Raw genomic sequence first — 93,148 nt, 5'->3', positions numbered from 1 at the left:
GGTGCCCGCCCGCAGTGTCGGGCGTCCGACTGGCGGCACAGCTTGGTCCCACAGTTCCGCCCGACCGAGGACGGACACCCCCCGGTGCGGCCCCGACCCCCCACGCACCGCGGAGGCGCACCGCCCACCCCCCGTCTCGTACCCTTGAGCCCGTGCAGGAACGACACCAAGCCCCCCTCGCCCCGCTCACCACCTTCCGCCTGGGCGGCCCCGCCGCGCGGTTGGTCACGGCCACCACCGACGCCGAGGTGATCGAGGTCGTCCGCGAGGCCGACGACAGCGGCACCCCCCTCCTGCTCATCGGCGGCGGCTCGAACCTCGTCATCGGCGACAAGGGATTCGACGGCACCGCCCTGGTCATCGCCACCAAGGGCGTCGACCTCGACGGCACCCGTCTGGAGCTCGCCGCCGGCGAGGTCTGGACCGACGCGGTCGCCCGCACCGTGGAGGCCGGACTCGCCGGCGTCGAATGCCTCGCCGGCATCCCCGGTTCCGCGGGCGCGACCCCCATCCAGAACGTCGGCGCCTACGGCCAGGAGGTCTCCTCCACGATCACCGAGGTGATCGCCTACGACCGCCGCACCCACGACACGGTCACCCTCTCCAACGCCGACTGCGCCTTCTCGTACCGCCACAGCCGCTTCAAGGCGGACCCCGACCGCTACGTCGTCCTCCGCGTCCGCTTCGAGCTGGAGGACGCCGACGGCCTCTCCGCCCCGATCAAGTACGCCGAGACCGCCCGCGCCCTCGGCGTAGAACCCGGCGATCGCGTCCCCCTCGCCGCCGCCCGCGAGACCGTACTGAAGCTGCGTTCCGGCAAGGGCATGGTCCTGGACCCCGAGGACCACGACACCTGGTCGGCGGGCTCGTTCTTCACCAACCCGATCCTGACCGACGAGGAGTTCACCGCGTTCCACGCGCGCGTGAAGGCCCACCTCGGCGAGGACGCCGTGCCCCCCGCCTACCCGGCCGGCGACGGCCACACGAAGACCTCCGCCGCCTGGCTCATCGACAAGGCGGGCTTCACCAAGGGCTACGGCACCGGCCCCGCCCGTATCTCCACCAAGCACACCCTGGCCCTGACCAACCGGGGTGAGGCGACCACGGAGGACCTCCTCGCCCTCGCCCGAGAGGTCGTGGCGGGCGTCCACAAGACCTTCGGCATCACCCTCGTCAACGAACCGGTGACCGTCGGCGTGACCCTGTAGGCGAGCGGAGGACCCCGGCGTGCGGCTGAGGCTCACGGAGTACACCCCCCGCATCGGACCGCACCAGCACCGTGTCGTCCGCCCCCGCACCCCCCTCCGCCACGCCTCACTGAGCGCGCCGGAGCCGATCGGCCTGCTCCTCGGTGATCACGACGGGCTGAACCGGCTCGCGGGCCTGTTCTCCTTCGCCGCCTACTCGCGGCACACGATCGTCCACGTCCCGCTGCGCGACGGCGTCCCGCCCGACGAGGGATGGGGAGAGTGTGTCGACCTCGTCCTGGCCCAGCACAGCGCGGGTCTGCGCGCGAGCCGGTGGCCCGAGCTGCGCCGCAGACTCACCCGCGGCACCCCGCTGACCGTCCACACGGACGAGGCCCGCACCGCGCGGGACGCCGAGTCCTGGCGCGCACGCCGGTCCCACGCGGACACCGGGGAGGAGCTGCGGCACGCCACGCACGCTCGGACGTTCTTCCTGTTCGGCACCAGGGACGTCTTCGCAGAGATGGCCACCGCATTCGCCTACGCGGCCGGCTGGGGGCCGCGGCAGAAGCGCGTCGCCCAAGGAAGCATGGCGTTCATGACGGCCTTCACCCTGGCCGAGCCGCCCGGGACCGGCGGACACCCCTTGGAGGTGGACGTCTGCTACAAGGCGTACCCGCCCTACGCGCACTTCAAGAAGCCGGGCGAGTGAGCCATTCGTCCACACCGGCAAGCAGCCGTGCCTTGACGTCCTCCGGCGCCGCGGAGGCCCGTAGCGACTGCCGGGCCAGCTCCGCCAGCTCCTGGTCCGTGAAGGCGTGATGCCAGCGGGCGATCTCGTACTGCGCGGCCAGCCGGGAACCGAACAGCAGCGGGTCGTCGGCGCCCAGGGCCAGCGGCACTCCCGCCTCGAACAGCGTCCGCAGCGGTACGTCCTCGGGCTTCTCGTACACCCCCAGCGCCACGTTCGACGCCGGGCACACCTCGCACGTCACGCCCCGGTCCGCGAGCCGCTTCAGCAGCCGCGGGTCCTCGGCCGCGCGCACCCCGTGCCCGATCCGGTGCGCCTCCAGGTCGTCGAGGCAGTCCCGCACCGAGGCCGGCCCGGCCAGCTCCCCGCCGTGCGGCGTCGACAGCAGCCCGCCCTCGCGCGCGATGGCGAACGCCCGGTCGAAGTCCCGCGCCATGCCGCGCCGCTCGTCGTTGGAGAGCCCGAACCCGACGACGCCCCGGTCCGCGTACCGCACGGCCAGCCGCGCCAGCGTCCGCGCGTCCAGGGGGTGCTTCATCCGGTTCGCGGCCACCAGCACCCGCATCCCGAGCCCGGTCTCGCGCGAGGTGGTCTCCACGGCGTCGAGGATGACCTCCAGCGCCGGGATCAGCCCGCCCAGCCGCGGGGCGTACGACGTCGGGTCGACCTGGATCTCCAGCCACCCCGAGCCGTCGCGCACGTCCTCCTCCGCGGCCTCCCGCACCAGCCGCTGGATGTCCTCGGGCTGCCGAAGACAGGATCGCGCGGCGTCGTACAGCCGCTGGAAGCGGAACCAGCCCCGCTCGTCGGTGGCCCGCAGACTCGGCGGTTCCCCACTGGTCAGCGCCTCGGTCAACGCGTCGGGCAGCCGTACGCCGTACTTGTCGGCCAGCTCCAGGACGGTGCCGGGCCGCATGGACCCGGTGAAGTGCAGGTGCAGATGGGCTTTCGGCAGCTCAGAGACATCACGTACACGCTCCATTCCAGGATCCTGCCGTACGTCCCCGCAGTCCCGGTAGCGCTTTCCCCGAACGTGGTCTTGCTCGCACAAACGAAGGGGCCGCCCACCGACTCCGGCGGGCGGCCCCCAAGGCGGCGGACGTCAGTCCGTGGCCTCCGCCAGCAGCTTCTGGATCCGGGAGACACCCTCGACGAGATCCTCGTCACCCAGGGCGTACGACAGCCGCAGATAGCCCGGCGTGCCGAACGCCTCACCCGGGACGACCGCGACCTCGGCCTCCTCCAGGATCAGCGCGGCGAGCTCCACGGTGTCCTGCGGCCGCTTGCCGCGGATCTCCTTGCCGAGCAGGCCCTTGACCGACGGGTACGCGTAGAACGCGCCCTCGGGCTCGGGGCAGAGCACGCCGTCGATCTCGTTGAGCATCCGCACGATCGTCTTGCGGCGGCGGTCGAAGGCCTCCTTCATCTTCTCCACGGCCGACAGGTCGCCGGAGACGGCGGCCAGCGCGGCCACCTGGGCGACGTTGGAGACGTTGGACGTGGCGTGCGACTGGAGGTTCGTCGCGGCCTTGACCACGTCCTTCGGGCCGATGACCCAGCCCACCCGCCAGCCGGTCATGGCGTACGTCTTGGCGACGCCGTTGACCACGATGGTCTTGTCGGCGAGCTCGGGGACGACCACCGGCAGCGAGTGGAACTCCGCGTCGCCGTACACCAGGTGCTCGTAGATCTCGTCGGTCAGGACCCACAGGCCCTTGGCGGCGGCCCAGCGGCCGATCTCCTCGACCTGCGCGCGGGTGTAGACGGCGCCGGTCGGGTTGGAGGGGGAGACGAACAGGAGGACCTTGGTGTTCGGCGTGAGGGCCGCCTCCAGCTGGTCCACGGAGACGCGGTAGCCGGTCGTCTCGTCCGCGACGACCTCGACCGGGACACCGCCGGCGAGGCGGATCGACTCCGGGTAGGTGGTCCAGTACGGAGCCGGGACGATGACCTCGTCACCCGGGTCGAGGATCGCGGCGAAGGCCTCGTAGATGGCCTGCTTGCCGCCGTTGGTCACCAGGACCTGGGAGGCGTCGACCTGGTAGCCGGAGTCGCGCAGCGTCTTCGCGGCGATCGCGGCCTTCAGCTCGGGCAGACCGCCGGCGGGCGTGTAGCGGTGGTACTTCGGGTTCGAGCAGGCCTCGATGGCGGCCTGGACGATGTAGTCCGGGGTCGGGAAGTCGGGCTCACCGGCGCCGAAGCCGATCACCGGCCGCCCGGCGGCCTTGAGGGCCTTGGCCTTGGCGTCCACGGCGAGGGTGGCGGACTCGGAGATCGCGCCGACTCGGGCGGAGACCCGGCGCTCGGTGGGAGGGGTTGCAGCGCTCATGGGGCCATCGTTTCAGACCGGAAACGCCCCCGGCACACGGGTTTCACGGACTGAACACGGGCGGAACACGCGTCCGGATTCGCGCGGTGGCCTGGGTGATCTTCGGCCGACCCGCAGTGGATCTTCCGTCCGTACGGCCCGTACGGGCGCTTTCTGTTCGACGGGGGGCCCCGAAGCACGTACACTCTCACCTCGTTGGCCTCACCACGGCCGCACTCATCCGGTGCACACCGAGCACTCGGGCGGATGCGGTACGTTTGGGGAGAACCACAAAGGGTCGTAGCTCAATTGGTAGAGCACTGGTCTCCAAAACCAGCGGTTGGGGGTTCAAGTCCCTCCGGCCCTGCTACACACACCGCCAGGATGTGTGCGCATGTACGTACAGGTAATGCACCGCCGTGCGGCTCAGACCGGGCGCGGCACGGCCACGACCCGGGAACAGGTGAGGACGAATGGCGGACGCCGTGGGCTCCATCGATACGCCTGATGCCCAGGATGAGGCGCCGTCGAAGGCCCGCAAGGGCGGCAAGCGTGCCAAGAAGGGCCCGCTGAAGCGCCTTGCGCTCTTCTACCGGCAGATCGTCGCGGAGCTCCGCAAGGTCGTCTGGCCGACGCGCAGCCAGCTGACGACCTACACGACCGTGGTGATCGTCTTCGTGATCGTCATGATCGGCCTGGTCACCGTGATTGACTATGGGCTCGACCACGCCGCCAAGTACGTCTTCGGCTGAGCAAAATTGCGAAGGGCGCCGCGGTTACCGGCGCCCCTTTCGCATGTTCCACCCCTATGTATCCAGGAAGAAGCAGCCACCGTGTCTGACCAGAACCTGAACGACGCCATCGAGCCGGACGAGCCCGTGGAAGACGAGCTCGACATCGTCGAGGGCGCGGACGAGGACCTGGACGAGGTCGAGGCTGCCGATGAAGAGGCCGGCGAGCCCGCCGAGGAAGCCGCGCTCCACGTCGAGGACGCCGAGGACGAGGGCGCCGAGGACGAGTCCGGCGGCGACATCGAGTCCGGCGGCGACATCGAGTCCGTCGAGGACGAGGTGGCGGACGTCGAGGAGGAGCCGGCCGAGCCGGTCGACCCCGTCGCCGCGCTGCGCGAGGAACTGCGCACCCTCCCCGGCGAGTGGTACGTCATCCACACCTACGCCGGTTACGAGAACCGCGTGAAGACCAACCTCGAGCAGCGTGCCGTCTCGCTGAACGTCGAGGACTACATCTTCCAGGCCGAGGTGCCGCAGGAAGAGGTCGTCCAGATCAAGAACGGCGACCGCAAGACGATCCGTCAGAACAAGCTCCCCGGCTATGTGCTGGTGCGCATGGACCTGACGAACGAGTCCTGGGGCGTCGTCCGCAACACCCCCGGCGTCACCGGCTTCGTGGGCAACGCCTACGACCCGTACCCGCTGACCCTGGACGAGATCGTCAAGATGCTCGCCCCGGAGGCCGAGGAGAAGGCCGCCCGCGAGGCCGCCGAGGCCGAGGGCAAGCCGGCTCCGGCCCGCAAGGTCGAGGTCCAGGTGCTGGACTTCGAGGTCGGCGACTCGGTCACCGTCACCGACGGCCCGTTCGCCACGCTCCAGGCGACCATCAACGAGATCAACGCCGACTCGAAGAAGGTCAAGGGTCTGGTGGAGATCTTCGGTCGCGAGACCCCGGTCGAGCTGAGCTTCGACCAGATCCAGAAGAACTGAGGTTCTTCGGACCGCACGCTTCCGACCAGGTCAGACGGGCTGTCAAAGCTTGTCTGACCTGCTCGGTTTTTAGCCGCACACCTATACCCGCTATCGTTGTGCGGTATGCCTGCATCCGGGACGCGACCCGGTCGTGGGCACACCTCGATTGAAAGGACCCGGAGAGTAATGCCTCCCAAGAAGAAGAAGGTCACGGGGCTCATCAAGCTCCAGATCCAGGCCGGTGCCGCCAACCCGGCTCCGCCGGTCGGCCCCGCGCTGGGTCAGCACGGCGTCAACATCATGGAGTTCTGCAAGGCGTACAACGCCGCGACCGAGTCGCAGCGTGGCTGGGTGATCCCGGTGGAGATCACGGTCTACGAGGACCGTTCCTTCACCTTCATCACCAAGACGCCGCCGGCCGCGAAGATGATCCTCAAGGCCGCGGGCATCGAGAAGGGCTCCGGCGAGCCGCACAAGACCAAGGTCGCCAAGATCACCGAGGCGCAGGTCCGCGAGATCGCCACGACCAAGCTCCCCGACCTCAACGCCAACGACCTGGACGCCGCCGCGAAGATCATCGCCGGTACCGCGCGTTCCATGGGCGTTGTCGTCGAGGGCTGAGCCCCACCCCCGTACATCAGCAGAAGTGGTAGGGCCTGCTCGGCCCGGACCACGACTCCTATGACTCAACAGGAGAAGCAGTGAGCAAGCGCAGCAAGGCTCTCAAGGCTGCGGACGCCAAGATCGACCGGGAGAAGCTGTACGCCCCGCTCGAGGCCGTCCGTCTCGCCAAGGAGACCTCCACGACCAAGTTCGACGGCACCGTCGAGGTCGCCTTCCGTCTGGGTGTCGACCCGCGCAAGGCCGACCAGATGGTCCGTGGCACCGTGAACCTTCCGCACGGCACCGGTAAGACCGCCCGGGTCCTGGTCTTCGCGACCGGTGACCGTGCCGAGGCCGCGACTGCCGCGGGCGCCGACATCGTCGGCTCCGACGAGCTCATCGACGAGGTGGCGAAGGGCCGTCTGGACTTCGACGCCGTCGTCGCCACCCCGGACCTCATGGGCAAGGTCGGCCGCCTCGGCCGCGTGCTCGGTCCGCGTGGTCTGATGCCGAACCCGAAGACCGGCACCGTCACCCCCGACGTCGCCAAGGCCGTCACCGACATCAAGGGCGGCAAGATCGAGTTCCGCGTCGACAAGCACTCGAACCTGCACTTCATCATCGGCAAGACGTCCTTCGAGGACGACAAGCTGGTGGAGAACTACGGCGCCGCGCTGGAGGAGATCCTCCGTCTGAAGCCGTCCGCCGCCAAGGGTCGCTACATCAAGAAGGCCGCGGTCAGCACCACCATGGGCCCCGGCATCCCGGTCGACCCGAACCGCACCCGCAACCTCCTCGTCGAGGAGGACCCGGCCGCGGTCTGAGCCTGAACGCTCACCGACGTCAGGTCACGGGCCCCGCACCTTCCGAGGTGCGGGGCCCGTTCCCATGTGCGGCCGCCGTGCCCTGGGCTAGCGTGCGAGCAGGGCGATCGCACAGGGGGACACATGAAGAGCACCACGGGACGCCGAACGGCCTGTTCGGTCGCCGCGATGGCCGCGCTGACGGGTCTGGTCGCCTGTACGTCGTCCGGTTCCGCCGAGGAGCCCCGGCAGAGCCCGAAGGCGACCGGCCCGGCCTCCCTCGCCGCCCTGCGCGCCGCCGAGCGGTCCACCGAGGAGGCCGCGTCGGCGAGGGTGCGCTCGGTCACGGTCATGGGCACCCAGCTGTCCGTCACGGGGGACGGTGTCATCGGCTGGGGCGCCGGTCTCAAGGGGACCATGACGATCACGTACACCGGTGGGACGGTGGCGGACACCATGCGGGAGCTGGGTGTCATCTCGATGGAGGCCCGCTATCTCGCCGACGCCTACTACGCGCGCATGGGCGACACGTTCGCCGCGCGGCTCGGCGGCAAGCACTGGGTCCGGTACGCCTACGAGGACCTCAAGGCCGTCGGTGGCGGGGCGAACTTCGCCGACCAGATGCGCAGCACCACACCCGACCAGTCCGTGAAGCTGCTGCTGGACTCCGACGACGTGCGCGAGGTCGGCGTGGAACAGGTGGGCGGACAGGCCGCCACCCACTACTCGGGCACCGTGCGGGTGGGGGACGTCTCCGACGCGGAACTGAGAACACAGCTCGAACGGGCCGGCGTCACCACCGAGACCGTCGACATCTGGGTCGACGACAGGGACCTGCTGGTCAAGAAGGTCGAGAAGAGCCGCACCGCGACCGAGCAGGTGACCCAGACCGCCCACTACAGCGACTACGGCGTGCGGGTCTCCGTCACCAGGCCCCCGGCCTCGGACACCGAGGACTTCAAGACCCTCCTGAAGTCACAGGACGGCACCACCTCCTGAGCCCGGCGAATTCACGGGACCGCTTACCTACCGATCAGTTAGGCTCGCGGCTCGGATGTGAATCGTCCATGTGTTCCTTGGGGGGAAACAATGGGATCTTCTGTACGACATTCCGCGCGCCGTCGCACGCTCGGTGCCGGTCTGGCCGCCGTGGCGCTCGCCGCCGGTGCCGTGAGCTGTTCCAAGGGGGACTCCGAGAAGTCGCCGGAGATGACGCCGGCCGCGGCCGTGGCCAAGGCCGCGAAGAACGCGGACGACATCACCTCGCTGCACTATCGGATGTCGGGTGAGTATCCGCAGCAGGGGCGCGTCAAGGCAGAGGCCTCGATGCGGATCAAGCCCACCGTCGCCATGAGCATGAAGATGACGGCGCTCGACCAGGGCAAGGACGGCTCGGCGGAGATCCGGCTCGTCGACAAGGCCATGTACATCGGGGGCAACCCCGAGATGGCCAAGGAGATGGACGGCAAGACGTGGATGAAGTTCGACATGTCCGCGCTGAGCGACGAGGAGCTCGGCGGGGGTGCGGCCGGAGCGGGCCAGGCCGAGCAGAACCCGGCGGCCGAGTCCACGTTCCTCACCGGCGCCAAGGACGTGAAGAAGGTCGGCACCGAGAAGGTCGACGGTGTCGAGACCACCCACTACACGGGCACCGTCACCCTCGACAGCCTCCGAGCCTCCTTCAAGGACCAGGACAAGGCCACCCGCGAGAAGCGCGAGAAGAGCGTTCAGCAGTACGAGAAGATGGGCGTCGACAAGCTCACGATGGACATGTGGGTCGACGGTGACGACAGGACCAAGCAGTTCCGCATGAAGGGCGACGCCGACAAGGGCCCGCTCGACATGACCGTCACCTTCCTCGACTACAACAAGCCCGTGACGGTCACCGCGCCGCCCGCGAAGGACACCATGGACCTCGCGGAGATGATGAAGGGGCTCGACGAGAGCTGAGCCTCGTAGGACCGGATTTGCCTGACGGCGATCCGGTCACGTACTCTCCTACAGAAGCCAAAGACCGCTGGTCGTTGCCGTGTGCTCGCAAGAGGGCGCGGTGGCCGAAGGATCCGCTGAACATCGCGGACGACCCGCGCAGGTGAATGTGGATGTGCTCCCGGACTTCGCTGCCTCGCAGCGTGCGAATGCCGGTCGAGCTACGCCCCGTGCGCCTGCGCCGGGGCGTTTCGTTTTTTCTCCGGCCCCTTGCGAGCGGTCCTCATCACCCGGAAGGAGGCCACGCTTATGGCAAGGCCCGACAAGGCTGCCGCGGTAGCCGAGCTCGCGGAGCAGTTCCGTAGCTCGAACGCCGCCGTGCTGACCGAGTACCGGGGTCTCACCGTGGCGCAGCTCAAGACGCTGCGTCGTTCGCTCGGTGAAGACGCCCAGTACGCCGTGGTGAAGAACACGCTGACCAAGATCGCGGCCAACGAGGCCGGGATCTCCACGCTCGACGACCTGTTCAACGGTCCGACGGCGGTCGCCTTCATCACCGGTGACCCGGTGACGTCGGCGAAGGGTCTTCGTGACTTCGCCAAGGACAACCCGAACCTCGTCATCAAGGGCGGTGTCCTTGACGGCAAGGCGCTGTCCGCCGACGAGATCAAGAAGCTCGCGGACCTCGAGTCCCGCGAGGTTCTGCTCGCCAAGCTGGCGGGTGCCTTCAAGGGCAAGCAGACTCAGGCTGCTCAGGTCTTCCAGGCGCTCCCGTCGAAGCTCGTCCGTACCGTGGACGCGCTTCGTGCCAAGCAGGACGAGCAGGGCGGTGCCGAGTAACTCGGCTCGCGCATTGATCCGCGCCGCTTGAGGCGTGGGTCGTAGCGGGCCGTAAGTACGCCCGCCGTATCGATACATCCGGCACCTGCCGAAATTAGTGGAAGGATCGCCCATCATGGCGAAGCTGTCTCAGGACGACCTGCTCGCGCAGTTCGAGGAGATGACCCTCATCGAGCTCTCCGAGTTCGTGAAGGCGTTCGAGGAGAAGTTCGACGTCACCGCCGCCGCGGCCGTCGCCGTCGCGGGCCCGGCCCAGGGTGGCCCCGCCGCCCCGGTCGAGGAGGAGAAGGACGAGTTCGACGTCATCCTCACCGGCGCCGGCGAGAAGAAGATCCAGGTCATCAAGGTCGTGCGTGAGCTGACCTCCCTGGGTCTGAAGGAGGCCAAGGACCTCGTGGACGGCGCCCCGAAGCCCGTTCTCGAGAAGGTCGCCAAGGACGCCGCCGAGAAGGCCGCCGAGTCCCTCAAGGGCGCCGGCGCCTCCGTCGAGGTCAAGTAACACCTCGCGGGTCCGCACGGACTCGCTGCGCGCCGCAGGCCTCGTAAGAGGGCTGTAACGCTGACGCACCGAAGAGCGATCATCCATCCGGGTGGTCGCTCTTCGGCGTTCCCGAGGGCGTCGTGGCGGCTGCCTTGCGACCGTGGTGGCGGGGAGTATGGTGATCTTCGTCGTGCCCCTTGAGCGCCCCTGGTGGCAGGCCGGAGGCACACCGCAAGTGACGAGCGCGGCACCCGGTTTTGGGCAAGACAGGCCTTGACGAACCGCACGCAGCGCGCAATTCTCAGGACGCGTCGCCAGAACGGTCCGAATCCGAGGCATGGATCGGCGACGAAGAGGGCAGTATCAACGTGCGTTGAGGGCAGGCGTGCCGAAAGCGTTGAGGGTGACGAGGATCAAAGAAAATCGGGGCTGGACATCAGTGCGCCAAGTGGCTACACTGACCCTTTGCGCTGCCTGTTAGCTGCCCCCTGCCCGTCACCAGGGGTCTGCCCTCGCCTCAGCCATGACGATCAGCACTTCTCTGACCTGGCCATAAAAAGCCGGACCAGAGGGAGCCTGTCTTTGTGCGCGGGAGAGGGACCGGTACGCGCGTAGTGAGTCCGAGCCCTCGGAAGGACCCCCTCTTGGCCGCCTCGCGCAACGCCTCGACCGCGAATACGAACAACGCTGCCAGCACTGCCCCGCTGCGCATCTCTTTTGCAAAGATCAAGGAGCCTCTCGAGGTTCCGAACCTGCTCGCGCTGCAGACCGAGAGCTTTGACTGGCTGCTCGGCAACACCGCTTGGCAGAGTCGGGTCGAGGAGGCTCTGGAATCCGGTCAGGACGTCCCCACCAAGTCCGGTCTGGAGGAGATCTTCGAGGAGATCTCCCCGATCGAGGACTTCTCCGGGTCGATGTCGCTGACGTTCCGGGACCACCGTTTCGAGCCGCCGAAGAACAGCATCGACGAGTGCAAGGACCGTGACTTCACGTACGCGGCCCCGCTCTTCGTGACGGCCGAGTTCACGAACAACGAGACCGGCGAGATCAAGTCCCAGACGGTCTTCATGGGTGATTTCCCGCTCATGACCCACAAGGGCACCTTCGTCATCAACGGCACCGAGCGTGTCGTGGTGTCGCAGCTGGTCCGTTCGCCGGGTGTCTACTTCGACTCCTCCATCGACAAGACGTCCGACAAGGACATCTTCTCGGCCAAGATCATCCCGTCCCGGGGCGCCTGGCTGGAGATGGAGATCGACAAGCGCGACATGGTCGGTGTCCGCATCGACCGCAAGCGCAAGCAGTCCGTGACCGTCCTCCTCAAGGCCCTCGGTTGGACCACCGAGCAGATCCTCGAGGAGTTCGGCGAGTACGAGTCCATGCGCGCCACCCTGGAGAAGGACCACACCCAGGGCCAGGACGACGCGCTGCTCGACATCTACCGCAAGCTGCGTCCGGGCGAGCCCCCCACGCGTGAGGCCGCGCAGACGCTGCTCGAGAACCTCTACTTCAACCCCAAGCGCTACGACCTCGCCAAGGTCGGCCGCTACAAGGTCAACAAGAAGCTGGGCGCGGACGCCCCGCTCGACGCCGGCATCCTGACCGTCGAGGACATCATCTCGACGATCAAGTACCTGGTGAAGCTGCACGCGGGCGAGACCGAGACGGTCGGCGACCGGGGTACGAGCATCGTCGTCGAGACCGACGACATCGACCACTTCGGCAACCGTCGTCTGCGCAGCGTCGGCGAGCTCATCCAGAACCAGGTCCGCACGGGTCTGGCTCGTATGGAGCGCGTCGTCCGTGAGCGCATGACGACCCAGGACGTCGAGGCGATCACGCCGCAGACCCTGATCAACATCCGGCCGGTCGTCGCCTCCATCAAGGAGTTCTTCGGCACCAGCCAGCTGTCGCAGTTCATGGACCAGAACAACCCGCTGTCGGGTCTGACGCACAAGCGTCGTCTCTCGGCGCTGGGTCCCGGTGGTCTGTCCCGTGAGCGGGCCGGCTTCGAGGTCCGTGACGTGCACCCCTCGCACTACGGCCGCATGTGCCCGATCGAGACGCCCGAAGGCCCGAACATCGGTCTGATCGGTTCGCTCGCCTCCTACGGCCGCGTCAACGCGTTCGGTTTCGTGGAGACGCCGTACCGCCGGGTCACCGACGGCGTGGTCACCGACGAGGTCGACTACCTGACGGCCGACGAGGAGGACCGCTTCGTCATCGCGCAGGCCAACGCCCTGCTCGACGACGACCTGCGCTTCACCGAGAACCGCGTCCTGGTCCGCCGTCGTGGCGGCGAGGTCGACTACGTCCCCGGTGACGACGTGGACTACATGGACGTCTCGCCGCGCCAGATGGTGTCGGTCGCGACCGCCATGATCCCGTTCCTCGAGCACGACGACGCCAACCGTGCCCTCATGGGCGCGAACATGATGCGCCAGGCCGTTCCGCTCATCAAGAGCGAGGCCCCGCTCGTCGGCACCGGCATGGAGTACCGCTCCGCGGTCGACGCCGGCGACGTGGTCAAGGCCGAGAAGGACGGTGTGGTCCAGGAGGTCTCCGCGGACTACATCACCACCGCCAACGACGACGGCACGTACATCACGTACCGCCTGGCCAAGTTCGCCCGCTCCAACCAGGGCACCTCGGTCAACCAGAAGGTCATCGTCAACGAGGGCGACCGCATCATCACGGGCCAGGTGCTCGCCGACGGTCCGGCCACCGAGAACGGCGAGATGGCCCTGGGCAAGAACCTGCTCGTGGCGTTCATGCCGTGGGAGGGTCACAACTACGAGGACGCGATCATCCTGTCGCAGCGCCTCGTGCAGGACGACGTCCTCTCCTCGATCCACATCGAGGAGCACGAGGTCGACGCCCGTGACACCAAGCTCGGCCCCGAGGAGATCACCCGGGACATCCCGAACGTCTCCGAGGAGGTCCTCGCCGACCTCGACGAGCGCGGCATCATCCGGATCGGTGCCGAGGTCGTCGCCGGTGACATCCTCGTCGGCAAGGTCACGCCCAAGGGTGAGACCGAGCTGACGCCGGAGGAGCGCCTGCTGCGCGCGATCTTCGGTGAGAAGGCCCGTGAGGTCCGTGACACCTCGCTGAAGGTCCCGCACGGTGAGATCGGCAAGGTCATCGGCGTCCGCGTCTTCGACCGCGAGGAGGGCGACGAGCTTCCCCCCGGTGTGAACCAGCTGGTGCGCGTGTACGTGGCGCAGAAGCGCAAGATCACCGACGGTGACAAGCTCGCCGGCCGTCACGGCAACAAGGGCGTCATCTCGAAGATCCTTCCGATCGAGGACATGCCGTTCCTCGAGGACGGAACTCCGGTCGACATCATCCTCAACCCGCTGGGTGTGCCGTCCCGAATGAACCCGGGACAGGTCCTGGAGATCCACCTCGGCTGGCTCGCCAGCCGCGGCTGGGACGTCTCCGGTCTCGCCGAGGACTGGGCGCAGCGCCTCCAGGCGATCGGCGCCGACTCCGTCGCCCCCGGCACCAACGTCGCGACCCCGGTCTTCGACGGTGCCCGTGAGGACGAGCTCGCGGGTCTGCTGAACCACACCATCCCGAACCGCGACGGCGAGCGCATGGTGCAGCCGACCGGTAAGGCGAGGCTGTTCGACGGCCGCTCCGGTGAGCCGTTCCCGGACCCGATCTCCATCGGGTACATGTACATCCTCAAGCTGCACCACCTGGTCGACGACAAGCTGCACGCGCGCTCGACCGGTCCGTACTCGATGATCACCCAGCAGCCGCTGGGTGGTAAGGCCCAGTTCGGTGGCCAGCGCTTCGGTGAGATGGAGGTGTGGGCGCTGGAGGCATACGGCGCCGCGTACGCCCTCCAGGAGCTGCTGACCATCAAGTCCGACGACGTCACCGGCCGCGTGAAGGTCTACGAGGCCATCGTCAAGGGCGAGAACATCCCCGAGCCCGGCATCCCCGAGTCCTTCAAGGTGCTCATCAAGGAGATGCAGTCCCTGTGCCTCAACGTGGAGGTGCTGTCCTCGGACGGCATGTCCATCGAGATGCGCGACACCGACGAGGACGTCTTCCGCGCTGCGGAGGAGCTTGGCATCGACCTGTCCCGGCGCGAGCCGAGCAGCGTCGAAGAGGTCTGACGGGAGTCCGGCGGCCTTCGCTCAGAAGGCCGCCGGCCCCAGGACCCCCGTATCAGACCCCATGACTTACAACCCTGAGAGGGATTGACGCATAGTGCTCGACGTCAACTTCTTCGACGAGCTCCGGATCGGTCTGGCCACCGCTGACGACATCCGTCAGTGGAGCCACGGCGAGGTCAAGAAGCCCGAGACGATCAACTACCGCACGCTCAAGCCCGAAAAGGACGGACTCTTCTGCGAGAAGATCTTCGGTCCGACCCGGGACTGGGAGTGCTACTGCGGCAAGTACAAGCGCGTCCGCTTCAAGGGCATCATCTGTGAGCGCTGTGGCGTCGAGGTCACGCGCGCCAAGGTGCGCCGTGAGCGGATGGGCCACATCGAGCTCGCCGCGCCCGTCACGCACATCTGGTACTTCAAGGGCGTTCCGTCGCGGCTGGGCTACCTGCTCGACCTCGCCCCGAAGGACCTCGAGAAGGTCATCTACTTCGCCGCGTACATGATCACGTACGTCGACGACGAGCGCCGTACTCGTGACCTGCCCTCGCTGGAGGCGCACGTCTCCGTCGAGCGTCAGCAGATCGAGAACCGCCGCGACTCCGACCTGGAGGCCCGCGCCAAGAAGCTCGAGACCGACCTGGCCGAGCTGGAGGCCGAGGGCGCCAAGGCCGACGTGCGCCGCAAGGTGCGCGAAGGTGCCGAGCGGGAGATGAAGCAGCTGCGTGACCGTGCGCAGCGCGAGATCGACCGTCTCGACGAGGTGTGGACCCGCTTCAAGAACCTCAAGGTCCAGGACCTGGAGGGCGACGAGCTGCTCTACCGCGAGCTGCGGGACCGCTTCGGCACGTACTTCGACGGTTCGATGGGTGCCGCGGCGCTGCAGAAGCGCCTGGAGTCCTTCGACCTCGACGAGGAGGCCGAGCGCCTCCGCGAGATCATCCGCACCGGCAAGGGCCAGAAGAAGACCCGTGCGCTGAAGCGGCTGAAGGTCGTGTCTGCCTTCCTGCAGACCTCCAACAGCCCCAAGGGCATGGTCCTCGACTGCGTCCCGGTCATCCCGCCGGACCTTCGCCCGATGGTGCAACTGGACGGTGGCCGCTTCGCGACCTCCGACCTGAACGACCTGTACCGCCGTGTGATCAACCGGAACAACCGCCTGAAGCGCCTTCTCGACCTCGGTGCGCCCGAGATCATCGTGAACAACGAGAAGCGCATGCTCCAGGAGGCCGTGGACGCCCTCTTCGACAACGGTCGTCGTGGTCGCCCGGTCACCGGTCCCGGCAACCGCCCGCTGAAGTCCCTCAGCGACATGCTGAAGGGCAAGCAGGGTCGTTTCCGTCAGAACCTGCTCGGCAAGCGTGTGGACTACTCCGCGCGTTCCGTGATCGTCGTCGGTCCGCAGCTGAAGCTGCACCAGTGCGGTCTGCCGAAGGCGATGGCGCTGGAGCTGTTCAAGCCGTTCGTGATGAAGCGCCTGGTGGACCTGAACCACGCGCAGAACATCAAGAGCGCCAAGCGCATGGTGGAGCGCGGCCGCACGGTCGTGTACGACGTCCTCGAAGAGGTCATCGCCGAGCACCCGGTGCTGCTGAACCGTGCTCCCACCCTGCACCGCCTCGGCATCCAGGCCTTCGAGCCGCAGCTGGTCGAGGGCAAGGCCATCCAGATCCACCCGCTCGTCTGCACCGCGTTCAACGCGGACTTCGACGGTGACCAGATGGCCGTGCACCTGCCGCTGTCCGCGGAGGCGCAGGCCGAGGCCCGCATCCTGATGCTGTCCTCGAACAACATCCTCAAGCCCGCCGACGGCCGTCCGGTGACGATGCCGACCCAGGACATGGTCCTCGGTCTGTTCTTCCTCACCACCGACGGCGAGCTGCGTGACACCAAGGGCGAGGGCCGCGCGTTCGGCTCCACGGCCGAGGCGATCATGGCGTTCGACGCGGGCGAGCTGGCGCTCCAGTCGCCGATCGACATCCGCTTCCCGGTGGGCACCATCCCGCCGCGTGGCTGGACGCCGCCGGTGCGCGAGGAGGGCGAGCCGGAGTGGCAGAACGGTGACTCGTTCCGTCTGCGGACCACCCTGGGCCGCGCGCTCTTCAACGAGCTGCTGCCCGAGGACTACCCGTTCGTCGACTACTCGGTGGGCAAGAAGCAGCTCTCCGAGATCGTCAACGACCTCGCCGAGCGCTACCCCAAGGTCATCGTGGCGGCGACGCTCGACAACCTGAAGGCGGCCGGCTTCTACTGGGCGACCCGTTCCGGTGTCACCGTCGCCATCTCCGACGTCGTCGTTCCCGAGGCGAAGAAGGAGATCGTCCGCGGCTACGAGGCGCAGGACGAGAAGGTCCAGAAGCAGTACGAGCGCGGTCTGATCACCAAGGAAGAGCGCACTCAGGAGCTCATCGCGATCTGGACCAAGGCGACCAACGAGGTCGCCGAGGCGATGAACGAGAACTTCCCCAAGACGAACCCCATCTTCATGATGGTTGACTCGGGTGCCCGAGGAAACATGATGCAGATGCGGCAGATCGCCGGTATGCGTGGTCTGGTGTCGAACGCCAAGAACGAGACCATCCCGCGTCCCATCAAGGCGTCCTTCCGTGAGGGCCTGTCCGTGCTGGAGTACTTCATCTCCACGCACGGTGCCCGTAAGGGTCTGGCGGACACCGCCCTGCGTACCGCCGACTCGGGTTACCTGACCCGTCGTCTGGTGGACGTCTCGCAGGACGTCATCATCCGCGAGGAGGACTGTGGCACCGAGCGCGGTCTGAAGCTGCGGATCGCCTCGAAGAACGCCGCCGGTGTCCTGGTCAAGGCGGACGACGTCGAGACCAGCGTCTACGCCCGCATGCTCGCCGAGGACGTCGTCATCGACGGCAAGGTGATCGCGCCGGCCAACGTGGACCTCGGTGACGTGCTCATCGACCAGCTCGTGCACCACGGTGTCGAGGAGGTCAAGACCCGCTCGATCCTGACCTGTGAGTCCCAGGTCGGCACCTGCGCCATGTGCTACGGCCGCTCGCTGGCCACCGGCAAGCTGGTCGACATCGGTGAGGCGGTCGGCATCATCGCCGCCCAGTCCATCGGTGAGCCCGGTACCCAGCTGACGATGCGTACCTTCCACACCGGTGGTGTGGCCGGTGACGACATCACCCAGGGTCTGCCGCGTGTCGTCGAGCTCTTCGAGGCCCGTACCCCGAAGGGTGTCGCCCCGATCTCCGAGGCCTCCGGCCGCGTCCGGATCGAGGAGACCGAGAAGACCAAGAAGATCGTCGTCACCCCGGACGACGGCAGCGACGAGACGGCGTACCCGATCTCGAAGCGTGCCCGACTCCTGGTCAGCGAGGGCGAGCACGTCGAGGTGGGCCAGAAGCTCACCGTGGGTGCCACCAACCCGCACGACGTGCTGCGCATCCTGGGTCAGCGTGCCGTCCAGGTCCACCTGGTCGGCGAGGTCCAGAAGGTCTACAACTCGCAGGGTGTGTCGATCCACGACAAGCACATCGAGATCATCATCCGGCAGATGCTGCGCCGCGTGACGATCATCGAGTCGGGCGACGCCGAGCTGCTGCCCGGCGAGCTGGTCGAGCGCTCGAAGTTCGAGGTCGAGAACCGTCGTGTGGTCCAGGAAGGCGGTCACCCCGCCTCCGGTCGTCCGCAGCTGATGGGTATCACCAAGGCCTCGCTGGCGACGGAGTCCTGGCTGTCGGCCGCCTCCTTCCAGGAGACGACCCGAGTGCTGACGGACGCGGCGATCAACGCCAAGTCCGACAGCCTCATCGGCCTCAAGGAGAACGTCATCATCGGTAAGCTCATCCCGGCCGGTACGGGTCTGTCCCGCTACCGCAACATCCGGGTCGAGCCGACCGAGGAGGCCAAGGCCGCGATGTACTCGGCCGTCGGCTACGACGACATCGACTACTCGCCGTTCGGCACGGGCTCCGGCCAGGCCGTTCCGCTGGAGGACTACGACTACGGTCCGTACAACCAGTAAGAGTCGGCCGGTTGGTCGTTTCTGAAGGGCGGTCGCCTCGTTTCCACGAGGTGGCCGCCCTTCGGCGTTCCCGGTGGTGACGCGGTCTGTGCCGGAAATGCCGGTTCGGCGCATCATGGAGGGAGCTCGGGGGGTAGGGGAGGTACGCCGTGTCGAATCCTTCGTGGCAGCCCTGGCAGGGGGCGCCGCAGCCCTGGCAGCCGCACGCCGTGCCGTCGTCGGGCATGCTCGCCTCCCACGCCGACCGGGAACGCGCCGTGGACGTGCTCAGAGCGGGGTACGGGGAGGGGCGCCTGGAGAAGGCGGAGTTCGACCGGCGGGTGGCCCGTGCCTACGCCGCCCGGACCGTCGGGGAGCTGGCGCTGCTGGTCGGGGATCTGCCGCAGGGGCCGCTGGCGCAACCGCTCATGGCACAGCCGGTCATCGCGCAGCCGTTCATGGCGGTGCCGCGGCCGCGGACCAACGGCAAGGCCGTGGGGGCCGCCCTGTGCGGGGTGCTGTGCCTGCCGAGCTTCGGGCTCACCGGGGTCCCGGCGGTCGTGCTCGGGCAGGCGGCGCGCTCGGAAATCCAGCGCACCGGGGAGGCCGGCGACGCGCTGGCGCTGCTCGGGCTGGTCCTGGGGTGGATGTCGGTCGCGGCCTGGACGGTGTTCCTGACCCTGCTGCTCGCGGTGGCCATCGGGGGCGGCTGAACGGGCCTCCTGGCGCGGCAGGACCGTGCGTGGCGGGAAGTCCAGGGAGCGGCCGAGGGCCAGCCACATCCCCCGAATCCCCTTGCGGGCCCCGCTGTGAAGACGGGTCGACGTACGGAAAGCCCAAGATCGCGGGGGCCGGAAGAGCGCGATTCGGACGGCGGCGGGCTCGGGACCCCTTGACAGGGGAACGTCCGGCGTGTCGGAGGCCACTCCATTTGTTTTGACCGAAGTCCGTGAGGTAGGTACGCTCAGACCTTGTGCCTGGGGTGTGCCCTGGCTCTCGTGCGTGTCCATCAACCGCACGGCGAGCCTGATTCGGCCACCGAAATCTGCGCCCTTCTCGCCTTCGGGTGGAAGTCCTGCGGGTTCGACACACCCGACCGCGTGGGTCGGAGATGTTCCAGGTTAGCTTCACCATTCGGCACACAGAAACCGGAGAAGTAGTGCCTACGATCCAGCAGCTGGTCCGGAAGGGCCGGCAGGACAAGGTCGAGAAGAACAAGACGCCCGCACTCGAGGGTTCGCCCCAGCGTCGCGGCGTCTGCACGCGTGTGTTCACGACCACCCCGAAGAAGCCGAACTCGGCCCTGCGTAAGGTCGCGCGTGTGCGTCTGACCAGCGGGATCGAGGTCACCGCTTACATTCCGGGTGAGGGACACAACCTGCAGGAGCACTCCATCGTGCTCGTGCGTGGTGGCCGTGTGAAGGACCTGCCGGGTGTTCGCTACAAGATCATCCGCGGTTCCCTCGACACCCAGGGTGTCAAGAACCGCAAGCAGGCCCGCAGCCGCTACGGCGCCAAGAAGGAGAAGTAAGAATGCCTCGTAAGGGCCCCGCCCCGAAGCGCCCGGTCATCATCGACCCGGTCTACGGTTCTCCTCTGGTGACCTCCCTCATCAACAAGGTGCTGCTGAACGGCAAGCGCTCCACCGCCGAGCGCATCGTCTACGGCGCCATGGAGGGCCTGCGCGAGAAGACCGGCAACGACCCGGTCATCACGCTGAAGCGCGCTCTCGAGAACATCAAGCCGACCCTCGAGGTCAAGTCCCGCCGTGTCGGTGGTGCCACCTACCAGGTGCCGGTCGAGGTCAAGCCCGGCCGCGCCAACACCCTGGCGCTGCGCTGGCTCGTCGGTTACTCCCGCGCCCGTCGCGAGAAGACCATGACCGAGCGTCTGCTCAACGAGCTTCTCGACGCCTCGAACGGCCTCGGTGCGGCCGTGAAGAAGCGCGAGGACACGCACAAGATGGCCGAGTCCAACAAGGCCTTCGCGCACTACCGCTGGTAGTCGCAGACCCCATCGAGACCGAGAGAAGACTGAAGCCTTATGGCTACCACTTCGCTTGACCTGGCCAGGGTCCGCAACATCGGGATCATGGCCCACATCGACGCGGGCAAGACGACCACCACCGAGCGGATCCTGTTCTACACCGGCGTTTCGTACAAGATCGGTGAGGTCCACGACGGCGCCGCCACCATGGACTGGATGGAGCAGGAGCAGGAGCGTGGCATCACGATCACCTCTGCTGCCACCACCTGTCACTGGCCGCTTGAGGGCGTCGACCACACCATCAACATCATCGACACGCCGGGTCACGTCGACTTCACCGTCGAGGTGGAGCGTTCGCTCCGCGTGCTCGACGGTGCCGTGACGGTGTTCGACGGCGTCGCCGGTGTGGAGCCGCAGTCCGAGACGGTGTGGCGTCAGGCCGACCGTTACGGCGTGCCGCGCATCTGCTTCGTCAACAAGCTGGACCGTACCGGCGCCGAGTTCCACCGCTGCGTGGACATGATCTCGGACCGCCTGGGCGCCCAGCCGCTCGTCATGCAGCTGCCGATCGGCGCCGAGGCCGACTTCAAGGGTGTCGTCGACCTCGTCACCATGAAGGCGCTCGTCTGGTCCGCCGAGGCCGCCAAGGGCGAGATGTACGACGTCGTCGACATCCCGGCCACGCACACCGAGGCTGCCGAGGAGTACCGCGGCAAGCTCATCGAGGCCGTCGCCGAGAACGACGAAGAGATCATGGAGCTGTACCTGGAGGGCGAGGAGCCTTCCGTGGAGCAGCTGTACGCCGCGATCCGTCGCATCACCATCGCGTCCGGCAAGTCCAAGGACACCACGGTCACCCCGGTGTTCTGTGGCACCGCGTTCAAGAACAAGGGCGTCCAGCCCCTGCTCGACGCGGTCGTGCGCTACCTCCCGACCCCGCTTGACGTCGAGGCCATCGAGGGCCACGACGTGAAGGACCCCGAGGTCGTGATCAAGCGCAAGCCGTCCGACGAGGAGCCGCTGTCGGCGCTCGCGTTCAAGATCATGAGCGACCCGCACCTCGGCAAGCTCACCTTCGTCCGGATCTACTCCGGTCGCCTGGAGTCCGGCACCGCCGTGCTGAACTCCGTCAAGGGCAAGAAGGAGCGCATCGGCAAGATCTACCGCATGCACGCGAACAAGCGTGAGGAGATCGAGTCGGTGGGCGCCGGCGACATCGTCGCCGTCATGGGCCTCAAGCAGACCACCACCGGTGAGACGCTGAGCGACGACAAGCAGCCGGTGATCCTGGAGTCCATGGACTTCCCGGCGCCGGTCATCCAGGTCGCCATCGAGCCCAAGTCGAAGGGCGACCAGGAGAAGCTGGGCGTCGCGATCCAGCGCCTGGCCGAGGAGGACCCGTCGTTCCAGGTCCACTCGGACGAGGAGACGGGCCAGACCATCATCGGTGGTATGGGCGAGCTGCACCTCGAGGTGCTGGTCGACCGTATGCGCCGTGAGTTCAAGGTCGAGGCCAACGTCGGTAAGCCGCAGGTCGCGTACCGTGAGACGATCCGCAAGGCCGTCGAGCGCGTGGACTACACCCACAAGAAGCAGACCGGTGGTACCGGTCAGTTCGCCAAGGTGCAGATCGCGATCGAGCCGATCGAGGGCGGCGACGCCTCGTACGAGTTCGTGAACAAGGTGACCGGTGGCCGTATCCCGAAGGAGTACATCCCTTCGGTGGACGCCGGTGCGCAGGAGGCCATGCAGTTCGGCATCCTCGCCGGGTACGAGATGACGGGCGTCCGCGTCACGCTTCTCGACGGTGCCTACCACGAGGTCGACTCCTCCGAGCTCGCGTTCAAGATCGCCGGATCGCAGGCCTTCAAGGAGGCCGCGCGCAAGGCGTCCCCCGTGCTGCTCGAGCCGATGATGGCCGTCGAGGTCACCACGCCCGAGGACTACATGGGTGAGGTCATCGGCGACATCAACTCCCGCCGTGGTCAGATCCAGGCCATGGAGGAGCGGGCCGGTGCCCGCGTCGTGAAGGGCCTCGTGCCCCTCTCGGAGATGTTCGGCTACGTCGGAGACCTCCGCAGCAAGACGTCGGGTCGCGCAAGCTACTCGATGCAGTTCGACTCCTACGCCGAGGTTCCGCGGAACGTCGCCGAGGAGATCATCGCGAAGGCCAAGGGCGAGTAGCGCACCTGCGTTCCACGCACCGCGTTCACACGCCTTAGGCTTGACCCCGGAGCCTCACGGGTCGTTCCTCCACCATCGTGGCGAAACGGCCCGGGGCCCGGGATTTGACAGCAAAGATCACCTGGCGCCGATGAAGCAGGCGTACCAGAACCACTCCCAGGAGGACCCCCGTGGCGAAGGCGAAGTTCGAGCGGACTAAGCCGCACGTCAACATCGGCACCATCGGTCACATCGACCACGGTAAGACGACCCTCACGGCCGCCATTACCAAGGTGCTGCACGACGCGTTCCCGGACCTGAACGAGGCCTCGGCGTTCGACCAGATCGACAAGGCGCCCGAGGAGCGCCAGCGCGGTATCACCATCTCGATCGCGCACGTCGAGTACCAGACGGAGACCCGTCACTACGCCCACGTCGACTGCCCCGGTCACGCGGACTACATCAAGAACATGATCACGGGTGCGGCGCAGATGGACGGCGCCATCCTCGTGGTCGCCGCCACCGACGGCCCGATGCCGCAGACCAAGGAGCACGTGCTCCTGGCCCGCCAGGTCGGCGTTCCGTACATCGTCGTCGCCCTGAACAAGGCCGACATGGTGGACGACGAGGAGATCCTGGAGCTCGTCGAGCTCGAGGTCCGCGAGCTGCTCTCCGAGTACGAGTTCCCGGGCGACGACCTGCCGGTCGTCAAGGTTTCCGCTCTGAAGGCCCTTGAGGGCGACAAGGAGTGGGGCCAGACCGTCCTCGACCTGATGAAGGCCGTCGACGAGTCGATCCCGGAGCCCGAGCGCGACGTCGACAAGCCGTTCCTGATGCCGATCGAGGACGTCTTCACGATCACCGGTCGTGGCACCGTCGTCACCGGTCGTATCGAGCGTGGTGTCCTCAAGGTCAACGAGACCGTCGACATCATCGGCATCAAGACCGAGAAGACCACCACCACGGTCACCGGCATCGAGATGTTCCGCAAGCTGCTCGACGAGGGTCAGGCCGGTGAGAACGTCGGTCTGCTCCTCCGTGGCATCAAGCGCGAGGACGTCGAGCGCGGCCAGGTCATCATCAAGCCCGGTTCGGTCACGCCGCACACCGAGTTCGAGGCCCAGGCCTACATCCTGTCCAAGGACGAGGGCGGCCGCCACACGCCGTTCTTCAACAACTACCGTCCGCAGTTCTACTTCCGTACGACGGACGTGACCGGCGTCGTGACCCTCCCCGAGGGCACCGAGATGGTCATGCCGGGTGACAACACCGAGATGAAGGTGGAGCTCATCCAGCCCGTCGCCATGGAAGAGGGCCTGAAGTTCGCCATCCGTGAGGGTGGCCGGACCGTGGGCGCCGGCCAGGTCACCAAGATCACGAAGTGATCTTGGCCCGACAGGGCTGACCGGTAGGTCTCTTCGAAGGGGCCCGTACGACTTCGGTCGTGCGGGCCCTTTCGCCTGCGTGCGGCGGGCCAGGGGGCCGCGGGATCGAGTCGGGCACTAGGCGCGGTGCGTACCGTACATGTCGCTCATGGCCGGGACGCGTTCGCGCACGGGGAGGACTCGCCTGATGATGCTGACGATCGATGTGGCGGTGCTGCTGGCCGTCGTCATCGGCCTGCGACTGCGTCGCACGGTGCACGCCCGGAGCCGGTCCGACCAGGGCGTGACGGTCGCGCTCGCACTGGTCTTCGGGCTGCTGATCGCCCCGACATCACTCGGTCGGGGGATCCTTGACGTGGTCGGTCAACTCGCGCAGGGCGTCTCCGAGACCGGGAGCCCCTGAGTCGGCGGCCGGGTCACTGGACGTTCCGCAGGTGCGGGTGGTCGTACGACACCGTGCAGACGTAGAGCTGGAGGGCGTGGTCCCGGCCGATGGCGAGGTGGGTGGGGGTGGCCGGCCCGGTGTCCTCGTACGGCCGCCAGCTGCGGCTGCCGCCGTCGTACTCGTAGCCGTCGATGGTGAGCAGCGGGCGTACGGCCGCGCCGCACTCGGGGCAGGCCATGGGGAAGGGGTCGGTGGAGCTCCAGGGGGCGTGGCCGCCGACCTTGCAGCCGGGGGCGACGGCGAGGTCGTACTGGTAGACCGCGCCCTCGCTCTCCGCCCAGTCCTCGACCCGGTCGGCGAGGTCCTCGGGGAGTTCGTGCGGGGCCGGGAACTCGGTCACGGGCTCCGGGTGCAGGACGCAGGGCTCGGGCAGGAAGCGGTCCCTGCCGACGACGGACGGCTCGGGGGCCGCCGCCGGGGCGGTGACCTCCGCGGAGGCCCGCCAGCGCAGCTCGGTGCGGGGCACGTGGTCCTCGTGGGCGAAGGGGCACCACAGCAGCTGGAGGAGGTCGGTGCCGTCCGGCCGGGGCAGCTCGGGGATGTCGCGGGCGTAGAGCTGGGCGACCGGGATCAGCGGGACGGGGCCGTCCTGGGGGACCTGCCGCTCCTCCGAGGCCTGGTCGTACAGCTCCCGCTCCCGGGGGCTCAGGAAGTCGGCGCCTGCGGCCCGGGGGCGGCTCCAGGCCTCGGCGAGGATACGGCGGCGCAGGCGCACGTCGTCGGGGGAGTACCCGAGGTGCGTGGGGGCGTCGTGCTGCGCACAGGTGGGCCAGGGCTCGTCCGCCGGCCACCACAGGGGCCCGCCGATGGAACTGTCGGCCGGGGTGGGATCGCCGGGCGTGGGGTGCAGCCGTACGGCTGTGCGGGCCAGCGGCGCCAGCTCGGGGAAGCGGGTGGCGACGTCCAGCGGGCGGGGTGGGGTGGTGCGGGGCATGGGGGTGAGGGTACGGGGTGAACGACCGCTCGGAGTCCGGGAGTTGCGGCCGCTGACGGACTGCGGGCGCGAGGGTGACGGGAGGCCCGCGGTGCGCCGGAGAGTCGGGTGGTCGCGAGCTTGCGTCACCCGGTCTCCCGGCCCTGGTGAGGGTGCCGTCGGACGGGGCCGGGGGTGTCCTGGGGCGGGCCGGGCGCGGTGATCCGCCCTCCCGGGGTGCGTGCGCCGCGCGGCCGATGGTTTGACGTTCGTCACCCTCGGGGTATTCTCTCCGGCTCGATTGGCGGAGGTGCTGCCCCATATGGCAGACTGTCCGAGTTGCTCGGTCGAGTGTTGATGCTGCGCGCCTCCCGCCGGGAGGACCGGAAGCGAGTCCCACAGTACTCGTCGCCCTAACTGCCACACGGCAGCGCTGGGGCGGACGTACGGGAATCTTTCGGGAAGCAAGGTGCGGCACAGACCAGGCACCCGGTGGGCCTTCCGCCCCCGGTCCCGCGGTTCGCAAGGGCCGTGTTCCCCGGCAAGGGATGTTCGAACAAGGGGCATCTGTGTCAGCGGGAGCGCGACACGCCCGACCTCGGGGGTCGGAGGACGGGAACCAGGAACACCGGGTTCCAGAGCGTTAAACGAGACAAAGGACTACTGAGTAGCCATGGCGGGACAGAAGATCCGCATCCGGCTCAAGGCCTACGACCACGAGGTCATCGACAGCTCGGCGAAGAAGATCGTCGAGACGGTGACGCGTACTGGTGCGTCGGTCGCGGGCCCGGTGCCGCTGCCCACTGAGAAGAACGTGTACTGCGTCATCAAGTCGCCGCACAAGTACAAGGACTCGCGCGAGCACTTCGAGATGCGCACGCACAAGCGCCTGATCGACATCCTCGACCCGACGCCCAAGACCGTTGACTCTCTGATGCGACTCGACCTCCCGGCCGGTGTCGACATCGAGATCAAGCTCTAAGGGTCGGTGATCTGAGAATGGCTAAGCAGATCAAGGGCATCCTGGGCGAGAAGCTCGGCATGACGCAGGTGTGGGACGAGAACAACCGTGTTGTTCCGGTCACCGTCGTCAAGGCCGGCCCGAACGTCGTCACCCAGGTCCGCACGAACGATGTCGACGGCTACGAGTCGGTCCAGATCGCCTTCGGCGAGATCGACCCGCGCAAGGTGAACAAGCCCCTCAAGGGTCACTTCGCCAAGGCCGACGTCACCCCCCGCCGTCACCTCGTCGAGATCCGCACCGCGGATGCCTCCGAGTACACCCTCGGCCAGGAGATCTCCGCCGAGGTCTTCGAGGCGGGCGTGAAGGTCGACGTCACCGGCATGAGCAAGGGCAAGGGCTTCGCCGGTGTCATGAAGCGTCACAACTTCAAGGGCCTCGGCGCCGGTCACGGCACCCAGCGCAAGCACCGCTCTCCCGGCTCCATCGGTGGCTGCGCCACCCCGGGCCGTGTGTTCAAGGGCCTCCGCATGGCGGGTCGCATGGGCAACGAGCGCGTCACCACCCAGAACCTGACCGTCCACGCCGTTGACGCGGAGAAGGGTCTGCTGCTCATCAAGGGCGCGGTTCCCGGTCCGAACGGCGGCCTCGTCCTGGTCCGCACCGCGGCCAAGGGGGCCTGAGGTACCGATGAGCACTGTTGACATCCTTTCGCCTGCCGGCGAGAAGACCGGAAGCGTCGAACTCCCCGCGGAGATCTTCGGCGTGGAGAAGGTCAGCATCCCGCTGATCCACCAGGTCGTCGTCGCGCAGAACGCGGCTGCCCGTCAGGGCACCCACAAGACCAAGACCCGCGGCGAGGTTCGTGGTGGCGGTAAGAAGCCTTACCGTCAGAAGGGCACCGGCCGTGCGCGCCAGGGCTCTACCCGTGCCCCGCAGTTCGCCGGTGGTGGCGTCGTGCACGGTCCCGTGCCGCGTGACTACTCGCAGCGGACCCCGAAGAAGATGAAGGCTGCCGCGCTGCGTCACGCCCTCACCGACCGGGCCCGCAACAACCGCATCCACGTCGTCACCGGCGTGATCGAGGGCGAGGCTCCTTCCACGAAGGCCGCTCGCACGCTGCTCGGCAAGATCTCGGAGCGCAAGAACCTGCTCCTGGTCGTCGAGCGCGCCGACGAGGCCGCGTGGCTGTCCGCCCGCAACCTGCCCCAGGTCCACATCCTGGAGCCGGGCCAGCTGAACACGTACGACGTGATCGTCTCGGACGACGTGGTCTTCACCCAGGCCGCTCTCGAGTCCTTCGTCGCCGGCCCGAAGGCCAACGACACCGAAGGGACTGAGGTCTGATGGCCATCCGTCACCCCTCTATCGCCTCCAAGGCGGCCAAGGCCGCCAAGGCCGCGCGCGTCGCCAAGGCGCGTCGTCACGCCGCCGAGGGCAAGAACACCGTCGAGACGCCGCTCAGCAAGTCGTACACGGACCCCCGTGACGTGCTGCTGAAGCCGGTCGTGTCGGAGAAGAGCTACGCGCTCCTCGACGAGAACAAGTACACGTTCATCGTCGACCCCAACGCCAACAAGACCCAGATCAAGCAGGCCGTCCAGGCGGTCTTCTCGGTCAAGGTCACCGGGGTCAACACGATCAACCGCCAGGGCAAGCGCAAGCGGACCCGCACCGGTTTCGGCCAGCGTGCCGGCACCAAGCGCGCGATCGTGACCCTTGCTGAGGGCGACCGTATCGACATCTTCGGCGGTCCGACCGCCTAAGGGCGGTCTGGATCGTCCGATATCGGACGAGGACTGAGAAATGGGAATCCGCAAGTACAAGCCGACTACGCCGGGCCGTCGTGGCTCCAGCGTCGCCGACTTCGTCGAGGTCACGCGGTCCACGCCGGAGAAGTCGCTGGTTCGCCCCCTGCACAGCAAGGGCGGCCGTAACAATTCCGGTCGTGTGACCGTTCGCCACCAGGGTGGCGGACACAAGCGCGCCTACCGAGTGATCGACTTCCGTCGTCACGACAAGGACGGCGTGCCGGCGAAGGTCGCGCACATCGAGTACGACCCCAACCGCACCGCGCGCATCGCGCTGCTGCACTACGCGGACGGCGAGAAGCGCTACATCCTCGCCCCGCGCAACCTGCAGCAGGGTGACCGCGTCGAGAACGGTCCCGGGGCCGACATCAAGCCGGGCAACAACCTGGCGCTCCGCAACATCCCGGTCGGTACCACGATCCACGCGATCGAGCTCCGTCCCGGTGGCGGCGCCAAGTTCGCCCGCTCCGCCGGTGCCTCCGTGCAGCTGCTCGCGAAGGAGGGCCAGATGGCCCACCTCCGTATGCCTTCCGGTGAGATCCGCCTGGTCGACGTGCGCTGCCGCGCCACCGTCGGCGAGGTCGGCAACGCCGAGCAGAGCAACATCAACTGGGGCAAGGCCGGCCGTAAGCGCTGGCTGGGCGTTCGCCCGACCGTCCGTGGTGTCGCGATGAACCCGGTCGACCACCCGCACGGTGGTGGTGAGGGCAAGACCTCCGGTGGTCGCCACCCGGTCTCCCCGTGGGGTCAGAAGGAGGGTCGTACTCGTTCGCCGAAGAAGGCTTCGAACAAGTACATCGTCCGCCGCCGCAAGACGAACAAGAAGCGCTAGGAGCGGGTTTAGATGCCGCGTAGTCTCAAGAAGGGGCCCTTCGTCGACGACCACCTGATCAAGAAGGTGGACGCCCAGAACGAAGCAGGCACCAAGAACGTCATCAAGACCTGGTCCCGTCGCTCGATGATCGTGCCGGCCATGCTCGGCCACACGCTCGCGGTGCACAACGGCAAGACCCACATCCCGGTGTTCGTCACCGAGTCGATGGTCGGCCACAAGCTCGGCGAGTTCTCGCCGACGCGCACCTTCCGGGGTCACGTCAAGGACGACCGGAAGTCGAAGCGCCGCTAACCGCGGATCGCATTCAGACACGTAAGTAACTGAGAGGGACAACCATGGAAGCCAGGGCCCAGGCGCGGTACATCCGCGTTACGCCCATGAAGGCCCGCCGCGTGGTGGACCTTATCCGTGGCATGGATGCCACGGAGGCTCAGGCTGTTCTGCGATTCGCTCCGCAGGCAGCCTCAGTGCCCGTCGGCAAGGTGCTGGACAGCGCCATCGCCAACGCCGCGCACAACTACGACCACACCGACGCCGACAGCCTCTTCATCTCCGAGGCGTACGTCGACGAGGGCCCGACCCTGAAGCGGTTCCGGCCGCGCGCCCAGGGCCGTGCCTACCGGATCCGCAAGCGGACCAGCCACATCACCGTGGTCGTCAGCAGCAAGGAAGGAACCCGGTAATGGGCCAGAAGGTTAACCCGCATGGGTTCCGGCTCGGTGTCACCACGGACTTCAAGTCCCGGTGGTACGCCGACAAGCTGTACAAGGACTACGTCAAGGAAGACGTCGCCATCCGTCGGATGATGACGTCCGGCATGGAGCGCGCCGGTATCTCGAAGGTGGAGATCGAGCGCACCCGTGACCGTGTGCGTGTGGACATCCACACCGCGCGTCCCGGCATCGTCATCGGCCGCCGTGGCGCCGAGGCCGACCGCATCCGCGGTGACCTCGAGAAGCTCACGGGCAAGCAGGTCCAGCTGAACATCCTCGAGGTCAAGAACCCCGAGACGGACGCTCAGCTGGTTGCTCAGGCCGTTGCCGAGCAGCTCTCCTCCCGTGTCTCCTTCCGTCGCGCCATGCGTAAGAGCATGCAGTCGGCGATGAAGGCGGGCGCCAAGGGCATCAAGATCCAGTGCGGTGGCCGCCTCGGTGGCGCCGAGATGTCCCGCTCGGAGTTCTACCGCGAGGGCCGCGTGCCCCTGCACACGCTCCGCGCGAACGTGGACTACGGCTTCTTCGAGGCCAAGACGACCTTCGGCCGTATCGGTGTGAAGGTCTGGATCTACAAGGGCGACGTCAAGAACATCGCCGAGGTCCGCGCCGAGAACGCTGCCGCCCGTGCGGGCAACCGCCCGGCTCGCGGTGGCGGCAACGACCGCCCGGCCCGTGGTGGCCGCGGTGGCGAGCGGCGCGGTCGTAAGCCGCAGCAGGCTGCCGGCGCCGAGGCCCCCAAGGCCGAGGCTCCCGCTGCCGCCGCTCCGGCTGAGAGCACCGGAACGGAGGCCTGACCGACATGCTGATCCCCCGTAGGGTCAAGCACCGCAAGCAGCACCACCCGAAGCGCCGTGGTCAGGCCAAGGGCGGTACGACGGTCGCGTTCGGCGAGTACGGCATCCAGGCCCTCACGCCGGCGTACGTGACCAACCGCCAGATCGAGGCGGCCCGTATCGCGATGACCCGCCACATCAAGCGTGGCGGCAAGGTCTGGATCAACATCTACCCGGACCGCCCGCTCACGAAGAAGCCTGCCGAGACCCGCATGGGTTCCGGTAAGGGTTCGCCGGAGTGGTGGATCGCGAACGTGCACCCGGGCCGGGTCATGTTCGAGCTGTCCTACCCCAACGAGAAGATCGCCCGTGAGGCGCTTACTCGCGCAGCCCACAAGCTGCCGATGAAGTGCCGGATCGTCAAGCGCGAGGCAGGTGAAGCGTGATGTCGGCCGGTACCAAGGCGTCCGAGCTGCGCGAACTGGGTGACGAGGAGCTGCTGAACAAGCTCCGCGAAGCCAAGGAAGAGCTGTTCAACCTCCGCTTCCAGGCGGCGACGGGTCAGCTCGAGAACCACGGTCGGCTCAAGGCCGTCCGTAAGGACATCGCGCGGATCTACACCCTGATGCGTGAGCGCGAGCTGGGCATCGAGACGGTGGAGAGCGCCTGATGAGTGAGAGCAACGTGACTGAGCAGACTGCAGAGGCCCGCGGCTTCCGCAAGACCCGTGAGGGTCTCGTCGTCAGCGACAAGATGGACAAGACCGTCGTCGTCGCCGTCGAGGACCGCGTCAAGCACGCGCTGTACGGCAAGGTCATCCGCCGTACCAACAAGCTCAAGGCGCACGACGAGCAGAACGCTGCCGGCGTCGGCGACCGGGTCCTCCTCGCGGAGACCCGCCCGCTGTCGGCGACCAAGCGCTGGCGCGTCGTCGAGATCCTCGAGAAGGCCAAGTAATTCCTGCGGGCAAACTCGCAGGTCAGTTCCGCCAGGCTCGGCAGGGGCGCTCGTACTGAGGCCCCTGCCGGGAACCGGCAGACAAACAGGAGATAGACGTGATCCAGCAGGAGTCGCGACTGCGTGTCGCCGACAACACTGGTGCGAAGGAAATCCTTTGCATCCGTGTGCTCGGTGGCTCCGGTCGCCGCTACGCGGGCATCGGTGACGTCATCGTCGCCACCGTCAAGGACGCGATCCCCGGTGGCAACGTGAAGAAGGGTGACGTCGTCAAGGCGGTCATCGTTCGCACCGTCAAGGAGCGCCGCCGTCCGGACGGCTCGTACATCCGCTTCGACGAGAACGCCGCCGTCATTCTGAAGAACGACGGCGACCCTCGCGGCACCCGTATCTTCGGCCCCGTCGGCCGTGAGCTGCGCGAGAAGAAGTTCATGAAGATCATCTCGCTCGCGCCGGAGGTGCTGTAAGCATGAAGATCAAGAAGGGCGACCTGGTCCAGGTCATCACCGGTAAGGACAAGGGCAAGCGGGGCAAGGTCATCGCGGCCTTCCCCCGCGAGGACCGCGTCCTGGTCGAGGGTGTCAACCGGGTCAAGAAGCACACCAAGGCCGGCCCGACCGCTCGCGGTTCGCAGGCCGGTGGCATCGTCACGACCGAGGCGCCGATCCACGTCTCCAACGTCCAGCTGGTCGTTGAGAAGGACGGCAACAAGGTCGTCACGCGTGTCGGTTACCGCTTCGACGACGAGGGCAACAAGATCCGCGTTGCCAAGCGGACGGGTGAGGACATCTGATGGCTACCACCACCACTCCGCGTCTCAAGACGAAGTACCGCGAGGAGATCGCGGGCAAGCTGCGTGAGGAGTTCTCCTACGAGAACGTCATGCAGATCCCCGGCCTCGTCAAGATCGTGGTCAACATGGGTGTGGGCGACGCCGCCCGCGACTCCAAGCTGATCGACGGCGCGATTCGCGACCTCACCACGATCACCGGTCAGAAGCCGGCCGTCACCAAGGCCCGTAAGTCCATCGCGCAGTTCAAGCTGCGTGAGGGCCAGCCGATCGGTGCCCACGTCACGCTTCGTGGCGACCGCATGTGGGAGTTCCTGGACCGCACCCTGTCGCTCGCGCTGCCGCGCATCCGCGACTTCCGTGGTCTGTCCCCCAAGCAGTTCGACGGCCGTGGCAACTACACCTTCGGTCTCACCGAGCAGGTCATGTTCCACGAGATCGACCAGGACAAGATCGACCGTACCCGGGGCATGGACATCACCGTGGTGACCACGGCGACCAACGACGCTGAGGGCCGCGCGCTCCTTCGTCACCTCGGCTTCCCCTTCAAGGAGGCGTGAGCGAGATGGCGAAGAAGGCTCTGATTGCCAAGGCTGCTCGCAAGCCCAAGTTCGGTGTACGCGGCTACACGCGCTGCCAGCGCTGCGGCCGTCCGCACTCCGTGTACCGCAAGTTCGGCCTGTGCCGCGTGTGCCTTCGTGAGATGGCTCACCGTGGCGAGCTGCCGGGCGTGACCAAGAGCTCCTGGTAATCCCGCCTTTTAGGGATTCCCGAAGCTCTCGGTAAGCAATGGGCGTGTCAGGCGCCCTCCCTTCCATGGCTTAGGCTTGGAGGGTTGGGCGCCTGACGGTCGCCCGTACGACTTACTACGCCGTAGGTCCACCGCACCGCACCCGCCTCGTCTCGGATCGAGGAGAGGGATGGGCACCTGGAAACCCCGGCGAGAGAGGCCGAAGGCCAATTCATGACCATGACTGATCCGATCGCAGACATGCTTACGCGTCTGCGGAACGCGAACTCGGCGTACCACGACTCTGTGACGATGCCGGCGTCCAAGATCAAGTCTCACATCGCGGAGATCCTCCAGCAGGAGGGCTTCATCACGGGCTGGAAGGTCGAGGACGCCGAGGTCGGCAAGAACCTCGTTCTCGAGCTGAAGTTCGGCCCGAACCGTGAGCGCTCCATCGCGGGCATCAAGCGGATCTCCAAGCCCGGTCTCCGGGTTTACGCGAAGTCCACCAACCTGCCCAAGGTCCTCGGCGGCCTCGGCGTGGCGATCATCTCCACGTCGCACGGTCTCCTGACCGACAAGCAGGCCGGCAAGAAGGGCGTGGGTGGGGAAGTCCTCGCCTACGTCTGGTAGCGGAAGGGAACGGAGGAAACAGCTATGTCGCGTATTGGCAAGCTCCCCATCACGGTTCCCGCCGGCGTGGACGTCACCATCGACGGCCGTACGGTCTCGGTCAAGGGCCCCAAGGGCTCGCTGACCCACACCGTCGTGGCGCCGATCGACATCGCCAAGGGTGAGGACGGCGTTCTCAACGTCACCCGCCCCAACGACGAGCGTCAGAACAAGGCCCTGCACGGCCTGTCCCGCACGCTGGTGGCGAACATGATCACCGGCGTGACCGAGGGTTACGTGAAGAAGCTCGAGATCAGCGGTGTCGGTTACCGCGTGACGGCCAAGGGTTCGAACCTCGAGTTCGCTCTCGGCTACAGCCACCCGATCACCGTCGAGGCGCCCGAGGGCATCACCTTCAAGGTGGAGACCCCGACCCGCTTCCAGGTCGAGGGCATCGACAAGCAGAAGGTCGGCGAGGTTGCGGCCAACATCCGCAAGCTGCGCAAGCCCGACCCGTACAAGGCCAAGGGCGTCAAGTACGAGGGCGAAGTCATCCGCCGCAAGGTCGGAAAGGCGGGTAAGTAAGCCATGGCATACGGACAGAAGATCCTGAAGGGCGACGCCTACAAGCGCGCCGCGATCAAGCGCCGTCACATCCGGATCCGCAAGCGGATCTCCGGTACGGCGGAGCGTCCCCGTCTGGTCGTTACCCGCTCCAACCGCCACATCGTGGCCCAGGTGATCGACGACATCAAGGGTCACACCCTGGCGTCGGCGTCCACCCTGGACACGTCGGTCCGCGGTGGCGAGGGCGACAAGTCCGCGCAGGCCAAGCAGGTCGGCGCCCTGGTCGCCGAGCGCGCCAAGGCTGCCGGTGTCGAGGCCGTCGTATTCGACCGTGGTGGCAACCAGTACGCCGGGCGCATCGCTGCCCTGGCGGACGCCGCCCGCGAAGCCGGGCTCAAGTTCTGAGCCGCTCGTAGCTAGCGGAAAGAGAGAGGTAATCCAATGGCTGGACCCCAGCGCCGCGGTGGCGGTGCCGGTGGCGGCGAGCGGCGGGACCGTAAGGGTCGTGACGGTGGCGCAGCCGCCGCCGAGAAGACTGCTTACGTTGAGCGTGTCGTCGCGATCAACCGTGTCGCCAAGGTTGTGAAGGGTGGTCGTCGCTTCAGCTTCACTGCGCTCGTCGTAGTGGGCGATGGCGATGGCACCGTCGGTGTCGGTTACGGCAAGGCCAAGGAGGTGCCGGCCGCCATCGCCAAGGGTGTTGAGGAGGCCAAGAAGCACTTCTTCAAGGTCCCCCGTATCCAGGGCACCATCCCGCACCCGATCACGGGTGAGAAGGCGGCGGGCGTCGTCCTGCTCAAGCCGGCGTCCCCCGGTACCGGCGTTATCGCCGGTGGCCCGGTGCGTGCCGTGCTCGAGTGCGCCGGCGTTCACGACATCCTGTCGAAGTCGCTCGGCTCGTCGAACGCGATCAACATCGTGCACGCGACCGTGGAGGCCCTCAAGGGCCTGCAGCGTCCCGAGGAGATCGCGGCCCGCCGCGGTCTGCCCCTCGAGGACGTCGCTCCCGCGGCTCTGCTGCGTGCGCGTGCCGGGGCTGGTGCTGCGTAATGGCTCAGCTCAAGATCACGCAGACGAAGTCGTACATCGGCAGCAAGCAGAACCACCGCGACACCCTGCGTTCCCTTGGTCTCAAGGGCATCAACACGCAGGTCGTCAAGGAGGATCGTCCCGAGTTCCGCGGCATGGTGCACACCGTCCGCCACCTCGTGACGGTCGAGGAGGTCGACTGATCATGGCGGAGAACAACCCGCTCAAGATCCACAACCTCCGTCCCGCCCCGGGCGCCAAGACCGCCAAGACCCGTGTGGGTCGTGGTGAGGCGTCGAAGGGTAAGACGGCCGGTCGTGGTACCAAGGGTACGAAGGCCCGTTACCAGGTTCCGGAGCGCTTCGAGGGTGGCCAGATGCCCCTCCACATGCGTCTTCCGAAGCTGAAGGGCTTCAAGAACCCGTTCAAGACCGAGTACCAGGTCGTGAACCTCGACAAGCTGGCCTCGCTCTACCCCGAGGGTGGCGAGGTCACCGTCGAGGGTCTGGTGGCCAAGGGCGCGGTTCGCAAGAACAGCCTCGTCAAGGTCCTCGGCCAGGGTGAGATCTCCGTGGCGCTGCAGGTGACGGTCGACGCCGTCTCCGGTTCCGCCAAGGAGAAGATCACCGCCGCCGGCGGTACCGTCACCGAGCTCGTCTGAACACCTCAGGCGTCTCGATGACTTGAGCGATCCCGACCGGGGATACCCCACAAATGGGGTATCCCCGGTTGGTCGTTCCTAGGGTGGCAGTCTCGCCGGTAAGGTGGCCTGCACTGCCAACTTTCACAGGGTGCTGCACCTGGGGCACCTTGAGCGGCAGTTGGCCGTTACGTATTCGTCTGTATCCGTCGAACCTCAAGACCGTCACCCTTGACGCAGTAGCGCGGGGGTCGCAGGAGGCACCGTGCTCACCGCGTTCGCCCGGGCGTTCAAGACGCCCGACCTGCGCAAGAAGCTGCTCTTCACGCTGGGCATCATCGTCGTGTACCGGGTCGGTACGCACGTCCCCATCCCCGGCGTCGACTACAAGTCCGTCCAGCAGTGCGTCGACGAGGCGTCCGCGAACCAGGGCCTGTTCGGCCTGGTCAACATGTTCAGTGGTGGCGCGCTGCTGCAGATCACGATCTTCGCGCTGGGGATCATGCCGTACATCACGGCGAGCATCATCCTGCAGCTGCTGACCGTCGTGATCCCGCGCCTGGAAGCCCTCAAGAAGGAGGGCCAGGCCGGTACGGCGAAGATCACGCAGTACACCCGTTACCTGACCGTGGCGCTCGCCATCCTTCAGGGCACCGGCCTCGTCGCCACCGCCCGCAGCGGCGCCCTCTTCTCCGGCTGCAGCACCGCGTCGACCATCGTCCCGGACCGGTCGATCTTCACCACGATCGTCATGGTCATCACGATGACCGCCGGTACGGCCGTCGTGATGTGGCTCGGTGAGCTCATCACCGACCGCGGCATCGGCAACGGCATGTCGATCCTGATGTTCATCTCGATCGCCGCCACCTTCCCGTCGGCGCTGTGGGCCATCAAGAAGCAGGGCACCCTGGCCGACGGCTGGATCGAGTTCGGCACGGTCGTCGCGGTCGGGCTGGTCATGGTCGGTCTGGTGGTCTTCGTCGAGCAGGCTCAGCGCCGTATCCCGGTCCAGTACGCGAAGCGGATGATCGGGCGCCGCGCCTACGGCGGGACGTCCACGTACATCCCGCTGAAGGTGAACCAGGCGGGTGTGATCCCCGTCATCTTCGCGTCGTCGCTGCTGTACATCCCGGCTCTCATCGCGCAGTTCTCGAGCAGCAACTCCGGCTGGAAGACCTGGGTCGAGCAGAATCTGACCAAGGGCGACCACCCGATCTACATCACCATGTACTTCTTGCTGATCGTTTTCTTCGCCTTCTTCTACGTCGCGATCTCCTTCAACCCCGAGGAAGTCGCCGACAACATGAAGAAGTATGGTGGCTTCATCCCGGGCATCCGGGCTGGCCGACCGACCGCTGAGTACCTGTCGTACGTACTCAACCGGATCACCTGGCCGGGTTCGCTGTACTTGGGTCTGATCGCTCTTGTTCCAACGATGGCGTTGGTCGGTTTCGGGGCAAACCAGAACTTCCCGTTCGGCGGGACCAGCATCCTGATCATCGTGGGTGTGGGTCTTGAGACGGTGAAGCAGATCGAGAGCCAGCTCCAGCAGCGCAATTACGAAGGGTTCCTCCGCTGATGCGAATCGTCCTCGTCGGGCCGCCTGGCGCCGGAAAGGGAACGCAGGCCACGCGCCTCGCCGAGAAGCTGCGTGTCCCGCACATCTCCACGGGCGACCTGTTCCGCGCGAACATCAGCCAGCAGACGGAGCTCGGCAAGCTCGCGAAGTCCTACATGGACGCCGGCAACCTCGTCCCCGACGAGGTCACCATCGCGATGGCCAAGGACCGTATGGAACAGCCGGACGCCGTCAACGGCTTCCTGCTGGACGGCTTCCCGCGGAACGTCTCACAGGCCGAGGCGCTGGACGAACTGCTCACCACCGAGAGCATCAAGCTGGACGCGGTGCTGGACCTGGAGGCCCCCGAGGAGGAGGTCGTCAAGCGGATCGCCGGTCGGCGCATCTGCCGCAACGACTCCGCTCACGTCTTCCACGTGTCGTACAAGAAGCCGGCCAAGGAGGGCGTCTGCGACGTCTGCGGCGGCGAGCTGTACCAGCGGGACGACGACTCCGAGGCGACGGTCCGCACCCGGCTCGAGGTCTACCACACGCAGACCGAGCCGATCATCGACTACTACAAGGCGCAGGGTCTCGTCGTCACGATCGAGGCCATGGGTCCGGTGGACGAGGTCACCACGCGTGCGCTGGCCGCGCTGAAGCGTGAGGGCGACGACCTGTAAGGCGTCGTCCCTGTACGGCCGTGGAGTCCTGAGGGACTGCACGGCCGTACTGTTGTGTAGGTAACCGAACCAGCGAGTGACGGAGAGCGCAGGCCCCCCATGGTCCAGATCAAGACCCCTGAGCAGATCGCCAAGATGCGTGAGGCGGGGCTGGTCGTCGCCGCCATCCACGCGGCCACGCGTGAGGCCGCCGTGCCGGGGGCGTCCACGAAGGACCTGGACGAGGTCGCGCGCAAGGTGCTGGCCGAGCACGGGGCGAAGTCGAACTTCCTCGGCTACGGCGGCTTCCCGGCGACGATCTGCACCTCGGTGAACGAGGTCGTCGTCCACGGCATCCCCTCCGAGGACGTGGTCCTCAAGGACGGTGACGTCATCTCCATCGACTGCGGCGCCATCGTCGACGGCTGGCACGGCGACGCCGCCTACACGGCCTTCGTGGGCTCCGGGCACGCTCCGGAGCTCCTGGAGCTCTCCCGGGTGACGGAGGAGTCCATGTGGGCCGGCATCGCCGCGATGAAGCAGGGCGCGCGGCTCGTCGACATCTCGCGGGCCATCGAGACGTACATCCGCCGGCAGCCGAAGCCGGGTGGCGGCAAGTACGGGATCATCGAGGACTACGGCGGCCACGGCATCGGTACCGAGATGCACATGGACCCGCACCTGCTGAACTACGTGGACCGGCGGCGGGGCAAGGGCCCGAAGCTGGTCCCCGGGTTCTGCCTCGCCATCGAGCCGATGGTGTCGCTGGGGACGCCCCGGACCGAGGTGCTGTCGGACGACTGGACCGTCATCACGACCGACGGCACGTGGTCCTCGCACTGGGAGCACTCCGTCGCGCTGACCGTGGACGGGCCTCTGGTGCTCACGGCTCCCGACGGGGGCAAGGCGAAGCTGGCGGAGCACGGCGTCGTCGCCGCTCCGGATCCGCTGGCCTGAGTGCCGCGCGGTTCTCCGCGCGCTCTTGCCGGGGTGCGGTCGTCCCCGTGCTCCTGTCGGCTTGCGGTCGTCCGCGCGTGCTTAACGATCTCCTCTCCCGGGCATTCTTTCTCGATTCGTCTTTCCGGGGGTGCTGTCGTAGACTGACTCGTCGGCTCTCGTGCACCCGCATGCCTGCATGCGCTCGCGCAGAGTCGATCAAGGTAGTCGATTCGAAGGGCGAAGCGTGGCCAAGAAGCAAGGTGCCATCGAGATCGAGGGCACTGTCGTCGAGTCTCTTCCGAACGCCATGTTCAAGGTCGAGCTCCAGAACGGCCACCAGGTCCTGGCACACATCAGCGGCAAGATGCGTATGCACTACATCCGTATCCTCCCTGACGACCGGGTCGTGGTGGAGCTGTCTCCGTACGACCTGACGCGTGGCCGGATCGTCTACCGCTACAAGTAGATCTTGCCCCCGCCCCGTGCCCCGGTCCCCGGGACGCGGATGGTGGCACTGACCCGGAGAACCTCACCCCATGAAGGTCAAGCCGAGCGTCAAGAAGATCTGCGACAAGTGCAGGGTGATCCGCCGTCACGGTCGGGTCATGGTCATCTGCGAGAACCCGCGCCACAAGCAGCGCCAGGGCTGACGCAGGACCTATCCCTCTGCATCGACATCGCAGAGATTCGCGCGACGCGAGCTGAACATGTTCATACGCAGAGCCCAGGCGCCTTGGTGCCTGACACCCTCGGTTCGGAGGCCGAGGACCCAGTTCGTACCTGGTACGGCGGCTGGGAACCGGTTCTGTGGAAGACCTCCGAAGATCACCAGGAGCCATTGAATGGCACGCGTTTCCGGTGTTGACATCCCGCGCGACAAGCGCGTGGAGGTCGCCCTGACCTACGTGTTCGGTATCGGCCGGACGCTCTCCCAGCTGACGCTGGCCGAGACCGGCATCGACCCGAACACCCGCGTTCGCGACCTCTCCGAGGAGCAGCTCGTCGCGATTCGTGAGTACGTCGACAACAACATCAAGACCGAGGGTGACCTCCGTCGCGAGGTCCAGGCCGACATCCGCCGCAAGGTGGAGATCGGCTGCTACCAGGGTCTCCGTCACCGTCGTGGTCTGCCCGTTCGCGGTCAGCGCACCAGCACGAACGCTCGTACCCGCAAGGGCCCGCGTCGCGCCATCGCCGGCAAGAAGAAGCCGGGCAAGAAGTAGTCCTCAGCGGACAACGCTTCATCAGCGGTCTTCGCTGTAGGACCGACCACCTCCCCGTAGGAGTAACTAGATGCCCCCCAAGGGTCGTCAGGGCGCTGCCAAGAAGGTGCGCCGCAAGGAAAAGAAGAACGTCGCTCACGGCCACGCGCACATCAAGAGCACGTTCAACAACACGATCGTCTCGATCACGGACCCCTCGGGCAACGTGATCTCCTGGGCCTCCGCCGGCCACGTCGGCTTCAAGGGCTCGCGCAAGTCCACCCCCTTCGCCGCGCAGATGGCCGCCGAGTCGGCCGCCCGCCGCGCGCAGGAGCACGGCATGCGCAAGGTCGACGTCTTCGTGAAGGGCCCGGGTTCGGGTCGTGAGACGGCCATCCGTTCGCTTCAGGCGACCGGTCTCGAGGTCGGCTCCATCCAGGACGTCACCCCCACCCCGCACAACGGCTGCCGTCCGCCGAAGCGCCGCCGCGTCTGACGCGTCGCCTTCACAGGCTGTGGTTCCCGGGCGGTACGGCTCTGTAAGGGTCGTATCGCCCGTACCCTTGTACGTAGCACCATCAGGCTCTGCCTGGTAGCTCAGGGCATCAAATAGTGGGTGCCCCTGACTGAAGGAACGCAACATGCTGATCGCTCAGCGTCCCTCGTTGACCGAAGAGGTCGTCGACGAGTTCCGGTCCCGGTTCGTGATCGAGCCGCTGGAGCCGGGCTTCGGCTACACCCTCGGCAACTCCCTCCGCCGTACCCTCCTGTCGTCGATCCCCGGCGCTGCTGTCACCAGCATCCGCATCGACGGTGTCCTGCACGAGTTCACCACCGTGCCGGGCGTCAAGGAGGACGTCACCGACCTGATCCTGAACATCAAGCAGCTGGTCGTCTCCTCGGAGCACGACGAGCCGGTCGTGATGTACCTGCGCAAGCAGGGCCCGGGTCTGGTCACCGCCGCCGACATCGCGCCCCCGGCCGGTGTCGAGGTGCACAACCCCGACCTCGTCCTCGCCACGCTCAACGGCAAGGGCAAGCTGGAGATGGAGCTGACGGTCGAGCGTGGCCGCGGTTACGTCTCCGCCGTGCAGAACAAGCAGGTGGGCCAGGAGATCGGCCGCATCCCGGTCGACTCCATCTACTCGCCGGTGCTCAAGGTCACCTACAAGGTCGAGGCCACGCGTGTCGAGCAGCGGACCGACTTCGACAAGCTGATCGTCGACGTCGAGACCAAGCAGGCCATGCGTCCCCGTGACGCCATGGCGTCGGCCGGCAAGACGCTGGTCGAGCTGTTCGGTCTCGCCCGCGAGCTGAACATCGACGCCGAGGGCATCGACATGGGCCCGTCCCCCACGGACGCCGCCCTTGCCGCCGACCTGGCGCTGCCGATCGAGGAGCTGGAGCTCACGGTCCGCTCCTACAACTGCCTCAAGCGTGAGGGCATCCACTCCGTGGGTGAGCTCGTCGCCCGCTCCGAGGCCGACCTCCTGGACATCCGCAACTTCGGTGCGAAGTCCATCGACGAGGTCAAGGCGAAGCTGGCCGGCATGGGCCTGGCCCTGAAGGACAGCCCGCCCGGATTCGACCCCACGGCCGCCGCCGACGCCTTCGGCGCCGACGACGACGCGGACGCGGGTTTCGTGGAGACCGAGCAGTACTGAGCAGTACCTGATCGGTTGTTGCCGGTGAGCATCCGCTCATCGGGTTCCTGACCCCGGTACCTGATACGGCCGGGGCAGACACACAGGAGACAGAAATGCCGAAGCCCACCAAGGGTGCCCGTCTGGGCGGCAGCGCCGCGCACGAGAAGCTCCTCCTCGCGAACCTCGCGAAGAGCCTCTTCGAGCACGGCCGGATCACCACCACCGAGGCGAAGGCGCGCAAGCTGCGTCCCTACGCCGAGCGTCTGGTCACCAAGGCGAAGAAGGGCGACCTTCACAACCGCCGCCAGGTGCTCCAGGTCATCACGGACAAGAGCATCGTGCACACGCTCTTCACCGAGATCGGCCCGCGGTACGAGAACCGTCCGGGTGGCTACACCCGTATCACCAAGATCGGTAACCGCCGTGGCGACAACGCGCCCATGGCTGTCATCGAGCTGGTCGAGGCGCTGACGGTCGCGCAGCAGGCGACGGGTGAGGCCGAGGCCGCCACCAAGCGTGCCGCGAAGGACGCCGAGGCTGCTCCGGCTGCCGAGGAGACCAAGGTCGACACCGCCAAGGCCGACGAGGCCGAGGAGTCGAAGGACGCGTAAGCGTCTGCGGGGTGCTGTCCGGTCGGCGGCCGCGGGTTCGTCGTGGCTGATCGCGCAGTTCCCCGCGCCCCTGAGGGGGCGCGTCTGAGTGGGCCCGTTCCTTTTCACAGGAGCGGGCCCACTTTGCTGTTCTTGAGAGGATCTCGGTGTGAGTGAAGAAGTGGCGGCCGGGTGTGTCCGTGTCCGGCTCGATCTGTCGTACGACGGGAGCGGGTTCTCCGGGTGGGCCAAGCAGGCCGGGGGGCGGCGGACCGTGCAGGGGGAGATCGAGGACGCGCTGCGGACCGTGACCCGGTCGGGGGGCACGACGTACGAGCTGACGGTCGCGGGGCGGACCGATGCCGGGGTGCACGCGCGGGGGCAGGTGGCGCATGTCGATCTGCCGGAGCAGGTCTGGCGCGAGCACCACGAGAAGCTGCTGAAGCGGCTCGCCGGGCGGCTCCCGAAGGACGTGCGGGTGTGGGCGTTGCGGGAGGCGCCGAGCGGCTTCAACGCGCGGTTCTCGGCGGTGTGGCGGCGGTACGCGTACCGGGTCACGGACAATCCGGGCGGGGTCGACCCGCTGCTGCGCAACCATGTGCTGTGGCACGACTGGCCGCTCGACGTCGACGCCATGAACGAGGCGGCCGAGCGGCTGCTGGGGGAGCACGACTTCGCCGCCTACTGCAAGAAGCGGGAGGGGGCCACCACCATCCGCACGCTTCAGGAGCTGCGGCTGGAGCGGGGCGCCGACGGGATCGTCACGGCGACCGTCCGGGCGGACGCCTTCTGCCACAACATGGTGCGCTCGCTGATCGGGGCGCTGCTGTTCGTGGGGGACGGGCACCGGCCGACGGACTGGCCGGGGAAGGTCCTCGCGGCGGGGGTGCGGGACTCGGCGGTGCATGTGGTGCGGCCGCATGGGCTGACCCTGGAGGAAGTGGGGTATCCGGCCGACGAGTTGCTGGCCGCGCGGAGCAGGGAAGCCCGGAATCGCCGGACTCTGACCGGCTCGTCCGGATGTGAAAACTGTTAGTCACCCGGGTTGTGACTCTGCCCGCATGTCCGGAGACGTGAGGGCGGGCGTCCTGGCGACGGCGCGGAACGGCCCACGCCGGTGGCGCGGGGCGGGGCGCCCGCCGAAGCCGTCCTCAACGGCTTCCGGGAGCCCCGCTGAGCGTCACTGCTCGGCTGCCGCCGACGCCTGCGCCTCGCCGCGTCGGCGGATCTGGCGGAAGGTGAACTCGGCCAGGTCGTCGCCGGTGGCGAAGACCGCGGTGCTCTTCTTCGTCACGTCCTTGCCGTCGGTGAAACCGGCGACGGTGAAGTAGGCGTACCGGCCGTAGGAATTGGTCGTCGTACGGCAGATCGCGGAGGTGCAGAAGGACTTCACGCCCTTGCCGGGCAGGGAGGCGATGACGCTCTTGACGTCGGCCTGGGTCTTGGCCCGCGTCGCCTGCGCCTCGGTGTCGAAGACGGCCACCCCGACCGTCACCGCGACGCCGTCACGGACGTAGGACACCCGCAGCACGCGGGTGCAGTCGTTCGCGGTGAGGACCTTGCCGAGGGTGCCGCCGGGGTTGACGGCCGTGGCGCACTGCTGGGTGTCGCTCGCCGCGCCCTTCTTGTACACGGTCTCGCCCATGGTCAGCTGGGTGCCGGGGAAGAGGGTCTCCACGCTGAGCGGGGCCGTGTCCTTGGCCTTGTCGGCGACGAAGTCCTTCGGGTCCAGCGGCGGCGGGGCGCTGGTCGGGGCGAACGAGGGGTCCGTCGGGGACTGGCTCGGGATGTCGGCGGACGCGGGCAGCGAGGACGTGGGGGAGGCCTCGTTGTCGCTCCCGTTCGCCGAGACCACGGCGACGGCCACGGCGGTGCCGATCGCCACGGTGGCCAGGGCGCCGCCGCCGACGAACAGCAGCCTGCGCCGCTTGTTGCGGGTCTCCGACGCCTCGGCGAGTGCGGCCCAGTCCGGGGTCTGGCCGTCGCCGGCGCTGGTCCACGGCTGCTGGGAATTCGGTTTCCAGGGATCCCACTGGGACGGGGGTCCCCCCTGCTGCCCGTAGCTCATGGGGCGCATCTTAGACGGGGTGCGCGCCGGGCCGGTCCGCCTCAACAGGCTCCACCGCCGCAGGGGTTGGGGAATGAGTGGGGGCAAAGGCGGCATCTCGGGGTGGTTGGTGCGGCGTTCTTCCTGGACGGGGCCGCCGGGGGGCCGGGGTGCGAGGGGAGGATGTGGCGCGGGCCACGCCCGGGGACGGGGCGGCGGGCTCGTTTTGACCCGTACGGGGCAGCCCGAGTACTCTTGCGGTTTGTTATGCGTATCGGCTTGGTCGTTCTCCGACGAGAGGCCCTTACGTAGGTTCCCTGGAGCAGTTACCAGTGGGCGGCATACGGGCAGTGTTCCCGGCACTGTCGTCCCCAGCTGCACGATCGCTTCAGTGATGCCGTGTGTCACCATCCATCCACTGAAGAAGAAAAGGCTGCGAAGTGCGCACATTCAGCCCCAAGCCCGGCGATGTGACTCGCCAGTGGCACGTCATTGACGCCCAGGACATCGTCCTGGGCCGTCTGGCCACCACTGCCGCGTCCCTCCTGCGTGGCAAGCACAAGCCGATCTACGCGCCCCACGTCGACACCGGTGACTTCGTCATCATCATCAACGCCGACAAGGTGCACCTGTCCGGCAACAAGCGGACCCAGAAGATGGCGTACCGCCACTCCGGCTACCCGGGTGGTCTGCGCTCGGTCCGCTACGACGAGCTGCTGGACAAGAACCCCGAGAAGGCCATCGAGAAGGCCGTCAAGGGCATGCTCCCCAAGAACACGCTGGGCCGTCAGATGCTCTCGAAGCTGAAGGTCTACAAGGGTGACCAGCACCCGCACGGCGCGCAGCAGCCGCAGCCGTTCGAGATCACCCAGGTCGCGCAGTAAGTCCGGCCACCCCCTAAGACTGAAGAGAATCTGAGGAGCATCGTGGCCGAGACCACTGCCGAGCAGCCGCTCGAAGAGCTTGACATCGACAGCTACACCACGGAGTCGGACGTCCCCGTCGAGGGCGAGTACACCTCCGAGTCCATGGCCTCCCGCTTCGGCGACCCGCAGCCGGCCGCCGGCCTGGGCCGTCGCAAGAACGCCATCGCCCGCGTCCGGATCGTCCCGGGCACCGGCAAGTGGAAGATCAACGGTCGCACCCTCGAGGACTACTTCCCGAACAAGGTGCACCAGCAGGAAGTCAACGAGCCCTTCAAGGTGCTCGAGCTCGAGGGACGCTACGACGTCATCGCCCGCATCGCCGGTGGCGGTGTCTCCGGCCAGGCCGGTGCGCTCCGTCTCGGTGTCGCCCGCGCGCTGAACGAGGCCGACGTCGACAACAACCGTGGCGCCCTCAAGAAGGCCGGCTTCCTCCGCCGCGACGACCGCGCGGTCGAGCGCAAGAAGGCCGGTCTCAAGAAGGCCCGCAAGGCCCCGCAGTACAGCAAGCGCTAAGCTTCGCTGCCTGCACTTCGTACTCGCACTTCAGCGGTACGTCCGAACGCCCCGGCGGCACGCCACAGTGCCGCCGGGGCGTTCGTTTATCACAGGCCGAGGCGTATAACGGCACAAGATGCTCTCAGGCTTGTGCGATCGGATGATCTCCGAGTAATGACGCTCTATCTGGAGGACAAGTGGGACGACTCTTCGGCACGGACGGCGTGCGCGGCGTCGCCAACGCGGACCTGACGGCCGAGATGGCGCTGGGTCTGTCGGTCGCGGCTGCCCACGTACTGGCCGAGGCGGGTACGTTCGCGGGCCACCGGCCGACAGCGGTGGTCGGACGGGACCCGCGCGCGTCCGGGGAGTTCCTGGAGGCCGCGGTGGTCGCCGGTCTCGCGAGCGCCGGTGTCGACGTGCTGCGCGTCGGCGTCCTGCCGACGCCGGCCGTCGCCTATCTCACCGGTGTCCTCGGCGCCGACCTCGGCGTCATGCTGTCCGCCAGCCACAACGCCATGCCCGACAACGGCATCAAGTTCCTCGCCCGCGGCGGGCACAAGCTCGACGACGAGCTGGAGGAGCGCATCGAGTCGGTCTACCAGTCCCACCGCCACGGCGAGCCCTGGGACCGGCCGACGGGCGCGGGCGTCGGGCGGGTGCGTGAGTACCTGGAGGGCTTCGACCAGTACGTCGCCCACCTCATCGCCGTCCTGCCGAACCGGCTCGACGGGCTGAAGATCGTCCTCGACGAGGCGCACGGTGCCGCGGCGCGGGTGTCGCCGGAGGCGTTCACCCGGGCCGGCGCCGAGGTGATCACCATCGGTGCCTCGCCCGACGGGCTCAACATCAACGACGGCTGCGGCTCCACCCACCTCGGTCTGCTCAAGGCCGCGGTCGTCGAGCACGGGGCCGACTTCGGCATCGCGCACGACGGGGACGCCGACCGGTGCCTCGCCGTGGACCACACCGGCGACGAGGTGGACGGCGACCAGATCATGGCCGTCCTCGCGCTGGCGATGCGGGAGCGTTCCGCGCTGCGGTCGGACACCGTGGTCGCCACGGTCATGTCGAACCTGGGCTTCAAGCTGGCGATGGAGCGGGAGGGGCTCCAGCTCGTCCAGACCGCGGTCGGCGACCGGTATGTGCTGGAGTCGATGAAGGAGCACGGGTACGCGCTGGGCGGCGAGCAGTCCGGGCACGTGATCATCCTCGACCACGCGACCACGGGTGACGGGACGCTGACGGGGCTCATGCTCGCGGCGCGGGTCGCACAGACCGGGCGGTCCCTGCGGGAGCTGGCGTCGGTGATGGAGCGGCTGCCGCAGGTGCTCATCAACGTGCCCGACGTGGATCGTTCCCGGGTGGGGACCTCCGCGGAACTCGCCGCCGCGGTGGCCGACGCGGAGCGGGAACTCGGGGCGACCGGGCGGGTGTTGCTGCGGCCGTCCGGGACCGAGCCGCTCGTGCGGGTCATGGTCGAGGCGGCCGACATCGACCAGGCCCGGTCGGTGGCCGGGCGGTTGGCCGATGCGGTGAAGTCGGCGCTGGGCTGACGTGCCGGGTAGGGGGCGGGGACGCGTGCGCGTCGCGGGCCGCGGGGTCGCCGTGGCTGGTCGCGCGGTTCCCCGCGCCCCGCGCCCCTAGGCAGGTCTGCGCCAGAGCCACTTCTGGAAGAGCAGGGTCAGGGTGCCTGCCAGGACGATCCCCAGCAGGTTCAGCAGGAGTTGTTCCGTCGAGCCCCAGGCCTGCTTGTACTGGCTGAAGCTGAAGGCCACGGCGGCGTTCGCGGCGGCCGGGACCGTGGTGACCGAGATGGCGACGCCGACCAGGGCGCCCGACTTGGCCGAGGTCAGGGAGAGGGTGCCCGCGCAGCCGGCGAGGACGGCCACGACGAACGAGAACCAGTCGGGCCGGTAGATGAAGTTGGTGTTGGGGCGCTCGGCCTTCAACTGCCCGGTGCTGAACAGGTCCACCGCGTCCATGAAATAGCTGAAGCCCACCGTCACCACCATCGCCACCACGAACCCGACGAGCAGCGCGATCAGCGAGCGCAGCGCCAGGCGGGGGTGGCGCCGCACGATCGCCGTGCTGAAGGCGGCGAGGGGGCCGAACTCCGGGCCGACCGCCATGGCACCCACGATCAGGATCGCGTTGTCGAGGACCACACCGCAGGCCGCGATCGTCGTGGCCAGGGTGATGAAGGCGAGGTAGGTGACGGAGAGCGTCGACTCCTCGTGGGTGGCGTCGGTCAGTTGCTCCCACAGCACCGCGTCCGCGCCCTCGCCGGGGGCGTCCTTCTCGGCCTTGTCGGCCCGCTTCGACAGCGACAGGTCGATGTTCTCCACGGCGATGGAGCCCGTCTCGTCGAGGCCCGACTCCCGTAGCGCGCCGATGAGTTCGTCGCCCGCCTCACGGGCCACGTCGCACATCACCACGTCCCCCGAGGGGTTGCGGGCGGCGCCCGGCAGGACGACCAGGTGTGTGGTGCCGACCGTCTTCTCGATGAGGCCGACCACGGCGTCCGTCTTCTCGGCCGGGGTGATCAGGCGCAGATGCAGCATGGTGCCTTTCTAACAGCCCCGGCACGGCAGTTCACAGCTTGCGCAGGCGCAGACGCTGGACCTTGTGGTCCGGGCCCTTGCGGACGACGAGGGTGGCGCGGCCGCGGGTGGGGGCGATGTTCTCGATCAGGTTGGGCCGGTTGATGGTGTCCCACTGAGTCCGGGCGTAGTCCAGGGCCTCCTCCTCGGACACCTGCGTCCACTTGCGGAAGTAGGAGTCGGGGTTCTGGAAGGCCGTCTGCCGCAGCTTCTTGAAGCGGTTGAGGTACCAGCGCTCGACGTCCTCGGGGCTGGCGTCGATGTACACGCTGAAGTCGAAGTAGTCGGCGAGGGCGACGCGGGTGCGGCCGTCCTTGCCGGGCAGGGCGGGCTGGAGGACGTTCAGGCCCTCGACGATCAGGATGTCCGGGCGGCGGACCACGAGCCGCTCGTCCGGGACGATGTCGTAGATCAGGTGCGAGTAGACGGGTGCCGTCACCTCGTCCTTGCCGGCCTTGATGTCGGCGACGAAACGGGTCAGCGCCCGGCGGTCGTACGACTCCGGGAAGCCCTTCCTCGACATCAGGCCGCGGGCCTTGAGCTCCTTGGTCGGCAGCAGGAAGCCGTCCGTCGTCACGCGCTCCACGCGCGGGTGCTCGGGCCAGCGGGAGAGCAGGGCCTGAAGGAGCCGGGCGACGGTGGACTTGCCGCCGGCCACCGAACCCGCGACCCCTATGACGAAGGGGGTGCCCGACTGGGCGCCCTGCTCGCCGAGGAAGGTGTTCAGCGCTCCTCTGAGGCCGTCCGTGGCGCCGACGTAGAGGTTGAGGAGCCGGGACAGCGGGAGGTAGACGTCACGCACCTCGTCGAGGTCGATGACATCACCGAGGCCGCGCAGCTTCTCGACCTCCTCGGCGGTGAGCGGCAGCGGCGTCTTGTCACGCAGCGCGCTCCACTCGGCACGGGTGAGGTCGACATAGGGAGTCACCTCCGGCTTCTGCCGGTGGGTGCTCCGGGGCATCGAGGAGACCGGAGAGATCACAGTCCATTGTTAACGGAGTTTGAACGCGATGGTGGGTGGGGTCCGTCACGCGGCGGCCGGGTCGGGGCGCGCGGACGGTCGTACAGCCGTGGGAATTTCCGAATTCGGGCAGGCTGAGGCCGATTCGGGCGCTGTTCGGGCGGGAGATCGCCTCTAGGCTGCGGCGCATGTGCGGAATCGTGGGTTACGTGGGGTCGCAGTCGGCACTCGAAGTCGTGATGGCCGGACTCAAGCGGCTGGAGTACCGGGGGTACGACTCGGCGGGGGTCGCCGTGCCGGCGGACGGAGGGCTGGCGGCCGCGAAGAAGGCGGGCAAGCTGGTCAACCTGGAGAAGGAACTGGTGGACCGGCCGCTGCCGACGGGCGGTACGGGCATCGGGCACACCCGCTGGGCCACCCACGGCGGTCCGACGGACGGCAACGCCCACCCCCACCTGGACAACGCGGGCCGGGTCGCGGTCGTCCACAACGGGATCATCGAGAACTTCGCCGTGCTGCGGGCCGAGCTGACGGAGCGCGGGCATGTGCTGTCCTCCGAGACGGACACGGAGGTCGTCGCGCATCTGCTGGCGGAGGAGTTCTCCGTGACGGGTGACCTCGCGGAGGCGATGCGGCTGGTGTGCCGGCGCCTGGAGGGCGCGTTCACGCTGGTCGCGGTGCACGCGGACGAGCCGGACGTGGTGGTGGGGGCGCGGCGGAACTCGCCGCTGGTGGTGGGCGTCGGTGAGGGGGAGGCCTTCCTCGCCTCCGACGTGGCGGCCTTCATCGCGCACACCCGGTCGGCGGTCGAGCTGGGCCAGGACCAGGTGGTGGAGCTGCGCCGGGACGGGGTGACGGTGACAGGCTTCGACGGCCGTCCGGCGGACGTCAGGTCGTACCACGTGGACTGGGACGCGTCCGCCGCGGAGAAGGGCGGCTACGACTACTTCATGCTCAAGGAGATCGCCGAGCAGCCGAAGGCGGTCGCGGACACCCTGCTGGGCCGCATCGACGCGGCCGGTTCCCTCACGCTGGACGAGGTGCGGATCAGCGCGTCCGAGCTGCGCGAGGTGGACAAGGTCGTGATCGTGGCGTGCGGTACGGCCTTCCACGCCGGGCTCATCGCCAAGTACGCCATCGAGCACTGGACGCGGATCCCCTGCGAGGTGGAGCTGGCGAGCGAGTTCCGCTACCGGGACCCGATCCTCGGCGCGCGGTCGCTGGTGATCGCCATCTCGCAGTCCGGCGAGACCATGGACACCCTGATGGCGCTCCGGCACGCGCGGGAGCAGGGCTCGAAGGTGCTGGCGATCTGCAACACCAACGGTTCGACGATCCCCCGGGAGTCGGACGCGGTGCTCTACACGCACGCCGGGCCCGAGGTGGCGGTCGCCTCGACCAAGGCGTTCCTGACCCAGCTGGTGGCCTGCTATCTGGTCGCCCTCTACCTGGGCCAGGTGCGGGGCACCAAGTGGGGCGACGAGATCTCCGACGTGATCCGGGACCTGTCGCAGATCTCCGGCGAGGTCGAGCGGGTGCTGGAGACGATGGAGCCGGTCCGGGCGCTGGCCAGGTCGCTGGCGGCGAAGGACACGGTGCTCTTCCTGGGGCGGCACGTGGGATATCCGGTGGCGCTGGAGGGCGCGCTGAAGCTGAAGGAGCTCGCCTACATGCACGCCGAGGGCTTCGCGGCGGGCGAGCTGAAGCACGGGCCGATCGCGCTGATCGAGGAGGACCTGCCGGTGGTGGTGGTCGTGCCGTCACCGCGCGGCCGGTCCGTGCTGCACGACAAGATCGTGTCCAACATCCAGGAGATCCGGGCCCGGGGCGCCCGCACCATCGTGATCGCGGAGGAGGGGGACGAGGCGGTGGTGCCGTACGCCGACCACCTGATCCGGATCCCGGCCACGCCCACGCTGCTCCAGCCGCTGGTGGCCACCGTGCCCTTGCAGGTCTTCGCGTGCGAGCTGGCCACCGCCCGGGGCAACGAGGTGGACCAGCCGCGGAACCTGGCCAAGTCGGTGACGGTGGAGTAGGCGACCGGCGTCCCGGGCGTGGTCATAGGGTGCTGCGCATGAGCATCATCGGCGTCGGGATCGACGTGGCGGAGATCGAGCGGTTCGCGGCGTCGCTGGAACGCACCCCCGCGATGGCGCGACGGCTGTTCCTCGACAGCGAGTTGCTGCTGCCCAGCGGGGAGCGCCGGGGGATCGCCTCGCTCGCGGCGCGGTTCGCCGCGAAGGAGGCGCTCGCCAAGGCGCTGGGCGCGCCCGCCGGGCTGCTCTGGACCGACGCCGAGGTCTACGTCGAGGACAGCGGGCAGCCCCGCCTCCGGGTCACCGGGACGGTCGCGGCGCGGGCGGCCGCGCTGGGGGTGCGGTCCTGGCACGTGTCGCTCAGTCACGACGCCGGGGTGGCCTCGGCGGTGGTCGTCGCGGAGGGCTGAGCGCTCCGCGGCGCGTCAGCAGATGGACTGGGTCGTGTTGACCCGGATGATGTTGCGGAACGTCGTGTTGGTGCCGCACGGGCTCTCGCGGATCGAGGAGTTCGTCACCGTCAGGTTCTGCACGGTGATGGTGTCGTTGTTCGGGAACTCCGAGCGGGCCGCGAGCCGCAGTTCACCGCCGCCGGTGATGGTGCCGCCCTGGGCGGCGAGGGTGACGTTGTAGCAGTTCTCGATCAGCACCGAGTTGTTGCCGGTGTTGGTCAGGGTGACCTTGTCGATGACGGCCCCACCGCTCTCGGAGACGCAGAACACGCCCCGGCCGCCGCCGCGCGCGACGACCTCGCCGACCCGGATGTTGGTCGGGTAGGCGCTGCCCACGCGTCCGTTGCGGTTGGCCATGCGGAAGGCCGCGTACCCGGTCCCGGTCCCGGCGTTCTCCGCGTCGACCTTCGTCACCGTGGCGTTGACGGTCTGGTTGAGCAGCAGCCCGGACTCGCCGACATTGCGGGCCGTCACCGTGCCGACGGTGAGGCCGTCCACGCCGTAGGTCTCCACCGCGTGGCTGGAGGCGCCGGAGACGTAGGCGTTGTCGATGCGGACGTTGCGCGTCCACTGGCTGGTGTCGCCGCGGTTGTCGATCCGGACGCCGAGCCCCGCCGACAGGCGCATGTCCAGTTGGCCGAGGACGACGTTCTGGACGTTGCGCAGGAAGACGCCGTAGAGCGGGCTGCCGGTGAGAGTGAGGTGCTGGACCTCGATGTCACGGGTGCCGCGGGAGTAGACCGGGGCCTGGTCGCCGCTGCCGGTGCCGGTGACATTGATGGTCCCGCAGACGTCGAGGACCGTGTAGCTCGGCAGGGAGATACGGGAGCCGGCGGACATCGAGCCCGAGCCGCGGACGACGACGCGCTCCTTGGCGGTGCGGCCGGCGGTCAGGCTGTTGACCGCGGCCTGGACCGCGGCGCGCAGGTCCGTGCCGGTGTGGACGGTCGTGCCGCCGCGGCGGGCGGTCCAGGTGCCGCCGCTGAGGACGGCCTCGGCCTGGTAGGAGCCCTCGCCGCAGGCCGCCGCGGCGGCCTCGGGGGCGGTGGTCGCGGTGACGCCGGTGGCGAGGAGGGCGCCGGCTGCGATGCCGGCGATCGTTGCGGCTCTGCTGCGCATGGGGGTCCGTCCTGTCGTCGAATCCATTCGACTGAATCGATTCACCATGGGGGTGGGGGAGTTTGGCAAAGGCGCGGTAAAGCGTCAATGGCTGCGGCGAGGTTCGTCACGCACGGGGGAGACTCGGAGCCATGCGTACTGCGTACAGCGTGGAGACGGTCAGGGCAGCCGAGCGGGAGCTCATGGCGCGGTTGCCGGAGGGGGCGTTGATGCAGCGGGCGGCGGCGGGGCTGGCCGCGGCCTGCGCCGATCTGCTCGGCCGGGTGTACGGGCGGCGGATCGTGCTGCTGGTCGGCAGCGGGGACAACGGCGGGGACGCGCTCTACGCCGGGGCCCGGCTGGCCCGGCGGGGCGCCGGGGTCACCGCGGTGCTGCTGACGCCCGAGCGGGCCCATGCCGGTGGCCTGGCGGCGCTGCGGCGGGCGGGCGGCGCGGTGACCGGTGCCGGCGGCGCGGAGGCTCTGATCGAGCGGGCCGACCTCGTCCTCGACGGCGTCGTCGGGATCGGTGGCAGGGGCGGGCTCCGGCCGGACGCCGCCGCGCTGGCCTCCGCGGCCGAGGCGTCCCGGGCCGCCGTCGTCGCCGTCGACCTGCCCAGCGGGGTCGACGCCGACACGGGCGAGGTGCGGGGCGCCGCGATCCACGCCGACCTCACCGTCACCTTCGGCACGCACAAGCCGGGGCTGCTGGTGGACCCGGCGCGGGAGTACGCCGGGTCCGTGCGGCTCGTCGACATCGGGCTGGCGCTGCCCGCGGAGGCCGAGCTGGAGGCCTTGCAGCACGCGGACGTCGCCCGGCTGCTGCCGGTGCCGGGCGGGGAGAGCGACAAGTACCGGCGCGGGGTCGTGGGCATCGCCGCCGGGTCCGCGCGCTATCCGGGCGCGGCCGTGCTCGCCGTGGCCGGGGCGCTGCGGGGCGGGGCCGGTGCCGTGCGGTACGTCGGGCCCGCCGGGGACGCGGTCATCGCCCGCTTTCCCGAGACGCTCGTGTCGGACCGGGGACCCGGGAAGGCCGGGCGGGTGCAGGCCTGGGTCGTGGGCCCCGGGGTGGGGGACGACTCGGCGAGCGTGGCGGAGGTGCTGGACGCGGACGTGCCGGTGCTGATCGACGCCGACGGGCTGCGGCTGGCGGACGTCGACGCCGTGCGGCGGCGGAACGCGCCCACCCTGATGACGCCCCATGCCGGGGAGGCGGCGGCGCTGCTGGGAGTGGCGCGGGAGGAGGTCGAGGCGGCCCGGCTGGAGTCGGTACGGGAACTGGCGGGGCGGTACGAGGCGACGGTGCTGCTCAAGGGGTCGACGACGCTGGTCGCGGACTGCGGGGGCGGTGCGGTGCGGGTGAATCCGACCGGCACGCCGTGGCTGGCCACCGCGGGGAGCGGGGACGTGTTGTCGGGGCTCGCGGGGTCCCTGCTGGCGGCGGGGCTCACGGCGCTGGACGCGGGGAGCGTGGCGGCGTACCTGCACGGACTGGCGGGACGGCTCGCGGCGCGGGGGGCGCCGGTGGGGGCGCACGACGTGGCGGACGGGATCCGGGGGGCGTGGCGGGATGTGCGGGCGGGCTAGCCAGGTCTGCCGGTTCGTTCCCGGCCGCCGTGGGGGGTCTGGCGGTGGTTCCTGCGACACCGGGTGGGGTGAGGCGGGGCCTTCGTGGGGTGGCGGGGTTTGGGTGCGCGGGGTTTCCCGGTGGTTCCTCCGGCGCTGGGCGGGGTGAGGCGTGGGGTGCTCGGCAATAGGGGTGCACCCTCCGCGTGACGGCGGGGTCTGGGCGCGCGGGTGTCCCAGCGGTTCCTGCGACACCGGGCGGGGTGAGGCGTGAGTTGCTCGGCAAGGGGGCCCCTCCGCGTGAGGGCAGGGTCTGGGCGCCCGGGGTCCCTCCGACGCCGGGCGGGGGCAGGCGTGGGGTGCTTGGCCACAGGGGTGCCTCCGCGTGACGGCCGGGGCTGGGTGCGCGGGGCCTCCCGGTGGTTCCGCCGGCGCCGGCAGGATCTGGGCGCTCGGGGTCTCCCGGGGTCCCTCCGACGCCGGGCGGGGGGAGGCGTGGGGTGCTCGGTCATAGGGGTGCCTCCGCGTGACCGCGGGGTCTGGGCGCGCGGGGCCTCCGGCGGTCCGCCCCCAACACCGTGCGCGGTCAGGCGTGGGGTGCTCGGCAAAGGGGTGACCCCTCCGCGTGACCGCAGGGTCTGGGCGCGCCGGGCCTCCCGGCCGTTCCCCCAACACCGCGCCCCGTCAGGCGTGGGGTGCTCGGCAATAAGGGTGACCCCTCCGCGCGGCACCCCCGGTGTCCTCCGCGTCCGCGTTTCTCTGATCGCATGATCAGCAGACGTATCGCGTACCGAGGTGTGGCCGTTCTGCTCGCCGCCGCCACCGCGCTCCCCGCCGGAAGTGCCGTCGCCGACCCGGCGCCGCCCACCCGCGGCCCCGAGGCCCAGCTGGTCCCCGGGGTCTACCAGCCCTGGCAGACCGACACCCCGGACCAGGTGCTGGCGCCGAAGGTGTACACGCCGACCGCCGAGGAGGACGCCGTCGAGCCCGCCGAGGCCGCCCCGGGAACGTACGACCTCGTCGAGTACGTGCCGCTCGCCGACGCCGTCGCCCGGGTCTCGTGCACCAAGTCCACCGGGCCGTTCCAGCGGCAGGTGGAGAAGTGGCTGAAGCTGACGGCGGACGGCAAGCAGTCCAAGGCGGACTGCAAGGTCATCCGGGCCTTCCAGCGCGAGCAGAAGATCAAGCCGGCCATCGGATTCGCCGGGTTCGTCACCTGGTCGCGCATGCAGTACCTGTCGGCGCGCAAGAACCCCAACGCCGCCAAGAAGTGCCCCGAGCGCACCTACCGCGTCGCCTGCGTCGACCAGAACCGGCAGATCACCTGGGTGCAGAAGGGCAAGAAGGTCGTCTTCGGGCCGGTGCCCATGCGCAGCGGGCGGGCCGGGTACCGGACCCGTGCCGGGTGGTTCAAGATCTACTGGCGGCACAAGAACCACGTCTCCACCCTCTACCACCAGCCCATGCCCTACGCGCAGTTCTTCAGCGGCGGACAGGCCTTCCACGCCGTCTACGGCAGCATCTTCACCACCGTCGGCTCGATGGGCTGCGTCAACCTGCGGCTCGGCGACGCGCGGAAGCTGTGGGGCGTGCTCAAGCAGGGCGACCGGGTCTACGTCTGGGGGCGACGAGCCGGGACGTAGGCGTCCGGAAGGGCCGCCCCGCCCCTCTGAGAGACTGGGGACGCCATGAGTGAGACACCTGCCCCGCGCGGCACGCACCCGCGCGCACGCGCCGAGATCGATCTGGCCGCCCTGCGGGCCAACGTGCGGACCCTGCGCGCCCTCGCGCCGGGCGCGGCCCTGATGGCCGTGGTCAAGTCCGACGCGTACGGCCACGGGGCGGTCCCGTGTGCCCGCGCGGCCGTCGAGGCGGGGGCGACCTGGTTGGGCACGGCCACCCCGGAGGAGGCGCTGGAGCTGCGCGCCCACGGCATCACCGGGCGCGTGATGTGCTGGCTGTGGACGCCCGGCGGGCCGTGGCGGGAGGCCATCGAGGCCGATCTCGACGTCTCCGTCAGCGGGATGTGGGCCCTGGAGGAGGTCGTCGCGGCCGCCCGGGGCGCCTCGCGCCCCGCGCGCGTGCAGCTCAAGGCCGACACCGGCCTCGGGCGCAACGGCTGCCAGCCGGGGGACGACTGGGCCGAACTGGTCGCCCACGCCCTGCGCGCCGAGGAGGAGGGCCTGCTCCGGGTCACCGGGCTGTGGTCGCACCTCGCCTGCGCCGACGAGCCCGGGCATCCCTCCATCGCCGCCCAGCTCACCCTGTTCCGGGAGATGCTCGCGCACGCCGAGGGAGCCGGGGTCCGCCCCGAGGTGCGGCACATCGCCAACTCGCCGGCCACGCTCACCCTCCCCGAGGCGCACTTCGACCTGGTGCGCACCGGGGTCGCCGTCTACGGCATCTCGCCCAGCCCCGAGGTGGGTGCCCCGCAGGAGTTCGGGCTGCGCCCGGTGATGACGCTGAGCGCGTCGGTGGCCCTGGTCAAACGGGTCCCCGGCGGACACGGCGTGAGTTACGGCCATCACTACGTCACCCCCGGCGAGACCACCCTCGGGCTCGTGCCCGTCGGCTACGCGGACGGCGTCCCGCGCCATGCCTCCGGCACCGGGCCCGTCCTGGTCGGCGGCAAGTGGCGGACCGTCGCGGGACGGATCGCGATGGACCAGTTCGTCGTCGACCTGGGCGGCGACGAGCCCGCCGTCGGCTCGGAGGCGATCCTCTTCGGCCCCGGTGACCGCGGTGAGCCCACCGCCGAGGACTGGGCCCAGGCGGCCGGGACCATCGCGTACGAGATCGTGACCCGGATCGGAAGCCGTGTCCCGCGCGTCTACGTGAACGAGGGACTGACGGGGTAACCGCCCCAGCAGCAAGCGACCGCGGTCGTGTAGGCCTGAGGTCGTGCGGTCCTGTCGTAGTCCGGCGGAGAGGGAGCGGTACGTGAGCGAGAGCAGCGCGGAGGCTGTCGTGGCCGTGGCCTCCGTCACGGGGGCGGCCGGGAGCTGGCGCAGGGCGACCGGCATCGCGGGCACCGCGATAGGCGTGGTCGCCGCCGGCGCGGCGGCCGGTGTCGCCCTGGAGCGGATGACCGTGGGACGCGGCATGCGCCGCAAGGCGCGGCTCGCGCTCGACGCGGCGGGACCGTACGGCGCGCTGCGCGGGACGCCCGGCAAGGCGGTCGCCGACGACGGCACCGAGCTGTACTACGAGGTCGACGAGGTGGAGCCGGAGGGCGGCTCGGCGCCTCGGCGGCGCCGGCTGTTCGGGCGCAAGGCCCCGCTGCCCGTCACCGTCGTCTTCAGCCACGGCTACTGCCTCAGCCAGGACTCCTGGCACTTCCAGCGGGCCGCGCTGCGCGGGGTCGTGCGGACCGTGCACTGGGACCAGCGCAGCCACGGCCGGTCCGCGCGCGGGGTGCAGCAGGTGCGGGACGACGTGCCGGTCACCATCGAGCAGCTGGGGCGCGATCTGAAGGCCGTCATCGACGCCGCCGCGCCCGAGGGGCCGATCGTGCTCGTCGGGCACTCCATGGGCGGGATGACCGTGATGGCGCTCGCCGACCAGTACCCCGAGCTGATCCGTGACCGGGTGGTCGCCGTGGCCCTCGTCGGCACCTCGTCGGGGCGGCTCGGCGAGGTCAACTTCGGGCTGCCCGTCGCGGGGGTGAACGCCGTCCGGCGGATCCTGCCGGGCGTGCTGAAGGCGCTGGGGCAGCGGGCGGACCTGGTGGAGAAGGGGCGGCAGGCCACCGCCGACCTGTTCGCCGGGATCATCAAGCGGTACTCGTTCGCGAGCCGGGACGTCGACCCGGCCGTCGCCCGGTTCGCCGAGCGGATGATCGAGGGCACGCCGATCGACGTGGTCGCCGAGTTCTACCCGGCGTTCACCGACCACGACAAGACCGAAGCGCTCGCCTGCTTCCGGGACCTGCCGGTGCTGGTGCTCGCGGGGATCGGGGACCTCGTCACACCCAGCGAGCACAGCGAGGCGATCGCCGGGCTGCTGCCGGACGCCGAACTGGTGCTCGTGCCGGACGCCGGGCACCTGGTGATGCTGGAGCACCCGGAAGCGGTCACCGACCGTCTCGCGGACCTCCTCACCCGCGCGGGTGCCGTGCCCGCAGGGGCTACCGTGGGTGGCTATGGAAGCACCAGCAGCACCGCACAACCCGGTTGAGACCGAGCTGACCGTCACCTCCCCCGAGCAGATGCGCGAGCTGGGCCTGAAGCTGGCCAAGCTGCTGCGCGCCGGGGACCTCGTGATGCTCAGCGGGGAGCTCGGCGCGGGCAAGACGACGCTGACCCGCGGTCTCGGTGAGGGGCTCGGGGTCCGGGGCGCCGTCACCTCGCCGACCTTCGTCATCGCCCGGGTGCACCCGTCCCTCGGCGACGGTCCGCCGCTCGTCCACGTCGACGCGTACCGGCTCGGCGGCGGGCTCGACGAGATGGAGGACCTCGACCTCGACGTCTCGCTGCCCGACTCGGTGATCGTCGTGGAGTGGGGCGAGGGCAAGGTCGAGGAGCTCACCGAGGACCGGCTCCAGGTCTGGATCCACCGTGCCGTGGGCGACACCACCGACGAGGTGCGGCAGGTGACCCTGACCGGTCTGGGGGAGCGCTGGGCGGGCGTCGACCTGGGCGCGCTGTCCGCCTGAGGCGCTGTCCGTGAGGCGCGGATGAATATTCCGACAAGACGTCGGCAAGATATTGCGTTCGCGGTCGTGCGCGTGGTCACATGGTACCCAGTTCGTAGTTAGGTCTACCTAACTACGTCCGCCCCCGGATCCTCAGGAGGCGTCCATGTCGGCCACGGAACGACACGAGCCGGTACCGCGCGCGGTGACCGCGGTGCCCATGCGCGACCTGCTGGCGGCGTGCGCCGCGGCGCACGCGATCTCCACGCCCCCGCGCGTCCCGGACCGCGAGACCCTCCCGCCACGCGTCACCGAACACCGCGAAGCGGCCTAGGAGACCCGGGCGCCATTCCCGCCCGGCCGCGCCGGGTCTAGCGGATCACGATCACCTTCTGGCCGATCGTCGCGAAGTCCCACATCGCGTCGCCGTCCTGGCGGGACTCGCGGATGCCGCCGGTGCGGGTGGTCGGGTCGGGTGGCCGGGGCGAGCCGTCGACGGCCGCGCTGAAACCGACGGTGACACCGCCGACGGCGGTGAAGCGGACGACGTGCTCGACGGCGATGCCGTCGGTGCCGGTGACCGTGTTCGAGCGGGACGTGACGTAGTAGGAGCCCGGCTCCGGGTCCACCGTGCCGGGGGTCACCTTGAAGGTGCGCCGCACCTCGCCGCCCGCGCCGACCAGCCAGACCCGGTCGTCGTCCACCGAGTACACGACCCGTTCACCCTTTCCGGACCCCTCGGGCAGGGCGGCGGGGTGCCGGGTGTCGCGCGGCGCCTTCGAGACGAACGCCGTGGGCCGCTCGCTCTGCCGTGAGGTGCCCAGCGAGGCCGGGACGGTGGCCGAGGCCTGGTAGGCGAGGACCCCGACGGTCACGAGCGCGGCCGCGGTGAGCCCGGTCACGATCCCGGCGCTGGTGCTTGGCACGGTCGTCCACCTTGTTCTCGTTTGGGCGTGATCTTCCGTGACGTTAGCAGTTGCCCCCGGACCGACCGGAGCGGCGATGCGCGCGCCGCGGGAGCCGTAGGCTGTTTGCGTGCTCTTGCTCGCTCTGGATACCGCCACCCCCGCCGTGACCGTCGCGCTGCACGACGGCACAGACGTCATCGCCTCCTTCAGTCAGGTGGACGCGCGCCGGCACGGCGAGCTGCTGCTGCCGGCCGTCGACCGCGTCCTCGCCGAGGCCGGGCTGAAGCTCGACGCCGTCACCGACGTCGTCGTCGGGACCGGACCCGGGCCCTACACCGGGCTGCGCGTCGGACTGATGACCGCCGAGACCTTCGGGCTCGCGCTCGGCGTCCCCGTGCACGGCGTGTGCACGCTCGACGGACTCGCCTACGCCGCCGACCTCGACGAGGGCCCCTTCGTCGTGGCGACCGACGCGCGGCGCAAGGAGGTCTACTGGGCGCGCTACGCCGACTCCCGCACCCGGTTGACCGACCCGGCCGTCGACCGGCCCGCCGAGATCGCCGACCAGGTCGCGGGCCTGCCCGCCGTCGGCGCCGGTGCGCTGCTGTACCCCGACACCTTCCCGCACGCGCACGCGCCCGAGCACGTCTCGGCCGCCGCGCTGGCCGCGCTGGCCGCCGAGCGGCTGGCGGCCGGCGAGGAACTGCCCGCCCCACGGCCGTTGTACCTGCGCCGGCCCGACGCCCAGGTGCCGAAGAACTACAAGGTGGTCACCCCCAAGTGACCTCCGTGCTGCGCGAGATGCGCTGGTGGGACATCGATCCCGTACTGGAGCTGGAGAAGGACCTCTTCCCCGAGGACGCCTGGTCCAGGGGCATGTTCTGGTCCGAGCTGGCCCACGCGCGCGGCGCCGCGGCGACCCGGCGCTATGTCGTCGCCGAGGACGGCGGGCGGCTCGTCGGGTACGCCGGGCTCGCCGCGTCCGGGGACCTGGCGGACGTGCAGACGATCGCCGTCGCCCGGGACCACTGGGGCACCGGGCTCGGCGGACTGCTGCTGACCGAACTGCTCCGGGCGGCCACCGCCTTCGAGTGCGGCGAAGTGATGCTGGAGTGCCGGATCGACAACATCCGCGCGCAGAAGCTGTACGAGCGGTACGGCTTCGAGGCGATCGGCTTCCGGCGCGGCTACTACCAGCCGGGCAACGTCGACGCCCTGGTGATGCGCCTCAACACGCGGTCCGACAGCGGCCCCGCCGCCGGACCGACCTCCGAACAAGGAACCGAGATCAATGGCTGACGAACCCCTGGTCCTGGGGATCGAGACCTCCTGCGACGAGACCGGCGTCGGCATCGTCCGCGGTACCACCCTGCTCGCCGACGCGATCGCCTCCAGTGTCGACGAGCACGCCCGCTTCGGCGGAGTCGTGCCCGAGGTCGCCTCCCGGGCGCACCTGGAGGCGATGGTGCCGACCATCGACCGGGCACTGAAGGAGGCGGGGGTGAGCGCGAAGGACCTGGACGGCATCGCCGTGACCGCCGGTCCCGGTCTCGCGGGCGCCCTGCTGGTCGGCGTATCGGCCGCCAAGGCGTACGCCTACGCCCTCGGCAAGCCGCTCTACGGCGTCAACCACCTCGCCTCCCACATCTGCGTGGACCAGCTGGAGCACGGCGCGCTGCCGGAGCCGACGATGGCGCTGCTGGTGTCCGGGGGCCACTCCTCCCTGCTGCTGTCGAGCGACATCACCTCCGATGTGCGGCCCATGGGCGCGACCATCGACGACGCGGCCGGCGAGGCCTTCGACAAGATCGCCCGCGTGCTGAACCTCGGCTTCCCGGGCGGGCCGGTCATCGACCGGTACGCCAAGGAGGGCGACCCCTCGGCGATCGCGTTCCCGCGCGGTCTGACCGGGCCGCGCGACCCGGCGTACGACTTCTCCTTCTCCGGACTGAAGACCGCGGTCGCGCGCTGGATCGAGGCCAGGCGTGCGGCGGGCGAGGAGGTGCCGGTGCGGGACGTGGCGGCGTCCTTCCAGGAGGCGGTCGTGGACGTGCTGACCCGCAAGGCGGTACGGGCCTGCAAGGACGAGGGCGTCGACCACCTGATGATCGGCGGCGGCGTGGCCGCCAACTCCCGGCTGCGGGTGCTCGCCCAGGAGCGCTGCGAGGCGGCCGGCATCCGGTTGCGGGTGCCGCGGCCGAAGCTGTGCACGGACAACGGGGCGATGGTCGCGGCCCTGGGCGCCGAGATGGTGGCCCGGAACCGGCCCGCCTCCAGCTGGGACCTGTCGGCGGACTCCTCGCTGCCGGTGACGGACCCGCACGTGCCCGGCCACGACCATGTGCACGAGGTCAGCAAGGAGAACCTGTACTCGTGACGGTCGCGTTGATGTGGGAGGCGCGGGCGGTCGACGGGCGGGGCGAGCACTTGCTGGCCTGGGCGCGGGAACAGCGGCTCACGCCCGCGCCGCTGCGCCGGGAGACCTTCCGGGCGCCGCAGGACCGGGTGCTGGTCATCACCTGGTGGGACGCGACCCTCGACGCCGACCTGCCCGAACTCCCGGAACCGGACGGGGAGTTGGTGACCCGGACGGTGCACCGGTGGCGGTTCGAGTCGGTGGAGTCCTAGCGGGGGCGGGGGCTCAGTCCCACCAGAAGTACCACTCCCGCCGGGTCATCAGTTCCCGCGGGTAGGTGTTCTCCCAGTCGTCGAAGCTGTTGTGGAAGACGTCGGGGCAGGCCAGGTAGTGCTCGCCGGCCAGGACGTGGGCCTCGTGCAGGTCCTTCGGGGGATTGGCCGCCGAGACGAACAGCCCGCCGTGGGTCAGGGCCACGACCTGGGCGCCGAAGCGGTCCTCCCAGGAGTGGAGCAGCGCCGTCAGCGCGTCGTCGACGGGCGGCCAGTGGAGGGCGGCCGGCGCGTCGGTGCCTCGCTCGACCTCCACCAGGGCCAGACAGCGGGCCCAGTCCTCGCGTACGACGCCGGTGGCGACCTCCGCCGCGCACGCACCCGGGTCGAGCCCCGTCGCGGCCGGTACGGCCAGGCCCGGCCAGTGCGGGAACGTGGGCCAGGAGCGGGGCTCCCACAGGTCGCGGAGGTACGCGGCCACGTCCACCGGGACGCGCGGGGGCCAGGTGGGCTCGTACCAGTCCTCGCAGTACTCCAGCAGCACGCGGTACAGCCCGGTCCGGGCCCGCTGCGCGTAGAGCCGCCGCCACCACGCGTCCGCGTCCGGCAGCTTGCCGTCGCTCATCCACACCAGCCGCGCCGAGCAGCCGTACGACTCGATGATCCTGCCCGGCGGCAGGGAGGGCGGGAGGGTCGCTTCCATGGGCGGAATCTAGGCGGCGCCACTGACAACGGGCCTCGGCCGAGCAGCCGGAAGGCCTGGTGCGGGCCTACGCCGACGTGGTCTCTCGGCGGGCCGGGCCGGGGGAGTACGACAGCTTCCACGGGGCGTCCTCGTCGTGGCCCCGCCACAGGATCCTGCCGTGCCTGCGCTCCCAGTCGGCGGCCAGCCAGGCCTGGCCGGACCAGGCGAGCACCCACCACAGGGGGAGCAGCGCGATCCAGGGCTCCCAGGCGATGGCGAAGACCACGGTCGGGACCACCATGGCGGTGAACAGCCACCAGTTGAGAGGGTGGCGGCGCAGGGAGACGGCGTTCTCCGGCGCCGCCTCCAGGGGCACCGCGGCCTCGTAGTCCCGTATCTCGCCGACCCACTTGAGCCGGGTCGCCCCGAGCAGGGTGTACACCACGGTGAAGCCGACCACGCACAGGAGGAACCGGCCCAGCCCGAAGGCCGTCATCGGGGTGCCGCGCACACCGGTCGTCACCGCCACGGCGACGGCGAGTGCCGCCGACGCGGTGTACACGGACCTCAGTTCATGGTGGACGTATCGGTCCATGGCGAGCCTCCCCCAGGCGTGGAGGGGTCAGGCCGGTCCCGACACCTCCGTCTCGCAGCGCAACACGCGGTCGGGGCCCAGCACCCGTACCGGTCCGGTGAGTTCGAGCCGGGCCGTGTGCCGTACGTCCGCGCTGGACGCCGCCAACCGCAGCTCCAGGATGCCCGGTTCGACGATCCGGCGGAGTGAACGATCGGTGAAGGACGACAGGTCCGCGTGGAAACGCAAGGTCACCCGTGCCGCCTCGCCGGGCGCCAACTCCACGCGCTGGTAGCCGATCAGGCGCATGTCGGGGCGGGTCACCGACGCCACCGGGTCGTGCAGATACAGCTGGACGACCTCGGCGCCCGCCCGCTCGCCGGTGTTGCGGACGGTCACCGACATGTCGTACGAGCCGTCCGTGCCGATCTCCGCGCCGGTCGACTCCGACTCCCAGGTGAACGTCGTGTACGCGCGCCCGTGCCCGAACGGGTACAGCGGTGTCGGGTCCAGGTTGCTGACCTCGCCCGCGAGGCCCAGGGGCGGTTGGAGGTAGGTCCAGGGCTGGCCGCCGGGCACCTGCGGGACGCTCACCGGGAGCCGGCCCGAGGGGTTGACGCGGCCCGACAGGACCCCGGCGACCGCCGGGCCGCCCTCCTCGCCGGGGAAGAACGCCTGGACCGCTGCGGCGAGCCGGCCGTTCCAGCGGCCCAGCGCGTAAGGCCGGCCGGTCAGCAGCACCAGCACGACGGGCACGCCGGTGGCGATCAGGGTGTCCAGCAACTCGCCCTGCACCCCGGGCAGTCGCAGGTCCGTCACATCGCAGCCCTCGCCCGAGGTGCCCCGGCCGAACAGGCCCGCCCGGTCGCCCAGGACCGCCACGCACACATCCGCCTCGGACGCCCGCGCGACCGCCTCCGCGAAGCCGGACCGGTCGGGGTCGGAGGTGTCGCAGCCGGCCGCGAACGTCACCTTGGCGTCGGGGAGTTCGGTGCGCAGCGCCTGAAGGACGGTCGGGATCTCGATGCCCGTCGGGACGGCCGGGTGATGGGTCAGGACGTGCGAGGGGAAGGAGTAGCAGCCGAGCATCGCCAGCGCGTCCGCCGCCCTCGGGCCGACCACGGCGATCCGCAGGTCGGGGGAGAGCGGGAGCACGCCGTCGGGGTTGTCCAGCAGGACCACCGACTCCTCGGCCAACCGGCGGGCCAAAGCGCGGTTCGCCGTGGAGTCCAGGTCGATGCGGCCGGTCGGCTCGGGGGTCCAGTCCTCGTCGAGCAGGCCCAGTTCGCACTTCTGGAGCAGCACCCGGCGGGCCGCGCGGTCGATCAGCTCCTCGGGGATCTGACCCGCCCGGACGGCCTCGAGGAGGGGTGTGCCGTAGCACTTCAGGGTGGGCAGTTCGACGTCGAGGCCCGCCGCGAGCGCCGCGTGGGCCGCCTCCGCCTCGGTGCCGGCGACTCGATGCTGCGACTGGAGGAAGCCGACGCCGAAGTAGTCGGCGACCACCGTGCCGGTGAACCCCCAGCGCTCGCGCAGGAGTTCGGTGAGCAGTCCGGGGTCGGCCGAGGCCGGCACACCGTCCGTCTCGTTGTACGCCGCCATCACCGAGCGCGCCCCGCCCTCGCGCAGCGCCATCTCGAACGGCGGCAGCGTCACGTCGGCGAGCTCCCGGGCGCCCGCCCGCACCGGGGCGTGATTGCGGGCGCCCGCCGAGGAGGCGTATCCGGCGAAGTGCTTGAGGGTGGCGACGATCCCGGTCGACTCCAGGCCCCGGACATAGGCGGCACCGACCGTGCCGACCAGGTACGGGTCCTCGCCGATGGTCTCCTCCACCCGGCCCCAGCGCGGATCGCGGACGACGTCCAGGACCGGGGCGAGCCCCTGGTGGACGCCCACCGCGCGCAGGTCCTGGCCGATGTGCCGGGCCATCTCCTCGACGAGCGGCGGGTCGAAGCTCGCGCCCCAGGCGAGGGGGACCGGGTAGGCGGTGGCCTGCCAGGCGGTGAAGCCCGCCAGGCACTCCTCGTGGGCGAGCGCCGGGATGCCGAAGCGGCCCGCCGAGGCGATACGGCGCTGGGCGCGGGCCAGTGCCTGCGCGCCCAGCGCCGGGTCCACCGGCGCGGTGCCGAAGGGGCGGGTCAGCTGACCGAGGCCCTGGGTGATCAGCTCGTCCCAGTCGTAGTCGGCGGTCATCTCGCTCTGGAGCGGGGCGACCCCGTCGCCGTCCGTCTCGGCGCCCACCCACACGCCGTACAGCTGGGCGGTCTTCTCCGCGAGGGTCATCCGGGAGAGGAGGTCGTCGACGCGGGTGGCGGCGGGCAGGCCGGGGTCGCGCCAGGGGGCGGTGGTCATGAAACTCCTGTCAGGGTGAAAGCCCTCACGAATGTCCCTAATCGAATGGCCCTAACGAATGTTTCGATATACGTGCCGAATGTTTTGGGAACCTAGGCGGGCCGGGAGGGTTCGTCAAGAGGTCGTGCAGGGATACGATCGCCGCCATGACACCCCCGGAGCCCGCTGAATCCCGGGCGACAGCCCCAGCAACCGGCCGTTCGGCGCAGATCGCCACCCTCGCCGAGATCGCCCGCGAGGCCGGCGTCTCGGCGCCGACTGTTTCGAAGGTGCTGAACGGCCGCGCCGACGTCGCCCCGGCGACCCGCACCCGCGTGGAGGAACTGCTGCGCGCCCACGGCTACCGCCGACGGCGGGCCGAGGCGAGCCGTTCGCCCCTCATCGACCTGGTCTTCCACGAACTGGAGAGCGCCTGGGCGATGGAGGTCATCCGGGGCGTGGAGAACGTCGCCCGGGACGCCGGGCTGAGCGTCGTGCTGAGCGAGAGCGCGGGACGGCTCACCCCCGGGCGCACCTGGGCCGACCAGGTCGCCGCCCGCCGGCCGCACGGGGTGGTCCTCGTGCTGTCGGGGCTCGACGAGTCCCAGCGCGCCCTGCTCACCAGCCGCGCCATCCCGTTCGTCGTCATGGACCCGGCCGGCGACCCCGGCGCCGACGTGCCCTCCATCGGCGCGACCAACTGGCAGGGCGGACTCGCCGCCACCCGGCACCTCGTCGACCTCGGGCACACCCGCATCGGCGCGATCAGCGGCCCGTCCCGGATGATGTGCAGCCGCGCCCGCATCGACGGCTACCGGGCGGCCCTGGAGACCGCCGGGCTGCCGGTCGACCCCGCGCTCATCAGGAACGGCGACTTCCATCACGAGGCCGGCTACCGGCAGGGCCTGGAGCTGCTGCGCCGGGAGGACCGGCCGACCGCCGTCTTCGCCGGGAACGACCTCCAGGCGCTCGGGCTGTACGAGGCGGCGCGCGAGCTGGGGCTGCGCATCCCGGAGGACCTGAGCGTGGTCGGCTTCGACGATCTGCCGGTCGCGCCCTGGGTGGGGCCGCCGCTGACGACCGTACGGCAGCCGCTCACCGAGATGGCCGAGGCGGCGGCGAAGCTGGTGCTGGACCTGGCGCGCGAGGAGGGGACCCCGGCGGCCACCCGGGTGGAGCTGGCGACGAGTCTGGTGGTGCGCAGCAGCACGGCCGGGCCGCCTCTGGCCGGAAGGTGACGTCTTGACGGGTGGGGGTCCCGCCTCCACACTCCTCCGAAGTCAATCGGTTGTACGACCGAAACTTTCGGAGGCACCCGCAGTGAGATCCTCCAGAACCTCGCCACGTGTACGACTCGCCGCTCTGCTGGCCGGAGCGGTCACGGTCGGCGCCCTGGTGACCGCCGGCACGACCACCGCGCACGCCGCCGACACCCCGCTGCGCGACCTCGCGGCCGCCCGGGGCAAGGCCATGGGCACGGCGGTCACCGGCTCCAAGCTGACCGGGACCTACGGTGACATCGCCGGGGCCCAGTTCAACTGGCTCACCCCCGGCAACGCCATGAAGTGGGAATCGGTCGAGCCGACCCGGGGCAGCCACAACTGGGCGGAGGCGGACCAGATCGTCGCCTTCGCCGAGGCCCACGACCAGGACGTGCGCGGCCACACCCTGGTCTGGCACAGCCAGAACCCCGGCTGGCTGGCGAACGGCAGCTGGACCCCGGCCCAGCTGAGCACGCTGATGAACGACCACATCGCGCTGGAGGTGGGCCGCTACAAGGGCCGCGTCGCCGCCTGGGACGTCGTCAACGAGCCGTTCAACGAGGACGGCACCTACCGCCAGACCCTCTGGTACAACGGCCTCGGCTCCGGTTACATCGCCCAGGCCCTGACCGCCGCCCGCGCCGCCGACCCGGCCGCCAAGCTGTACATCAACGACTACAACGTCGAGGGCGTCAACGCGAAGAGCACGGCGCTCTACAACCTGGTCAAGTCGCTGAAGGAGCAGGGCGTCCCGATCGACGGCGTCGGCCTCCAGGCGCACCTCATCCTCGGCCAGGTGCCCGCCACGCTCCAGCAGAACATCCAGCGCTTCGCCGACCTCGGCGTCGACGTGGCCATCACCGAGCTGGACATCCGGATGAACCTCCCGGCGGACAGCGCCAAGCTGGCCCAGCAGGCCGCCGACTACAAGGCCGTCATGAACGCCTGCCTGGCCGTCACCCGTTGCACCGGCGTCACGGTCTGGGGCTTCACCGACTCCGACTCCTGGATCCCGAGCACCTTTCCCGGCCAGGGCGCGGCGACGCCGTACGACGACAACTACGCGCCGAAACCGGCGTACCGCGCGATCGTGGAGGCGCTCGGCGGGACGAGCACGCCGCCGACGGGCGCGTGCACGGCCGTCTACAGCGTCACCAGCCAGTGGAACACCGGCTTCACCGGCCAGGTGAAGATCTCCTGCGCGGGCGCGGCGCTGTCGGGCTGGAAGGCCGGCTGGACGTTCGGGGCCGGGCAGAAGCTCACCAGCGTCTGGAACGCGAACTGCACCCAGACGGGCGCGACGGTCAGCTGCGCCAACGCCTCCTACAACGGGACCGTCCCGGACGGCGGCTCGGTGACGTTCGGCTTCAACGGGTCATGGAGCGGGAGCAATCCGGTACCGAGCGTGACGCTGGGCTGAGAAGTCTGAGATTTTCCCAAGAAAACCGCACCGGAGGCGTTCCTCGTAATAATTCGGACTTACGTTCCTGTCCGTGACGGGACACGAAGAGAGCGGGGACGCGGGCAGAAGACCGGGCCGGCGGCCGAGAGTGCTGAAGGCCGCCGGTATCGCCCTCGCGGGCGTGCTGGTGCTGGGCGCGGCCGGGGCGGGGTTCGTCTACTGGCACCTGAACGACAACATCAAGAGCGTCGACATCAACACCGCGCTCGGCGACGACCGCCCGGCGAAGGCGGTGACGACCCCCGCTCCCTCGGCGTCGGCCACCGCCTCGCCGCTGTCCTCCGAGGCCCTCAACATCCTCGTCCTCGGCTCCGACTCGCGCAGCGGCAAGGAGAACCAGGAACTCGGCGGCGGCGACAGCACGGGAGCCCGGTCCGACACGGCGATGGTCGTGCACGTCGACGCCGGCCGCACCGGGGCGACGGTGGTCAGCATCCCGCGCGACACGCTCGTCACCCGCCCCTCGTGCCCCCTTCCGGACGGGGGCGCGACGGCGGTCGCGTACCACGCGATGTTCAACAGCGCGTACTCGGTCGGCGGTCCCGTCTGCGCGGTCAAGACCGTCGAGTCGCTCACGAACGTCCGGATGGACCACTACATCGAGATCGACTTCTCCGGCTTCGCGCGGCTCGTGAACGCCCTCGGCGGGGTCACCGTCACCACGGACGAGGACATCGACGACTCCAGCAGCCATCTGACCCTGGCGGCCGGCACCCACCGCCTCGACGGCAAGCAGGCCCTCGCCCTCGCCCGCACCCGGCACGGCATAGGCGACGGCAGCGACCTCGGCCGCATAGGTCTCCAGCAGAAGCTGGTGAAGGCGCTGCTGGCGCAGATCTCCGCGACCGACCTGCTCACCAGCCCGGCCCGGCTCTACACGGTCGCCGACGCGGTCACCGGCAGCCTCACCACCGACACCGGCCTGGACTCCCTCGGCGAGCTGACGAGCCTCGGGCAGAGCCTGAAGGGCCTGTCCGCGGACCAGGTGAGGACCGTGACGATGCCCGTGGTGCCGGCCCCCTCGGACGGCAACCGGGTGGTGGCGGACGAGCCGGAGGCCCACGAGCTGTGGGAGTCACTGCGCTGAGAAAGCCCCCTGAACCCTCTGTGAGCTGCGGAAACGCACGGCCGGAAAAATTCCTCGAAGAAATCCCGCGCGTCTGTCGATCCTTGGGTCTGCCGTTCGACGCATGGATGTGAGAGGCCGGAAGGACCGGCCGACCGAACCGAGGGAGTCACCATGCCGCGCTACCTGTCGCTCGTGCAGATCGACGAGTCCACCGCCCCCGCCGAGGGCCCCAGCCCCGAGCTGATGCAGCGTATGGGCGAGCTGATCGAGGAGATGACCAAGGCGGGCGTCCTGCTCGACACCGCCGGGCTCACGCCGTCCGCGCAGGGCACCCGGGTGCACTACAGCGGTGGCCGGACCTCCGTCACCGACGGGCCGTTCACCGAGGCCAAGGAGGTCGTCGGGGGATACGCCATGATGCAGTGCAAGGACATGGCCGAGGCCGTCGAGTGGACCAAGCGGTTCCTCCAGGTGCATGAGGAGCACTGGACGGTCACCTGTGAGGTGCGGGAGATCGCGGAGGGCTGACCCGCCCGCCTTGGCCGCGGGCGGGCGGGGGTGTTGCATGGGGGACTGTGAGCCCACAGTCCTCCGGCGACCCCCGGCACGCCATCGAGACCGTCTTCCGCATCGAGTCCCCGCGCGTGGTGGCCGCCGTCGCCCGGGTCGTCCGTGACGTCGGCATCGCCGAGGAACTGGCCCAGGACGCCCTTGTCGCGGCCCTGGAGCAGTGGCCCCGCGACGGCGTCCCCGACAACCCCGGCGCCTGGCTGACGACCACCGCCCGGCGCCGCGCCGTGGACCTGGTCCGGCGCCGGGAGAACTACGCCCGCAAGCTCCAGGAGATCGGGCGCAGCCTCGACACCACCGTCCCGGCGCAGGAGCCCGCCGACCCCGAGGACATCGACGACGACCTGCTCCGCCTGGTCTTCACCACCTGTCACCCGGTCCTGTCGCCCGAGGCCCGCATCGCCCTGACCCTGCGGCTGCTCGGCGGTCTGACCACCGCCGAGATCGCCCGTGCGTTCCTGGTCCCGGAGCCCACGATCGCCCAGCGCATCGTCCGCGCCAAGCGCACCCTCGCGACGCGCGACGTCGCCTTCGAGGTGCCCTACGGCCCCGACCGCGAGGCCCGGCTGGGCGACGTCCTCGACGTCATCTACCTGATCTTCAACGAGGGGTACGCCGCCACGACCGGCGACGACTGGCTGCGCCCCGGCCTGTGCGAGGACGCCCTGCGGCTGGCCCGTCTGCTGTCCGCGCTGATGCCGAAGGAGGCGGAGGTGCACGCCCTGGTCGCGCTGCTGGAGTTCCAGGCGTCCCGCGCCGCCGCCCGCACCGGCCCCGCCGGCGAGCCGGTCCTGCTGGAGCACCAGAACCGCCACCGCTGGAACCGCATGCTCATCGCCCGCGGCATCAAGGCCCTGGCCCGCGCCGACGCCACCCGCACCGGCGCCCCCGGCCCCTACGCCCTCCAGGCCGCCATCGCCGCCTGCCACGCGCACGCGTACACCTACGAGGAGACCGACTGGGCGAGCATCGCGACCCTCTACGGCCTGCTCGCGGTCCGCGCCCCCTCCCCGGTCGTCGAACTCAACCGGGCGGTCGCCGTGTCGATGGCCGAGGGCCCGGAGCAGGCACTGCGGATCGTCGACACCCTCACCGCCGAACCCGCCCTGCGCGACTACCACCTGCTCCCCAGCGTCCGAGCCGACCTGCTGGCCCGGCTGGGGCGCACGGCGGAGGCACGCGCGGAGTTCGAACGGGCGGCGGGACTGGCGCGCAACGGGCGGGAGAGGGAACTGCTGGCGGCGCGGCTGCGGTCACTGTAGGGGCGCGGGTGCGGTGACCCGGAGGGGTGCGGTCGTGGTCACTGGAGGGGTGCGGGGCGCGGTGACCCGGTGGGGCGCGGGCGTGGTCACCGGAGGGGTGCGGGCGCCCCGACCAGCATCGTCGGAGCCCCCGCGACCCGGGTCAGGAACACGGTCGCCGCGTGGGGGCCCTGCGGCTTCGGGAGCGCCTTCCTGCGCAGTTCCTCCGGCTCCACCGCCGACCCGCGCTTCTTCACCGTCAGGATCCCGACCTCGCGCTCCCGCAGCAGGGACTTCAGCTTCTTGACGTTGAAGGGGAGCCGGTCGGTGATCTCGTAGGCCGTGGCGTACGGGGTCGGCAGCAGTGCGTCGGCGGTGATGTAGGCGATGGTCGGGTCGATCAGCCCGCCGTTCAGCTCCTCGGCGACCTCGGCGACCAGGTGGGCGCGGATGACGGCGCCGTCGGGCTCGTACAGGTAGCGCCCCACGGGCCGGGCCTCGGGGTCGGGCAGGTCGCGGCCGAGGAGGGTGCGCGGGCCCGGCAGCAGGGTCGCGCGGACGGTGCCGGGCGCCGTGCCGAACCAGAGCACGGCCTCCTTCACGTCACCGCCGTCGGAGATCCACTCGGCCTCGGCCTCGGCGGGCACGGTCTCGTGCGGGATGCCGGGGGCGATCTTCAGCGCGGCGTGGGGCGCCCCGCGGGCGGTGTCGATCGCCCAGGACAGCGGCGGGGAGTAGGCCTCGGGATCGAAGATCCGCCCGCGGCCGCCGCGCCGGGCCGGGTCGACGAAGACGGCGTCGTACGAGGAGGTGTCGACGTCCGTGACGTCCGCCTCCCGTACCTCCATCAGGTCGGCCAGCCCCAGCGCCTCGGCGTTCGCCCGGGCCGCTGCGGCGGTGAGCGGGTCGCGGTCCACGGCGAGCACCCTGATCCCGGCCCGCGCCAGCGCGATCGCGTCGCCCCCGATCCCGCAGCACAGGTCGGCGACCGACCGCACCCCCAGCGCCACGAGCCGCTCGGCCCGGTACGCCGCCACGCTCGCCCGCGTCGACTGCTCCACCCCGTTGGGCGTGAAGAACATCCGCCCCGCGTCCTCGGCGCCGAACTTCACCGCCGCCCGCTGCCGCAGCCGCGCCTGGCCGAGGGCCGCGGAGACCAGGTCGGCGGGGTGCTCGCGGCGCAGCCGGGTGGCGACGGCGAGTTCGTCGGCGGGGGCGGTGTCGCGCACGTCGTCGAGGAGGGCGCGGCCCTCGGGGGTGAGGAGGGGGGCGAGGTCGTTCACCCGGTCATTGTGGGCCAGTCGGTGGACGGTCCGCCCCCGGCGGCGGTGTCGGGCCGGGATCAGGGCGGTGACTTGCCAGGATGCGGGGCCATGGGATCAGTAGGACAAAATGACAAAAGTCGGGTGGCTTGCAGGGCGGGGATCCGTGGCGGCCTCGCGGCGCTCGCCGTCGCCGCGATCGCCTCGGGCTGCACCCAGAGCGACGGCGAGACCGTCCGCCCGGCCCCCGGCCAGCAGCCCCTGAAGGCGGCGCCGGCCCGGGCCCTGGACGCGTACGCCACCAAGCTCCGCGCCTCCGCAAGGGTCGCGAAACGCTGGGGCCTGGCCAGAACCCCGCTCGCGCCCCCGGCACCGCCCGCGAAGAAGCCGCGGATCACCACCCGCGAGGGCTTCGAGGTGGCCGGGCACGAGGAACAGGGCCTGCCGCCCGTCTTCACCACGATCCCGACCGAGCAGAAGATCGTCTTCCTCACCATCGACGACGGCGCCGAGAAGGACCCCGCGTTCCTGCGGATGATGACCGAGCTGAAGATCCCGTACACCGCCTTCCTCAGCGACTACCTGGTCAAGGAGGACTACGGCTACTTCAAGAAGATGCAGGACGCCGGTGTCGTCCTCAACAACCACACGCTCCACCACCCCTACCTGCCGGGGCTGTCCTACGCCCGCCAGAGGCACGAGATCTGCGGCATGCAGGACGTCATCGAGGAGCGCTACGGCAGACGGCCGCTGCTGTTCCGCCCGCCGTACGGCAACTACAACAAGGACACGCTGCGCGCCGCGAAGAGCTGCGGGGTGAAGTACGCGCCGATCTGGAACGAGGAGGTCTTCGTCGACCGCTGGGACTACCGCGAGTGGGACCGGAAGATCCATCCGGGGGACATCGTGCTGAGTCACTTCCGCGGCCGGGAGGACTGGAAGGGCACGATGCCCGACATGATCCGCCGTTTCCTCGACAAGATCACCGCCGAGGGGTACGCGGTGGCCCGGCTGGAGGACTACCTGTGAGGACGCGGGTCGCGGTGGCCGCGGCCCTGGCCGCCCTCCTTCTCACCGGCTGTGCCCGGACCGCCGCCGACCCCACCGACCGGCCGGGCGGCACGGGGGCGCAGGGGGTGCGGCCGTTGGCCGGCTCGGCCGCCGGAGAACGGCCGTACGCCCGCTGGGGCCTGCGCGCCCCGCTCGCCCCGGCACCCCGCCCGGCCGCCCGCCCGGCCCTGGCGGGCACCCCGCTGCCGGTGCTCCGGCGCGTCCCGACCCGCGACAAGGTCGTCTTCCTGACCTACGACGACGGTGCCGAACAGGACGAACGCTTCGTCGACATGGTCCGCGCCCTGCGCCTGCCGGTCAGCATGTTCCTCACCGACAGCGTGGTGGGGCCCGGCTACGGCCACTTCGCGCGGCTGCGCTCGGTGGGCGCCTCGATCCAGAACCACACCCTCGACCACCCCGCCCTGCGCGGCCTGCCCTACGCCGGGCAGCGCGCCGAGATCTGCGGCCAGCAGGACAAGCTGAAGTCCCGCTTCGGCCTGCGCCCCAGCCTTCTGCGCCCGCCCTACGGGACGTACGACGACACGACCCTGCGCGCCGCGGCCGACTGCGGCCTCGCGGCGGTCGTGCTGTGGCGCGCCTCCATGGAGGACGGCGACCTGACCTACCCGCGCGGGGAGCGGCGCCTGGCCCCCGGCGACATCGTGTCCGTGGCGTCCCGGGGGGCCACGGGCCTGACGCTGGTGGAGCGGACGGCGCGGCTGCTGTGCGAGATCCAGGGGGCGGGCCTGACGGTGGGCAGGCTGGAGGACTACGTCTGACGCGTCGAATTAGCAGTCCGCTTGACCGAGTGCTAATCGCGGTCATAGTCTCGGGTCTGGCACTCCCCCCTGGAGAGTGCCAATAGCGACGGGCAGGTCCGGCACCCGCGACGACGGATCCACCTGGTCGCCACCTCAGACAGTTAACCCCGTGAGATCTCCGAAGGGGGAGGTCGGATCGTGACGACCACCAGCTCCAAGGTTGCCATCAAGCCGCTCGAGGACCGCATTGTGGTCCAGCCGCTCGACGCTGAGCAGACCACCGCCTCTGGCCTGGTCATTCCGGACACCGCCAAGGAGAAGCCCCAGGAGGGCGTCGTCCTGGCCGTGGGCCCGGGCCGCTTCGAGAACGGCGAGCGTCTCCCGCTTGACGTGAAGACCGGCGACATCGTGCTGTACAGCAAGTACGGCGGCACCGAGGTGAAGTACAACGGCGAGGAGTACCTCGTCCTCTCGGCTCGCGACGTGCTCGCGATCATCGAGAAGTAATTCACCCGCTTCCCTGCGAAGCACCGTTTTTCTGAGCTGCGCCCCGGGCCCCCGCGACCTTATGAAGCCGGGCGTCAGGGGCGCAGTTCGTTTCACCCACGTTTTCCGAGAGGGCTGAACCGCTCCCATGGCGAAGATCCTGAAGTTCGACGAGGACGCCCGTCGCGCCCTCGAGCGCGGCGTCAACAAGCTTGCCGACACGGTCAAGGTGACGATCGGCCCCAAGGGCCGCAACGTCGTCATCGACAAGAAGTTCGGCGCCCCCACCATCACCAACGACGGTGTCACCATCGCCCGCGAGGTCGAGCTCGACGACCCGTACGAGAACCTCGGCGCCCAGCTGGTGAAGGAGGTGGCGACCAAGACCAACGACATCGCGGGTGACGGCACCACCACCGCCACCGTGCTCGCCCAGGCGCTGGTCCGCGAGGGTCTGAAGAACGTCGCCGCGGGTGCCTCCCCGGCGCTGCTGAAGAAGGGCATCGACGCGGCCGTGGCCGCGGTCTCCGAGGAGCTCCTCGCGACCGCCCGCCCGATCGACGAGAAGTCCGACATCGCCGCCGTGGCCGGTCTGTCCGCCCAGGACAGCCAGGTCGGCGAGCTCATCGCCGAGGCGATGGACAAGGTCGGCAAGGACGGTGTCATCACCGTCGAGGAGTCCAACACCTTCGGTCTGGAGCTGGACTTCACCGAGGGCATGGCCTTCGACAAGGGCTACCTGTCCCCGTACTTCGTGACCGACCAGGAGCGTATGGAGGCCGTCCTCGACGACCCGTACATCCTGATCAACCAGGGCAAGATCTCCTCGATCCAGGACCTGCTGCCGCTGCTGGAGAAGGTCATCCAGACCAACTCCTCCAAGCCGCTGCTGATCATCGCCGAGGACGTCGAGGGCGAGGCCCTGTCGACCCTGGTCGTCAACAAGATCCGCGGCACCTTCAACGCGGTCGCGGTCAAGGCCCCCGGCTTCGGCGACCGCCGCAAGGCGATGCTCCAGGACCTGGCGATCCTCACCGGCGCCACCGTCATCTCCGAGGAGGTCGGCCTCAAGCTCGACCAGGTCGGGCTGGACGTGCTGGGCTCCGCCCGCCGCGTCACCGTCACCAAGGACGACACCACGGTCGTCGACGGCGCCGGCAACTCCGAGGACGTCACGGGCCGCGTCGCCCAGATCAAGGCCGAGATCGAGAACACCGACTCCGACTGGGACCGCGAGAAGCTCCAGGAGCGCCTCGCGAAGCTGGCCGGCGGCGTGTGCGTGATCAAGGTCGGCGCCGCCACCGAGGTGGAGCTGAAGGAGAAGAAGCACCGTCTGGAGGACGCCATCTCCGCGACCCGCGCCGCGGTCGAGGAGGGCATCGTCTCCGGTGGTGGCTCCGCGCTCGTCCACGCCGCGAAGGTGCTGGAGGGCGGCCTCGGCAAGACCGGCGACGAGGCGACCGGTGTCGCCGTGGTCCGCCGCGCCGTCGTCGAGCCGCTGCGCTGGATCGCCGAGAACGCCGGCCTGGAGGGTTACGTCATCACCTCCAAGGTCGCCGAGCTCGACAAGGGCCAGGGCTTCAACGCCGCCACCGGCGAGTACGGCGACCTGGTCAAGGCCGGCGTCATCGACCCGGTCAAGGTCACCCGCTCCGCCCTGGAGAACGCCGCCTCCATCGCCTCCCTCCTGCTGACGACCGAGACCCTGGTCGTCGAGAAGAAGGAAGAGGAGCCCGCCGAGGCCGGTCACAGCCACGGCCACGGCCACTCCCACTGAGCCCACCAGCTCACCGAAGGCCCGGCACCCGAGAGGGGTCCGGGCCTTCGCCCTGTCCGGGGGGCGCGCGCCGCGCCGCCCTACTGCTCCAGCGCGTCCAGCGCGCCCAACTGCGCCATCAGCCCCAGCCGGTCGTACTGCCACCAGCCCTCGGCGATCTTCCCGTCCGCCGAGCACCGGTGAATGGTGGTCCCGGTCATCGACACCCGCCTGCCGCTCGCCGGGATCCCCAGGAAGTCGCCGACATGGGTGCCGTTCCAGGTCCAGCGGGTGCACACCCGGTCGCCCTGGGCGAGCTGATCGTGGACGGTGAACCCGAAGTCGAACGCCGCCCGCCAGCCCTCGACCTCCTCGCGCACCGCGTCGCGCCCCACCACGTCCTGGTCGTTGGCGGGATCGTGGTCGTGGTACTCCGCGTCGAGCAGGTCCTCCAGCGCCGGCAGCGCCCCGCTCCCGGACAGGGTCTCGAAGAACCGCCGAGCGGTGGCCGCGTACAGCTGCTCGTCCCGCACCACGTCCAGATCGGTGAAGGTCGGCATCTCGTCGCACAGGGCGACGATCTCCTGGAAGATCTTCTCGGTCTCCGGCAGGCCGGAGTTGCGCATCGCCTCCTCGTACGACGGGAACTCCACGATCTCGACGAAGTGCGACGCGTCCGACCGGTCCTTGCCGACGAGGTCGTGCGTCGCCGTCCGCTTCCCCCTGGTCTGCTCGACCCACCTGTCCATCAGCTGGTTCATCTCTTCGAACCGGCTGGTCCTGCAGTCGATGAGCTGTACGAACGTCATGGTGCCGCCTCCGGTCCAGTCCCCCTGGGTCCGGTAGTACGGGACCATTCTCCTCCCGTCCGGGCCCCCAGCGCAGAGCTCGGCCCCGGGCGGCCGTGCCCTACTGAGGCCCGTACTTCCGGCCCGTCCTGGACGAGATCCCCCCGAGCAGGTTCCGGGGCACCACCTTCGCCATGCCCATCAGCGCCTTGTAGCGGGGGTCCGGGATGGACAGGGTCTTGCCGCGCGCGAGGTCGTGCAGCGCGGCCGCGACCAGCTTATCGGCGTCCAGCCACATCCAGCCGGGGATGTTGTCCGTGCCCATCCCGGCCCGCTGATGGAACTCGGTGCGCACGAACCCCGGGCACAGCGCCATCAGCCGGACCCCGCTGCCCGCCAGGTCCCGGGCCGCTCCCTGGGTGAACTGCACGACCCACGCCTTGGAGGCGCCGTAGGTGCCGCGCGGGACGAAGGCCGCCACCGAGGCGACGTTGACGACACCGCCGCGGCCGCGCTCCCGCATCCCCTCCGCCGCCGCCGACGTCAGCCGGAGCACCGCCTCGCAGTGCACCTTGAGCATCCTCAGCTCGTCGGCCATGGTGACGTCGAGATAGCGGCCCTTGTTGCCGAAGCCGGCGTTGTTGACCAGCAGGTCGACCGGGTTCCTGCGGTCGGAGAGACGGGCGGCCACCGCCTCGATCCCGGCGTCCTCGGCCAGGTCCGCGGTGAGGACCTCGGCCTCGATGCCGTGCCGGTCGTGGAGCTCGGTGGCCTGCTCGCGCAGCCGCTTGGTGTCGCGGGCCACCAGGACGAGGTTGTGGCCGTCGGCGGCGAGGCGCCGTGCGAACGCGGCACCGATGCCCGCGGTCGATCCCGTAATCAATGCCGTTGTCATGACGCAAGGTTAATGACCGGGACCGACAGCCTCCGCCTGCCCGGGGCCCGTCAGGCGCCGTGCTTCGCCACGTAGTCGAGCGCCGACTGCCGCACTTCCGGATGGAGCGCCTCGCCCGCCGCCAACAGCCGCGGCTGGAGCGGCCGTTCGGTGGTCATCGCCCGGAACGCCAGGGCGACCGTCACCTCGTGGTCGGGCCGGTGCACGATCTCGACCGGGTCCCCGGTACGGATCTCACCGGGCTGAATCACCCGCAGATACGCGCCCGGAGCGCCCTTCCGCGTGAACCGCTTCACCCACCGCTCCTCCGCCATATGGCCCTGGAAGGTGCCGCACGGGATCCGCGCGCTGGTGACCTCCAGCACCACCTCGGGCCCGATCCGCCAGCGTTCGCCGATCCGCGCGCCGGAGACGTCGATGCCCTCGGTGGTGAGGTTCTCGCCGAACGCGCCGTTGGCCAGCGTGCGGCCCAGCTCGCCCTCCCACTCGTCCAGGTCCTCGCGCGCCATCGCGTACACGGCCTGGTCGTCGCCGCCGTGGTGCTGCCGCTTGCACACCGCGTCCCCCGCGAGCCCGCTGCCGCCGATCCCCTTGGGACCGGGCGCGGCCACCCGCACCGGCGTGTCGACCGGGCGTTTGTCGATACCGGTGACGCCTTCGGGGTTGTCCGTGTACGCGACGGCCTTCTCGCGGCCCAGATTCACCGACAGAAGCTTCATGGCGGCACGGTAGGGGACGGGCACTCAAAGACGCCATGCATTATTCGGCGCCAGGTCAAAGCGTGGCTTATCCTCGACGCGTGATCGAAGCCCGCCACCTGCGCGTCCTGCGCGCCGTCGCCGCCACCGGTTCCTTCTCCGCCGCGGGGCGCGAACTGGGCTGCACCCAGCCCGCGGTGAGCCAGCAGATGAAGGCCCTGGAGGCGTCCGTCGGCACCCCGCTGCTGGTCCGCAGCGGGCGCGCGATGCGCCTGACCCAGGCGGGGGAGGCGCTGGTGCGGCACGCCGCCGGGATCCTCGCCGGACTGACGGCGGCGGAGGAAGAGGTCGCCGCCATCGCCGGACTGCGGGCCGGGCGCGTGCGGCTGGTCTCCTTCCCCAGCGGCAGTTCCACCCTCGTACCGACCGCGCTCGCGGCGCTGCGTGCCGCGCACCCGGGGACGCGGGTCTCCCTGGAGGAGGCCGAACCCCCGCAGTCCGTCGCGATGCTGAGGGAGGGCGACTGCGATGTCGCCCTCGCCTTCCGGTACGAGGGGGCCGCCCAGGAGGGCGAGTGGGACGACCTCGTCGTACGCCCCCTGCTGCGGGACCGTCTCGTCGCGCTCGTGCCGGAGCGGCACCGGCTCGCGGCCACCGGGTCCGTCGCCATCGGGGAACTCGCGCGCGAACCCTGGATCGCCGGATGCCCGCGCTGCCGGGGGCAGTTGGTAGAGGTGTGCGAGGGCGCCGGGTTCACGCCCCGCATCGACTTCGCGACCGACGACTACCCGGCCGTGGTGGGGCTGGTCGGCGCCGGTCTGGGGGTCGCCGTGCTGCCCCAGCTCGCCATCGAGTCGGTACGGCCGCGAGGCGCCCGGGTCGTCACGCTGGAGCCGGCCGTGCGGCGGGAGATCGTCGCGCTGACCCTGCCCGATCTGGCGCAGGTGCCCGCAGTGGCGGCCACCCTGGACCGGCTCGCGGAGGCGGCGGGCGGCAAGCAGTAAGGGCACGCGTGCGCGTGCCCTTATCGCAGAAACGTTCCTTCAATTGTTCGAGACGGCATGCCCACCGACCGACGACGCCGTCACCAGCCGGTTGCGGGCCCGCCCCATGAGCTCCTCGCGCTCGTCCTCGGTCAACCCGCCCCACACGCCGTACGGTTCTCTCACCGCCAGCGCGTGCGCCGCGCACTGGGCGCGGACCGGGCATCGCATGCAGACCTCCTTGGCCGAGTTCTCACGAGCGCTCCGGGCCGCTCCCCGCTCGCCCTCCGGATGAAAGAAGAGCGAGCTGTCCACCCCGCGACAGGCGGCCAGAAGCTGCCAGTCCCACAGGTCCGCGTTCGGTCCGGGAAGGCGGGAGAAATCTGCCATTGCGTGACCCCTTGTAGCCGTTCTGTGGCGGATTCGGTGTCTACGACCGTACATCTCCGATCTAAGGAGATGAAAATATGACTCATTGCGAATCTAGCCTCAGACACCAGGAAAAGGGAAGAAATAGGGCTAAATGGGGCACTGGTTGTGATGAAACGTTGTGGGTCCGTCGTGCATGTCTGCACCGTGTCCGCGCCCTCACGTAGAGTGCCGAAGATGGCACACGGCCCCGTAACTCTTTCGAGTGACCGTCGTTGAGAGTGCGAGGCGGTTGAAACAAGAAGTGCTCGGGCTAGTGTCCGAGACGGTCGACCGCACAGGTGACGATTTCGTACCAGCCTGGAGGCTCAAGGTGACGTGCATCAGCTGCGGAGGGCGGCCATGACTTCCGTCCTCGTCTGCGACGACTCCCCGCTTGCCCGAGAGGCGCTCCGCCGCGCGGTCGCGACCGTGCCCGGCGTCGAGCGCGTGACGACCGCGGCCAACGGCGAGGAAGTCCTCCGCCGCTGGGGCGCGGACCGCTCGGACCTGATCCTGATGGACGTCCGCATGCCCGGTCTGGGCGGCGTCGAGACCGTCCGCCGACTGCTGTCCGCCGACCCCGGTGCGCGCATCATCATGCTCACCGTCGCGGAGGACCTCGACGGGGTCGCCCTCGCGGTGGCCGCGGGGGCCCGCGGCTATCTCCACAAGGACGCCTCGCGCGCCGAGTTGCGGGCCACGGTCACGCAGGCCCTGGCCGACCCGACATGGCGGCTCGCCCCGCGCCGGCTGCGGTCCGCCGAGATGGGTGCCGCGCCGACGCTCACCGCGCGTGAGATCCAGGTGCTCGAAGGGATGAGCCACGGGCGGTCCAACGCGGAGATCGGACGGGAGCTGTTCCTGTCGGAGGACACCGTGAAGACCCACGCGCGGCGGCTGTTCAAGAAGCTGGGCGCGTCGGACCGGGCGCACGCGGTGGCACTCGGGTTCCGCTGGGGTCTGGTGCGCTGAGCAGTCGTAGGGCTGCGGGTCCTGTCGTGGCTGGTCGCGTGGTTCTCCGCGCCCCTGGAGGGGCGCGGTCGCGACGCCGGTCAAGCAGTCCATTCGGCGCCCGCTGCTCGTTTCGGCGCGGATGCCGCATCCTTGAGGTGTGGAGTCTCTCGGGGACGAGTCGGTCGAGCGGAAGGGGAGGGCGCAGGGGATGAGTTCCGGCGCACCTGCTCATAACGCTTCGGTGCACAACAACGGGCGCGATGCCACAGACGAATCGGCCACAAGGCACCATGGACCGATGCGCGAGGACGAGACGACGGTGATCGGTGGGCTCGTCCACCGCGCCGTCGACGGGGATGAGCAGGCCACGCATGACCTGCTCGCCCATGTCCACCCACTGGCGCTGCGCTACTGCCGCACCCGTCTGTCGCGGCTGCCCGGCGACGCCCGTCACTTCGTGGAGGACCTGGCGCAGGAGGTCTGTGTCGCCGTCCTCCTCGCCCTGCCGCGCTACCGGGACACCGGTCGGCCCTTCGAGGCGTTCGTCTTCGCCATCGCCGCCCACAAGGTCGCCGACCTCCAGCGCGCCGCGATGCGGGGCCCCGGGTCCACGGCCGTCCCGTCCGACGAGATGCCCGAGCGGCCGGACGACTCCCTCGGTCCCGAGGAGCGCGCCCTGCTCAGCAGTGACGCCGAATGGGCCAAGAAACTGCTGGCCAACCTGCCCGAGAACCAGCGGGAGCTGCTGCTGCTGCGGATCGCCGTCGGGCTGACGGCGGAGGAGACGGGCCAGATGTTGGGAATGTCACCGGGCGCCGTCCGGGTGGCCCAGCACCGGGCGCTGAGCCGACTGCGCGCCCTCGCCGAGCAGTAGTCGGCAGTAGTCCCTTGCCGTGGGGCCTTTGTGTCTTCGGTGAACACGTCGTACCCCGGTTCCGTACGAACATACGAAGCCGGTAGCCGGACGGAACCGTGGAATTCGGGACCCATCCTTCCCGTTAGCATGGACATCCGCACCGATCAAGGCCATTGGGGAAGGTGTCATGACTGCCAACGTCGACGGAGTGCCTGACAAATTCGCGACACTCGGGCTGACCTACGACGACGTGCTGCTGCTGCCGGGCGCGTCGGACATGGCGCCCGACCAGATCGACACCGCCTCGTACGTCTCCAAGAACGTGCGGGTCAACATCCCGCTGCTGTCCGCCGCCATGGACAAGGTCACCGAGTCGCGCATGGCGATCGCGATGGCCCGCCAGGGCGGCGTCGGCGTGCTGCACCGCAACCTCTCCATCGAGGACCAGGCCAACCAGGTCGACCTGGTGAAGCGCTCCGAGTCCGGCATGGTGGCCGACCCGATCACCGTGCACCCGGACGCCACGCTCGCCGAGGCGGACGCGCTGTGCGCCAAGTTCCGCATCAGCGGCGTCCCGGTCACCGACCCGGGCAAGCGGCTCCTCGGCATCGTCACCAACCGCGACATGGCCTTCGAGAGCGACCGCTCCCGCCGGGTCCGCGAGGTCATGACGCCGATGCCGCTGGTCACCGGCAAGGTCGGCATCTCCGGTGTCGAGGCCATGGAGCTGCTGCGCAAGCACAAGATCGAGAAGCTGCCGCTCGTCGACGACGAGGGCGTCCTCAAGGGCCTCATCACCGTCAAGGACTTCGTCAAGGCGGAGAAGTACCCGAGCGCCGCCAAGGACGCCGAGGGCCGGCTGCTCGTCGGTGCCGCGGTCGGTGTCGCCGGTGACGCCTACGAGCGGGCCCAGGCGCTGATCGAGGTCGGCGTCGACTTCATCGTCGTGGACACCGCGCACGGCCACTCCCGGCTGGTCGGCGACATGGTCGCCAAGATCAAGTCGAACTCCTCGGACGTCGACGTCATCGGCGGCAACATCGCCACCCGGGACGGCGCGCAGGCACTCATCGACGCCGGTGTGGACGGCATCAAGGTCGGCGTCGGCCCCGGCTCGATCTGTACGACCCGGGTCGTCGCCGGTATCGGCGTCCCGCAGGTCACCGCGATCTACGAGGCCGCGCTGGCCGCCAAGGAGGCCGGCATCCCGGTCATCGGCGACGGTGGCCTGCAGTACTCCGGCGACATCGCCAAGGCCCTGGTCGCGGGCGCCGACACCGTGATGCTGGGCTCGCTGCTCGCGGGCTGCGAGGAGTCCCCGGGCGAGCTGCTGTTCATCAACGGCAAGCAGTTCAAGTCGTACCGCGGCATGGGCTCGCTGGGCGCCATGCAGACCCGTGGCGACCGCAAGTCCTTCTCCAAGGACCGCTACTTCCAGGAGGGCGTCGCCTCCGACGAGCAGCTGGTCCCCGAGGGCATCGAGGGCCAGGTGCCCTACCGCGGCCCGCTGTCCTCGGTCGTCCACCAGCTGGTCGGCGGCCTGCGCCAGTCGATGTTCTACGTCGGCGGCCGCACCGTGCCGGAACTCCAGGCCAACGGCCGGTTCGTACGGATCACCTCGGCGGGCCTCAAGGAGAGCCACCCGCACGACATCCAGATGACGGTCGAGGCGCCGAACTACAGCCGTAAGTAGGCACCAGGCTTCCCCAGGGGCGGTCCCGGAGCAACCGGGGCCGCCCCTGTCGTACCCGTCGGGGATACTGGGAGGCGCTGCAACGCATCAGGGAAAGGCCACACACGTGACTGAGATCGAGATCGGGCGCGGCAAGCGCGGCCGCCGGGCGTACGCCTTCGACGACATCGCCGTCGTCCCCAGCCGTCGTACGCGCGACCCGAAGGAGGTCTCGATCGCCTGGCAGATCGACGCCTACCGCTTCGAGCTGCCGTTCCTGGCCGCCCCCATGGACTCGGTCGTCTCCCCGGCCACCGCGATCCGCATCGGTGAGCTGGGCGGCCTCGGCGTGCTCAACCTCGAGGGCCTGTGGACGCGGTACGAGGACCCGCAGCCGCTGCTCGACGAGATCGTCGGCCTGGACTCCGAGACGGCCACCCGGCGCCTCCAGGAGATCTACTCCGCCCCCATCAAGGAGGAGCTGATCGGCCAGCGCATCAAGGAGGTGCGCGACTCGGGCGTGGTCACCGCGGCCGCCCTCTCCCCGCAGCGCACGGCGCAGTTCTCCAAGGCCGTCGTCGACGCGGGCGTGGACATCTTCGTCATCCGCGGTACGACGGTGTCGGCCGAGCACGTCTCCGGTTCGCACGAGCCGCTGAACCTGAAGCAGTTCATCTACGAGCTCGACGTCCCGGTGATCGTCGGCGGCTGCGCCACGTACACCGCGGCCCTGCACCTGATGCGGACCGGCGCGGCCGGTGTCCTCGTCGGCTTCGGCGGCGGCGCGGCGCACACCACGCGCAACGTGCTGGGCATCCAGGTCCCGATGGCGACCGCGGTCGCGGACGTGGCGGCGGCCCGCCGTGACTACATGGACGAGTCCGGCGGCCGGTACGTGCACGTCATCGCGGACGGTGGCGTGGGCTGGTCCGGCGACATCCCCAAGGCCATCGCCTGTGGCGCGGACGCCGTCATGATGGGCTCCCCGCTGGCCCGTGCCACGGACGCGCCCGGCAAGGGCCACCACTGGGGCATGGAGGCGGTGAACGAGGAGCTGCCGCGCGGCAAGAAGGTCGACCTCGGCACCGTCGGCACCGTCGAGGAGGTCCTGGCGGGCCCGTCGCACACCCCCGACGGCTCGATGAACCTCTTCGGCGCGCTGCGGCGGGCCATGGCCACGACCGGCTACAGCGAGCTGAAGGAGTTCCAGCGCGTCGAGGTGACGGTCGCGGACTCGCAGCACAAGCGGTAGGTCGTCGGACGGCTTGACGGGGGCCGGTCGCCTTGGGGGCGGCCGGCCCCTTTCGCGTGCCTGGGTGCGCGCTGGGTGATACGGGGGCGCGCGGTTGCGTTCGGGGTGGAAACGAGCTGGTCAGACGATCGCGGCGCACCCCGCATGCCACGGCTCCGGGGTCCGTCGCGCTCGCGCGCCCCTCGTCACAACCGGTGCGCCGCCCCCGTGGGTGTCGCCCCCCGCGTGTCCAGCAGCAGCTGTGCCTTCACCGACAGGCCTTGCAGGTCGTACGTCCGGTGCTGCTGGAGCAGGATCGTCAGGTCGGCGTCGGCCGCCGCCTCGTAGAGGGAGTCCGCGCGGGGGACCGGGCGGTCCAGGACGTTCCAGGAGGGGACGTGGGGGTCGTGGTAGCTGACCGCGGCGCCCAGCTCCATCAGGCGGATCGCGATCTCCCGCGCGGGTGTGGCCTGTTGGTCGGCGAGGTCGGCCTTGTAGGTGACGCCGAGGAGCAGCACGCGCGCGCCCCGCGCGGACTTGCCGTGCTCGTTGAGGAGCGTGGCGGCGCGCTGGACGACGTAACGCGGCATCTGGTTGTTGACCTGCTGGGCCAGTTCGACCATGCGGAGGGTGCGGCCGCCGGGGCCGCCGGTCAGGTCCTGCGGGACGGCGTGGCCGCCGACGCCGGGGCCGGGGCGGAAGGTCTGGAAGCCGAAGGGCTTGGTCTCGGCGCAGCGGACCACGTCCCACAGGTCGACGCCCAGCTCGTGGCAGAGCACCGCCATCTCGTTGACGAGGGCGATGTTGACGTGGCGGAAGTTGGTCTCCAGGAGCTGGACCGTCTCCGCCTCCCGGGGGCCACGCGCGCGTACCACCTTGTCGGTGAGGCGCGAGTAGAACGCGGCGGCCGACTCGGTGCACGCGGGCGTGAGGCCGCCGATCACCTTGGGGGTGTTGGCGGGGGTGAAGTCGCGGTTGCCGGGATCCACCCGGCTGGGGGAGTACGCGAGGTGGAAGTCGCGACCCGCGCACAGGCGCGAGCCCTCCTCCAGGAGCGGGCGCAGGAACTCCTCCGTGGTGCCCGGCGGGACCGGCGACTCCAGGATGACCGTGGTGTGCGGGCGCAGATGGCCGGCCAGGGTGCGGGCCGCGGCCTCCACCTGGGTCAGATCGAGTCCGCCGTCCGCCCCGCGCGGGGTGGGCGCGCAGATGACCGCGGTGCGCACCCGGCCGAGCTCGGCGGGGGAGGTGGCCGGCCGGAAGCCCCCCGAGAGCATCCGGCGCAGTTCGGCGGGGCTGAGCGAGCCGGCCTCGGGGCCGGTGCGGTAACCGAGCGTGGGGATGCCCGCGGCGACGGCGGCCTGGGCCAGGGGCAGTCCGTACGGACCGAGTCCGATGACGGCGAGATCTGCGGGCATGGCGTGGACCGTCCTTCCCAATAACCGAAGCGGGACAGGTGCACAAGCCCGGTGGACAGAACGGGCGAGCGCAATGTCAGACTAAGAGTAAATCTGACCGAAATACGAGATTGATTCCTTGTGTCTTCCCGCAGGGTGTCGTCCCGCCGGGTTCTCGAGCTTTGGCCCAGGTGGTGTGGAAGTTGTCCACAGGCTGGGGGTGACTGGTGGCTGAAGTCGGGCAAGCCGGTCAGAATTTGGGCATGGGGGATACGGACCGGGTCACTCCTCACGGGTGACCGGCGCGACCGACAGCGGGAGGCAGCGGTGAGGACAGCGACACTGGGGCCGGTGCAGCGAGCCGAGGCGCTCGCGGCCATGGCCGAGCGAGAGCTGGACCTACTGGTGGTGGGCGCCGGTGTGGTCGGTGCCGGGACCGCCCTCGACGCGGTCACGCGCGGGCTGTCCGTCGGCCTGGTCGAGGCGCGCGACTGGGCGTCGGGCACCTCCAGCCGGTCGAGCAAGCTCATCCACGGCGGCCTGCGCTACCTGGAGATGCTCGACTTCGCCCTCGTCCGGGAGGCCTTGAAGGAGCGCGGCCTGCTGCTGGAGCGGCTCGCCCCGCACCTGGTGAAGCCGGTGCCGTTCCTGTACCCCTTGCAGCACAAGGGCTGGGAGCGCCTGTACGCCGGGTCCGGCGTCGCGCTCTACGACAGCATGTCGATGGCCCGCGGACACGGGCGGGGCCTGCCGATGCACCGGCATCTGAGCCGCCGTCACGCCCTGCGCGTCGCGCCCGCCTTGAAGAAGGACGCCCTGGTCGGCGCCCTTCAGTACTACGACGCCCAGATGGACGACGCCCGCTTCGTGGCCACCCTCGTGCGCACGTCGGCGGCGTACGGCGCACAGGTCGCCAACCGGGCGCGGGTGACCGGGTTCCTGCGCGAGGGCGAACGGGTCGTCGGCGCCCGGGTGCAGGACGTCGAGGCGGGCGGGGAGTACGAGGTCCGCGCCAAGCAGATCGTCAACGCCACGGGCGTGTGGACCGACGACACCCAGGCCCTGGTGGGCGAGCGCGGGCAGTTCCACGTCCGCGCCTCCAAGGGCATCCACCTCGTGGTGCCCAAGGACCGCATCCACTCCTCGACCGGGCTGATCCTGCGCACCGAGAAGTCCGTGCTGTTCGTCATCCCCTGGGGCCGGCACTGGATCATCGGCACCACGGACACCGACTGGGACCTCGACAAGGCGCACCCCGCCGCGTCCAGCGCCGACATCGACTACCTGCTGGAGCATGTGAACTCCGTGCTCGCCGTCCCGCTGACCCGGGACGACGTCGAGGGCGTGTACGCCGGACTGCGGCCGCTGCTCGCCGGGGAGTCGGACGCCACCAGCAAGCTGTCGCGCGAGCACACGGTGGCGCATCCGGTGCCCGGTCTGGTGGTCGTGGCGGGCGGCAAGTACACGACGTACCGGGTGATGGCCAAGGACGCGGTCGACGAGGCGGTGCACGGGCTCGACATGCGGGTCGCCGAGTGCGTCACCGAGGACGTGCCGCTGCTGGGCGCCGAGGGGTACCAGGCGCTGTGGAACGCGCGAGCGCGGATCGCCGCCCGGACAGGTCTGCACGTGGTGCGGGTGGAGCATCTGCTGAACCGATTCGGTTCGCTGGCGGAGGAGGTCCTCGAACTCATCGCCGCGAACCCCTCCCTCGGGGAGCCGTTGCCCGCCGCAGAGGACTATCTGCGCGCCGAGATCGTGTACGCCGCCTCGCACGAGGGGGCGCGGCACCTGGACGACGTGCTCACCCGGCGGACGCGGATCTCCATCGAGACCTTCGACCGCGGAACGCGCAGCGCGCGGGAGGCCGCCGAACTGATGGCGCCGGTGCTGGGCTGGGACAAGGACCACATCGAGCGGGAGATCGAGCACTACGAGAAGCGGGTGGAGGCGGAGCGGGAGTCCCAACGCCAGCCGGACGACCTGACGGCGGACGCGGCTCGGTTGGGGGCGCCGGACATCGTGCCGTTGTAGGGCGCGTGCGGGGTGGCTGTTGGCGGGGGTGGCGTCGGCGGGCGGGTGCGGGTGCGGGGCGGCGGCGCGTCGGGTGGGTGCTGAGTGCGTGTTGGCGGCGGCGCGTTGGGTGGTGCTGGGTGCGTGTCGGCCGGCGTCGCGTCGGCCGGCGTCGCGTCGGCCGGCGTCGCGTGGGCGGGTGCCGGGTGCCGGGGGCCGGGGGCCGGGGGCCGGGGGCCGGTGAAGCTCACTCGAACGAGTGTCGTTGGGTGGGATCTTCGTTCGGAACCCGGTCGTTCTACGAGGTGCGGGGGCAGAACTCGGCGGCGAGCAGGGCCGGTTCGAGGTCGGGGTCTGCGATCGCGGTCGTGTTCACCCGGAAGGTGAGGACACGACGGCCGTCGACGGTGGCCGCGGTGCGCACGTAACTGCCGGCGATCCGGCCGTTGTGCCCCCACACCGTCGTGCCGCACGGCAGCTTCACCGGGTACAGCCCCATGCCGTACAGGCCGTGTGCGGTGCGGGTGTCGCGCATCTCGCGCAGCCGGCGCGGGGGCAGCAGTTCACCGCCGAGCAGCGCCGCGTAGAAGCGGTTCAGATCGGCGAGCGTGGTCACCAACTCGCCGGCGGCCCCGGCGACCCGCGGATCCAGAACGGTGACATCGGATCCGTCGGTGTCGTAGGCGCGGCCGTGCGGGGCGGGGAGGGAGGTGCCGGAGCCAGGGAAGGAGGTGCCCGTCAGACCGAGTGGGGCGAGGATGCGGCGCTGGGCCTCGGTCGCGTACGAGTGGCCGGTGACCTCGGCGACGATCAGGCCGAGCAGGACGTAGTTGGTGTTCGAGTAGGTGAAGCGGCCGAGGCCGGCAGAAGGGTGGGTGAGCGCGATGCGCACGGCTTGACGAGGGGAGAGGGGGACCGCGCCCCGGGTGTAGGTGGTGAAGTCGACCAGGCCGCTGGTGTGGGTGAGCAGGGCGCGCACGGTGATCGCGCGGCCGTCGTTCCCGGCGCCCCGCACCAGGCCGGGCAGATACCGCTCCACGGTGTCGGACAGGGACAGCCGGTGTTCCTCGGCCAGTTGGAGGACGACGGTCGCGATGAAGGTCTTCGTGATGCTGCCGGCGCGGAAGTGATCGGCGCGTGCGATGCCGTGTCCGGCCTCGGCGTAACGGGAATCGGTCTCCTCGCGGGCCAGGAGCGCGGCGGCGGGTGCCTCGCCCTCGGTGACCAGCAGCGGGAGGAGCCCGTCCGTCGGGGGCGTCGCGGGAGCCGAGGAGGCGGTCGGGGCGAGGGCGAGCAGAGCCAGGCACACGGGGAGGGCGAGCAGCGTCCGGAGCGGCGGCATCGGGGTCCCTTCGGTGGGGTGGGCCTGGTGGGTGGTCCGTTGTCCGGCCCATCATGCCGCGGGGTGGAATCGGGGGCTCCGGGGGGCTTTCGGTGGGTGCGGAGGGCGGGGTGGGGCGGGCTGCCGTCACCGTGGTGTGAGGGGTCGTGGCGCGGTGTGGTCATGGTGGTGCGGGTGAGCGGGTCCCGCGGCGGGCCGCCGGTCCCCAGGGGCACCCTGGGCGTCGGGCACTTGTCGGGTGAGGGACAATGGAGGCTCTGTCAGGGCGGGTTGTATGAGGGGACGCATGTCGGAGGCGGAGCGGGCGGGGGCATCCCGTCAGGGCAAGAGCGAACGTCTCCTCGCCGGGCGGTACCGGTTGGGAGCAGTGCTCGGCCGGGGCGGCATGGGCACGGTGTGGCGCGCCGAGGACGAGACCCTGGGCCGGATCGTCGCGGTGAAGGAGCTGCGGTTCCCCTCCAACATCGACGAGGAGGAGAAACGCCGGCTGATCACGCGCACGTTGCGTGAGGCCAAGGCGATCGCGCGGATCCGCAACAACAGCGCGGTGACGGTCTTCGACGTGGTCGACGAGGACGACCGGCCGTGGATCGTGATGGAACTCGTCGAGGGCAAGTCGCTCGCCGAGGTCATCCGGGAGGACGGCCTGCTGGAGCCGAAGCGGGCGGCGGAGGTCGGGCTCGCGGTGCTCGACGTGCTGCGCTCGGCGCACCGCGAGGGCATCCTGCACCGGGACGTGAAGCCGTCCAACGTGCTGATCTCCGACGACGGCCGGGTCGTGCTCACCGACTTCGGCATCGCCCAGGTCGAGGGCGACCCGTCGATCACCTCCACCGGCATGTTGGTCGGAGCCCCCTCCTACATCTCCCCGGAGCGGGCCCGCGGGCACAAGCCGGGGCCGGCCGCGGACCTGTGGTCGCTGGGCGGGCTGTTGTACGCGTCGGTCGAGGGTCTGCCGCCCTACGACAAGGGCTCGGCGATCGCGACGCTGACCGCGGTGATGACCGAACCGCTGGAGGAGCCCAAGAACGCGGGCCCGCTGCGGGACGTCATCTACGGGCTGCTCACCAAGGACCCCGAGAAGCGGCTCGACGACGCCGGTGCGCGCAAGATGCTCAACGCGGTCATCCACGCGCCCGAGCCGAAGCCGGGCGAGCCGGACCCGGCGCCGGACGCGACGAAGGTGGTGCCGTTGCCTCCGCAGCCCGACCGGGGTGCAGGGGAGGCCGGGGACCGGTTGCGCGGGGCGCTGCGTTCCGTGCGGAAGGCGGCCGTGGCCGCGGGGGCGGCGGGTACGGCGGCCGCGTCCCGGGCCAAGTCGGGCAGTGGTACGGCGAGTTCACCGGCGACGCCGACCTCGGGGACGGCCGGCGACGCGGCGGCTTCGGGTCCCGCGAGTGGCGCGACGGCTTCCGGGCCGGGCTCCTCCGGTTCGGTGACGTCGGGTTCCGGCAGCGTGGGTGCGGCCGGGGCGCCCGGTGCGGCCGCAGCGGGTGGCGGCAGCGGTTCGGGGACGGCGCCCGGGGCCGACGCGGCGAGCGGTGGCCGGAGTTCCGGGTGGCCCGTGATGACGCCGCCGGCGGATCTGCCGCCGCGGCCGGTGCCGAGGGCGCCGCTCACCGATGTGGTGCCCAGGCGCACGCTGGTGATCATCGCGGCGGTCGTGGTGCTCGCCCTGGTCGCGGTCGTGCTGGCCGTGGCGTTCAGCGGTGACGACGAGCCTTCCGGCAACGCGGCGGGCGGTGGCGCCAAGTCCTCCGCGAGCGTGAGCGCGAGTGCCTCCCCCAAGGAGGACCCGGGCGGTGGTACCCAGCCGGACGGCAAGGCGACCGAGTCCGCGGGCTCCGGTTCGGCGACCGGGAAGACGCCGAGCAGCAGCCCGTCCGCGAGCGGGAGCAGCGAGGCCGGCGGTTCCTCCGACAAGGGTGGCGGCACGGCGAAGTCGACGTACAGGGGCGGTCAGGGCTACTCGATCGGGCTGCCCGCGGGGTGGAAGTTCCAGACGTCGGCCTCCGCGGGGGATCGTTTCACCGGACCCGACGGGCAGAAGCTGCTGGTGGCCTGGACGTCCACGCCGAAGGGTGACCCGGTGGCGGACTGGAAGAGCCAGGAGCGGTACATGGTGCGCTCCCAGTACGACCGGGTGCGCATAGCCAAGGTGGACTACCGCGGCTGGTTGGCGGCCGACTGGGAGTTCACCTATGTCGAGGGCGGGACGAAGTACCGGACGATCGACCGGGGCTTCGTCGTCAACGACCATCTCGGATATGCGCTGATGTACACGGCGAAAGCCGCCAATTGGGGCAGTGAGTCGCGTAAGGGCACCTGGCAGACCCTGGCGAAGACGTTCGAACCGAAATCGTGAAGTGACCGCGCGGTGACCGGTTCCTCGTTTGGGGAGTGAGATCTCGCATCCCCTCTTTGCG

Annotated in this window: 98 protein-coding genes and 1 tRNA gene; 81 read left to right on the top strand and 18 right to left on the bottom strand. The window is 69.7% G+C overall.

What is annotated here, in order from left to right:
• Positions 1-152: 152 nt before the first annotated feature.
• Positions 153-1,208 (top strand): UDP-N-acetylmuramate dehydrogenase, encoded by a 1,056-nt coding sequence (locus tag ACH41F_RS32875; protein WP_391239714.1) that lies wholly within the window; start codon positions 153-155, stop codon positions 1,206-1,208.
• Between the two features lie 19 nt (positions 1,209-1,227).
• Positions 1,228-1,899 (top strand): hypothetical protein, encoded by a 672-nt coding sequence (locus tag ACH41F_RS32870; protein ID WP_398838743.1) that lies wholly within the window; start codon positions 1,228-1,230, stop codon positions 1,897-1,899.
• Here ACH41F_RS32870 and ACH41F_RS32865 read toward each other — a convergent pair.
• A complete protein-coding gene (locus tag ACH41F_RS32865) occupies positions 1,880-2,920 on the bottom strand; it encodes an adenosine deaminase (RefSeq protein WP_398838742.1) in 1,041 nt (346 codons plus the stop codon). The genes ACH41F_RS32870 and ACH41F_RS32865 overlap by 20 nt on opposite strands.
• 120 nt (positions 2,921-3,040) lie before the next feature.
• Positions 3,041-4,267, bottom strand: coding sequence for an aminotransferase class I/II-fold pyridoxal phosphate-dependent enzyme (locus ACH41F_RS32860; protein ID WP_391239704.1), 1,227 nt, complete (start codon positions 4,265-4,267; stop codon positions 3,041-3,043).
• 273 nt (positions 4,268-4,540) lie between these two features.
• Between ACH41F_RS32860 and ACH41F_RS32855 the strand changes: the two genes are divergently transcribed.
• From ACH41F_RS32855 to ACH41F_RS32775, 17 genes are all read left to right on the top strand, one after another.
• Positions 4,541-4,613: transfer RNA gene (locus tag ACH41F_RS32855), tRNA-Trp, on the top strand.
• Between the two features lie 106 nt (positions 4,614-4,719).
• Complete coding sequence (secE, locus tag ACH41F_RS32850) at positions 4,720-4,998, top strand: preprotein translocase subunit SecE (RefSeq protein ID WP_391239701.1); 279 nt, start codon at positions 4,720-4,722, stop codon at positions 4,996-4,998.
• A gap of 81 nt (positions 4,999-5,079) precedes the next feature.
• A complete protein-coding gene (gene nusG, locus ACH41F_RS32845) occupies positions 5,080-5,967 on the top strand; it encodes a transcription termination/antitermination protein NusG (RefSeq protein ID WP_391239698.1) in 888 nt (295 codons plus the stop codon).
• A 168-nt stretch (positions 5,968-6,135) separates the two neighbouring features.
• The gene (gene rplK / locus ACH41F_RS32840) at positions 6,136-6,570 is read left to right on the top strand and encodes a 50S ribosomal protein L11 (protein ID WP_079312374.1); all 435 of its coding nucleotides are present in this window, start codon (positions 6,136-6,138) and stop codon (positions 6,568-6,570) included.
• Between the two features lie 80 nt (positions 6,571-6,650).
• A complete protein-coding gene (rplA, locus tag ACH41F_RS32835) occupies positions 6,651-7,376 on the top strand; it encodes a 50S ribosomal protein L1 (protein WP_391239695.1) in 726 nt (241 codons plus the stop codon).
• A gap of 123 nt (positions 7,377-7,499) precedes the next feature.
• The gene (locus ACH41F_RS32830) at positions 7,500-8,354 is read left to right on the top strand and encodes a hypothetical protein (protein ID WP_391239692.1); all 855 of its coding nucleotides are present in this window, start codon (positions 7,500-7,502) and stop codon (positions 8,352-8,354) included.
• A gap of 90 nt (positions 8,355-8,444) precedes the next feature.
• Positions 8,445-9,305, top strand: coding sequence for an LppX_LprAFG lipoprotein (locus tag ACH41F_RS32825; protein ID WP_391239689.1), 861 nt, complete (start codon positions 8,445-8,447; stop codon positions 9,303-9,305).
• Positions 9,306-9,593: 288 nt separating this feature from the next.
• A complete protein-coding gene (gene rplJ, locus ACH41F_RS32820) occupies positions 9,594-10,124 on the top strand; it encodes a 50S ribosomal protein L10 (protein ID WP_391239686.1) in 531 nt (176 codons plus the stop codon).
• Between the two features lie 115 nt (positions 10,125-10,239).
• Complete coding sequence (gene rplL / locus ACH41F_RS32815) at positions 10,240-10,623, top strand: 50S ribosomal protein L7/L12 (protein ID WP_391239683.1); 384 nt, start codon at positions 10,240-10,242, stop codon at positions 10,621-10,623.
• 626 nt (positions 10,624-11,249) lie between these two features.
• Complete coding sequence (gene rpoB / locus ACH41F_RS32810) at positions 11,250-14,735, top strand: DNA-directed RNA polymerase subunit beta (protein WP_391239680.1); 3,486 nt, start codon at positions 11,250-11,252, stop codon at positions 14,733-14,735.
• A 94-nt stretch (positions 14,736-14,829) separates the two neighbouring features.
• The gene (locus ACH41F_RS32805) at positions 14,830-18,729 is read left to right on the top strand and encodes a DNA-directed RNA polymerase subunit beta' (RefSeq protein WP_391239677.1); all 3,900 of its coding nucleotides are present in this window, start codon (positions 14,830-14,832) and stop codon (positions 18,727-18,729) included.
• A gap of 149 nt (positions 18,730-18,878) precedes the next feature.
• Positions 18,879-19,421 carry a DUF1707 domain-containing protein gene (locus tag ACH41F_RS32800; RefSeq protein WP_391239674.1) on the top strand — a complete coding sequence of 181 codons (543 nt, stop codon included), beginning with the start codon at positions 18,879-18,881 and terminating at the stop codon, positions 19,419-19,421.
• 446 nt (positions 19,422-19,867) lie between these two features.
• Positions 19,868-20,239 (top strand): 30S ribosomal protein S12, encoded by a 372-nt coding sequence (gene rpsL, locus ACH41F_RS32795; RefSeq protein ID WP_003948652.1) that lies wholly within the window; start codon positions 19,868-19,870, stop codon positions 20,237-20,239.
• A gap of 2 nt (positions 20,240-20,241) precedes the next feature.
• Positions 20,242-20,712, top strand: coding sequence for a 30S ribosomal protein S7 (gene rpsG / locus ACH41F_RS32790; protein WP_003998848.1), 471 nt, complete (start codon positions 20,242-20,244; stop codon positions 20,710-20,712).
• A gap of 39 nt (positions 20,713-20,751) precedes the next feature.
• Positions 20,752-22,878, top strand: coding sequence for an elongation factor G (gene fusA / locus ACH41F_RS32785; protein ID WP_109497757.1), 2,127 nt, complete (start codon positions 20,752-20,754; stop codon positions 22,876-22,878).
• Positions 22,879-23,048: 170 nt separating this feature from the next.
• Positions 23,049-24,242 carry an elongation factor Tu gene (tuf, locus tag ACH41F_RS32780; RefSeq protein WP_079308664.1) on the top strand — a complete coding sequence of 398 codons (1,194 nt, stop codon included), beginning with the start codon at positions 23,049-23,051 and terminating at the stop codon, positions 24,240-24,242.
• A 187-nt stretch (positions 24,243-24,429) separates the two neighbouring features.
• A complete protein-coding gene (locus ACH41F_RS32775; protein ID WP_391239670.1) occupies positions 24,430-24,645 on the top strand; it encodes a hypothetical protein in 216 nt (71 codons plus the stop codon).
• A gap of 13 nt (positions 24,646-24,658) precedes the next feature.
• Here ACH41F_RS32775 and ACH41F_RS32770 read toward each other — a convergent pair whose 3' ends face one another.
• Positions 24,659-25,621, bottom strand: coding sequence for a hypothetical protein (locus ACH41F_RS32770; protein WP_391239667.1), 963 nt, complete (start codon positions 25,619-25,621; stop codon positions 24,659-24,661).
• A 652-nt stretch (positions 25,622-26,273) separates the two neighbouring features.
• Between ACH41F_RS32770 and rpsJ the strand changes: the two genes are divergently transcribed.
• The 31 genes from rpsJ (at position 26,274) to truA (ending at position 43,654) form a co-directional block, all read left to right on the top strand.
• Positions 26,274-26,582: a 30S ribosomal protein S10 gene (rpsJ, locus tag ACH41F_RS32765; protein ID WP_003948644.1), complete on the top strand. Its 309-nt coding sequence runs from the start codon at positions 26,274-26,276 to the stop codon at positions 26,580-26,582.
• A gap of 17 nt (positions 26,583-26,599) precedes the next feature.
• Positions 26,600-27,244, top strand: a complete 645-nt coding sequence (rplC, locus tag ACH41F_RS32760; protein ID WP_398838737.1) for a 50S ribosomal protein L3 — start codon at positions 26,600-26,602, stop codon at positions 27,242-27,244.
• 7 nt (positions 27,245-27,251) lie between these two features.
• Positions 27,252-27,908, top strand: a complete 657-nt coding sequence (gene rplD / locus ACH41F_RS32755; RefSeq protein WP_391239663.1) for a 50S ribosomal protein L4 — start codon at positions 27,252-27,254, stop codon at positions 27,906-27,908.
• Positions 27,908-28,327, top strand: coding sequence for a 50S ribosomal protein L23 (rplW, locus tag ACH41F_RS32750; protein WP_097267810.1), 420 nt, complete (start codon positions 27,908-27,910; stop codon positions 28,325-28,327). Before rplD ends, rplW begins: the two co-directional genes overlap by 1 nt.
• A gap of 40 nt (positions 28,328-28,367) precedes the next feature.
• On the top strand, positions 28,368-29,204 hold the full coding sequence (gene rplB, locus ACH41F_RS32745) for a 50S ribosomal protein L2 (protein ID WP_030046376.1): 837 nt from the start codon (positions 28,368-28,370) through the stop codon (positions 29,202-29,204).
• A gap of 12 nt (positions 29,205-29,216) precedes the next feature.
• Positions 29,217-29,498: a 30S ribosomal protein S19 gene (rpsS, locus tag ACH41F_RS32740; protein WP_003992359.1), complete on the top strand. Its 282-nt coding sequence runs from the start codon at positions 29,217-29,219 to the stop codon at positions 29,496-29,498.
• Between the two features lie 44 nt (positions 29,499-29,542).
• Positions 29,543-29,890, top strand: coding sequence for a 50S ribosomal protein L22 (gene rplV, locus ACH41F_RS32735; protein ID WP_003974262.1), 348 nt, complete (start codon positions 29,543-29,545; stop codon positions 29,888-29,890).
• The gene (gene rpsC, locus ACH41F_RS32730; RefSeq protein ID WP_391239659.1) at positions 29,890-30,717 is read left to right on the top strand and encodes a 30S ribosomal protein S3; all 828 of its coding nucleotides are present in this window, start codon (positions 29,890-29,892) and stop codon (positions 30,715-30,717) included. Before rplV ends, rpsC begins: the two co-directional genes overlap by 1 nt.
• 5 nt (positions 30,718-30,722) lie before the next feature.
• The gene (gene rplP, locus ACH41F_RS32725) at positions 30,723-31,142 is read left to right on the top strand and encodes a 50S ribosomal protein L16 (RefSeq protein WP_004927269.1); all 420 of its coding nucleotides are present in this window, start codon (positions 30,723-30,725) and stop codon (positions 31,140-31,142) included.
• Positions 31,142-31,366, top strand: a complete 225-nt coding sequence (gene rpmC, locus ACH41F_RS32720) for a 50S ribosomal protein L29 (protein ID WP_005481220.1) — start codon at positions 31,142-31,144, stop codon at positions 31,364-31,366. Before rplP ends, rpmC begins: the two co-directional genes overlap by 1 nt.
• On the top strand, positions 31,366-31,653 hold the full coding sequence (rpsQ, locus tag ACH41F_RS32715; RefSeq protein ID WP_007384073.1) for a 30S ribosomal protein S17: 288 nt from the start codon (positions 31,366-31,368) through the stop codon (positions 31,651-31,653). Before rpmC ends, rpsQ begins: the two co-directional genes overlap by 1 nt.
• A gap of 98 nt (positions 31,654-31,751) precedes the next feature.
• Complete coding sequence (gene rplN / locus ACH41F_RS32710) at positions 31,752-32,120, top strand: 50S ribosomal protein L14 (RefSeq protein ID WP_003998823.1); 369 nt, start codon at positions 31,752-31,754, stop codon at positions 32,118-32,120.
• Positions 32,121-32,122: 2 nt separating this feature from the next.
• The gene (rplX, locus tag ACH41F_RS32705; RefSeq protein WP_398838734.1) at positions 32,123-32,446 is read left to right on the top strand and encodes a 50S ribosomal protein L24; all 324 of its coding nucleotides are present in this window, start codon (positions 32,123-32,125) and stop codon (positions 32,444-32,446) included.
• Positions 32,446-33,003: a 50S ribosomal protein L5 gene (rplE, locus tag ACH41F_RS32700; protein WP_030619154.1), complete on the top strand. Its 558-nt coding sequence runs from the start codon at positions 32,446-32,448 to the stop codon at positions 33,001-33,003. Before rplX ends, rplE begins: the two co-directional genes overlap by 1 nt.
• A 5-nt stretch (positions 33,004-33,008) precedes the next feature.
• The gene (locus ACH41F_RS32695; protein WP_003948630.1) at positions 33,009-33,194 is read left to right on the top strand and encodes a type Z 30S ribosomal protein S14; all 186 of its coding nucleotides are present in this window, start codon (positions 33,009-33,011) and stop codon (positions 33,192-33,194) included.
• A 213-nt stretch (positions 33,195-33,407) separates the two neighbouring features.
• A complete protein-coding gene (gene rpsH / locus ACH41F_RS32690) occupies positions 33,408-33,806 on the top strand; it encodes a 30S ribosomal protein S8 (RefSeq protein ID WP_007384075.1) in 399 nt (132 codons plus the stop codon).
• A 24-nt stretch (positions 33,807-33,830) separates the two neighbouring features.
• Positions 33,831-34,370: a 50S ribosomal protein L6 gene (rplF, locus tag ACH41F_RS32685; protein ID WP_391239651.1), complete on the top strand. Its 540-nt coding sequence runs from the start codon at positions 33,831-33,833 to the stop codon at positions 34,368-34,370.
• 3 nt (positions 34,371-34,373) lie between these two features.
• On the top strand, positions 34,374-34,757 hold the full coding sequence (gene rplR / locus ACH41F_RS32680; protein ID WP_055632352.1) for a 50S ribosomal protein L18: 384 nt from the start codon (positions 34,374-34,376) through the stop codon (positions 34,755-34,757).
• A 36-nt stretch (positions 34,758-34,793) separates the two neighbouring features.
• A complete protein-coding gene (rpsE, locus tag ACH41F_RS32675; RefSeq protein ID WP_013001409.1) occupies positions 34,794-35,402 on the top strand; it encodes a 30S ribosomal protein S5 in 609 nt (202 codons plus the stop codon).
• Positions 35,402-35,584, top strand: coding sequence for a 50S ribosomal protein L30 (rpmD, locus tag ACH41F_RS32670; protein WP_005481207.1), 183 nt, complete (start codon positions 35,402-35,404; stop codon positions 35,582-35,584). The genes rpsE and rpmD overlap by 1 nt, the downstream gene beginning before the upstream one ends.
• A 2-nt stretch (positions 35,585-35,586) precedes the next feature.
• Positions 35,587-36,042, top strand: a complete 456-nt coding sequence (gene rplO, locus ACH41F_RS32665) for a 50S ribosomal protein L15 (RefSeq protein WP_053846784.1) — start codon at positions 35,587-35,589, stop codon at positions 36,040-36,042.
• Between the two features lie 244 nt (positions 36,043-36,286).
• Positions 36,287-37,600 (top strand): preprotein translocase subunit SecY, encoded by a 1,314-nt coding sequence (secY, locus tag ACH41F_RS32660; RefSeq protein WP_391239646.1) that lies wholly within the window; start codon positions 36,287-36,289, stop codon positions 37,598-37,600.
• Entirely contained in the window at positions 37,600-38,262 is a 663-nt protein-coding gene (locus tag ACH41F_RS32655) for an adenylate kinase (protein ID WP_398838729.1), read from the top strand. The genes secY and ACH41F_RS32655 overlap by 1 nt, the downstream gene beginning before the upstream one ends.
• Positions 38,263-38,361: 99 nt before the next feature.
• The gene (gene map / locus ACH41F_RS32650) at positions 38,362-39,198 is read left to right on the top strand and encodes a type I methionyl aminopeptidase (RefSeq protein WP_398838728.1); all 837 of its coding nucleotides are present in this window, start codon (positions 38,362-38,364) and stop codon (positions 39,196-39,198) included.
• 226 nt (positions 39,199-39,424) lie between these two features.
• Positions 39,425-39,646: a translation initiation factor IF-1 gene (gene infA / locus ACH41F_RS32645; RefSeq protein ID WP_003948620.1), complete on the top strand. Its 222-nt coding sequence runs from the start codon at positions 39,425-39,427 to the stop codon at positions 39,644-39,646.
• A 70-nt stretch (positions 39,647-39,716) separates the two neighbouring features.
• Positions 39,717-39,830 (top strand): 50S ribosomal protein L36, encoded by a 114-nt coding sequence (gene rpmJ, locus ACH41F_RS32640; protein ID WP_003998809.1) that lies wholly within the window; start codon positions 39,717-39,719, stop codon positions 39,828-39,830.
• Between the two features lie 192 nt (positions 39,831-40,022).
• On the top strand, positions 40,023-40,403 hold the full coding sequence (rpsM, locus tag ACH41F_RS32635; RefSeq protein ID WP_391239637.1) for a 30S ribosomal protein S13: 381 nt from the start codon (positions 40,023-40,025) through the stop codon (positions 40,401-40,403).
• Positions 40,404-40,473: 70 nt separating this feature from the next.
• On the top strand, positions 40,474-40,878 hold the full coding sequence (gene rpsK / locus ACH41F_RS32630) for a 30S ribosomal protein S11 (protein ID WP_003956432.1): 405 nt from the start codon (positions 40,474-40,476) through the stop codon (positions 40,876-40,878).
• Between the two features lie 145 nt (positions 40,879-41,023).
• The gene (locus tag ACH41F_RS32625) at positions 41,024-42,046 is read left to right on the top strand and encodes a DNA-directed RNA polymerase subunit alpha (RefSeq protein ID WP_003966937.1); all 1,023 of its coding nucleotides are present in this window, start codon (positions 41,024-41,026) and stop codon (positions 42,044-42,046) included.
• 95 nt (positions 42,047-42,141) lie between these two features.
• A complete protein-coding gene (rplQ, locus tag ACH41F_RS32620) occupies positions 42,142-42,639 on the top strand; it encodes a 50S ribosomal protein L17 (protein ID WP_391234437.1) in 498 nt (165 codons plus the stop codon).
• Between the two features lie 148 nt (positions 42,640-42,787).
• Positions 42,788-43,654 (top strand): tRNA pseudouridine(38-40) synthase TruA, encoded by an 867-nt coding sequence (gene truA, locus ACH41F_RS32615; RefSeq protein ID WP_391234439.1) that lies wholly within the window; start codon positions 42,788-42,790, stop codon positions 43,652-43,654.
• 144 nt (positions 43,655-43,798) lie between these two features.
• On the opposite strand, the gene ACH41F_RS32610 is transcribed toward truA, so the two are convergent.
• Positions 43,799-44,686: a hypothetical protein gene (locus tag ACH41F_RS32610; protein ID WP_391234441.1), complete on the bottom strand. Its 888-nt coding sequence runs from the start codon at positions 44,684-44,686 to the stop codon at positions 43,799-43,801.
• 419 nt (positions 44,687-45,105) lie between these two features.
• Here ACH41F_RS32610 and rplM point away from each other — a divergent pair, with 419 nt between their 5' ends.
• From rplM to glmM, 3 genes are all read left to right on the top strand, one after another.
• Entirely contained in the window at positions 45,106-45,549 is a 444-nt protein-coding gene (gene rplM, locus ACH41F_RS32605) for a 50S ribosomal protein L13 (protein ID WP_391234443.1), read from the top strand.
• Positions 45,550-45,591: 42 nt separating this feature from the next.
• Entirely contained in the window at positions 45,592-46,104 is a 513-nt protein-coding gene (gene rpsI / locus ACH41F_RS32600) for a 30S ribosomal protein S9 (RefSeq protein WP_391234445.1), read from the top strand.
• A gap of 179 nt (positions 46,105-46,283) precedes the next feature.
• Positions 46,284-47,642 (top strand): phosphoglucosamine mutase, encoded by a 1,359-nt coding sequence (gene glmM, locus ACH41F_RS32595; protein ID WP_391234447.1) that lies wholly within the window; start codon positions 46,284-46,286, stop codon positions 47,640-47,642.
• An 87-nt stretch (positions 47,643-47,729) separates the two neighbouring features.
• On the opposite strand, the gene ACH41F_RS32590 is transcribed toward glmM, so the two are convergent.
• Both ACH41F_RS32590 and coaA read right to left on the bottom strand, forming a co-directional pair.
• Positions 47,730-48,650, bottom strand: a complete 921-nt coding sequence (locus tag ACH41F_RS32590; protein ID WP_391234449.1) for a DUF389 domain-containing protein — start codon at positions 48,648-48,650, stop codon at positions 47,730-47,732.
• A gap of 31 nt (positions 48,651-48,681) precedes the next feature.
• Positions 48,682-49,650, bottom strand: coding sequence for a type I pantothenate kinase (gene coaA / locus ACH41F_RS32585; RefSeq protein ID WP_391234451.1), 969 nt, complete (start codon positions 49,648-49,650; stop codon positions 48,682-48,684).
• A 188-nt stretch (positions 49,651-49,838) separates the two neighbouring features.
• Here coaA and glmS point away from each other — a divergent pair, with 188 nt between their 5' ends.
• A complete protein-coding gene (gene glmS, locus ACH41F_RS32580) occupies positions 49,839-51,686 on the top strand; it encodes a glutamine--fructose-6-phosphate transaminase (isomerizing) (RefSeq protein WP_391234453.1) in 1,848 nt (615 codons plus the stop codon).
• A 38-nt stretch (positions 51,687-51,724) separates the two neighbouring features.
• The gene (locus ACH41F_RS32575; RefSeq protein ID WP_391234455.1) at positions 51,725-52,096 is read left to right on the top strand and encodes a holo-ACP synthase; all 372 of its coding nucleotides are present in this window, start codon (positions 51,725-51,727) and stop codon (positions 52,094-52,096) included.
• A gap of 15 nt (positions 52,097-52,111) precedes the next feature.
• On the opposite strand, the gene ACH41F_RS32570 is transcribed toward ACH41F_RS32575, so the two are convergent.
• Positions 52,112-53,257, bottom strand: a complete 1,146-nt coding sequence (locus ACH41F_RS32570) for a hypothetical protein (protein ID WP_398838723.1) — start codon at positions 53,255-53,257, stop codon at positions 52,112-52,114.
• Positions 53,258-53,388: 131 nt separating this feature from the next.
• Here ACH41F_RS32570 and ACH41F_RS32565 point away from each other — a divergent pair, with 131 nt between their 5' ends.
• The 6 genes from ACH41F_RS32565 (at position 53,389) to ACH41F_RS32540 (ending at position 59,768) form a co-directional block, all read left to right on the top strand.
• Positions 53,389-54,822, top strand: a complete 1,434-nt coding sequence (locus tag ACH41F_RS32565) for an NAD(P)H-hydrate dehydratase (protein ID WP_398838721.1) — start codon at positions 53,389-53,391, stop codon at positions 54,820-54,822.
• 746 nt (positions 54,823-55,568) lie between these two features.
• The gene (locus ACH41F_RS32560; RefSeq protein WP_391234461.1) at positions 55,569-56,444 is read left to right on the top strand and encodes a L,D-transpeptidase family protein; all 876 of its coding nucleotides are present in this window, start codon (positions 55,569-55,571) and stop codon (positions 56,442-56,444) included.
• A gap of 45 nt (positions 56,445-56,489) precedes the next feature.
• Complete coding sequence (alr, locus tag ACH41F_RS32555) at positions 56,490-57,659, top strand: alanine racemase (protein ID WP_391234463.1); 1,170 nt, start codon at positions 56,490-56,492, stop codon at positions 57,657-57,659.
• Positions 57,660-57,741: 82 nt separating this feature from the next.
• Positions 57,742-58,977: an alpha/beta fold hydrolase gene (locus ACH41F_RS32550; protein ID WP_391234465.1), complete on the top strand. Its 1,236-nt coding sequence runs from the start codon at positions 57,742-57,744 to the stop codon at positions 58,975-58,977.
• Positions 58,943-59,455 (top strand): tRNA (adenosine(37)-N6)-threonylcarbamoyltransferase complex ATPase subunit type 1 TsaE, encoded by a 513-nt coding sequence (tsaE, locus tag ACH41F_RS32545; RefSeq protein ID WP_398838718.1) that lies wholly within the window; start codon positions 58,943-58,945, stop codon positions 59,453-59,455. The genes ACH41F_RS32550 and tsaE overlap by 35 nt, the downstream gene beginning before the upstream one ends.
• Before the next feature lie 145 nt (positions 59,456-59,600).
• A complete protein-coding gene (locus tag ACH41F_RS32540; protein ID WP_391234469.1) occupies positions 59,601-59,768 on the top strand; it encodes a hypothetical protein in 168 nt (55 codons plus the stop codon).
• Positions 59,769-59,805: 37 nt separating this feature from the next.
• On the opposite strand, the gene ACH41F_RS32535 is transcribed toward ACH41F_RS32540, so the two are convergent.
• Positions 59,806-60,360 carry a hypothetical protein gene (locus tag ACH41F_RS32535; protein ID WP_398838717.1) on the bottom strand — a complete coding sequence of 185 codons (555 nt, stop codon included), beginning with the start codon at positions 60,358-60,360 and terminating at the stop codon, positions 59,806-59,808.
• Between the two features lie 109 nt (positions 60,361-60,469).
• On the opposite strand from ACH41F_RS32535, the gene tsaB reads away from it, so the two are divergent.
• From tsaB to ACH41F_RS32515, 4 genes are read left to right on the top strand one after another with little or no spacing between them, the layout of a single operon-like run.
• Positions 60,470-61,126, top strand: coding sequence for a tRNA (adenosine(37)-N6)-threonylcarbamoyltransferase complex dimerization subunit type 1 TsaB (gene tsaB / locus ACH41F_RS32530; protein WP_391234473.1), 657 nt, complete (start codon positions 60,470-60,472; stop codon positions 61,124-61,126).
• Positions 61,127-61,143: 17 nt separating this feature from the next.
• Complete coding sequence (rimI, locus tag ACH41F_RS32525; RefSeq protein ID WP_398838758.1) at positions 61,144-61,641, top strand: ribosomal protein S18-alanine N-acetyltransferase; 498 nt, start codon at positions 61,144-61,146, stop codon at positions 61,639-61,641.
• Positions 61,634-62,719, top strand: a complete 1,086-nt coding sequence (gene tsaD / locus ACH41F_RS32520) for a tRNA (adenosine(37)-N6)-threonylcarbamoyltransferase complex transferase subunit TsaD (RefSeq protein WP_391234475.1) — start codon at positions 61,634-61,636, stop codon at positions 62,717-62,719. The genes rimI and tsaD overlap by 8 nt, the downstream gene beginning before the upstream one ends.
• On the top strand, positions 62,716-62,970 hold the full coding sequence (locus ACH41F_RS32515) for a hypothetical protein (RefSeq protein ID WP_398838715.1): 255 nt from the start codon (positions 62,716-62,718) through the stop codon (positions 62,968-62,970). The genes tsaD and ACH41F_RS32515 overlap by 4 nt, the downstream gene beginning before the upstream one ends.
• 13 nt (positions 62,971-62,983) lie before the next feature.
• Here the strand turns inward: ACH41F_RS32515 and ACH41F_RS32510 are convergent, their stop codons facing one another.
• The 3 genes from ACH41F_RS32510 to ACH41F_RS32500 all read right to left on the bottom strand — a co-directional run bounded on the left by ACH41F_RS32510 (position 62,984) and on the right by ACH41F_RS32500 (position 66,581).
• Positions 62,984-63,673, bottom strand: coding sequence for a DUF4253 domain-containing protein (locus ACH41F_RS32510; RefSeq protein ID WP_398838713.1), 690 nt, complete (start codon positions 63,671-63,673; stop codon positions 62,984-62,986).
• 67 nt (positions 63,674-63,740) lie between these two features.
• Positions 63,741-64,250, bottom strand: a complete 510-nt coding sequence (locus ACH41F_RS32505; protein ID WP_398838711.1) for a hypothetical protein — start codon at positions 64,248-64,250, stop codon at positions 63,741-63,743.
• 27 nt (positions 64,251-64,277) lie between these two features.
• Positions 64,278-66,581, bottom strand: a complete 2,304-nt coding sequence (locus ACH41F_RS32500; RefSeq protein WP_398838710.1) for a glycoside hydrolase family 3 N-terminal domain-containing protein — start codon at positions 66,579-66,581, stop codon at positions 64,278-64,280.
• Between the two features lie 146 nt (positions 66,582-66,727).
• Between ACH41F_RS32500 and ACH41F_RS32495 the strand changes: the two genes are divergently transcribed.
• The 5 genes from ACH41F_RS32495 (at position 66,728) to ACH41F_RS32475 (ending at position 72,185) form a co-directional block, all read left to right on the top strand.
• On the top strand, positions 66,728-67,798 hold the full coding sequence (locus tag ACH41F_RS32495; RefSeq protein WP_391234484.1) for a substrate-binding domain-containing protein: 1,071 nt from the start codon (positions 66,728-66,730) through the stop codon (positions 67,796-67,798).
• 82 nt (positions 67,799-67,880) lie between these two features.
• Entirely contained in the window at positions 67,881-69,242 is a 1,362-nt protein-coding gene (locus tag ACH41F_RS32490) for an endo-1,4-beta-xylanase (RefSeq protein ID WP_398838708.1), read from the top strand.
• Between the two features lie 73 nt (positions 69,243-69,315).
• Entirely contained in the window at positions 69,316-70,371 is a 1,056-nt protein-coding gene (locus ACH41F_RS32485) for an LCP family protein (RefSeq protein WP_398838705.1), read from the top strand.
• 153 nt (positions 70,372-70,524) lie between these two features.
• The gene (locus tag ACH41F_RS32480; RefSeq protein ID WP_391234490.1) at positions 70,525-70,881 is read left to right on the top strand and encodes a YciI family protein; all 357 of its coding nucleotides are present in this window, start codon (positions 70,525-70,527) and stop codon (positions 70,879-70,881) included.
• A 47-nt stretch (positions 70,882-70,928) separates the two neighbouring features.
• Complete coding sequence (locus ACH41F_RS32475) at positions 70,929-72,185, top strand: sigma-70 family RNA polymerase sigma factor (RefSeq protein ID WP_391234492.1); 1,257 nt, start codon at positions 70,929-70,931, stop codon at positions 72,183-72,185.
• A gap of 86 nt (positions 72,186-72,271) precedes the next feature.
• Here the strand turns inward: ACH41F_RS32475 and ACH41F_RS32470 are convergent, their stop codons facing one another.
• Positions 72,272-73,447 carry a methyltransferase domain-containing protein gene (locus ACH41F_RS32470; protein WP_398838704.1) on the bottom strand — a complete coding sequence of 392 codons (1,176 nt, stop codon included), beginning with the start codon at positions 73,445-73,447 and terminating at the stop codon, positions 72,272-72,274.
• 90 nt (positions 73,448-73,537) lie between these two features.
• Between ACH41F_RS32470 and ACH41F_RS32465 the strand changes: the two genes are divergently transcribed.
• The 4 genes from ACH41F_RS32465 (at position 73,538) to groL (ending at position 77,503) form a co-directional block, all read left to right on the top strand.
• Positions 73,538-74,455, top strand: a complete 918-nt coding sequence (locus ACH41F_RS32465) for a polysaccharide deacetylase family protein (protein WP_398838702.1) — start codon at positions 73,538-73,540, stop codon at positions 74,453-74,455.
• Entirely contained in the window at positions 74,452-75,258 is an 807-nt protein-coding gene (locus ACH41F_RS32460) for a polysaccharide deacetylase family protein (RefSeq protein ID WP_398838700.1), read from the top strand. The genes ACH41F_RS32465 and ACH41F_RS32460 overlap by 4 nt, the downstream gene beginning before the upstream one ends.
• A gap of 180 nt (positions 75,259-75,438) precedes the next feature.
• Positions 75,439-75,747 carry a co-chaperone GroES gene (groES, locus tag ACH41F_RS32455; RefSeq protein WP_003998759.1) on the top strand — a complete coding sequence of 103 codons (309 nt, stop codon included), beginning with the start codon at positions 75,439-75,441 and terminating at the stop codon, positions 75,745-75,747.
• A 127-nt stretch (positions 75,748-75,874) separates the two neighbouring features.
• Positions 75,875-77,503: a chaperonin GroEL gene (gene groL, locus ACH41F_RS32450; RefSeq protein ID WP_391234500.1), complete on the top strand. Its 1,629-nt coding sequence runs from the start codon at positions 75,875-75,877 to the stop codon at positions 77,501-77,503.
• An 80-nt stretch (positions 77,504-77,583) separates the two neighbouring features.
• On the opposite strand, the gene ACH41F_RS32445 is transcribed toward groL, so the two are convergent.
• The 3 genes from ACH41F_RS32445 to ACH41F_RS32435 form a co-directional block, all read right to left on the bottom strand.
• Positions 77,584-78,291: an ester cyclase gene (locus ACH41F_RS32445; protein ID WP_398838698.1), complete on the bottom strand. Its 708-nt coding sequence runs from the start codon at positions 78,289-78,291 to the stop codon at positions 77,584-77,586.
• Positions 78,292-78,391: 100 nt separating this feature from the next.
• Positions 78,392-79,165, bottom strand: a complete 774-nt coding sequence (locus ACH41F_RS32440; RefSeq protein ID WP_391234504.1) for an SDR family NAD(P)-dependent oxidoreductase — start codon at positions 79,163-79,165, stop codon at positions 78,392-78,394.
• Between the two features lie 50 nt (positions 79,166-79,215).
• Positions 79,216-79,884: an MOSC domain-containing protein gene (locus ACH41F_RS32435; RefSeq protein WP_391234506.1), complete on the bottom strand. Its 669-nt coding sequence runs from the start codon at positions 79,882-79,884 to the stop codon at positions 79,216-79,218.
• An 80-nt stretch (positions 79,885-79,964) separates the two neighbouring features.
• On the opposite strand from ACH41F_RS32435, the gene ACH41F_RS32430 reads away from it, so the two are divergent.
• Complete coding sequence (locus ACH41F_RS32430; RefSeq protein ID WP_391234508.1) at positions 79,965-80,867, top strand: LysR substrate-binding domain-containing protein; 903 nt, start codon at positions 79,965-79,967, stop codon at positions 80,865-80,867.
• Positions 80,868-80,906: 39 nt separating this feature from the next.
• Here the strand turns inward: ACH41F_RS32430 and ACH41F_RS32425 are convergent, their stop codons facing one another.
• Positions 80,907-81,236, bottom strand: a complete 330-nt coding sequence (locus ACH41F_RS32425) for a WhiB family transcriptional regulator (protein WP_046261616.1) — start codon at positions 81,234-81,236, stop codon at positions 80,907-80,909.
• Positions 81,237-81,617: 381 nt separating this feature from the next.
• Between ACH41F_RS32425 and ACH41F_RS32420 the strand changes: the two genes are divergently transcribed.
• From ACH41F_RS32420 to ACH41F_RS32405, 4 genes are all read left to right on the top strand, one after another.
• A complete protein-coding gene (locus ACH41F_RS32420; RefSeq protein ID WP_003948568.1) occupies positions 81,618-82,229 on the top strand; it encodes a response regulator transcription factor in 612 nt (203 codons plus the stop codon).
• A 190-nt stretch (positions 82,230-82,419) separates the two neighbouring features.
• Positions 82,420-83,085 (top strand): RNA polymerase sigma factor ShbA, encoded by a 666-nt coding sequence (locus tag ACH41F_RS32415; RefSeq protein WP_391234511.1) that lies wholly within the window; start codon positions 82,420-82,422, stop codon positions 83,083-83,085.
• Positions 83,086-83,254: 169 nt separating this feature from the next.
• Positions 83,255-84,760 (top strand): IMP dehydrogenase, encoded by a 1,506-nt coding sequence (guaB, locus tag ACH41F_RS32410; RefSeq protein WP_391234513.1) that lies wholly within the window; start codon positions 83,255-83,257, stop codon positions 84,758-84,760.
• Between the two features lie 106 nt (positions 84,761-84,866).
• Positions 84,867-85,991 carry a GuaB3 family IMP dehydrogenase-related protein gene (locus tag ACH41F_RS32405; RefSeq protein ID WP_391234515.1) on the top strand — a complete coding sequence of 375 codons (1,125 nt, stop codon included), beginning with the start codon at positions 84,867-84,869 and terminating at the stop codon, positions 85,989-85,991.
• Between the two features lie 185 nt (positions 85,992-86,176).
• On the opposite strand, the gene ACH41F_RS32400 is transcribed toward ACH41F_RS32405, so the two are convergent.
• Positions 86,177-87,388, bottom strand: coding sequence for a nucleotide sugar dehydrogenase (locus tag ACH41F_RS32400; protein WP_391234517.1), 1,212 nt, complete (start codon positions 87,386-87,388; stop codon positions 86,177-86,179).
• Positions 87,389-87,694: 306 nt separating this feature from the next.
• On the opposite strand from ACH41F_RS32400, the gene ACH41F_RS32395 reads away from it, so the two are divergent.
• Positions 87,695-89,401, top strand: coding sequence for an FAD-dependent oxidoreductase (locus ACH41F_RS32395; protein ID WP_391234519.1), 1,707 nt, complete (start codon positions 87,695-87,697; stop codon positions 89,399-89,401).
• A 277-nt stretch (positions 89,402-89,678) separates the two neighbouring features.
• Here the strand turns inward: ACH41F_RS32395 and ACH41F_RS32390 are convergent, their stop codons facing one another.
• Complete coding sequence (locus tag ACH41F_RS32390) at positions 89,679-90,722, bottom strand: serine hydrolase (protein WP_391234521.1); 1,044 nt, start codon at positions 90,720-90,722, stop codon at positions 89,679-89,681.
• A 286-nt stretch (positions 90,723-91,008) separates the two neighbouring features.
• Between ACH41F_RS32390 and ACH41F_RS32385 the strand changes: the two genes are divergently transcribed.
• Positions 91,009-93,087 (top strand): serine/threonine-protein kinase, encoded by a 2,079-nt coding sequence (locus ACH41F_RS32385; protein ID WP_398838694.1) that lies wholly within the window; start codon positions 91,009-91,011, stop codon positions 93,085-93,087.
• Positions 93,088-93,148 lie beyond the last annotated feature (61 nt).

The organism is Streptomyces sp. NPDC020489 (assembly GCF_044386545.1).
Taxonomy (GTDB): domain Bacteria; phylum Actinomycetota; class Actinomycetes; order Streptomycetales; family Streptomycetaceae; genus Streptomyces.
Note: the sequence above shows the minus strand (reverse complement) of the source record. Positions and strands in the feature narration are given on the sequence as shown.

What these genes read in the sequence shown, in the direction of transcription:
- ACH41F_RS32415 (WP_391234511.1), top strand. Translation starts at nt 82,420, where the DNA reads ATGAGTTCCGGCGCACCTGCTCATAACGCTTCGGTGCACAACAACGGG.
- rplF (WP_391239651.1), top strand. Translation starts at nt 33,831, where the DNA reads ATGTCGCGTATTGGCAAGCTCCCCATCACGGTTCCCGCCGGCGTGGAC.
- rplC (WP_398838737.1), top strand. Translation starts at nt 26,600, where the DNA reads ATGGCTAAGCAGATCAAGGGCATCCTGGGCGAGAAGCTCGGCATGACG.
- ACH41F_RS32480 (WP_391234490.1), top strand. Translation starts at nt 70,525, where the DNA reads ATGCCGCGCTACCTGTCGCTCGTGCAGATCGACGAGTCCACCGCCCCC.
- ACH41F_RS32390 (WP_391234521.1), bottom strand. Translation starts at nt 90,722, where the DNA reads ATGCCGCCGCTCCGGACGCTGCTCGCCCTCCCCGTGTGCCTGGCTCTG.
- ACH41F_RS32655 (WP_398838729.1), top strand. Translation starts at nt 37,600, where the DNA reads ATGCGAATCGTCCTCGTCGGGCCGCCTGGCGCCGGAAAGGGAACGCAG.
- map (WP_398838728.1), top strand. Translation starts at nt 38,362, where the DNA reads ATGGTCCAGATCAAGACCCCTGAGCAGATCGCCAAGATGCGTGAGGCG.
- ACH41F_RS32610 (WP_391234441.1), bottom strand. Translation starts at nt 44,686, where the DNA reads ATGAGCTACGGGCAGCAGGGGGGACCCCCGTCCCAGTGGGATCCCTGG.
- rpmD (WP_005481207.1), top strand. Translation starts at nt 35,402, where the DNA reads ATGGCTCAGCTCAAGATCACGCAGACGAAGTCGTACATCGGCAGCAAG.
- rplP (WP_004927269.1), top strand. Translation starts at nt 30,723, where the DNA reads ATGCTGATCCCCCGTAGGGTCAAGCACCGCAAGCAGCACCACCCGAAG.
- ACH41F_RS32500 (WP_398838710.1), bottom strand. Translation starts at nt 66,581, where the DNA reads ATGACCACCGCCCCCTGGCGCGACCCCGGCCTGCCCGCCGCCACCCGC.
- ACH41F_RS32570 (WP_398838723.1), bottom strand. Translation starts at nt 53,257, where the DNA reads ATGCGCAGCAGAGCCGCAACGATCGCCGGCATCGCAGCCGGCGCCCTC.
- ACH41F_RS32440 (WP_391234504.1), bottom strand. Translation starts at nt 79,165, where the DNA reads ATGACAACGGCATTGATTACGGGATCGACCGCGGGCATCGGTGCCGCG.
- ACH41F_RS32830 (WP_391239692.1), top strand. Translation starts at nt 7,500, where the DNA reads ATGAAGAGCACCACGGGACGCCGAACGGCCTGTTCGGTCGCCGCGATG.
- rplD (WP_391239663.1), top strand. Translation starts at nt 27,252, where the DNA reads ATGAGCACTGTTGACATCCTTTCGCCTGCCGGCGAGAAGACCGGAAGC.
- groL (WP_391234500.1), top strand. Translation starts at nt 75,875, where the DNA reads ATGGCGAAGATCCTGAAGTTCGACGAGGACGCCCGTCGCGCCCTCGAG.
- rplV (WP_003974262.1), top strand. Translation starts at nt 29,543, where the DNA reads ATGGAAGCCAGGGCCCAGGCGCGGTACATCCGCGTTACGCCCATGAAG.
- rpsM (WP_391239637.1), top strand. Translation starts at nt 40,023, where the DNA reads ATGGCACGCGTTTCCGGTGTTGACATCCCGCGCGACAAGCGCGTGGAG.
- ACH41F_RS32565 (WP_398838721.1), top strand. Translation starts at nt 53,389, where the DNA reads ATGCGTACTGCGTACAGCGTGGAGACGGTCAGGGCAGCCGAGCGGGAG.
- ACH41F_RS32590 (WP_391234449.1), bottom strand. Translation starts at nt 48,650, where the DNA reads ATGCTGCATCTGCGCCTGATCACCCCGGCCGAGAAGACGGACGCCGTG.
- rpsG (WP_003998848.1), top strand. Translation starts at nt 20,242, where the DNA reads ATGCCTCGTAAGGGCCCCGCCCCGAAGCGCCCGGTCATCATCGACCCG.
- ACH41F_RS32825 (WP_391239689.1), top strand. Translation starts at nt 8,445, where the DNA reads ATGGGATCTTCTGTACGACATTCCGCGCGCCGTCGCACGCTCGGTGCC.
- rplW (WP_097267810.1), top strand. Translation starts at nt 27,908, where the DNA reads ATGGCCATCCGTCACCCCTCTATCGCCTCCAAGGCGGCCAAGGCCGCC.
- rplR (WP_055632352.1), top strand. Translation starts at nt 34,374, where the DNA reads ATGGCATACGGACAGAAGATCCTGAAGGGCGACGCCTACAAGCGCGCC.
- ACH41F_RS32560 (WP_391234461.1), top strand. Translation starts at nt 55,569, where the DNA reads ATGATCAGCAGACGTATCGCGTACCGAGGTGTGGCCGTTCTGCTCGCC.
- rplB (WP_030046376.1), top strand. Translation starts at nt 28,368, where the DNA reads ATGGGAATCCGCAAGTACAAGCCGACTACGCCGGGCCGTCGTGGCTCC.
- rplQ (WP_391234437.1), top strand. Translation starts at nt 42,142, where the DNA reads ATGCCGAAGCCCACCAAGGGTGCCCGTCTGGGCGGCAGCGCCGCGCAC.
- ACH41F_RS32425 (WP_046261616.1), bottom strand. Translation starts at nt 81,236, where the DNA reads ATGGCAGATTTCTCCCGCCTTCCCGGACCGAACGCGGACCTGTGGGAC.
- rplL (WP_391239683.1), top strand. Translation starts at nt 10,240, where the DNA reads ATGGCGAAGCTGTCTCAGGACGACCTGCTCGCGCAGTTCGAGGAGATG.
- ACH41F_RS32510 (WP_398838713.1), bottom strand. Translation starts at nt 63,673, where the DNA reads ATGGAAGCGACCCTCCCGCCCTCCCTGCCGCCGGGCAGGATCATCGAG.
- ACH41F_RS32435 (WP_391234506.1), bottom strand. Translation starts at nt 79,884, where the DNA reads ATGAAGCTTCTGTCGGTGAATCTGGGCCGCGAGAAGGCCGTCGCGTAC.
- rpsE (WP_013001409.1), top strand. Translation starts at nt 34,794, where the DNA reads ATGGCTGGACCCCAGCGCCGCGGTGGCGGTGCCGGTGGCGGCGAGCGG.
- glmS (WP_391234453.1), top strand. Translation starts at nt 49,839, where the DNA reads ATGTGCGGAATCGTGGGTTACGTGGGGTCGCAGTCGGCACTCGAAGTC.
- rpmC (WP_005481220.1), top strand. Translation starts at nt 31,142, where the DNA reads ATGTCGGCCGGTACCAAGGCGTCCGAGCTGCGCGAACTGGGTGACGAG.
- rplK (WP_079312374.1), top strand. Translation starts at nt 6,136, where the DNA reads ATGCCTCCCAAGAAGAAGAAGGTCACGGGGCTCATCAAGCTCCAGATC.
- ACH41F_RS32495 (WP_391234484.1), top strand. Translation starts at nt 66,728, where the DNA reads ATGACACCCCCGGAGCCCGCTGAATCCCGGGCGACAGCCCCAGCAACC.
- fusA (WP_109497757.1), top strand. Translation starts at nt 20,752, where the DNA reads ATGGCTACCACTTCGCTTGACCTGGCCAGGGTCCGCAACATCGGGATC.
- alr (WP_391234463.1), top strand. Translation starts at nt 56,490, where the DNA reads ATGAGTGAGACACCTGCCCCGCGCGGCACGCACCCGCGCGCACGCGCC.
- ACH41F_RS32775 (WP_391239670.1), top strand. Translation starts at nt 24,430, where the DNA reads ATGATGCTGACGATCGATGTGGCGGTGCTGCTGGCCGTCGTCATCGGC.
- ACH41F_RS32860 (WP_391239704.1), bottom strand. Translation starts at nt 4,267, where the DNA reads ATGAGCGCTGCAACCCCTCCCACCGAGCGCCGGGTCTCCGCCCGAGTC.
- coaA (WP_391234451.1), bottom strand. Translation starts at nt 49,650, where the DNA reads ATGCCCCGGAGCACCCACCGGCAGAAGCCGGAGGTGACTCCCTATGTC.
- ACH41F_RS32540 (WP_391234469.1), top strand. Translation starts at nt 59,601, where the DNA reads ATGTCGGCCACGGAACGACACGAGCCGGTACCGCGCGCGGTGACCGCG.
- rpsJ (WP_003948644.1), top strand. Translation starts at nt 26,274, where the DNA reads ATGGCGGGACAGAAGATCCGCATCCGGCTCAAGGCCTACGACCACGAG.
- tsaE (WP_398838718.1), top strand. Translation starts at nt 58,943, where the DNA reads ATGGAAGCACCAGCAGCACCGCACAACCCGGTTGAGACCGAGCTGACC.
- rpsK (WP_003956432.1), top strand. Translation starts at nt 40,474, where the DNA reads ATGCCCCCCAAGGGTCGTCAGGGCGCTGCCAAGAAGGTGCGCCGCAAG.
- ACH41F_RS32385 (WP_398838694.1), top strand. Translation starts at nt 91,009, where the DNA reads ATGTCGGAGGCGGAGCGGGCGGGGGCATCCCGTCAGGGCAAGAGCGAA.
- rplX (WP_398838734.1), top strand. Translation starts at nt 32,123, where the DNA reads ATGAAGATCAAGAAGGGCGACCTGGTCCAGGTCATCACCGGTAAGGAC.
- ACH41F_RS32575 (WP_391234455.1), top strand. Translation starts at nt 51,725, where the DNA reads ATGAGCATCATCGGCGTCGGGATCGACGTGGCGGAGATCGAGCGGTTC.
- ACH41F_RS32625 (WP_003966937.1), top strand. Translation starts at nt 41,024, where the DNA reads ATGCTGATCGCTCAGCGTCCCTCGTTGACCGAAGAGGTCGTCGACGAG.
- rplO (WP_053846784.1), top strand. Translation starts at nt 35,587, where the DNA reads ATGGCGGAGAACAACCCGCTCAAGATCCACAACCTCCGTCCCGCCCCG.
- rpsC (WP_391239659.1), top strand. Translation starts at nt 29,890, where the DNA reads ATGGGCCAGAAGGTTAACCCGCATGGGTTCCGGCTCGGTGTCACCACG.
- ACH41F_RS32465 (WP_398838702.1), top strand. Translation starts at nt 73,538, where the DNA reads ATGGGATCAGTAGGACAAAATGACAAAAGTCGGGTGGCTTGCAGGGCG.
- rpmJ (WP_003998809.1), top strand. Translation starts at nt 39,717, where the DNA reads ATGAAGGTCAAGCCGAGCGTCAAGAAGATCTGCGACAAGTGCAGGGTG.
- ACH41F_RS32420 (WP_003948568.1), top strand. Translation starts at nt 81,618, where the DNA reads ATGACTTCCGTCCTCGTCTGCGACGACTCCCCGCTTGCCCGAGAGGCG.
- rimI (WP_398838758.1), top strand. Translation starts at nt 61,144, where the DNA reads ATGCGCTGGTGGGACATCGATCCCGTACTGGAGCTGGAGAAGGACCTC.
- ACH41F_RS32400 (WP_391234517.1), bottom strand. Translation starts at nt 87,388, where the DNA reads ATGCCCGCAGATCTCGCCGTCATCGGACTCGGTCCGTACGGACTGCCC.
- ACH41F_RS32770 (WP_391239667.1), bottom strand. Translation starts at nt 25,621, where the DNA reads ATGCCCCGCACCACCCCACCCCGCCCGCTGGACGTCGCCACCCGCTTC.
- secE (WP_391239701.1), top strand. Translation starts at nt 4,720, where the DNA reads ATGGCGGACGCCGTGGGCTCCATCGATACGCCTGATGCCCAGGATGAG.
- rpsH (WP_007384075.1), top strand. Translation starts at nt 33,408, where the DNA reads ATGACCATGACTGATCCGATCGCAGACATGCTTACGCGTCTGCGGAAC.
- rpsQ (WP_007384073.1), top strand. Translation starts at nt 31,366, where the DNA reads ATGAGTGAGAGCAACGTGACTGAGCAGACTGCAGAGGCCCGCGGCTTC.
- rplE (WP_030619154.1), top strand. Translation starts at nt 32,446, where the DNA reads ATGGCTACCACCACCACTCCGCGTCTCAAGACGAAGTACCGCGAGGAG.
- ACH41F_RS32445 (WP_398838698.1), bottom strand. Translation starts at nt 78,291, where the DNA reads ATGACGTTCGTACAGCTCATCGACTGCAGGACCAGCCGGTTCGAAGAG.
- ACH41F_RS32865 (WP_398838742.1), bottom strand. Translation starts at nt 2,920, where the DNA reads ATGGAGCGTGTACGTGATGTCTCTGAGCTGCCGAAAGCCCATCTGCAC.
- ACH41F_RS32695 (WP_003948630.1), top strand. Translation starts at nt 33,009, where the DNA reads ATGGCGAAGAAGGCTCTGATTGCCAAGGCTGCTCGCAAGCCCAAGTTC.
- ACH41F_RS32505 (WP_398838711.1), bottom strand. Translation starts at nt 64,250, where the DNA reads ATGGACCGATACGTCCACCATGAACTGAGGTCCGTGTACACCGCGTCG.
- tsaD (WP_391234475.1), top strand. Translation starts at nt 61,634, where the DNA reads ATGGCTGACGAACCCCTGGTCCTGGGGATCGAGACCTCCTGCGACGAG.
- rplJ (WP_391239686.1), top strand. Translation starts at nt 9,594, where the DNA reads ATGGCAAGGCCCGACAAGGCTGCCGCGGTAGCCGAGCTCGCGGAGCAG.
- guaB (WP_391234513.1), top strand. Translation starts at nt 83,255, where the DNA reads ATGACTGCCAACGTCGACGGAGTGCCTGACAAATTCGCGACACTCGGG.
- rpsS (WP_003992359.1), top strand. Translation starts at nt 29,217, where the DNA reads ATGCCGCGTAGTCTCAAGAAGGGGCCCTTCGTCGACGACCACCTGATC.